Here is a 115,033-nt window from a genome sequence, read left to right on the forward strand (position 1 = left end):
CGGGCTGGGTGGGGCTGACCCACGACGCGATGCCGGCGGTCGATAGCCCAGATGAGCGCATCATCAGCTGGAGTGGATGCAATGGCCGCGGCCTGGCGTTATCGACCTTGATGGGCCGTACGCTGACGGACCGACTGCTGGGTAAAGACAGCCTGAGGCTGCCCTTTCCCACTTCTCGTCACTGGCACAAGGGCGGTGTCCTCGGGTGGTTGGCGCAAACGTTTATCGCCGTGGACCGCTGCAAACAACGTCGTCGTGCATTCGCTCTTGCCAACCGTCCAAATTTGCCGGGAGAACCCTCTTGAGCCACTGTCCTTTCCATTACCGTGAGCATCGTTGTACGGATCAGCGCCTGATCAATCGTTTTATCGATACGTTTCCATTGGCGCTGATTACGTCCCAGGCGGGTGGCAACTTTCACAGCAGCCATATCCCTTTATTACGCAATCCGGATGGCACCCTGTTTGGCCATGTGGATCGACGCAATCCCCAGTTCAGGGAGACTGCATCGCTCAAGTGCCACATCGCCTTTATCGGGCCGTCGAGTTACATCCCCCCAGAAGCCTACCGTGATGCGCAATTACCTACCTGGAACTACCTGGCGGTTCATATGCAGGCCGACATCGAGGCGATCGACAACGAAACCGAAAACCTCGACATTTTGACGCAAAGCGCACAACGGTTTGCCCCCGAGGGCTGCGAGTATCGCGTCAACCCCCAAGACCCGAGAGTCATACGGAACCTGCCGCACATCCTCGGCCTTGCCATACGGCCGGAAAGCATCGAAGGCCGCTTCAAGCTGTCTCAAGACAAACCACCGCAAGACCAGGCATCTGCCCTGGACTGGCTGATGGAACAGCACCGCGCCGCCCACAAACAACTCCTCGAGTTCTTCTCATCTCTTCACCCTTTGTGAGATCCCTATGCCAATCGTACGAATTGAAGACCCGATCAACCGATCCACAGCTACCCGACGCGAGGTCATCGAGACGACCTATCGCTGCCTGAAACGGGTCTTTGGGGTCAGCGATGAAGAACTACAAGCCCGTTACGAACACTATCGCAAGGAAGACTTTCGCGCTCCCGGTGATAAGCCGGAGTATCTACAGGTGAACATCACTGTGTTCAAAGGCCGTACGCTGGAGACCAAACGCAAACTCTATAAGGAACTGAGCAACGCGCTCGCGGAAATGCTGGCTATTGCACCTTCTTCGGTACTCATCCTGCTGGATGAGCACGATGCGGAAAATTGGGGAATGCAGGGCGGCATCCCCGCTAGCGAGATCGACTTTGGTTATGCGGTTAACGTGTGATGCACTTCACGCAATCGGCAGGATCATGGTAACCAACCCAGAAAGACGAACCATCTGTAATTGATGGGAACCAATACAACATACGTAATGAATGCAAGCGCAAGACTCAACCGTAACGCTGCCATGAAAGGGATTCTTCCCATTTCAATAGCGAGAACAATCGGAGAGGCTTGGTAAGGCAGGAGCGGTGTTGAAAACCCGATGACCTGAATCATCAGAACACTAAGTAACGGCAGTCCGGATGCGGTGGCTAACGATTGTGCCAAGGGAGTAAATAACGCTGGTACTCCGTTCGCTGTAACCACAAAATTTAGCAGCGTGGAAAGACCTACGATTGAGGTGTAGCTGCCGAACGGTGAGGCCGGATCCAACGGTGCGAGGGTAAGTACTTCATTACCAATTAATGTTCCAAGTCCGCTTTGTCCTACAAGTGCGGCGAGTCCGAGGATTGCTGCGACATAGACTGCCGTCCGATGGTTTACCTCTTGACCAAACTCTTCACTGGATACAAAGCCGACTCGTGGAAGGAGGCATACACAAGCTGCCACGAGACCGACCCATGCAGGGGAAATGCCGTGTAAGGAGTCGGTAAGCCAGAGTCCCAGAGTCATCAAAAGAAGGATACCCAACCTCTTTTCCTTAGGACTCAAAGGGCGAGCAGGTTCCACCTCTATGCTTTTTCCCGCTTTATCTGGAAACAACCAGACGATACATGCACATAGTGCAAGCCCCTTCAGAATGCCAAGTACGGGTGCATGCAATATCAGATAAGGCAGATAGGATAACTGCAACCCGTACGTCGTATCGATAGCCCCCGCCATGACAAGATTTGGAACATTCGCCGGCAGAATGGATGCCGAAAGCTGGAAGGTTCCAAAGCCGACAGCAAGTGAAAGACCAATACGCCCTGGACTTTTCTCCCTGAAACCCACTCGATCAGCAAGCGCCAGGACAATCGGCATCAGTAGCGCAATACGCCCCATATTGGAAGGCATAACAAAAGCGAGCACGTAAGTGAGGCCGACAATTCCAAAGACCATTTTTGGGTATGATCTGGAAAGATGAACCGCGAGCACCTTCGCACATCGAGAAGCCAATCCTGTCTTGCGGATAGCGATTCCAATGACATAGCCGCTGATAACGAGCCAGAATGCGGCGGAGGTAAACCCAGAAAAGATCAAGGAAGCGGGAGCGACATGGAGAATCATCGCGAACGCGAAGAACATAAGTGCAGTCAAGTATTCAGGAAGTCTACGTGTTGCCCATAGTGCGATTGTCACAGTTACCAAACCGGCCACTGTTATGAGTTGAACATCCATATCACTTTCCTATGTTCCGCGGACTCGGTTTACATCTTGAGTTTTCTCCGCTCCTGAGGTCCGACTTCATAGCTGGGTTTATAACAAGTCCAAGGCAAGATACCGGCTGGTCCGAACGATTTTTTCGCGCTCCTCGAAACTCGTCAATTGAGCTGCCATGGCGCTGCTATCCCCTGAGCGTTTGATTTCAGACAGAACGACTTGCATCGCGTGTATTGCAGCGCGCTGCATATCTGAAGGAATAATGACGAGCTGGTAGCCAAGAGAGGACAGCTCTTCAATGGGCATTAAGGGAGTCTTGCCACCGTAGAACATATTCATCAGTTTTGGCCCTGGGATGCGTCGGGCAATCGCGCGAATTTGATCCAGTGTCTCCGGGGCTTCTACGAAAATCATGTCTGCACCTGCCTTCACATACTGCTCGGCTCGGCTTAACGCAGACTCAAAACCTTCTGTCGCAATTGCATCGGTACGGGCAATAATCATGCAGTCCTGATCGATCAGCGTATGGCGTGCAATCCGAATTTTTAGGCACATCTCGCTTACATCTATTAATTTTTTGTCGTCCAGATGGCCGCAGCGCTTGGGAAACGATTGATCCTCAAGGTGGAAAGCGGCGACACCGGCACGCTCAAGAGCTCGAACCGTGCGCTGAACATTGGCTGATCCCCCAAATCCCGTGTCGGCGTCTGCGATCACTGGCAGGTCACTTGCTTCGACAATTTTCTCGATCCGCTCCAGTACTTCGCAGAAACTCAATAGACCGATGTCCGGATATCCAGAAGCACGCGCAATCGCACCGCCGCTGGCGTAGACCGCGTCGAAACCCGCCATAGCAACTAGTCGAGCGGATATACCGTCATAAGCGCCTGGTGCTATCACAGGAGAACCTGAGGATAGTTTTTCACGCAATTGTCGAGTTGGTTTCATATGAAGTTCTCCTAATTCTCGGACCGTAAACGTTCTGACCGAACCACTGGCGGTATTTTTGGTGCAGAAGAAGCATGGCGGCAGACAAATAAAATGTCTAATATTTAGAAAATACAAGATTGATATCTTTGGAGTCCTAATTGGAACTCAGGCATCTACGTTATTTCGTCGTTACGGCCCAAGCGGAGAACTTCACACGAGCAGCCGAACAACTTGGGATCGCCCAACCCCCGCTTGGACAGCAAATACGTGATTTGGAGGATGAAATTGGTACGCCGCTTTTCCATCGGGTAGGACGCGGCGTCATACTCAGTGATGCTGGCAGGGTATTCCTGGTCTCGGCACAAGATATTCTTGCGCGTGCCGAGGACGCCCAAAAAAATGCGCGGCGCGCCGCACGAGGAGAGGTCGGCTCGTTGAACCTGGGATTCACCGAATCCGCTTCGTTCAACGATACCGTCACCGGTTTGATCAGCCGTTATCAGCGACAGCACCCCAAGGTGGAGGTAAACCTTGAGGAGAACGATAGCGAATCGCTTATTTCCAGGCTCAGCCGTGGAGAAATTGACGCTGCGTTCGTCAGGCCTCCGTTTGCTATGGGCGGCGATATTGACTTCATCACCTTATCCGAAGAACCACTTATTGTTGTCCTGCCTGACGGCCACCCATTAATGTCACGCAAGCGTCTGTCGCTTGCTGATTTACGGCAGGAGAACTTCATCCTGTATTCACGCAAATCCGGTTATGGGCTGAGTGCGGATATCGTGACCGCTTGCCGGCAATCCGGGTTCAATCCGACCATCCGTCAGCAGGCACCCCAACTATCTTCCGCTGTAAACCTGGTATCTGCCGGGATGGGTATTGCGGTGGTACCCGCATCGATGCAGCGAATTCAACGCGCTGACCTGCACTACAGAGCACTTCGGCTTGATTGGCCGAAGGCGATACTTGGATTGGCCACGCGAAAGGCGAATCAGTCAGCAGTAGTCAAAGACCTGATTAGTTCGACGAGAATCGAAACTCCGTAGTTGATCCTCCAGATACAGACCATATTGTGGCGAGGGGGCTTGCCCCCGTTCGGCGGCGCAGCCGTCGTAATACGGAAAAAACGCATCCGCTCATACTGGGAGCGCTTCGCACTCCAGCGGGAGCAAGCTCCCTCGCCACAGGTTCCGTGATTAATCCTGCGGATCGAGGTTATCCAGCACCCGGTTCACCGCCAACTCGGCCAGCATGATGATCTGTGCAATCGCCAGAGCCGTGTTGCGCTGGCTACCTTCCAGGAATGCAGCAAAGTCATTGGTCATGACACTCGCCGAGGCCAACGATTCGCAGGCGTGCGCCAACAGAGTTTCGTTATTGATGCCGGGTGAGATGGAGAACATTGGGCTGGGATTGCGTGGGGGGTTCGGCGTGGGTTTGAACATGGTGATGCTCCTAGAGTGATGGAGCTGCCACGTCTCGCTGCGATACGAAGGGTGGCAGCTGTACGCGGGTCGCAGACCGGGACTCTAGAACCCGGTAGACCCTGAGGTCTCCCACGCACAGCCGCCATAACGTGATTGATCACGAACGGTGGACGCTATGCGTCTAGAGTTACCCGGGCTGCGAAACCCGATCGCTGAATTTGCAGCGACACGGAACGATAGAGTCCGGATACCAGGCGCACAAGCCGGCGGATTCTGGCGCAGTTGTAGGCAATGGAGCAAGAAACCGTAGCCTGCGGAAACCTGATGAAACCCCTTTCCTACAGACCACTCCTACAATTACACCTACGCCTTTCGCGATGGAGTAGCTCAAATGGAACACACATTGAAGATTCTCGGCAAAGCCTCGTCCATCAACGTCAGAAAAGTCCTGTGGACCTGTGAGGAGCTGGGCATAACCTACGAACGGGAGGACTGGGGCAGTGGCTTCGCGTCCACCCACAGCCCCGAGTTCCTGCGCTTCAATCCCAACGCGCAGGTGCCGGTGATCATCGATGAAGCCGGGGTGTTATGGGAGTCCAATACCATTTGCCGCTACCTGGTCGGTAAACACCACCACCATCACACCGACCTGCTACCCACCGATCCGGCCGCCCGCGCCCGGGTGGAGCAGTGGATGGATTGGCAAGCCACCGAGCTCAATCCGTCCTGGAGATATCCGTTCATGGCACTGGTGCGCAAGGACCCGGAATTCCAGGACCCGCATAGCCTTGAAGTCGGCATCCGCGCCTGGAACCAGAAAATGAGCATCCTCGAACATCAACTCGCGACCACCAAGGCGTATGTCGCCGGACCACACTTTACCCTGGCCGACGTTGTCATCGGCTTGTCGGTCAACCGCTGGCTGATGACCCCGATCGACCGGCCTGACTATCCCGCCGTCGATGAGTATTTCAAACGCCTGGCGCAACACCCCGGTTTCCTGAAGCATTGCTGCAATGGCTTGCCTTGAGTGGCCGCAGGTTGCCGCCGGCCACACAATGAAAAAGGGTCCCTCTACCGGGTAATGCTGTTCACTTAAGCGAATGTGGTCCTCTGTAGGAGCGAGCTTGCTCGCGATGGTCGTTAACGATAACGCGTATTTACTGGCTAAACGCGGCGTTCTTGAGTCCATCGCGAGCAAGCTCGCTCCTACAACTTCCTTAACTGAACAGCATTACCCTCTACCGGGACCCTTTTTCATTTGCCGTGGTTTCTTGTAGGAGCGAGCCTGCTCGCGATGGACTCAAGAACGCCGCGTTTAGCCAGTAAATACGCGTTATCGTTAACGACCATCGCGAGCAGGCTCGCTCCTACAGTTGCCCTGCTTAGTTCAGTTGCAACGTCGAATTGAACTGACTGATCGCATCCACCACATGCCGCGAACCCTGCTGGATTTCCAGAATCACCTCCCCCGCCTCGTTCGCCAGTTCCACGCCGAGGCCGGTTCGGCTCAAGCTCGATTGCATGCTCGACACCGCACTGAGCGACAAATCGTGGTTCTTGCGCACCACCTCGACAATCTCCAGCGTCGCCTGACTGGTGCGTGCCGCGAGGCTGCGCACTTCATCGGCCACCACCGCAAAGCCGCGCCCGTGCTCACCGGCACGGGCCGCTTCGATCGCCGCGTTGAGCGCCAGCAGGTTGGTCTGATCGGCAATGCCGCGAATGGTCTGCACAATGGTGCCGATGATGTCGGACTGTTTGCTCACGGCATCGATGCTCAACGCCGCTTCGTTCAGGTCCCGGGAAATGTCCTGGATGATCTGCACCGTCTGCTGCACCACCTCGGAACCCTTGCGCGCGCAGACGTCGTTTTGCACCGATGTGCTGTGGGCCGACTCTGCGGCGGTTTGCAGGGTGGTCATTTGGTGAGTGATATCGCTGGCGAACTTGACCACTTTGTACAACCGCCCCTTGGCGTCGAACAACGGGTTGTAGGACGCTTCCAGGAATACTGTCTGACCCTGCTTGTTCCTGCGCTCGAAACGATGGGAGTGATATTCGCCACGGTTGAGCGAAGCCCAGAAATTCCGGTAACCCTGGGACTCGGCTTCGGCACGGTGGCAAAACAGGCTGTGATGCTGCCCCACCACTTCGTTGAGCGAGTACTGCATGGTTTTCAGGAAGTTCTCGTTGGCGCTGATGACCTTGCCTTCGGGCGTGAATTCGATCACGGCCATTGAACGGCCGATCGCGGCGAGCCTGCTTTCGTTTTCGTGTTCCTTGTTGATCCGTGCGGTGATGTCCGTGGCCACCTTGATCACGCTTTTCACCTGCCGGTCGGGGCCCAGCACCGGCATATAACTGGCTTCGAGCCAGATCTCCCGGCCACTCTTGTGCAAGCATTGAAAGGTCCCGCTCAGCGGCTCGCCCCGCGCCAGGTCACGCCATAACTTGGTGTACTCGTCGCTGCGGTAATACTGCTCTTCACAAAAGACCCGGTGATGCTTGCCGCGCACTTCGTCGGAGCTGTAGCCCATGGCATTGCAAAAACTTTCATTGGCATCGATGACGATACCGTCCGGGGTGAACTCAATCATCGCCATCGAACGGCTGATCGCCGCCAACTTGGCATTAGCCTCAGTCAGCGCACAGCTGAAGCGTTCGATTTCCAGCAGGTCAGCCTTGTGATGTAGGTTGAACATGGTTGTATCACCTTCAGCGCGGTTTTTTGATTGATGAAAGTTGCAGGTCTTTCACATCCACCACTGCGTTCCACGGAACAGGCACACGCATCCCTCCAAAAAGAAGGACTAGTCAGGTGATAAATGATGATCAATCGGAGGGTCCTTACAGCGACACGCTCATCAAGACATCCTTCTCTTGATAGCCCGCATGCGGGCCAGCCCTAACAGGTTCACAACAAATTCCATTTAGCGGACAACTCCCTGTCATCAAGTGTTGGTGCCTTCGATTGCGCACTCTTTCGCCAAGACATCGACCGCCCCATCACGACCGATATAGTTAGTTACACCTGATCATAGACAGGAACCTCGGGCTTGCAAGGCCACTAGTAGGCCATCATTGAGGACAAAATCGGTTCAGCGGTTTACCGGGGAGAGGGGTTTGCGTCCATCGAGCATGTCCAGCAGCGCCTGCACCGCCGCCGACGGTGGTTTGTTCGCCGTGACCACCAAGGCAAACTCGCGGTCGATCCGCGGCAGCACAGGCACCACGCGCAAACCCTGCCGATTACCTGGCAGCGTCATTTCCGGCACCAGGCTCACGCCGATGTTTTCCCGCACCAGGGTGAACGCACTGCTCCACTCGCGGACCTCGACGCGCACATCCTGCAGTTGCAGCCCCGCATCGGCTGCCAGGCTTCGCGCATTGGTCGAACATCCGCCCGTGGCCAGTACAAAGGGTTGCGCCACCAACTCTTCGAGGGTGACGCCTTCGTCATGGGTGCGCCGCGCCAGCGGATGGCCCCCGGGCAACACCGCCATCCAGGCATCGCGTCCCAAAGGGCTGGCCTTGCGCTCGGTAGACGGATTGAGCACCACGCCGACATCCACCAGGCCCGCGCCGAGCAGGGTTTCCACTTCGTCATCGCTGACTTCCAGGGCGACCACCTCGATGCCGGGGTAAAGCCGGTTGAATTGGCGCAGCAACGGCGGCAGAAAAGTCGCCAGCACCATGGGGAAACTGGCCAGGCGAATCGTCCCGCGTTCAACGCCTTTGGCGGCCTCGACGGTGCTGCGAATGGCTTGCAGCGCGGCGAGCATGATCCGCGCCTGCTCGATGACCGGCAGGCCGATGGCGGTCGGCAACGTCTGGCGATTCTCCCGGCTGAATAACTGTACGCCCAGGGTTTCCTCGATCAAGGCCAAGGCCTGACTGGCGCCCGACTGGGTCATTCCGACCCGCTCGGCGGCGCGGGTGATGTTGCCGGTGTCCGCCACGGCCACCACCATTCGCCAGTGCATCAGGTTCATCATGGCAGTAGCTTTCCTTATGGCAGATTTCTGAAAGATTAATTTTACCGAGGCCGCAGCGCACTATGACACTGGCGTAAATCCACAACCAGAGCCCGCCCCATGAAGCTGTATTACGCCCCTCAAGCCTGCTCGCTGGCGCCGCATATCGTATTGCGCGAACTGGAACTGACCTTCGAATTGATCCGCGTCGATAACATCAGCAAAACCACCGCCGACGGCGACGACTTTCTCGCCATCAACCCCAAGGGTTACGTCGCTGCCCTGCAACTGGATAACGGCGAAGTGCTGACCGAAGGCCCGGCGATCCTGCAATACCTGGCGGATCTACATCCAGACGCAAAACTGGCCGCAGCCCAGGGGACATTTGAGCGGGTGCGATTGCAGGAATGCCTGAACTTCATCTCGACGGAGATTCATGGCGGGCTCGGTTGGCTGTTCAACAGTCGATTTCCGGATGAAGTGAAAGCGCTGATCAAGGAGAAACTGTTCAAGCGTTTTGCCGTGTTGAACCAGACGCTGGAGCGGCAGGATTATTTGATGGCGGGCGGGTTCAGCGTTGCTGATGCGTACTTGTTTACGGTGCTGCGCTGGGCTCGGTTATTTGAGATTGATTTGAATGGGTGGCCGGCGTTGGCAAGGTTTCAAGCCAGGGTGGATCAACGGCCGGCGGTGAAAGCGGCGTTGGCCGCAGAGTTGGCGTAAGACTTGAGATCAATCGCGAGCAGGCTCGCTCCTACAGGGGATCCTGGTTGACCACGGGTTTTGTGGGCAATACAGACCTAATGTGGGAGCGAGCTTGCTCCGGGCAGCGTTCCGACGATGGCTGTAGTCCAGACAACACAAAACTACAAACTGGCACTCACCCTGGTAGCCACCTCACCCGGAACCCAGCCCTTCCACACCTGCGGCTGTTCACGCAAAAACGCTTCGGCGACGTCCCGGGGTTTCTGTCGTTTTTCACTCATCTGGCCCAGGGTCTGGTTCAACAGATCAATCGGCAGGTCGACCTTTTCAAAGAACGTCACCAGGTCCGGGTATTGCGCTTTGAACGGTGCCGACACGCCGATGGCCAGGCTGGCCGGCATCGAGCGCGTGCCTTTGGGGTTGGGGTTGTTGGCGTCGGCCAGGGTTTTCCAGGCTTCGGCGTCGAACGACGGTTCGTCGAGTTTCACCAGTTTGAAACGCCCCAGCAGCGGTGTCGGCGACCAGTAGTAGAACAGCACCGGTTTGCCACGGCGGATCGACGATGCCACCTCGGCATCCAGTGCGGCACCGGACCCCGTGCGGAAATTGACATAGCTGGCGGTCAGGTCATAAGCCTTGAGTTTCTGGCTGTTAACGATTTCCGAGGTCCAGCCGGTGGGGCTGTTGAGGAAGCGTCCGCGGCTCGGGTCTTCAGGGTCGCGGAACACGTCCTTGTATTTCGCCAGGTCGGCAACGGATTTCAGCTCTGGGGCCAAGGGCTTGATGCCGCGCTCGGGATCGCCCTTGATCACGTACTCCGGCACCCACCAACCTTCAGTGGCGCCCTTGACCGTATCGCCAAGGCCGAACACCTTGCCCTCCGCCGCAGCCTTGACCCAGGCAGGGCTGCGTCCGGCCCACTCTTCACCGATGACCTGGATATCATTTTTCGCCAGCGCCGCTTCAAGACTGACGGTACTGCCCGGCAGTGTGTCGGTCGGGTAGCCGTAACCTTTTTCAACGATCAGGCGCAGGATTTCGGTGATGAGGCTGCCGCTTTCCCAGGTGATGTCGCCAAAGTGGATAGGCGCCGCTTTTTCCGTGGCCGATGCCGGGTGGGACAACAGGCTCAGGGCCAGCAACGAACTGCCGAGCAGGGTTTTGATCGATCTCATGCGGACCTCTTGTTCTGGAGGGGACGGTTCAGGGATTGGTTGGCGCTGTGCCGGTCGCACAGGGCTTGGGAACGGGACATGTAATCGCTGACTGAACGCAGGGAGATGCCCAGCGTGGCGGCAATTTGTGGATAGGTCAGGCCGTCGACCCGCGACAGCAGGAAGGTAGAGCGGACTTTGCCGGGCAGCCGCTGAAGACTGCGATCCACACGGGTCAGGGTCTGGGACAACTGAGCCAGTGCCTCCGGCGATTCGGCGTGGATCGGCTCGGCCTGTTGCAGTTGCTGAAGGTACTGGCGCTCCAGGTCACCTCGACGCCAACGCTGATAGAGCAGGCGCCGGGCGATGGTGGTGAGCAAGGCACGGGGCTCACGGATTGCCGTCAGGCCAGGGGCCTGGAGCAGTTGCACGAAGGTTTCGCCGGCAATGTCTTCGACAGCGGCGGCATCGTTCAGGGACTGACGCAGGCGTGTGCAGAGCCAGTGGTAGTGGGCGCGGAACAATCCGTCCACGTATTGACGATGAAGAATATCGGCGCCGGACATAGGGGCTCCTGGGTTAGGGGTCGCTGAATGTCCGGTGGTCCGGTGAGGCGAATCCTAGCAAGGAGCCTTATTCATTAATAATACTTAAAACTTATTTTTATATTCTTTTATTGAATTAAAAAATTATTTGCGCCTGACAGTCCGTCATCGCGAGCAAGCTCGCTCCTACAGGTTTTGGTGTACCTGGACCCAACATTCAAACCTTATCGCAAGTCCCCATACCCCAAGATCTCGGCTTCACGCTGATAGTCGAGCACAACCTGATAGTCGCTTTCGTCGGCGGGCAGTACCTCTGGCAATCCGAGGGTTTCGGCAACTTCCGGCAGCTCGCGCAGCGCCAGGTTCATCACCCGCAGGAGTTCTTCAGCCAGCTCATCGCTGATCGTCGTGGCGGTAATGAACGGTAAGGCAGGACTGAGCGCACTGCGGGCAATCACTCGCAAACCGGCCACTTCCTCTGGGGCATGACGCGCCAGATAGGCAAAGGTCACGCTGTCGATGGCCGCCAGATCGGCAAGGTCTTCGCGCAACCAGCGCAGGCTTTCGCGATGGCTGCCGCTGATTCCGACCCGGGCAAAAAACCGGCCGTCACGTTGCAGCGGCGCCAACCGGTGGCGCAGCAGGTTCATGCCGCTGTTGGAGTCCAGGCCATTGATCACGCCTCGGCTGCCGCGAAAATCCGCCAGGGTTCGCCGTGCATCATCAATCTGTCCCAGGATCAGACTGCAATGATTGCCGCCGCTGCTGTCCGGCAGCTCATAACGAGGCCGTCCCAGCACCCGGACCTTGCCGCGCAATGCCGTCATCAGCGGATAGCCGCAGGTTTGTGTCAGCAGCAAGTGCGGCGACAACCACATCTGCATCAGGGACAGGCCATCGGTATCGAGGCGGGTGTCGCCAAGATGCTCAAGGATTCGCGCCAGCCAGCGTTCGTTGGCCTGGTAGATGGGGTCGGGGGCGGTGTACATCAGCAGTTCGGCGATGTGTTGGGTCATCATCGTATCTCCATACAACGAAGTTCCCTGTGGGATTGGAGGTGATCCATGTTTCAGTAAAACGGATGCCTCGGGCTGTCGATGGCCTTCACTCCATTTTCACGCCACAACCGCCCATAACCTTGCACCAGAAACCCACCACTACGCGCCACCCATTGCTCGCGGCGGGCCCTGTAGGCGTGGGGCAAGTCATACCAGGGCAACCCCGGCAACTCGTGATGCACCAGATGAAAATTGAGGTTCAGGAACAGCCAGCGCCACGGCCACGCCGCTTCATTGAGCACAGTGCGCTGCTCCGGCGCGGCATGAGGCCGATGCTCATAGTAGGAGCGAATCATGGCGATCGACAGCGCCGGCACACTGATCAAAAACAGGTAATGCCAAACCGGCAACACACTGAAGTTCGCGATGAACAGCAGCATCAACCCGGTCATCAAACCGTGACTCAACCACATCAACCAGGCCTGTCGCTCGCCTGCTCTGAGGCGTTGCAGTTCTTCACGGGCCAGCGCCAGCAAGGCCAGCGGTGCACCCAGGGCAAAGCGGCCGAGCACGGTTTTGTTCAGCCAGTGCAGGCTGCGCCCCAGAGGTGAACTGCCCTGCCACTGCCCGGCACTCAGGTAACGGCTTTCCGGATCGCGACCGGGGATCGTCAGGTCCTCGTCGCGGTGATGCAGCAAATGGCTATCGCGGTACAAGGTGTACGGATACCAGACGGCAAACGGCGCGTAGCCAAGGATTTTGTTCAGGGTTGGCCAGCGCGTGGGATGGCCGTGCAACAGTTCGTGTTGCACGGACAACCACAGCACCAGCAATGGAATCAGCAACAGCGTGTTCCACCACAGACCCAATCGATGGCTGTTCAACATGACGCCAAACCAGGCGCCATACACACCGATTAACAGCAGCCAGGTCGGCCACTCGGTGCGCGCGGTGAAGCGTCGGCGCAGAGTTTCGATTTCTGCCTGGTGGGCGCTATCAAAGTAATGGGGCATGGCGTTGCTCAGATCTGGGACCAGTCCCCTTCTGTGCAATGGCCTTGGGAAATCCTGCAGATTATTTTCAGGAGGATCGCTCCCACGTTGCATGGGAGCGATCAATCAATGCGGCATCAGTGACCGAACACGCCGACTTTCTTGGCTTTCTTGTCCGCGCGCTTTTCAATGGCGGTTTTCGCTGGTTTCTTTTTCGCCGCTTTCTTTGAATCCATACCTTTGGACATGATGCGTACTCCACTCATGGGGATGTGAGATCAGGTATACACCTATCCCGGCGCGCGCGTTCTTTTATAATCGCCCGCTTTGCATACCGACAGCCAAAGACCATGCCCGACACCCAATACGCCCTGCTCGACGAACCATTATGGCCATTGATGAACAAGTTCTATCGCGCTCACCAATCGTCGATGAAAGCCGTGCGCGACGCGCAGCTGTGGGTGGCCCGGCGTGAGCAGATTGTTGCCGTGCTGTGTTTGCGTCCGGTGTCCGGTGGGCATTGGCTGACCGGCTTGCTGGTCGATCCGGCCTGTCGCGAGCAGGGGCTTGCCGCCGGATTGATTGCGGCCGCGGTGAAGGATTGCGAACAGCCGGTGTGGTTGTTCTGTCATCCGGATTTGCGGGGGTTTTATGAGCGACGCGGGTTTACTTTTGATCCGCCAATGCCTTACGCGATGGTTGAGCGATTGAGCCGTTATGCGCGCAGCAAGCCAATGATTGCGATGGGGTTGGCGCCCTAAATCTGGAGCGAGCCTGCTCGCGATGGCGGTGTTTCAGTCACCATCAATGCTGACTGTTAGACCGCTTTCGCGAGCAGGCTCGCTCCTACAGGTTTTGCGGCGGCTTTAGTCGTCCGCGTTGGGGTCCAGGTCCGGGAACATCACCTCGGTGAAGCCAAACTTGCTGAAGTCGGTAATGCGCGACGGGTACAGGCGGCCGATCAGGTGATCACACTCATGCTGCACCACCCGTGCATGAAACCCCGAAGCAAAACGCACGATAGGCTCGCCCTTGGGGTCGACGCCTTCGTAGCGAATCTGCTGGTAACGCTGCACCGCGCCACGCAGGCCAGGCACGGACAAACAGCCTTCGAAGCCCTCTTCCAGGATCGGGCTCAGCGGTGTGATCAACGGGTTGATCAGGATCGTCTGCGGCACGGCCTCGGCATCCGGATATCGCTCGCTGTGCTCGAAACCGAAGATCACCAGTTGCAGGTCGACGCCGATTTGCGGAGCGGCCAGGCCAACGCCCCCCACGCTTTCCATGGTCTGGAACATGTCATCGATCAGTTGCCACAGCTCGGGGCTGTCGAACATTTCGACCGACACTGGCGAGGCAATGCGCAGCAGGCGCTCATCGCCCATTTTCAGAATTTCACGAATCATGATCAGGTTTCATCAATGGTCGGTTTGTGTGAATGATCGCGGCCCAGGCCTGAAACGTGGTGTTTTTCCTCATGGACGGGACCATGCTCGCCAGCCACTTTTTCGCCAGGGTCTTTGCCCTCTCGTGACATGTGCTCGATCACGGCATTCATTTCCGCGCCCAGCAGCAGTACCGCGGCGGAAATGTAGAAGTACAGCAACAGCACGATGATCGCACCGATACTGCCATACATGGCGTTGTAGTTGGCGAACTCCTTGACGTACAAGCCGAAGCCCAGGGACGCGATGATCCATACCACCACCGCCAGCACCGAGCCTGGGGTGATGAAGCGGAATTCCTGTTTGACGTCGGGCATGACGTAGTAGATCAACGCCACCGCGACCATCATCAAAATCACGATCACCGGCCAGCGCGCGATGGTCCAGAGGGTGACGATGAAGTACTCAAGGCCGACCTGTGCAGCGATCCAGCTCATCACCTGCGGCCCGAGCACCATCAGTGCCGCGGCGATCAGCAGCATGCCGGCAATGCCGACGGTGTAGATGATCGACAACGGAAAGCGTTTCCACAGCGGGCGCCCTTCTACCACGTCATAGGCAGCGTTCATCGCGCTCATCATCAGCCGCACGCCGGCGGAGGCAGTGTACAGCGCAATCACGATACCCACTGACAGCAATCCCCCCTTGGACTGCTGAAGCTGGTCGATCACCGGGTTGACCTGCTCCAGCGCCTGGGGCGGCAATACGAGTTCCGATTGCAGGCGCAGCCAGGAGAAGAAGTCGGGCAGATGCAGGAAGCCGATCAGGGCGATCAGGAACAGAATGAACGGAAACAACGAAAAGAGCATTTGATAGGCCAGCGCCGAGGCATAGGTCGACATCTCGTCGGCCATGAATTCGGTGACCGTGCGCATCATCACACGGTGCAGGGGCAAGCCTCTCATGTCCGGGAAAATCATTCGCGTCTCCATTCGCCGCATACGGATTGGGTTGAAGTCGTGGCGACTCAGGGGCTGTTTTCTTTCATCAAGGTAGCCCAGTTGGCGACTTTGAAACAAATACAGCGTGCAAGTTCAGGCTGACACAAAAACGGCCATCTGAAGATGGCCGCGTCCTCTTTTCATTAAGACATTTCAATGCAGGAAAGTCGTTACACAAGGTTGACCGGGGGCTTTTGCAGGGAGTTTCATTTATTTCACCACGACATTTCATCGCCCAGTGCAGGTTGCGCTTTATGTTTGCGGGCCAACCCCTGAGAATGCGCATCACATTCAGGCCTTGGCGCTGAAGATCCAATCCCGTAGGAACGTTATGAAACTCGATAAAAAGCAGGCCATTGCCCGCAGAAACCAGGAACTCGGCGGTGCTGTGCTTGGCGTCAACAACTGCCACTTCGCCGAATTGAACCGTAACCGCAACATCTGGTGGTTCGATCTCCCGGTGACGCGCCTTGCCATCGGTCAGTACGAGTGGATTCACCTGCTGATGCACACGCCGGCCACCGACGAACTGCTGCACCTGAAAGTGCCGACCGTGTTCCTGCGCGAGAAGCTCGAAGGCCTGGTGGTGCGCAATGAAGGCAAGCGCAAGGCGGCATTGAGCCTGGAACTGAGCGCCGACAAGGACTCCTTCCTCCAGGACATGCGTCCGGCGGGCACCAACGTCAACTTCGCGCCGTTTCGCCAATAACCATCATTCCTGTAGGAGCGAGCCTGCTCGCGATGGACGTAAACGATAACGCGGGGGGCCTGGATGCCCGCGTTGTCTGTACTTTTTTCGCGAGCATGCTCGCTCCTACAGAGGATCGGTGTTGTCAGGCATCCAACAAAAAGCCCCGCATCGGCGGGGCTTTTTGCTGATTACGCGGTAGCTTTCTTCGCGTTGATCTTCTTCAGCTCTTCATCGCGCAATTCACGACGCAGGATCTTGCCGACGTTGGTGGTCGGCAGTGCATCGCGGAACTCCACGGAGCGCGGGACCTTGTAGCCGGTGACGTTGGCGCGCATGTGCTCCATCACCTGCTCCTTGGTCAGGTTCACGCCCGGCCTGGCAACGATGAAAATCTTGATCGCCTCGCCCGACTTCTCGTCCGGCACACCGATAGCCGCGCATTGCAGCACGCCCGGCAGGGTGGCCAGCACGTCTTCGAGTTCGTTCGGGTACACGTTGAAACCGGACACCAGGATCATGTCTTTCTTGCGATCGACAATACGCATGTAGCCATCGGGCTGGATCAACGCGATGTCACCGGTCTTCAACCAGCCTTCGCTGTCGAGGATTTCATCCGTGGCTTCCTGGCGCTGCCAGTAACCCTTCATGACTTGCGGACCTTTAACACACAGCTCGCCGATTTCGCCCATCGGTTGTTCGACACCGGCATCGTTGATGACTTTGCACAGGGTCGACGGAACCGGAATGCCGATGGTGCCGATCTGGATGTTCTGGATCGGGTTCACCGTCGCCACCGGGCTGGTTTCGGTCATGCCGTAGCCTTCGCAGATGGCGCAACCGGTCACCGCTTTCCAGCGTTCGGCCGCAGCCAGTTGCAGGGCCATACCGCCCGACAAGGTGACTTTCAGCGCGGAGAAATCCAGCTTGCGGAAGCCTTCGTTGTTGCACAAGGCCACGAACAGCGTGTTCAGGCCGACGAAACCGCTGAACTTCCACTTCGACAGTTCCTTGACCATCGCCGGCAAGTCGCGCGGGTTGCTGATCAGGATGTTGTGGTTGCCGATCAGCATCATCGCCATGCAATGAAAGGTGAAGGCATAGATGTGGTACAGCGGCAGCGGGGTGATCAGGATCTCGCAACCTTCATTGAGGTTGGAACCCATCAGCGCCTTGCACTGCAGCATGTTCGCCACCAGGTTGCGGTGGGTCAGCATCGCGCCCTTGGCCACGCCGGTGGTGCCACCGGTGTATTGCAGTACCGCGACATCGCCACTGGCCGGACTGGCTTCCGCCACTGGCTGGCCCAGGCCTTTGCTCAGCACGTCATTGAACTTGACGGCCTTGGGCAAGTGATAGGCCGGAACCATTTTCTTCACGTACTTGATGACGCTGTTGATCAGCAGACGCTTGAGCGGCGGCAGCAGGTCGGCGACTTCGGTGACGATCACGTGCTTGACGCCGGTTTTCGGCACCACGGTTTGGGCCAGGTGCGCCATGTTGGCCAGGCAGACCAGGGCCTTGGCACCGGAGTCGTTGAATTGGTGTTCCATTTCCCGCGCGGTGTAGAGCGGGTTGGTGTTGACCACGATCAGCCCGGCGCGGATGGCACCGAAGACGGCTACCGGGTACTGCAACACGTTGGGCAGTTGCACGGCGATTCGATCGCCAGGCTGCAAATCGGTATGCTGTTGCAGGTAAGCGGCAAACGCACCGGACAATTCGTACAGTTCACCGTAGGTGAGTGTCTTGCCCAGGTTGCTGAATGCCGGCTTGTTGGCGAAGCGTTGGCAGGATTGCTTCAACACTGCCTGAATATTCGGATACTCGTCTGGATTGATGTCGGCAGCAATCCCAGCTGGGTACTTATCCTTCCAAAAGTCTTCGATCATGGAAGCCCACTCCTCAGCAACGCGAATTCAGCACCGCATTTGATGCGATTATTATTGGTGTTTGGTCATTGGTGAATCTGGCTGATAGAAGGCCGAGAAGTCACAAAGCGCGCCGAGAGTAGCAGCTTTGCCAAGGGTCGACCAGAGCCAAAAGCGGCCTCTACGGTCACAATTGTGACTCAAGACTTGCAAGCGGTCATTTTAGAGCAAAAAACCTATAAAGCCCTGTAACCCGCGAAAACCGGGCCTTTAGCTTAAACGTGTAGGAGCGAGCTTGCTCGCGAAAAACGTCCTGGCAACGCGATCATTCAGACAGCGCGCGTTATCGTTGACGTCCATCGCGAGCGAGCTCGCTCCTACAGGGATCAGCCATTCACCCATCAGGCAATATCACGCAACTCCCGCCGCAAAATCTTGCCCACCGGCGTCATCGGCAGCGACTCCCGTAGCACGATGTGCTTCGGTACTTTGTACGCCGTGAAGTTCTCCTTGCAGTAAGCCTTCAGCTCTTCAAGGCTGACCCCTGCTTCACGGGCCACCACGAACAACTTCACCGCCTCCCCCGACCGCTCGTCAGGCACACCGATGACCGCACAGTTGGCGACGTTCGGGTGAGCCATCACCACATCTTCGATCTCGTTGGGGTACACGTTGAAACCCGAGACAATGATCATGTCCTTCTTGCGGTCAACGATGCGCACGAAACCGTCCGGGTCGATCACCGCGATGTCACCGGACTTGAACCAACCCTCGGCATCCAGCACTTCGGCCGTGGCCTCGGGTTTCTGCCAATAACCCTTCATGATCTGCGGGCCCTTGATACACAGTTCGCCACGCTCACCCAGCGGTTGCTCGACACCGTCATCGCTGATGACTTTCAGCGTGGTGCCCGGCACCGGCAGGCCGACCGTGCCGATCCGCGACTGGTCGCCATAGGGGTTGGTGCAGGCCACCGGCGATGTTTCGGTCAGGCCATAACCTTCGGTGATGCGGCAACCGGTCAGTTGTTCCCAACGCTCGGCGGTGGCCTTGACCAGCGCAGTGCCGCCGGAGTTGGTGAGCTTGAGGCTGGAGAAGTCCAGGGTCTTGAAGTCCGGGTGATCCATCAGCGCGACGAACAGCGTGTTGAGCCCCAGCAGCGCCGAGAACCGCCAGTTCTTCAGTTCCTTGATGAAGCCGGCGATGTCCCGTGGATTGGTGATCAGCACGTTGTGGTTGCCCGTCACCATCATGCACATGCAGTTCGCCGTGAAGGCATAGATGTGGTACAGCGGCAGCGGCGCGATCATCACCTCCTGCCCTTCGCGCAACAACGGTTGCCCATCGCTGCCGAACTGTCCCAGGCAGGCCCGTGCCTGTTGCATGTTCGCCACCAGGTTGCCGTGGGTCAGCATCGCGCCCTTGGCCAGGCCCGTGGTGCCACCGGTGTATTGCAGCACAGCGATGTCGTCGAGGCCGACCTTCAGCGGCTTGATACCCAGGCCACGGCCCATGCGCAGTGCGCTCTTGAAGGAAACGGCCTGCGGCAAGGAATAGTCCGGGACCATCTTCTTGACCTTGCTCACCACCGTGTTGACCAGCCACCCCTTGGCCGTGGGCATCAGGTCGCCCATCTTCGCTTCGATCAGGTACTGAATATCGGTGTCGGGCAGCACTTCCTGGACTTTCTGGCCGAACATGTTCAGATACACCAGCGCCCGGGCACCGGAGTCCTTGAACTGGTGACGCATTTCCCGCGCGGTGTACAGCGGGTTGGTGTTGACCACGATCAACCCGGCGCGCAAGGCACCGAACACGGCAATCGGGTAATGCAGGACGTTGGGCATCTGCACCGCGATGCGGTCACCCGGCACCAGGTCGGTGTGGGCTTGCAGGTAGCCGGCGAAGGCAGCGCTCTGGCGTTCCAGTTCGGCGTAGGTCAGGGTCACGCCCATGTTACTGAACGCAGGGCGGTCAGCAAACTTCTTGCAGGAACGCTCGAACACCTCGATTACCGACTTGTAGGCTCCCAGATCGATATCCAGGGGGACGCCAGCCGGGCGTTTGTCATTCCAGAAATCAGGTTGCATTGTTCTTGTCCTCTTTACCTGAATCTATCCGGGGCCACTTTTCTGTCACTTTTCAAAAAAAATGCAAAAAGCGGAGCTTCACGGACACTAGCAGTTATGACGTAGCAGGCAAATATGCCCACGGCCGTCATTGACCGTATGAATCTACTCGCCGTGGCGTAGGCTGATCAGACGCCCAGCCAAGGATGCGCTATAAACTGCAACGAGCTGTTTCAGACAAAGCAGCCTCATGCAAAGGAACCGCCATGATCCATGACACTTTCTGGCTGACCACGAGCGACCACAGCCGCCTCTTCGTCAACCAGTGGCTTCCCGACGGCAGCCTCAAGGCAATGATTCTGCTGGCCCACGGCATGGCCGAACACAGCGGCCGCTATGGCCCCCTGGCGGAAAAACTCTGTGTTCAGGGCTATGGCGTATGCGCACCAGACCTGCGTGGACATGGCAAAACTGCCGAAAACGGGACACTCGGGCATTTCGCCGATGACGATGGCTGGTGCAAGGTCGTGAGCGACCTGGCCAGCCTCAACCAGCACATCGGCCAGCAGTATCCGGGCGTGCCGATCGTGCTGCTCGGTCACAGCATGGGCAGTTACATCGCCCAGGGCTATCTGCTGCACCACAGTGCCAGCCTGCACGGGGCCATCCTCAGCGGCTCGAACTTCCAGCCCGTGGCGCTTTATCGCGCGGCACGGCAAATCGCCCGTCTCGAACGCCTGCGCCAGGGCCGCAAGGGACGCAGCGCCTTGATCGAATGGCTGTCGTTCGGCTCGTTCAACAACAAATTCAAACCGGCACGCACACCGTTCGACTGGCTCAGCCGTGATCCGGCGCAGGTCGATCTGTACGTCAACGACCCGCTCTGCGGTTTCCGTTGCACCAATCAACTGTGGATCGATTTGCTCGGCGGCTTGCAGCAAATCAGCAAAGCGTCCAATCTCGCCCAGATCGACCCGGGCCTGCCGCTGCTGGTGATTGGCGGCGAATGTGATCCGGTGAGCGAAGGCAAACGTCTCAAGGATCTGGCCGACGCGCTGCGAGCGGCCGGAAACCAGCACCTGCAACTGACCGTTTACCCGCAGGCGCGGCACGAACTGTTCAATGAGAGCAACCGCGATGAAATCATCGCCGATGTGCTGAACTGGATCGCACAGGCCTTGAGCGCTCCTCGGCCGCACCGGTCCGAATAGTTTTTTGTGAATTTTTTAATTCGTCACAGGAATTGATACAGATGACCCAGGTTACCAACACCCCTTACGAAGCCCTCGAAGTCGGCCAGACCGCCAGTTTCAGCAAGACAGTCGAAGAGCGCGACATCCAGTTGTTCGCTGCGATGTCCGGCGATCACAACCCGGTACACCTGGATGCCGAATACGCCGCCAGCACCATGTTCAAGGAGCGCATCGCCCACGGCATGTTCAGCGGCGCATTGATCAGCGCGGCGGTCGCCTGCGAATTGCCTGGCCCGGGGACCATCTACATCGGCCAGCAAATGAGCTTTCAGAAACCGGTGAAAATCGGCGATACCCTGACCGTGCGTCTGGAAATTCTGGAAAAACTGCCGAAGTTTCGCGTGCGCATCGCCACTCGCGTGTTCAACCAGCGCGATGAACTGGTAGTGGATGGCGAGGCGGAAATCCTCGCGCCACGCAAGCAACAGAGCGTGACCTTGACGGAACTGCCGGCCATCAGCATCGGCTGATTGACGGGTCAAAAACAAACAATGTGGGAGCGAGCTTGCTCGCGAAGGCGTCAGATCAGTCAACATCACTGTTGAATGTCAGGCCCTCATCGCGAGCAAGCTCGCTCCCACAGTTGTTTCAAGCAGGCGTTACGAACGTGCACGCGCCTGGTTACGCAAGGCTTTTACCTGATCGTGATTGCGTTGCACGCCGTGGTACTGACGCTCCACCAGATCGCGAATGCCCACCAGGTTGTGCTTGTTGATTTTCTCCATGGCGTCGCGGTAAGCCTTCAACGCATGGTCCTCACCGCGCTCGGCTTCATTGAGTACAGCTTCCTCGCCCTTGCCGGTGAACATCGACTTCACGTCGACCCAACGACGGTGCATGTCACCGCCGATACTGGTGGAGGTTTCCGGATCGCCCCCCATCGAACGCACGGCAGACTGCAGTTCCGCTGCGGCCGTCCCACAATCGGTCGATCGCTTGATGAACAGGGTTTTGAGTTCAGGGTGCCTGATGTCTTCAGCGCAAGTCTTGAATCCGGCCTGACCGTCCTTGCTGGTTTCAATCAGGTCGTTGAGTACAGAAATGGCTTCTTTATTCACGTCGGTCATTTCTCAATTCCTCGCGGTTGATGAAAGATGCAATGAGTAGTGCACCCTGCATGCCAGCCGGGAACTTCTTACTTATTCCTTATTTTTCAAGTAGTTACTCATTACAAGAAAATCTGTATCCGTTTTATTTGCATGATCTGTCATTTGGCCTGCATGCAGAATGCCTGTATTTTCCAGACTGACTGAATCAAGACGACCGATTGATGAACCCTGAAAAGCTCGAACTGCTGATCACCCGCGAAATGCCCTTCGGCAAGTACAAGGGGCGAATCATTGCCGACTTGCCCGGCCCTTACCTGAACTGGTTCGCCCGGGAGGGTTTCCCCCATGGCGAGTTAGGCGGCCTGCTGGCCCTGATGCAGGAAATCGATCACAACGGTTTATCGGACTTGCTCGAACCGCTGCGCGCCAAACACGGCAAACCGGCCCCGCGCCACTGAATCACCTACCGAGTACCCCATGCCCGACAACACCCGCCGCGCCCGTGATGAAGCCTTCTGGCAAACCTTTGCCGACCGCTACGATGTCGAACCCGGCCCGCTCAATCTGGAGAACGGTTATTTCGGACGCATGTCGCGCACGGTGATCGAGGAATACCAGCGCAACATCGAGCTGATCAACCGCAGCAATTCGGTGTACGTGCGTCAGCGTTTCGAACAGGGCGACAGCCTGAAGATCCGCGCGCAACTGGCCAGATTGATTGGCGTGCCCGCCGACAGCATCGCCCTGACCCGTAACGCCTCGGAGGGTTTGCAGTCGCTGATCCGCAACTATAACCGGCTGCAGCCCGGCGATCAGGTACTGGTTTGCGATCTGGAGTACGACACGGTCAAAGGCGCCATGCGCTGGCTGGCGCGTAATCGTGGTGTCGAAGTGATAGAGATCGAACACGCACACCCGGCAACCTTCGACAGCCTGCTCAATACCTATCGGGAAGCCTTCGCGCGGTATCCGCGGCTCAAGCTGATGGCCCTGACCCACGTCACCCATCGCACGGGGCTGGTGATGCCGGCGCAGGCGATTGCAGCGGCTGCGAAGGAGCATGGCATCGACGTCATCCTCGACGGCGCCCATGCCCTCGGCCAGCTTGAGTTCGACCTGACTGATCCTGGTATCGCATTCGCTGGCTATAACCTGCACAAGTGGATCGGCGCACCGCTGACGCTCGGCTTTATCTACATCGCCCCCGAACGCCTGACCGACATCGATCCGGACATGGGCGAAATGCATTTCCCGCCCACTGACATTCGCGCCCGTACCTCGTACAGCACCCCCAACATCCCGGCGCTGCTGACCCTGCCGCTGGTGCTTGAAGAACATTGGGCGATGGGCGGGGCCTCAGCCAAGGGCGCGCGGCTCAATTATCTGCGCAACCGCTGGGTCGGTGCGGCGCGGCAGTTGCCGGGGGTCGAAGTCCTGACCCCGGATGACCCGCGCCTGTATTGCGGCATCACCTCGATGCGCTTTACCCGGCATGCCGACCAGCAACTCATGGTCCAGCGCCTGCTCAATGAATACAACCTGTTCACCGTAACCCGCAATGGCGCGGCATGCGGTCCGTGCATCCGCATTACACCGGGGCTGACCACCACGGCGGCTGACATGGATGTGCTGGCCAGGGCACTGACCGAGCTGGGCTGAGTTCAGACGGTGTACTTGTCAAAGTCCTCGGGCCTGATCTGTGTCGACACGGCGAACGTGTCGATGCCGATGGTCATCTGCCCGAAGTAGCCGTCTTCAGCCGAATCCCGCCCCAGGGTGTGCACGCTCAAGGTCGATTCTTCACCGCCCATGGTTGTATAGAAAAAGTCCTGGTCGTTGGTCAGGACCGGCACGGTTCGGCCGCTATAGGCTCGGCTACCGAGCACCGAACGTGAGGCCACCTCCGGCAGGTAAAGCTGCCCGACCCAGGCGACATGCCGTTCTTGCAGATAGTTGTTGCCGGACGTGATACGCACGGCGACGTGAATATGCAAGGCGCGGCCGGCGTAAAAACCCGGATAGATCGTGGTGAAGCGCACGATGCCCGACTTGTCGGTGAATTGCCCGCCGCGCAGGTAGGTATCGTCATCGGTGCGCGGGACGGCACCAATGTCACCGGTATCGACCTCGACGTCCGGGTTGATCTTGCTCCAGCCCGAATAGGCACCGCGGGCATTGCAGTGCCAGATGTCCACCAGCGCATCGGGGACCGGCTCGCCGGTCATGGCGTCGACAATGGTCAGTCGCAGCACCAACGGAACGCCTTCGGCGCCTTCGCTGATGTTTCTGCGGATCAGTTTGGGGTTGCGGAAATACGGGCCGGCAATCTGTTCGGGGGACAGCAGGCAAACCGGTGCCGCGGGTGCATCTGGGGTGGTAGCGTCCATGACGTTCTCTCTTCCATAAGATGAACGCAGGCTAGCACCAGTCGATTTTCGTTATGCGGTAACTATGTATCGCATGATGTCCCTGCCCTTGCCCCTGTGGGAGCGAGCTTGCTCGCTCCCACAGGGGATAAGCGCCGAGCCGGCAATCCGGGCACGACTCTTTCTTTCAGGCAAAAAAAAACGGTGCACCGACCAAGCGCACCGTAAAGCCGTAGAACACACAACGAGGTGTAGGGTGAAGCGATCAGTCCAGCAGCGCCAAAGCCTCGGCGGTGCATTCCTGAATGCGGGCCCAGTCGCCGTTCTTGATCCACTCCGGATCAAGCATCCAGCTACCGCCCACGCACATGACGTTTTTCAATGCCATGTAGCTCTTGATATTGGCTGGTCCCACGCCGCCGGTCGGGCAAAATTTCACTTCGCCGAACGGACCGCCCAAAGCCTTGATGGCCGCAACGCCGCCGCTGACCTCGGCCGGGAACAGCTTGAAGCGGCGATAGCCCAGGCCGTAGCCTTCCATGATGCCCGAGGCATTGCTGATGCCCGGCAACAGGGGGATCGGGCTGGCGACGCTGGCTTCCAGCAGGTCGCGGGTGATACCCGGGGTGACGATGAATTGCGAGCCGGCCGCTTCGGCCGCCGCCAGCATGTGGCGATCGAGCACGGTGCCGGCACCGGTCACCAGTTCCGGACGCTGCTCACGCAGAATCTGGATGGCCTTGAGGCCGAACTGCGAACGCAGGGTCACTTCCAGGGCCGTCAGGCCACCGGCCGCGAGGGCGTCGGCCAGGGGCAGAACGTCTTGCTCGCGGGCGATGGTGATCACCGGCAGAATCCGCGCTTTCGCGCAAATGCCGTCGATCAGGGCAACTTTGTCCGCCATGGAAACGGTCGGGGATGGGTTTGTCATAGCGGCTGTTCCTTGGCTCATGGGCACCAGTAAATCTCTAACGTAGGTTGCAGAAACGCGCGAATCGGCATTGCGGCGACATCGTCGCTGGCCAGTGCGGTACTCAGGGTAGTCAGCTTGGACTGACCGGAAATCGATAGAACCTTGTGTTTGGCCGAGGCCAGCAGCGCGCGGCTCATGGTCAGGCGCTGATGCGGCACGGTCGGCGCCAGCATCGGCCAGCAGCGACGGACGCCATCGACTTGCAATGCCTCGGCAAGGTTCGGGCTGTTGGGGAACAGCGACGCGGTGTGGCCGTCATCGCCCATGCCGAGGATCAGCACGTCGATCAGCGGCAACTCGGACAGCAAACGGTCGGCCTGCTCGGCCGCCTGTTCCAGGTTGGCGCTGGCGCTGTACAGGCTCAGGAACTGCGCCTTGGCCGCCGGGCCTTGCAGCAGGTAACGCTTGATCAGACCGGCGTTGCTGTCGGCGTGTTCGACCGGTACCCAGCGCTCGTCGGCCAGGCTGATCACCACGCGCGACCAGTCCAGCACTTGCTTGGCCAGGTGCTGGAAAAACGCCACCGGGCTGCGGCCACCGGAAACCACCAGGGTCGCGGTGCCCTGGGCGTCGATCGCGTCGCTCAGTTGTTTCGCCACGTTCAGTGCCAGGCTTTCAGCCAGCAGCACCGGGCTCTTGAACGCATGGGCGCTGACGCCCCGCGGCAGTTTCAAATCAGATATCGCCATACCACGACCTCCCGTCCCGCGTGATCAGAGCAATGGAGCTCATCGGCCCCCAGGACCCGGCCGCGTACGGCTTGGGCGCATCACCGGATTTTTTCCACCCGGCGATCAACTGGTCACACCAATTCCACGCGGCTTCGATTTCATCTTTACGGACAAACAGGTTCTGATTGCCGCGCATCACTTCCAGCAACAACCGCTCGTAGGCATCGGGAATCCGTGCGCTGCTCCAGGTGTCGGAAAAATTCAGCTGCAATGGACCGCTGCGCAGCTGCATGCCTTTGTCCAGGCCTTGATCTTTGGTCATCACGCGCAAGGAAATGCCTTCGTCCGGCTGCAGGCGGATAATCAGCTTGTTGCTGATTTGCAGGCGCTGCTCGGGAGCGAAGATGTAGTGCGACGGCTCCTTGAAGTGGATGACGATCTGCGACAGCTTCTGCGGCATGCGTTTGCCGGTACGCAGGTAAAACGGCACGCCGGCCCAGCGCCAGTTGCGGATGTCGGCGCGCAGGGCAACAAAGGTTTCGGTATTGCTCTGGGTGTTGGAGTTAGGTTCTTCCAGGTACCCCGGCACTGCTTTGCCTTCGCTGTAGCCGGCGATGTACTGGCCGCGCACCACCTGGGTGGTCAGGCCTTCCGGGCTGATCGGCGCCAGGGCCTTGAGCACTTTGACCTTCTCATCGCGGATGCTGTCGGCGGACAGGTCGGCCGGCGGGTCCATGGCGATCAGGCAGAGCAGTTGCAGCAGGTGGTTCTGGATCATGTCCCGCAGCTGGCCGGCCTTGTCAAAGTAACCCCAGCGGCCCTCGATGCCGACCTGCTCGGCCACGGTGATTTCCACATGGGAAATGTAATTCTGGTTCCACTGGGTTTCGAACAGGCTGTTGGCGAAACGCAGGGCGATCAGGTTCTGGACGGTTTCCTTGCCCAGATAGTGGTCGATGCGGTAGGTGCGGTTCTCCGGGAAGAACTGCGCCACGGCGTCGTTGACCTTGCGCGAGGATTCCAGGTCCGAACCGATGGGCTTTTCCAGCACCACGCGGGTGTTTTCTGCCAGACCGACCTTGGCCAGGTTCTCGCAAATCGCGCCATACACCGCGGCCGGGGTCGCAAAGTAGGCGATGACCCGCTGCGAACTACCGGCGGATTCGGCCAGGGCCACATAATCATCGGGGTTGAGGAAGTCGACGTGCAGGTAGCTCAGGCGCGCCAGAAAACGCTCGACCACGGCTTCGTCCAGCTCTTTGGCACCGACATAGCGGCGCAGCTCGGAGGTGATGAACGCCAGGTGTTCCTGCTCGCTGCCCGGCTCACGGGCCAGCGCGATGATCCGCGTATCCTCGTGCAACAGGCCGGCGCCGTCGAGTTGATAAAGGGCAGGAAACAGCTTGCGTAAGGCCAGGTCGCCAAGGGCGCCGAACAAGGCAAAGGTGCACGGTTCAACCGTAATCGAGAGCATGATGTTTGTTCTTTTATCAAGTTAAGCTACAAATACCTTTTTTTAAGGCATCACTCAAGGGAAAATGTAGTAATAACCACAACATTTTCGCAAAATACAGATTGCGAGTGGTGGTCGGTCGGAGCCATCAGTAGGATAGGCCACCGTTACGGGCCTCACCAAAGGCCCTTTTTGCATTAGCCGCGCGCTTATCGGTGCCGGTGAATCAAGGATACTTATATGGACCGCGTGCGAAATTTACTGGAGCAAATCCAGAATCGCCTTGAAGAGCTGAACAAGGCCGAACGCAAAGTCGCCGAGGTGATCCTGCTCAACCCGCAGCAGGCCACCCGCTTCAGCATCGCCGCCCTCGCCCAGGCCGCCTCGGTCAGCGAACCGACGGTCAACCGCTTCTGCCGTTCGTTCGGCGTCAGCGGCTACCCTGAGCTCAAACTGCAACTGGCCCAGAGCCTGGCCAGTGGCGCCGCTTATGTCAGCCGTGCGGTGGAGGCCGATGACAATCCAGAGGCCTACACGCAGAAGATCTTCGGCAGCGCCATCGCCTCGCTGGACAGCGCCTGCCAGGCACTGGACCCGAACCTGATCAGCCGCGCCGTCGACCTGCTGATCCAGGCGCGGCAGATCCACTTCTTCGGCCTCGGCGCCTCGGCCCCGGTGGCACTGGATGCGCAGCACAAGTTCTTCCGCTTCAACCTCGCCGTCACGGCCCACGCGGATGTGCTGATGCAGCGCATGATTGCCTCCGTGGCCCATACCGGAGAGCTGTTCGTGATCATTTCCTATACCGGTCGCACCCGCGAACTGGTAGAAGTGGCGCGCATCGCCCGGGAAAACGGCGCCTCGGTGCTTGGCCTGACCGCCGAGAACTCGCCACTGGCCAAGGCCAGCACCCTGAGCCTGAACATTCCGCTGCCGGAAGACACCGACATCTACATGCCGATGACGTCGCGGATCATCCAGCTGACCGTGCTGGACGTGCTCGCTACCGGCATGACCTTGCGCCGGGGCGTGGACTTCCAGCCGCATTTGCGCAAGATCAAGGAGAGCCTGAATGCCAGCCGGTATCCGGTGGGTGACGAGTTCAACTGATCCGAAATCTCGGCTGACCGGTCCGGCCTCTTCGCGAGCAGGCTCGCTCCCACAGGGGATTTGGCTTGAACATAAACCTTGTGTTCACCGAAGACCCAATGTGGGAGCGAGCCTGCTCGCGAAGGGGCCAGCCCAGACACCACAAGATCCAGAACTAAGCCCCCACCCGCGCCTGCAAACTCAAATGGGCCCGCTCCCCAGGCTTCAGGCACAGGCTGTCAGTACCGCCGCTCGCCGCTTCCACACAGACAAATTCGGATATCTCGTTCCAGGTCACGCCGAGCAACGGACGTGAACCGGGGTGCCACACCACCGTGTCTGCCGTATCCCCGGTATCAATGCACAACGCCCGGTCCCAGGCGTGGTCGTTCAACTGCAATTCGCCGTCATGCTGGAACACCCGCTGGCACCCGCCGTCCACGCGTAACTCGCCTTCCTGCTGACAAACCTGCCGGCTCAACTGGTCGTAACCCTGCGCCCCTTCGAGCCCAGACAGCGCTATCTCACTGACATCGCCAATACGCCAGTAAGCATGCAACGCCTGGCTCAACTGGCACGGCATGTCGTCCTGATGCTCGGTGCTCAGGCGCAGCTCCATGCGTTCACCCAGATGCGCGTGCAGGTCCACCTGCCAGTCGCACAGCTTCAGTTGCCAGTGCAATCGCACGCCATCGTCGTCACTGTTGCTGTCAAGCAGCTTCCAGTCGAGCAACCGCGCCCAGCCATGGGACGGCCAGGCGTTTTCGCTCGGATGCCGGCCATACCAAGGCCAACACACCGGTACGCCACCGCGAATGGCGCCGACCTGCGGCCACTTTGCCGCGCACCACAGCCAGGGTTTCTGGCCCTTGGGCTGGAAGTGCAACAGCTGCGCGCCCTGACGGCTGAACACCGCCTGACACAGCGGATGATCGATCACCAGCACATCGCGCGTCTGATAGCGCTCCCACGCAAACAACGGACGTTCGCGCAAGGATTTGAAGAAGCGTTGTAGCGGATGCTCAAGCATGTGCCACGGTCCTGAAAATCATCTGTCACCGGGGTGCGCGGCCCGTAAAAAAAAGCGGACAGCCATGGCTGTCCGCAAATATGCGCACTTGGAGAGAAGCTTATCGCAGACGCGTTAGAACACCGACTGAATTTTCAGGCCGGCCACCAGCGCGTTGTCGACTTCATCCACACCACCCGGGTGCGTGACGTATTGCAGGTTGGGACGTACGGTCAGCCAGTTGGTCACGTGGAAGCCGTAGTTGATCTCGTAGTTGTATTCGGTTTCACGAATGGGCGAGAACAGCGGATTGTCGTATTCCGAAACACCGTTGGCGACGTTGGTCAGTTCGGCGTTTTTCTTCACGTCATCGTTGACATGGATACGGGCGAAACCGATACCCACGTCATCCTTGGGACGTGCGTCGAACGGGCCCTTGTACACGAACATCAGCGACTGGTAGTTGTCGATGAAGTTGGTGTCCTTGTCATGGAAAGTGGCGTTGGCCGCGATGTTCAGACCACGGGAAGCATCGCCATTGTGGCTGGTGAGTTGCTGCTGCGCGACGAACCAGTAGCCGTGCTTGCTATCGTGGACGCGATAAGGGTTGCCGGTGGTCGCGGCGTTCTGGCCGTTGTCGTCCTCGAGAACATCGTCGGCATCAGAGGTACTTTTGTAGTAACCGACACGGTATTCACCCGGCAGGTTGTTGACCTTCGGCGACCAGACCAGCTCGACTGGCAGGACGGTGCCATTGGTGCCACTGCCGCTGAGCTTGAAGCCGTTACCGTGCTCCAGTTGCGACGTGTTCTGGTTGTACGCGCCGATCTGGGCGTAGAGCTCGTCATTGATGTTGTACTTCACGCGGATCGCCGCCTGGCTGACCGGCCAGTTGTACCAGATGTTGGTCGCCCAGTTACCTACCTGGGAACCGCAGAACGCCAGGTTCTGGAATTCGCACGGGAAGGTGTTGAAGTCTTCACCTTCACCGAAGTAACCGGCCTTGACGTCCAGCTTGTTGTCGAAGAACTGGTGCTGAATCCACAGTTGGGTCAGACGGACCATGTGGCCGCGACCATAGACTTCCTGGGAGGAACTCAAGGTGCCGGCACGCGGATCGCCGATACGGTCGTTGGAGATATTCTCACCGTTACGGTTGGTGAGCTGGATCTTGGCCTGGGTGTTATCCCAGCCGAACAGTTTCTCCAGGTCCAGCGCCGCGCCCAGGCCAAACTGGTCGGCGTAGCGCGCGGTCTTGTCATCGTTGAAACCGCCGTGCAGGTTGCCGCCGACTTCACCGACGTAGTCCATCTTGATGTCGATACCTTGCTCGATCAGCTTGGTACGCTCGCCACCCCAGTCGCCCGTCATCCATTTGGAGTCAGAGCTGAACGCTTCATCGGCCATCGCATTGCCGGCCAGAACCAGTGCTGCCGCTGCTGAAACCTGGCAGATCAACCGGGCCTTGTTCTTCATCTTCATCCCTACTTCCTCGTTTTATTGTTATTAACTTTTCTTCTTTAACGCGGTTACATCAGTTGCGATGCACGACAGGCCGCGCACCACGGATCCCCCCTCTGTAGGAGCGAGCTTGCTCGCGATGGACGCAATGACGACGCGTACTCTCTGATTAAATGCGGCGCCGTTGAGATCATCGCGAGCAAGCTCGCTCCTACAGTTTTGTTCTTCAGCGGCCTTTGAATTGGGCCACGTTGGCGCTGTGCGCCTCGGTTTTCGGCAGGCCGGCAACCCCCAACCGTTCCCCGGTCTTCGCATCGAACAGCAGCACTTTCGCCGGATCGAATTGCAGGGTCAGGGTCTCGCCCACCGCCGGCGCAACGTCCGGTGCCAGGCGGCAGCAGACCTTGGTGTCGTTGAGGTTGACGAAGACCAGGGTGTCGGGCCCGGTCGGTTCGGTGACCTGGACTTCGGCGCGAATGGTCGGCAAACCGTTCGCTTCGCCGTTGGCGAGGATGATCTGCTCAGGGCGCATGCCGAGGATCACTTCGCGGTCTTCAAGACCCGCGTCCTGCATGCTCAGCGGCAGTTCGCAACGGGCCTGGCCGCTGTCGAGCAGCGCCAGCAGACGACCGTCCTTGCGCTGCAGGCGCAACGGGATGAAGTTCATCGGCGGCGAACCGATGAAGCTCGCCACGAACAGGTTGGCCGGGTTGTTGTAGATGTCCTTCGGCGTGCCGAACTGCTGGATGATCCCGTCCTTCATCACCGCCACTTTGTCGCCCAGGGTCATGGCTTCGATCTGGTCGTGGGTCACGTAGACCGTGGTGGTTTTCAGGCGCTGGTGCATCAGTTTCATTTCGGTGCGCATCTCGACCCGCAGCTTGGCGTCGAGGTTGGACAACGGTTCGTCGAACAGATAGATCTTCGGCCGCCGCGCGAGGGCACGGCCCATCGCCACGCGCTGTTGCTGGCCGCCGGAGAGCTGGCCGGGTTTGCGGCTGAGCAGGTGTTCGATCTGCAACAGCTTGGAAACCCGAGCGACTTCTTCGTCGATTTCCGCAGTCGGCATTTTGCGGATCTTCAGGCCGAAGGCGATGTTGTCGCGCACGCTCATGGTCGGGTACAGCGCATAGGACTGGAACACCATGGCGATGTCGCGATCCTTGGGGCTCATGCCGCTGATGTCGGCGTCGTCCACCAGGATCGCACCGCCGCTGATGGTTTCCAGGCCGGCGATGCAGTTCATCAGCGTGGATTTACCGCAGCCCGACGGGCCGACCAGGATCAGGAATTCCCCGTCATCGATTTTCAGTTCGATGTTTTTCAGGGTGTCCGGCAAGCCGGGGCCGTAGGTCTTGTTGACGTTGCGTAATTCGAGAGTTGCCATGTTTCTACCCCTTGACCGCGCCGGACGTCAGCCCACGCAGGAAATACTTGCCAGCGAATATGTAGACCAGCAGTGTCGGCAGCCCGGCGATCATCGCGGCGGCCATATCAACGTTGTATTCCTTGGCCCCGGTGCTGGTATTGACCAGGTTGTTCAGGGCCACGGTAATTGGCTGGGCATCGCCGCTGGCGAACACCACGCCGAACAGGAAGTCGTTCCAGATCTGGGTGAACTGCCAGATCAGGCAGACCATCACGATCGGGATCGACATCGGCAGCAGGATCTTCAGGAAGATCGTGAAGAAGCCCGCGCCGTCGAGCCTTGCGGCCTTGACCAGCGCATCCGGAATGCTCACGTAGTAGTTGCGGAAGAACAGCGTGGTGAACGCCAGGCCGTAGACCACGTGCACCAGCACCAGGCCGGTGGTGGTGTTGGCCAGGCCGAACTTGCCGAGGGTGAACGAGGCCGGCAGCAGCACCGTCTGGAACGGCAGGAAGCAGCCGAACAGCAACAGGCCGAAGAACAGTTGCGAACCACGGAAGCGCCACATCGACAGCACGTAGCCGTTCATGGCCCCGATGAAGGTCGAGATCAGCACTGCTGGCACGGTGATTTTCACCGAGTTCCAGAAGTAGCCGCCGACCACGTCCCAGGCCTTGATCCAGCCGATGCCATCGATCACGGTCGGCCAGCTCAACAGGTTGCCGGTACGGATGTCTTCCGGGGATTTGAAACTGGTCAGCAGCATCACCACCAGCGGGATCAGGTATACCGCCGCTGCCAACAGCAGGGTGGCGTAGATCGCGATGCGACTGAAACTGATACCAGGCTTTCCGAGTTGATTAGTCATGGCGTTTGCCTCGCAGCTCGGAGTACAGGTACGGCACGAGGATGGTCAGCACGGCACCGAGCATCAGCATGGCGCTGGCCGAACCGATGCCCATCTGGCCACGGCTGAAGGTGAAGGAATACATGAACATCGCCGGCAGGTCGGAGGAGTAACCCGGACCGCCCGCGGTCATCGCCGCAACCAGGTCGAAGCTCTTGATCGCGATGTGCGCCAGGATCATGAAGGCACTGAAGAACACCGGGCGCAGACTCGGCAGGACGATCTTCAGGTAGATGGTCGGCAGGCTCGCCCCGTCGACTTGCGCGGCACGGATGATCGATTGATCGACGCCGCGCAGACCGGCGAGGAACATCGCCATGACAAACCCGGAGGCCTGCCACACGGCGGCGATCACCAGGCAGTACACCACGCGATCCTGATCCACCAGCCAGTCGAGACGAAAGCCTTCCCAGCCCCAGTCACGCAGCATCTTGTCCAGGCCCAGGCCAGGGTTGAGCAGCCATTTCCACGCGGTACCGGTGACGATCATCGACAGCGCCATCGGGTACAGGTAGACGGTGCGGATGAAGCCTTCCTTGCGAATGCGCTGGTCCAGCAACACGGCGAGGAACACGCCCAGCACCAGGCTGATGCCGATGAACATGCCGCCGAACACCGCGAGGTTCTTGCTCGCGACCCACCAGCGGTCGTTGTCCATCAGGCGCATGTATTGCTGCAGGCCGACCCACTTGTAGCTCGGCATGAAGCTGGAGTTGGTGAAGGACAGAATGAACGTCCAGATGATGTAACCGTAGAAGCCAACCAACACGATCAGCATGCTCGGCGCGAGTACCAACTTGGGTAGCCAGCGTTGCAGCGCATCGAACGGTGAGGCTTTGCTGAAAACCGCCACAGAGCTCATCGGGATAATCCAGGTGAAGGGGAATGAACCGACACAGTGATCCCTTGTGGGAGCGAGCCTGCTCGCGAAGGCGGAGTTTCAGTCGACATCATTGCTGAATGTCAGACCGCTTTCGCGAGCAGGCTCGCTCCCACAGGGGGAGCTTGGTGTCAGGAGTTACTGGGCAGCTTTGACAGCCGAGGCCAGTTGGGCGCTGGCCTTGGCCGGGTCAGCATCCTTGTCGTTCATGAAGTTGGTGACCACGTCGAAGATCGCGCCCTGCACAGCCAGGGAGGTGGCCATGTTGTGCGCCATGCTCGGTTGCAGGCCGCCGGTCTTGTCGTCCGCGATGAAGTCCTTCGCCGCCTTCTGGGCGCACTCGTCGAAGCCGAGCTTGTCCATTTCGTTCAGCATGTCGTTACGCACCGGGATCGAACCCTTGTTCATGCTGAAGACTTTCTGGAAGTCGGTGCCCAATGCGACCTTGGCCAGGTCCTGCTGGGCAGCGATGTCACCCTTGCGATCGGCCTTGAGCTTGAACACCGCCAGGGAGTCGATGTTGTAGGTGAAGGCTTTTTCAGTGCCCGGGAACGCTACGCACTGGTAGTCCTTGCCCGCGACTTTCTTCGCCGCCGTCCACTCGCTTTTCGCCCAGTCGCCCATCATCTGCATGCCGGCCTTGCCATTGATGACTTCAGCGGCGGCGATGTTCCAGTCACGACCGGCGCGGTTCGGGTCCATGTAGCCGGTGATCTTTTTCAGCTCGGCGAACGACTGGGTCATCTGCGGGCCGGACAGGGTTTTCTGGTCCAGATCGACCAGGGCTTTCTTGTAACCGTCAGCGCCCATGACCGAGAGCACCACGTCTTCGAACACGGTGCTGTCCTGCCAGGGCTGGCCGCCGTGGGCGAGCGCGATGAAGCCGGCGGCTTTCAACTTGTCGCCGGCGGCATAGAATTCTTCGAGGGTGGTCGGGGCTTTTTCGATCCCGGCTTTCTTGAACACTTCGGGGTTGATCCACAGCCAGTTGACGCGGTGGATGTTCACCGGCACGGCCACGTAATCGCCTTCGTACTTAACGGTGTCGGAGACTTTCTTCGACAACAGGCCATCCCAGTTTTCGGACTTGGATACTTCTTTCAATGCGTCGGTGCTGAGCAGGCCAGTGCTGCCCCACTCCTGGATGTCCGGACCCTTGATCTGTGCAACGCCCGGCGGGTTGCCGGCTACGGCGCGACTCTTGAGTACGGTCATGGCCGTGGAACCGCCACCACCGGCGACTGCGCCGTCCTTCCAGGTGAAGCCGTCTTTTTCGACTTGAGCCTTCAGGACATCGACCGCTGCTTTTTCACCACCGGAAGTCCACCAGTGAACGACTTCAACGGAACCTTTGGATTCGGCGGCCAGGACACTGAGAGGGAGTGCAGACAGGGAAGCGAGAGAAATGACAGTAGCGAGGCGAGAAAACGAATTCATCCAGGAGCACCTTTCTTGTTGTTATGCATGCAAGTCTGTTGCTTGCGCTGCATAGGATTCTAAACAGGGGATATCCCCTCGCAGGTAACGAAGGGATGCGCAAATGTCACCGCATGGTTACATAGAACCGCTCTGGGACAAGCGCGCCAGCGCCGTGGCCATGCTCGGCGCCAGCGTCAGGCGCGGAATCAGCACGGCTTGCCAGGCGTGGTAAAGGTCAGGTTTGCCAGGCCAGATATCGGCACTTGGGCGGTTCAGCGGGTCGAGTTCGTGATGCCAACTGCCATCGCAACGGTCGATGAAATGACTGTCACAGAACTCCCAGAACAGTCGGTACCAGTGTTCGTATTGTTCATCGCCAGTGCGCTTGAGCAAGGCACTGGCGGCGGCGCTGGCTTCGCAATGGGTCCAGTGCAGGCGATGGCGGACCACCGCTTTGTTGTCCCAGTCCAGGGTGTAGACAATGCCCGGCGCACCATCGACGTCCCAGCCGTGGAGGCAATTGTGCTCGAACAGTTTTTGCGCGTCGGTGACCAGCCAGCCCGGCGTGAGCATCCCGGCCTTCACCCGCGAAGCTTCGAGGTGCAGCAACAGCCGCGCCCACTCGAAACCATGACCCGGGGTGGTGCCGTAGGGGCGAAAGCCGTCGGCCGGATTTTCGCGGTTGTACTCGCGCAGCGGCTGCCAGGCGCGGTCGAAATGCTCGATCACCAGGTAGTCGTTGGCGGCTGCGTGACCATGGATCACGCGCTCGACAATCCGTTGGGCACGGCTCAGCCAACGGCTGTCATCAGTGACATCGGCCAAGGCGAGGAAGGCTTCAGTGGCGTGCATGTTGCTGTTGGCGCCTCGGTAGGCTTCTTCTTCACTCCAGTCGCGATTGAAGGATTCGCGCATGGCGCCTTCTTCTTCGCTCCAGAAACAGGTGTCGATGATGTCGATGGCATCATCAAGCAAGGCTTGCGCACCGGGGCGTTGCGCGACCACCGCAGAACTGGCTGCCAGTGCTACGAAGGCATGCAGGTAGGCGTTCTTGCCGGTGTTGCCGTCGCGATGCTCGGCAACCGCGAACCAGCCACCGTGCACCGCATCACGCAACGGCCCGCGCAGCGCCGCGACACCGTGATCCACCAGCTCGGCAAAACCCGGCAAGCCCTGAATATGGGCCATGGCGAAGCTGTGGGTCATGCGCGCGGTGTTCATGGTCTGGGCTTGCGCATCAGCCGGGAGGCGACCTTTTTCATCGAGGTTGCCGAAGCCTTCAGGCAGTTTCGAAGCTTTGGCAAACGCCAGCAGGCGCAAGCCTTCGGTGGCAAGCCATTGCTGATGGGCAGGTGCATTCAGCCAACTGCTGAAGGCTGGTTGGAAGGTGTCCATGGCGTACCTTTTTTGTTGTTATGACTGTGGGGCAGCATAAACAACAGACGAAGGTCGGCTTGTAACGAAGGGGATGGGTTATGTCACCGAGCCGTGACATTTACCTTGAGGGATGTGTTGAATGATCTGACGCCTTCGCGAGCAGGCTCGCTCCCACAGGGGGGGGGCTGCGTCGTACACGAATCCAATGTGGGAGCGAGCCTGCTCGCGAAGAACGATAACGCGGTCTGACTAGTCAACACTGCGGGGCAACTGCAGGGTCACCCGCAACCCACCCTCACGCAGATTCTGCAAACTCACTTCACCGCCATGGCTATGGGCAATGTTGCGGGCAATCCCCAGCCCCAAGCCATAACCCTGCTGCTGCCCGGCCAGGCGGAAGTGCGGTTCGAACACCTGCTCCAGGCGCTGCTCCGGCACGCCCGGCCCTTCATCATCGACATGCAGGATAAACGCGCTTTCGTCGTCATCGATGTGCAGGTGCGCGTTCTGCCCGTACTTCAGCGCATTGTCGATCAGGTTGCCGATGCAGCGCTTGAGCGCCAGCGGTTTGCCCGGGTACGCCGCCAGCGCCCGCCCCTGCTGGGTCACGCGGCCGTTGCCGTTCGGCGCGAGATAGGGCTCCACCAGACAGTCGAGCACATGGTTGAGGTCAACCGGCTCGATGTTCTCGTGGATGTCGGTGTCTTTCACGCATTGCAGCGCGCCCTTGACCAGCAATTCGAGCTCGTCCAGATCGCGCCCGAACTTGGTTTGCAGCGTTTCGTCTTCGAGCAATTCGACCCGCAGGCGCAGGCGGGTGATCGGCGTTCGCAGGTCGTGGGAAATGGCGCTGAACAACTGGCTGCGCTCGGTCAGGTAACGGCTGATGCGCTCGCGCATGGTGTTGAAGGCGCGCCCGACCTCGACCACTTCGCTGCCACCGCCCTCGGCCACCGGTTCCACGTCGGCCCCCAACGACAGGTCCCGCGCCGCCCGCGCCAGGCGCTTGAGCGGACGACTCTGCCAGTGCACCAGCAGACCGATGAACAACAGCAAAAAGCTGCTGGTCAGGACAATGAACCACACCTGCTGCGCCGGCAGGCCCTGCTCCTCAAGACTGGTATAAGGCTCGGGCAACAACGAGGCGATGTACAGCCATTCGCCCGGCGCCATCTGGATCTGCGTGACCAGCACCGGCGGGTTCACCGGCTCCAGGGTCAGCGCGTAGTGCGCCCAGGAGCGTGGCAACTCATCGAGCTTCAGGCCGCCATTGAAGATGCGCAGGTCTTCCGGGCTGACGAAGGTGACCGAGATATCCGTGTCCTGGCCGAGTGACTGGCGCAGCACTTCGTCCACCGCTTTGAGCACCGCCTCTTTGCGCGGGGTGATGGGCAGCACCTCCATGCCCAGGGGTTTGTCGTTGAGCGTCACCACGAACCGGGTGCCGCCCATGCTGCGCAACTGATCAAGCACCAGGGGCCGAAACGCCACCGGCAACGAACGGAAATAACTGACGCTGGCGGTCATTGAGTGGGCCAGGCTGCGAGCACTGGTGACCAGGCCCTCGAGCTGAGTCGCGCGCAGTTGCGACACCCAGATCACACTCGACAATGCCTGGGCGAACAACACCGCCAGCAGGGTCAGCAACAACATCCGCCCGAGCAGCGAACGCGGCATCGGCACCTTGGCGGCGAGCTTGCGCAAAGTTTCAGTGACCATTGCCGGCAACCACGTTGGCCGCCAGTTGGTAGCCGCTGCCGCGCACGGTGCGGATCAGCCGTGGTGGTTTTTCCGTGTCGCGCAGGCGCTGACGCAACCGGCTGACTGCCATGTCGACGATGCGATCCAGGGGCATCAGTTCACGGCCGCGAGTGGCGTTGCCGATAGTGTCGCGGTCGAGGATTTCCTGCGGGTGATCGAGGAACAGTTTCAGCAGCGCAAAGTCGGCGCCCGAGAGAATCACCTCTTCGCCGTCGATGTGAAACAGCCGATGGCTGACCATGTCCAGGCGCCAGTCATCGAAGGCCAGCACCTCACCGCCACTGCGCTCCTGACCGAACTGCGCGCGGCGCAGCAACGCCTTGATCCGAGCCTGCAATTCCCGTGGACTGAAAGGCTTGCCGAGGTAATCGTCGGCGCCCAGTTCCAGGCCGATGACACGGTCGGCTTCGTCGGAACTGGCGGTGAGCATGATGATCGGTACCTGCGCCTGGCGCGGGTGCTGGCGAATCCAGCGGCACAGGCTGAAGCCGTCTTCGTCGGGCAGCATCACATCAAGGATCACCAGATCGGCCGACGCATCGTTCAGCGCCTGGCGAAAACCGGCGCCATCGGCGGTGGCACGCACCTGAAAACCGGCGCGGGTCAGGTAGGTATCCAGCAACTCGCGTATCTCTTGATCGTCATCGACCAACAAAATCGACTTGTTGACTGAGCTCACAGGAAGGCGTCCTTGTTGTTTGAATTGGGCGGATTATGCCTTAAGCACTGAAACTGCAAACACCACAAAACAATTGTAGGAGCGAGCCTGCTCGCGATGGACTTGCAGGCACCGCGTACATTCAGAAAGCACGCGTTATCGTTGACGTCCATCGCGAGCAGGCTCGCTCCTACAGGTAATCGGGTTTCAATTCGGGATTGATTGCTCCAGCGCTACTCCCGCCCCAACAAGGCCCGAATACGGCGCCGTCACCAGCCACACCGGAATCCCCTTGAAGTAATCGCTCATGCAGCCCTTGTCGGCGAAGCAGCGGGCGAAGCCGCTTTCGAGGAAGAAATCGGCAAACCGTGGGATCACCCCGCCCACGATGTACACGCCACCGCGCCCACCGGTGGTCAGCACATTGTTGCCGGCCACGCGACCGAGCCAGCAGCAGAACTGCTCAAGCACTTCCACGGCAATCGGGTCGCCTGCCAGCCCGGCAGCGGTGATGGCTTCCGGCGTGTCGAGCACCGGTGTGTGCCCGTCCACCGCGCAGATCGCCCGGTAGACACGCGGCAAGCCGCCGCCGCTCAACGCGGTTTCAGCGCTGACGTGGCCGATCTCATTGAAAATGTGCTGCCAGAGTTGGGTTTCACGCGGGCTGCTCAGTGGCAGGTCGACGTGACCGCCCTCCCCCGGCAACGCGGCGAATCGGCCCTCGCCCAGATCGAGCAAAGTGCCGACCCCCAGGCCCGTGCCCGGGCCAATCACCACCGCCGGGCGCAATGGCTCCGGCGTGCCTTCGCAAACCACGCGGAATTCGCCGGGCTGCAAACGGGTCATGCCCAGGGCCATGGCCGAGAAGTCGTTGACCAGCAACAGCTGATCCACCTGCAAGGTCTGGCAAAAGCCCTTGCGGCTCAGGCGCCAGTGATTGTTGGTGAACTTGAATTCATCACCACTCACCGGGCCCGCCACCGACAGGCACACCGAGCCGATCGAACCCGGCGCCAGCCCCAGGCCATTGAGGTAGAGACTGATCGCCTCTACCGGGCTGGGGAAATCTGCCGTTGCCAGCACCTGGACCGATTCCAGTTGCTGGTTTTTCCACAACGCGAAACGTGCGTTGGTCCCACCGATGTCACCGACCAAAGCCAGTTTCAATTAAGCGTCTCCAGGGCAGAAGTAAAGGCGCTGGCGCCCTGCTCCGCCGAGCTGAAGGCCATGCGCATGAAACCAAACAGTTCGCGACCGGTGCCGATGTTGTTGCCCAACAGGCCCTTGGCCGGCGTGCGCGCTGCAAATTCCTCGGCGTCCACCTTAAGCTCCAGGGTGCCTTTGACGCCATCGACGCGGATGATATCGCCCTCTTGCACCCGCGCCAAAGCGCCACCGACATAAGCTTCGGGGCTGACATGAATGGCCGCCGGGATTTTCCCCGACGCGCCGGACATGCGCCCGTCGGTCACCAGCGCGACTTTGAAGCCGCGATCCTGCAGCACGCCGAGGAACGGCGTCATCTTGTGCAGCTCTGGCATGCCGTTGGAGCGCGGGCCCTGGAAGCGCATCACCGCGACAAAATCCTTTTCCAGCAAACCGGCCTTGAAGGCATCGGCCAGGTCCTGCTGATCCTGGAACACCATGGCTGGCGCTTCGACGATCTGGTTTTCCACGGCCACGGCGGAGACTTTCATCACGCCACGACCGAGGTTGCCTTCCATCACCCGCAGGCCACCCTCTGCCGAGAATGCACGGGCGACTGGGCGCAGGATGCTTTCATCGAGGCTGTCGGTCACGCCTTCACGCCAGACCAGTTGGCCATTGTCGAGGAACGGCTCCTGGGTGTAGCGGCTCAGGCCATGGCCCATCACGGTGTTGACGTTTTCGTGGAGCAACCCGGCGTCCAGCAGTTCACGGATCAGAAACGACATGCCGCCCGCGGCCTGGAAGTGGTTGATGTCGGCCTTGCCGTTCGGGTAGACGTGGCTCAGGGTCGGCACGACTTCGGAGAGGTCGGCCATGTCCTGCCAGGTCAATTGAATGCCCGCCGCCATGGCGATGGCCGGCATGTGCAGGGTGTGGTTGGTCGAGCCGCCCGTGGCGTGCAGCGCGACAATCGAGTTGACCAGCGAACGCTCGTCGACGATTTCGCCGATTGGCATGAAGTCGCCGTTCTGCTTGGTCAGCCGCGTGACCTGGTGCGCGGCTTCGCGGGTCAAGGCATCGCGCAGCGGCGTGTTCGGGTTGACGAAGGACGCGCCCGGCAGGTGCAGGCCCATGACTTCCATCAGCAACTGGTTGGTGTTGGCGGTGCCGTAGAAGGTGCAGGTACCAGGGCTGTGGTAGGACTTCATTTCCGATTCCAGCAGCTCTTCGCGGGTCGCCTTGCCTTCGGCGTACTTCTGGCGCACATCGGCTTTCTGCTTGTTGGAAATGCCCGACACCATCGGCCCGCCCGGTACGAAGATCATCGGCAGATGGCCGAAGCGCAGCGCGCCCATCATCAACCCCGGCACGATCTTGTCGCAGATGCCGAGCAGCAGCGCGCCGTCGAACATGTTGTGGGACAGCGCCACGGCGGTGGACAACGCGATCACTTCGCGGCTCGGCAGGCTCAGTTCCATGCCCGGCTCGCCCTGGGTCACGCCATCGCACATGGCCGGGGTGCCACCGGCGAACTGGCCGACGGAGCCGATTTCGCGCAGGGCTTTCTTGATCAGTTCGGGGAAGACTTCATACGGCTGGTGCGCCGAGAGCATGTCGTTATAAGACGACACTATCGCGATGTTGGCGGAGTTCATCATCCGCAGGCTGTGCTTGTCGTCGCTGCCGCAACCGGCCACGCCATGGGCGAAGTTGGCGCATTGCAGCTTGCCGCGCATCGGACCGTCGCTGGCCGCACCGCGGATCAATGCAAGGTAGGCCTCGCGCGTGGCGCGGCTGCGGGCGATAAGCCGTTCAGTGACCTCAAGGACGCGGGGATGCATGTGTAGAACTCCAGGCTAACGGATGTGGCGACCTGATTGTCTATGCTGATCAAAGGCCGGTGTCGATGGGATGACAGACGGTTTATTTGACCATTCGGACCAGTTGATTCAGGTCACTCGTTGTAGATCGAACAAAATATTGCCATCAAAAAGGCTTGTTTTCTATTTTTTTACGAATAATCTTGTAATTCCAACAACAAAACGACGGTAGCGCCGCACTATGACTCTTCGAATCGCAATCAATGGTTTTGGCCGCATCGGCCGTAATGTCCTGCGCGCACTCTATACCCAGGGCTACCGTCAGGATCTGCAGATCGTTGCCATCAACGACCTTGGCGACAGCGCGATCAATGCTCATCTGCTCAAGTACGACACCGTTCACGGCACGTTCGATGCCGATGTCCAGCACGACCAGGAGAGCCTGACGGTCAACGGCGACCGCATTTCGGTCAGTGCCATCCGCAACCCGGCCGACCTGCCCTGGGCCGCGGAAAAAATTGATGTCGTGTTCGAATGCACTGGTCTGTTCACCGACCGGGCCAAGGCCGCCGCGCATATTACGGCCGGCGCACGCAAAGTGATCATCTCGGCTCCGGCCAAAGGCGCCGACGCTACCGTGGTCTACGGTGTTAACCACGACATTCTGCGCCAATCGCACCAGATTATTTCCAACGCGTCGTGCACCACCAACTGCCTGGCCCCGGTGGCCCAGGTGCTGCATCGCGAACTGGGCATCGAAAGCGGTCTGATGACCACCATCCACGCCTACACCAACGATCAGCACCTGACCGACGTCTATCACGTCGATCCATACCGCGCCCGTTCGGCCACCCAGAACATGATCCCGAGCAAGACCGGTGCTGCTGAAGCGGTGGGCCTGGTGCTGCCGGAACTGGCGGGCAAATTGACCGGCATGTCGGTGCGCGTCCCGGTGATCAATGTGTCGCTGGTGGACCTGACGGTGCAGCTCAAGCGCGAAGCGTCGGCCGATGAAGTCAATGCGCTGCTGAAAGAAGCCAGCCAGCACTCGAAGATCCTTGGCTATAACACCCTGCCGCTGGTCTCCAGCGACTTCAACCACAACCCGCTGTCGTCGATCTTCGACGCCAACCACACCAAGTCCAGCGGCAAGCTGCTTAAGGTACTGGCGTGGTATGACAACGAATGGGGCTTCTCCAACCGCATGCTCGATAACTGCCTGGCGCTGTGCAACGCTGAATAAGCAGCACGCCCCCCCGGTCTTGTAGGAGCGAGCTTGCTCGCAATGGTCGTTAACGATGACAAGGGGCGCCTGAATGAGCGTGGGGTCCTTACATCCATCGCGAGCAAGCTCGCTCCTACAGGGTACGTGTCATTTCTGGAGCGGCAACCGATGATCGGCATCAGCTTTACACAAAAGACCCTGTTGGCGCGCAAGCGCATCGCCCTGGTCGCCCATGACCACTGCAAGGTGTTCTTGCTGGACTGGGCCGAACGGCAGAAAGACAGACTGGCCCGGCATGATCTGGTCGCCACCGGCACCACGGGATTGTTGTTGCAGCAACGTCTCGACCTGCCGGTGCAAAGCATGATCAGCGGGCCACTGGGCGGCGACCAGCAGCTCGGTGCGCAAATCGCCGAGCAGCGGGTCGACATGCTGGTGTTTTTCTGGGACCCGTTCGAACCCCAGCCCCACGACCCGGACATCAAGGCGTTGCTGCGGGTCGCGGCGGTGTGGAACATCCCGGTGGCGTGCAACGAATGCAGCGCCGACTACCTGCTCAGCAGCCCGTTGATGGATCAGGCGCATACCCATCGGATTCCCGATTACGCCACCTATTTGCAGGGCCGCGCATAAAGCTTCACAAATCAGCACTTGACCACTCGAGTAGATGATAAGCATTATCATCTACTCGAAATGGATCAGGTTCTCCCGTGAGTCAGTCGCGCTTCAACCACGTTTTCCTCGCCCAGCGCACCTCCCTGCTGCGCACGCTGGAACGGATGGTCAACAATCACAGCACCGCTGAAGACCTCTTGCAGGAGACCTACCTGCGGGTGACCCGTGCATTGAGCGAACGGACCATCGATCATCTTGAACCCTTTGTCTTCCAGACGGCGCGCAACCTGGCGCTGGACCATTTGCGCGCGCGGCGCATCCATTCGCGCACCATGGTCGACGACGTTCCGCAGGAGGTGATGCACAGCATCGCCGCCCCCACCAGCAGCGCCGAAGACGCCGCCCACGCCGAACAATTGCTGGAGCGCCTGAACGTGAGCCTCGGTCAACTCAGCGCCCGCCAACAGCGGATTTTCATCCTCAGCCGCCTGCACGGGCACAGCTATCAGGAAATCGCCGAGGAGCTGAACGTGTCCCTCAGTACCGTGCAGAAAGAACTCAAACTGATCATGTCGATTTGCATCGGTGTCGCCGATCGCTTGAACGCCAACTGAGCGCCAGGACCCCGCACCTACCTGGACCGACTGCGCTGATCATCAGGCTTTGCTACCCTTGGCCCACTTTTACGCTTCACTAAAAAAAACAGCCGTGCACAGACACTGCCGAGGAAACACCGTGACGGACAACCACCGCTCTCCAGAGCCTTCATCGGCGCAGGATCCCGCAAGCGCAATGGACCAAGCCCTGGAGTGGCTGATCGTGCTCGGCAGTCCCGACGAGGAGCAGAGCCGCCAATTCCATGCATGGCTTGATGCCGATCCGTTGAATGCCCAGGCGTTCGCCAAGGCCCAGGCGATCTGGGACGGCCCGCAAGTGGTGCAATGCGCACAAAACCTGGCCGTCCGTCCGTCGAAAGTCACTGTCCTCGCCCGTTTGCGTCCGCACTGGAAACCATTGGCCACCGCCGCCGTGCTGATCCTCGGACTGTTCAGTTTCAGCAGTTTGCCGATGCGCCTGCAGGCCGATCACCTGACCGTGGTCGGCGAGCGCCAGCGCCTGCAACTGGAGGACGGTTCCAGGGTTCTGCTCAATACCAATTCGGCGTTCTCAAGCACCATCAACGACCAGCAACGTGTTGCCCGCCTGTATCAGGGCGAGGCGTTTTTCGAAGTGCAGGCCAATCGCGGCCAGGCACTGGAAATCGACGCCGGCCCGGTCACCGCCAGCGTTCGCGATACCGCGTTTGCCGTGCGCTACCTCGACGGCGTGGCGCAGGTGCGGGTACAGCGCGGGGATGTCGATTTGCGCGCCACCCGGGATGACACGCGGGTGCGCTTGTCCGCCGGGGAAAGCATTCGCATCGGCCCCAACGGCTTCGACCGCCCGGCCAAGCTGGATACCGCCACCGACCTGGCGTGGGTCCAGGGACGGCTGGTGTTCGAAAACTGCCCGTTGAACCAGGTGCTGGCAGAACTTCGCCGCTACTACCCGGGCTGGATCATCAACAACAACGAACAGTTGGCCGATGTCACCGTGACGGGCAACTACCGCCTCGATCAGCCACTGGACGTGGTCCGCTCCCTGGCCCACATCACCTCGGCAAGGCTCCAGGAATTCCCGGCGTTGGTCATCCTGAACTGAATGAGAATTATTTTTACTCGATAGCCAAACCCCGTACGTCTCGTTATAGCCAATGCAATTGATTCGCATCTCACCATGCCGATCAGCACCTATAAAGATTCGTGCGACACGGAGCGCTATCGATGTCCCCTCGCCTTACCCGCCAAGCCCCTACACCTTCCCGCGTGCTGTCGCTGCTGACCGCCGCCATCCTGATGGCCGGTACCGCACCGCTCATGGCCGCCACGGCCACCGAGCAGTCGACCCGCAAAATGGGCGACTACGCGTTCGCCATTCCCCAGCAATCATTGGTGTCGGCACTCAATGCCTTTACCGCCGTGACGGGCTGGCAGGTCGGCGTGTCGTCGGAGCTGGCGCAAGGTGTGGCCTCACCGGGAGTACGCGGCTCGCTGTCGCCGGAGAACGCCCTGGATCGCCTGTTGGTGGGGACCAACCTGGGCTATCGCAAACTGGGCAACAACAGCATCGTCCTGGAAAAACGCAGTGGTAGCAGTGCCCTCAATCTGGATCAGGTCACCATCAGCGCCACCCGTAACGAACAGGATGTGAACAGCGTGCCGAGCACGGTCTCTGTCTACACTCGCGAAGATCTGGACCGCAACAACGTCAATACCATCAAGGAACTGGTGCGCTACGAACCCGGTGTTTCGGTGGGTGGTGCAGGCCAACGCGCCGGCATCACGGGCTACAACATTCGCGGCATCGATGGCGACCGCGTGCTGACCCAGGTCGATGGCGTGCAGGTGCCCGACGGTTTCTTCAACGGCCCGTATGCCCAGACCAACCGCAACTATGTCGACCCGGAAATCGTCAAGCGTGTGGAAATCCTCCGGGGCCCGGCATCGGTGCTGTATGGCAGCAGCGCCATTGGCGGCGCGGTCAGCTACTACACGCTGGACCCGGACGACATCATCAAGCCGGGCAAGGACGTCGGCGCGCGCCTGAAAACCGGCTACAGCTCCGCCGACGACAGCTGGCTGACTTCCGGCACCGTCGCCGGCCGCACCGGCGAGTTCGATGGCCTGTTGCATCTCAGTCAACGCAACGGTCATGAAACAGAGTCCTTTGGCGAAACCGGCGGCACTGGCCTGAACCGTACCGAAGCCAACCCCCAGGACGCTCGCACCACCAGCGTGCTGGCCAAACTGGGCTGGAATTACGCCGACGACGCGCGTTTTGGCCTGACCTACGAGCATTACAAGGACGACCGCGACACCAATCAATTGAGCGCGGTGGGCGGACCGTTCAATGCCGGACGCGGTATGGGCTTCTATAAGTCCCGTACCGGTAACGACACGATCACCCGAGAACGCTTTGGCCTGGAACACAGCTTCGGCCTGGACAGCGCACTGGCTGACAACATCAAGTGGACGCTGAACTATCAGATCGCCAAGACCGACCAGAGCACCGAAGAAATCTACGCGCCGCCGTCGCGGACCGTGTTGCGTAACCGCGATACGACTTACAAGGATCGCCAATGGGTGTTCGACGCCCAGGCTGACAAGTCGTTTGCCATCGCCGACACCGAACACCTCTTCACCTATGGCACCACCATCAAGCAGGACAAAGTTACCGGCCTGCGTACCGGTACCGGCACCTGCCTGACCGTGGCCGGAGCGTGCCGGGTCATCGGTGCCCCTAGCGCCACCGACACACTGACACCCGCCAGTGACTTCCCGGACCCGACCATCAACAGCTACGCCCTGTTCGCCCAGGATCAGATCAGCTGGGGCAACTGGACCTTCCTGCCCGGTGCTCGCTACGACTACACCCAGCTCAAGCCGCACATCACCGACGAGTTCCTGGCCACCGCCGACCAGAGCGGCAACGGCGTGGTGAGCGACGAGACCAAGACCTGGCATCGCCTGTCGCCGAAGTTTGGCACCACCTACAGCTTCAACGATCACTACACCTGGTACGGCCAGTACGCCGAAGGCTTCCGCACCCCGACCGCCAAGGCGTTGTATGGTCGTTTCGAAAATATCGCCGGCGGCTATAAAGTCGCGCCTAATCCGGACCTCGAACCGGAAAAGAGCAAAAGCTACGAGACCGGTTTGCGCGGCAACTTCGAGCAGGGCTCGTTTGACTTGGCCGTGTTCTACAACAAATACCGCGACTTCATCAACGAGAACGCCATTACTCCGGGCTACACCGAGATCACGTTCCAGAGCAACAACATCAAGCACGCCACCATCAAGGGTGCCGAGATCAAGGGCCGTCTGAACCTCGACGCCTTCGGTGCGCCGCAAGGCCTCTATACCCGGGGTTCGGTGGCCTATGCCTACGGTCGCAACGACGACAACGGCGAGCCGCTCAACAGCGTCAACCCGCTGACCGGCGTATTCGGCCTCGGCTACGACCAGGACACCTACGGCGGCTTGCTCAGCTGGACGCTGGTGAAGAAGAAGGACCGCGTCGACAGCACCAGTTTCAAAACCCCGGACGGTACCAGCACCCAGTTCAAGACCCCCGGTTTCGGCATTCTGGACCTGAGCGCGTTCTACAAAGTGACCGACGACGTGACCATCAGCGGCGGCGTCTACAACCTCACCGACAAGAAATACTGGCTGTGGGATGACGTGCGCGGCTACGACAGCGTCGGCGAAGCCTCGGTGACCCAACCGGCCAACCTCGACCGCCTGACCCAGCCGGGTCGCAACTTTGCGGTCAACCTGATCTGGGATATCTGATCCGCTCATCTCGCCGGGCGGTTTCATCACGCCGCCCGGCGAGGAATTTTTACTGTCAGGCGCCTTGCTGTTCGTCTCGTTACCAAGCGCCTCATCTTTCTCCAAGGAATTGCCATGACTACCCAGGCCACTGCACAACGCACCAACCTGCGTTCGCAACGTTTGAACCAGATCACCAACGAGCCACACAGCAAGCTCGATGCCCTGGTCAAGGCCCATGCTCCGTTTGAAACCCCGGCCAGTTTCGCGCGCTTCGTGGTGGCGCAGTACCTGTTCCAGTCGGAATTGGTGTCGCTGTACAACGATGCCGAACTGACCGCCATCGTCCCGGACCTGCCGGCCCGCTGCCGTGCCGATGCCGCCAGGGCCGACCTCGCGGACCTGGACACCGACGTGCCGGCACCTGTGGCCGGTGCACTGAAGCACCCGACCAAGGCCGAGGCCCTGGGCTGGATCTTCGTCTCCGAAGGTTCGAAGCTCGGCGCGGCGTTCCTGATCAAGCGTGCCGTGGGCCTTGGCCTGAGCGAAACCTTCGGCGCCCGCCACCTCGGCGAACCGGCCGGCGGCCGCGCTGAAGGCTGGAAGCGCTTCGTCAAGACCCTGGACGGTCTGGCATTCAGCGCCCAGGAAGAAGCCGAAGTGGAAAAAGGCGCCATCGACGCGTTCAACCGTTTTACGGTGTTGCTGGAGCAGGCTTACGCTACCGAAGCTGCCTGACACACCACTGCCCCTGTGGGAGCGAGCCTGCTCGCGATGACGGAATGACATTCAATAGAGATGTCGACTGTAAGACCGCTATCGCGAGCAGGCTCGCTCCTACAAAGGGCCGGGTCAATCTGCAGGATCTCCATTCAGCGTCACACGCCTCCCGAGCCCATGCCCGCATCAACAAAACTCTCCCGCCTCCTCTTCGGCCTGCTGGCCTACGTCAGCCTGGGCGTCGGCCTGATCGCCATCGTCATACCCGGCCTGCCAACCACCGAGTTCATCCTGCTGGCCGCCTGGGCCGCAACCCGAAGTTCGCCGCGCCTGAGTGCCTGGCTGGAAAACCACCGGCTGTTCGGCCCCATCCTCCATAACTGGCGCAACGGCAGGATCATCGCGCGCCGGGCAAAAATCAGCGCCACTGTCAGCATGCTGTTATGCGCCGGTCTGATGCTGGTGATGCTCGATCACGGCTGGCCGATTTACCTGGCAATTGCCGGTATGGGGCTGGGCAACCTGTGGATCTGGTCGCGACCGGAATCACTGTCGCAATCAACCTGAAACCTCTTCAAACCGCCCTGTATCAGCCGGCAACGGCACACTTGAAAGTACCTACTTCCTGTTCGGATTTCTCCTACGTGTTTATCAGGTCATCCATTTCTGTGTCTGGCCGTTAAGCACCATGACGCCCACAACGAGAAGCTGACATGAATGTAAGTGCCGCTGCATCTTTTCAAGTTCCGTATCCGCAAACAGTGAAGGCGAACACGGAAAAAGCCCAATCCAAGAAAGTCGAAGGCTTTGTAGTAGATGAGAAAAGGGTGAATTTGACCATCGAGAAACTCCGGTCCCCTATAAAAACAGGTATCACTAGCGAAGATCTGGATGAGTTGGAAAAATTTTTGGAGGTATCCGGTACAGGCAGCAAGTATTCCGGCCTGCGTTATGAAATAAAGTGCCATAGAGACCTAATCCTTTGGGCTAAAGAGCTTCGCGCAGGAGATATGCTCCATGATATGGAAGGGATATACGCCAACTTCAAAAAAGACCTGCAAAGTAAATGGCCAGGCATGGCCAAAAACGTCATTGGTTTCACGATAGCCGAAGACGGTCGGTTGAAAGTCACTTCGCCCCCCAACACATTGACCCCCAAGGAAGAGGAAATACTGAATAGCCTGTTGAACAAGACCAAAGGCTTGCAAGCCTTGACTCTCAAGCACGCAATCGCCGTGATCGAACTGGTCCAGCTGGACAAGCCACAGTTCGAGGGCAAGGTGAAACTGGACTTGAGCAACTTCCATACGCTGATTGACTATGGATTATTGTTGAGCAAAGGCGCATTGGACCTGAGAAGCCCGGACTCTTGGCTGGACCAATTGCATAAAAAGTCCGACCAGGATCCGAGCGTGAAAAAGCAGGGACTGCACATCGAGGCCTGATCGTATGATTCGCTCGGCAAAGCGCTCATGCACACTCGCTTTGCCGGGAACATGACAGCCCTAATTACGCAACATCCTTTGATAGCATATCTGTGCGAATGAAACGTTCGGCACTCTGCGACCTCCCACCCCCGACGCGTCTTTGCCTTTAACCTGGATCAACCAATACCCCCGGTTGTATTCGACTTCCCACTTATTGCGATATTTGCCACTGCTGGTCCAGAAAGGGTCAGACTTCAATTGGCCGTGACACCCGTCCAACTGAATGGCGCCCGCAGCGTGACCAGTACCGTCTGTTACAAGATCGAACGAATCCTCATCCGCCCCCTTGTTCAATTTTAAAGTAGCGGTACCACCCTCGAGTGGGTTACCTGTCGAATCCTTCAACCGGACCGACCAATTCAAAACTCTGTAGGCCTGTGTGGTCGCCCAGTAGGACGGTAACTCGCCTGCATCGCCCTGGACGTGACTGTCGGCGTAATAAGGTGCTGAACCCAACTTAAGGTCGTAGGTATCACCCACCACGAACGGGCCAGACAGCGTCTTCGAGATGCGAACCTGAACGGCTTGACTCGGCTCCAGGCCAGACACCGCAAAGGGTTCCCCCCAAGGGATATTCACCCAGTTTTCATTGCGACTATATTCCAGAGTCAATGGCCCGCCTTTTGTCACACCCGCATGGATCAACACGTTCTGTCCCCGTACGGCGATGAAGCTGTAATGCTTCACATCGGTTTCGTCAGCCAGGCTGTCCTCGAGCGTGTTCAGTTTGTCCGGCAGTACCGTTACCGCCGTTGTTACTTGAGAGGCGGTACATATATATGTTGGAGCACACACCCCCAGCCCGTCGCCTCAAAACTCGAGACGTGAACTCCTCCTGAATCCGCCCCGCGTTTTTCCTATTTTTAACCCCATTTTCGGCACATTTTCCTGCGCAAACGTTCAACCAATACCGTTCGTCGGGTTGCCCCTCATGTAACCTCAACGCCACGCCGATGTGCATTGATCGGCGCTAAATGGATTTAGCGAGTGAGCCGCAACGGCCCACAGCCAACACTTCATCCATTCGCGAGCTCGCCCTATGTTCGACTCACTGTCCATCCGCCTGAAAATCGTCCTGCTGTCCGGTCTGTGCCTGCTGGGCGTAGTCGCCTTGATAGTGGGCATGAACATCTACCAGACCAATCAGAACGATGACCTGGTCAGCGATTCCAGCAGCACAATGCTCACCACCAGTGTGCAGGACCTGCTCCAGGCCAAAGCCGCCGAGCAAGCGGTGCGGGTGCAGAAGACCTTCGGTGAAACCCTGACGGTGGTGACCGCCCTGGCCGACCAGATCAAGGACATGCGCACCCTGGCCGCCAAGCGCTCGCTGGAGCCCGGCGCTTTGCGTGAGGAATTGAACCAGAGCCTGAAAACCGCCTTCGAGCGCAACAGCAAAGTGCTGGGGATCTGGCTGGCCTTCGAACCCAACGGGCTGGACGGCAAGGACAGCGAATTCGCCAACGACGCCGCCCGCCAGTCCAACGAGATCGGTCGTTTCGCCACCTACTGGAGCCGCGCCGGCGGTGAGTCGTTGAACACAATCATGGTCGAAGAGGACATGACCAAAACCACCCTGAACCTCAGCGGCACGCCGTACAACGTCTGGTACACCTGCCCGCGGGACAGCAAGCGCATCTGCCTGCTCGACCCCTACGCCGATACGGTCGGCGGCAAGGAAGTGTTGATGACCACCATTTCCGTACCGCTGCTGGTCGAAGGCAAGTCCATCGGCGTGGTCGGTATCGACATCGCCCTCGACGCCCTCCAAGCGGCGGCGGTCGACTCCCAGCGCGACCTGTTCAACAGTGCCGGGCACATGCTGATCGTTTCCGGCACCGGCGTGCTGGCCGCCTACAGTGTCGATGCCGGCAAAGTCGGCAAGAACATCGGCGACACCCTGGGCGGCGATGGCAAGGACATCCTGCAATTGCTCGCCAATGGTGCGCCGAAGATTCTCCAGCAAGGCGACCTGATCCGCGCGGTGTACCCGGTCAGCCCGATTAGCGATGCCAAGGCCTGGGCCGTGGTGATCGACCTGCCCAAACAAGTGCTGCTGGCCGATTCGGTGAAGCTGCAAGCGGTGCTCGACGATGCCCAGCAAAGCGGCACACTCAAGGCGCTGTCGGTGGCGGTGATTGCCGGCCTGCTCGGGCTGTTGCTGATGTGGCTCACCGCGTCCGGCGTGACCCGCCCGATCAACAGCGTGGCCGACATGCTCAAGGCGATTGCCAGTGGCGACGGCGACCTGACCCAGCGCCTGCACTACAGCAAGAAGGACGAGCTGGGTGAACTGGTGGGCTGGTTCAACCGCTTCCTCGACAAGCTGCAACCGACCATCGCGCAGATCAAGCAAAGCATCACCGATGCCCGTGGCACCGCCGACCAGTCTTCGGAAATCGCCCGCCAGACCAGTGAAGGCATGCAGGTACAATTCCGCGAAATCGACCAGGTCGCCACCGCGTCCAACGAAATGAGCGCCACCGCCCATGATGTCGCCAACAGCGCCTCGAACGCGGCCAACGCGGCGAAAGGTGCCGACCAGTCGGCCCGCGACGGCATGTCGATCATCGAGCGCAGTACCCGCGACATCAATCAACTGGCCGAAGAAGTCAGCAAGGCCGTGACCGAAGTCGAAGCCCTCGCGGTCAACAGCGAGCAGATCGGCTCGGTGCTGGAGGTGATTCGCAGCATCGCCGAACAAACCAACCTGCTGGCGCTCAACGCCGCCATCGAAGCTGCCCGTGCCGGTGAAAGCGGTCGTGGCTTTGCGGTGGTTGCCGATGAAGTGCGCAACCTGGCCAAGCGTACCCAGGATTCGGTGGAAGAGATTCGTCTGGTGATCGAACGCATCCAGAGCGGCACCCGCGGCGTGGTCGCCACCATGCATTCGAGCCAGACCCAGGCCCACAGCAACGCCGGGCAGATCCAGCAGGCGGTCCAGGCCTTGGGCAAGATCAGCGACGCGGTCACCGTGATCAGCGACATGAACCTGCAAATCGCCAGCGCCGCCGAACAGCAAAGCGCCGTCGCCGAAGAGGTCAACCGCAACGTCTCGGCGATCCGCACCGTCACCGAAACCCTGACCGGCCAGGCCACGGAATCGGCGCAGATCAGCAGCCAGCTCAATTCCCTGACCACCCACCAGATGAAGTTGATGGATCAGTTCCGCGTTTAAATAATCACCACATCCCCCCTGTGGGAGCGAGCCTGCTCGCGAAAGCGGTCTTTCAATCAACATTGATGTTGAATGTAATTCCGTCATCGCGAGCAGGCTCGCTCCCACAAGGTTTCACATGATCCAGCCATGTTTGAACTAAGATCTGGCTCTCACTCCAGAGGGCCCTTCGATGACTGATCTGCTCACGTCCATTCAAGCCGCACTCGGTTTGCCTCATACCCCGATTCCATTCACGTCCAGCGGCGCCCTGCCCTCGGCGTTTGCCGTCACGGATCTGGCCTGCGCCAGCATTGCCGTCGCAGGCCAGGCCGCCAGCGAACTGCTGCACCAGCAAACCGGGCGCCTGCCCGACCTTGAAGTTGACCGGCGCCTCTCATCATTCTGGTTCGCAACCTCGATTCGCACGCTTGGCTGGAGCGTTCCGCCGCTGTGGGACCCGATAGCCGGTGACTACGCCACCCGCGATGGCTGGATTCGCCTGCACACCAACGCGCCCCACCACCGCGCCGCCGCCGAAAGCGTGCTCGGCGCCTGTACGGACCGCTCAGCGATGGCCGGCAAAGTGGCCCGATGGGCGAACAACGAACTGGAGCAGGCGGTGGTCGATGCCGGTGGTTGCGCCGCCGAAATGCGCACCTGGGAACAATGGCAGGTCCATCCTCAAGGCCAGGTAGTGAATGCCGAACCCTTGATTCTGTTCGCCAACCACCCAAGCCAGAGCCGCAAACCGTGGACAGGTTCAGTTGCTCGACCGTTGGCCGATATCAAGGTGCTGGATTTGACCCGAGTACTGGCAGGCCCCATTGCCAGTCGCTTTCTGGCAGGCCTCGGTGCCGATGTCTTGCGCATCGATCCGCCGACCTGGAACGAGCCCGGGGTGGTGCCGGAAGTCACCTTGGGAAAACGCTGCGCGCGTCTTGATCTGAACGACAGGTCCGACCGCGCCGTATTCGAATGCCTGCTCAAGGACGCCGACATTCTGCTCCACGGCTATCGCGCCGATGCACTGGAGCGACTTGGCCTGGGCATGAATGAGCGTCGGCAACTGAACCCCGGCCTGATCGACGTTTGCCTCAACGCCTATGGCTGGAGCGGCCCCTGGCAAAACCGGCGGGGCTTCGACAGCCTGGTGCAGATGAGCAGTGGCATCGCCGAAGCGGGCAGGCGCTGGAAACAGGCGGACAAGCCGACGCCATTGCCGGTACAGGCCCTCGATCACGCCACCGGGTATTTGATGGCGGCCAGTGCGATCAGGTTGTTGGCGCAGCGGTTGAACGACGGTACGGGGGGCTCGGCCCGGTTGTCGTTGGCGCGTACGGCAAGGTTGTTGATCGAACAGGGTGCCGGCCCGAATGAATCGTTGCGTGGCGAAGATCAACACGATCAGGGGCTACAGATTGAGCAAACGCCCTGGGGGCCGGCGCATCGATTGCAGCCGCCCCTGAAGATCATCGGAACGCCGCTGCAGTGGGCATTGCCCGCGACTGAGCTGGGTTCACATCCCGCGCAGTGGGGGTGACTTTCAGATGGCTATCGCGAGCAGGCTCCCCACAGGTAACCGGGTTCTCCCGGACGACCGCGATCAAATGTAGGAGCGAGCCTGCTCGCGATAGCGCCAGCAGAGACAACACTAAACTCGCTCCCGATCAATCAGGGCGACTCAACGAAGTCCACAACACCTGCGCCGCATACCCCCGATAAGGCCGCCAGGTTTCGGCTCGCGTTAAAAGCTGCCGCGCCGTCACCGGCCCACCTTCCAGCGCCGTCAACGCATTGATCAGCCCGACATCACCATTGGGAAACCCATCCAACTCCCGCAACTGACGCAAGGCAATGTATTGCGCCGTCCAGTCACCAATCCCGTGCAAGGCCAGCAACCGCGCTACGCCCCCCTCCCGGCCGGGCTCAAACAATCGTGGATCATCGAGCAGTGCCTGAGCCACCCCCGACAAGGTCCGGCCTCGGCTTTTCGGCATGCCCAGCGCTGCCAGATCTGCGCCTGCCAAAACGCTGGCCCGGGGAAACACATGGGTCAAACCCGGTAGCTCTGAACTCAACGGCACACCGTACTGCGCCACCAGTTTCCCCGCCAATCTGATCGCCGCCGCCACCGTGATCTGCTGCCCCAGTATCGCGCGGATCGCCAATTCCAGCCCATCCCAGGCCCCCGGCACACGCAGCCCGGGGCGCTCGGCAATCAACCGGGCCATTAGCGGATCAACCGCTAAATGCCGATGGATCGTGGCGAGGTCGGCATCCAGATCAAACATCTGCCGCACGCTTGCGACGATTTCGGGCACGGCGTTCGAGTCGGGAAAATCCAGCGTCAGCTCCAGGGCATCAGACGTAGCAGGTCGAATAGAAAAGCTGCCGTGCTTACCCTTCAGTTCGATGCCGCGCGAGTAAACGCCGCCGGCAACCGTCTCCAATCCTGCAATCGCCCGCGCCGACAAAAAACCCAGCATCGCCGGCCAGTCATAGGGTGGCTGGTACGCCAGCAACACCTTCACAGGCTCGACAACCCGCTGTACAAGCCATAGGCCGCCAGACCCGCATGGCCCAGAGCGATGCGAGCAATCATCGGGCCCACCACCAACGCGCTCAATGCGCTCAATGCGCTCAAGCGAAGCTTGTTCAGTGATTGCGACATCGTTGCATCTCCATTTTTCGGGCGGCAACTGCCGCGAGACCGTCACATAGCGGATGTTAATTAAATTGATGAAGAGTAATGACGTTTATTGAATAACGCCAACAACCGTCTTTTAACTTGCACAAAACGGCTAAATGGTCGTCGATATAACCATTTGCTTTATACGTTTTATTAATACATCAATTTTGTACAAAACCCGTTAAGAGCATTTTCAGATCCTGAACAACCAACTAACGTCATAATTCGAAACAAATGCAAAAAAGTTCTTAAATAACCTGCAAAAGCCTCTAGAACAAGCATTACAGACAGCCACCCTGCAAACAATGGCACTCTGCCAACAAACTGTAGCACTCTCATTTAGTGATCCAAGTCAGCTGATTGGATAGCCAACGGAATTAGTCTGTTGCCTCTCTTCTCCTGCATTGGAGTCATGCAATGTCTGAAGCACCCGGAAAATTGAAACTCGGCGCGCTGATTGCGTTAGTCGTAGGTTCAATGATTGGTGGCGGGATCTTTTCCTTGCCACAAAACATGGCCGCCAGCGCGGATGTCGGCGCCATTCTGATCGGTTGGGCGATTACCGCGGTCGGCATGCTCACCCTGGCATTCGTGTTCCAGACCCTGGCCAACCGCAAACCCGATCTTGATGGCGGTGTCTACGCCTACGCCAAGGCCGGTTTCGGCGACTACATGGGCTTCTCGTCCGCCTGGGGGTACTGGATCAGTGCCTGGCTGGGAAACGTCGGGTACTTCGTACTGTTGTTCAGCACCCTCGGCTACTTCTTTCCGCTATTTGGGGAGGGCAATACCCCTGCTGCCGTGATCGGCGCCTCGGTGCTGCTCTGGGCCGTACATTTCCTCGTACTGCGAGGAATCAAGGAAGCCGCGTTCATCAACCTGGTGACCACCGTCGCCAAGATCGTGCCGCTGCTGCTGTTCATGTTGATCGCGTTGTTCGCTTTCAAACTGGACATCTTCACCGCCGACATCTGGGGCTTGAAGAACCCGGACCTTGGCAGCGTGATGGATCAAGTGCGCAAAATGATGCTGGTCACCGTGTGGGTGTTCATCGGCATCGAAGGCGCGAGCATCTTTTCGGCCCGGGCGGAAAAACGCAGCGACGTGGGTAAGGCCACCGTGATCGGCTTTGTCACCGTGCTGCTGTTTTTGGTCCTGGTCAACGTGTTGTCGCTGGGGATCATGACCCAGCCGGAACTGGCCAAACTGCAGAATCCGTCCATGGCCGCCGTGCTGGAACACGTGGTCGGTCACTGGGGCGCGGTGCTGATCAGCGTTGGTCTGATCATCTCATTGCTGGGGGCGCTGCTGTCGTGGGTGCTGCTGTGCGCGGAGATCATGTTCGCTGCCGCCAAGGACCACACCATGCCGGCGTTTTTGCGCAAGGAAAACGCCAACCATGTACCGGTCAACGCCCTGTGGCTGACCAACGCCATGGTGCAGATCTTCCTGATCATCACGCTGTTCTCGGCCAGTACTTACCTGTCGCTGATCTACCTCGCCACCTCGATGATCCTGGTGCCCTACCTGTGGTCGGCGGCCTACGCACTGCTGTTGGCGGTCCGCGGCGAAACCTACGAAGGCGCGCTGGCCGCACGCAAGAAAGACCTGTTTATTGGCGCCGTGGCCCTGATCTATGCGATCTGGCTGATTTACGCCGGTGGCATGAAATACCTGCTGCTCTCGGCCCTGCTCTACGCCCCCGGCGTGATTCTGTTCGCCAAAGCCAAGCTGGAAATCAACAAACCGGTTTTCACCAACGTCGAGAAGCTGATTTTCGCTGCGGTGGTCGTCGGCGCCGTGGTGGCGGCCTACGGTCTCTACGACGGTTTCCTGACCCTTTAGCCCCCTGTTTCCAGGATCACTACCCTTTTTTGTCATCTGGAGGATCACTGCAATGACCACGGAAAAAGTTAAGTACGGCGTCCATTCCGAAGCCGGCAAACTGCGCAAAGTCATGGTTTGCTCCCCAGGCCTGGCCCATCAGCGGCTGACCCCGAACAACTGCGATGAACTGCTGTTCGATGACGTGCTGTGGGTGGCCCAGGCCAAGCGCGACCACTTCGACTTCGTCACCAAGATGCGCGAACGCAACATCGATGTGCTGGAAATGCACAACCTGCTGACCGACATCGTCGCCATTCCCGAAGCCCTGGACTGGATTCTGGAACGCAAGATCACCGCCAACTCGGTGGGCCTGGGCCTGATCAACGAAACGGCCTCTTGGCTGCGCAGCCTGGAGCCACGCAAGATCGCCGAGTTCCTGATCGGTGGCGTGTCGGGCGATGATTTGCCGACCAGTTTCGGCGGCAAAGCCATCGAGATGTTCCGCGACTTCCTTGGCAACTCCAGCTTCATCCTGCCGCCGCTGCCCAACACCCAATTCACCCGCGATACCACCTGCTGGATCTACGGTGGCGTCACCCTCAACCCGATGTACTGGCCGGCACGCCGTCAGGAAACCCTGCTGACCACCGCCATCTACAAGTTCCACCCCGAATTCACCAACGCCGACTTCCAGATCTGGTACGGCGACCCGGACAAAGAACATGGCAACTCCACCCTTGAGGGCGGAGATGTGATGCCGATCGGCAACGGCGTGGTGTTGATCGGCATGGGCGAACGCTCGTCGCGCCAGGCCATTGCCCAACTGGCGGTGAACCTGTTCAAAAACAAGGCCGTCGAGAAAGTGATCGTCGCCGGCCTGCCGAAATCCCGCGCGGCGATGCACCTGGACACCGTGTTCAGCTTCTGTGATCGCGACCTCGTCACGATCTTCCCGGAAGTGGTGAACAAGATTGTCGCCTTCACCCTGCGTCCCGATGAAAGCAAGGCGGGCGGCATCGACATCCGCCGCGAAGAAACCAGCTTCCTCGATACCGTCGCCCAGGCCCTCAACCTCAAGGCCCTGCGCGTGGTGGAAACCGGCGGCAACAGCTTCGCCGCCGAACGCGAGCAATGGGATGACGGCAACAACGTAGTGGCCCTGGAGCCCGGCGTGGTCATCGGCTACGACCGCAATACCTACACCAACACCCTGCTGCGCAAGGCCGGTGTGGAAGTGATCACCATCAGCGCCGGCGAACTCGGCCGGGGACGGGGCGGCGGCCATTGCATGACCTGCCCGATCATCCGCGACCCGATTGACTACTAACCTGTTCACCTTAGGAGATCCAAAATGGCGTTCAATATCCATAACCGCAATCTGCTGAGCCTGGAACACCACACCCCTCGCGAATTGCGCTACCTGCTCGACCTGTCCCGCGACCTCAAGCGTGCCAAGTACACCGGCACCGAACAGCAGCATCTCAAGGGCAACAACATCGCGCTGATCTTCGAAAAGACCTCGACCCGCACCCGCTGCGCGTTCGAAGTCGCAGCCTATGACCAGGGCGCCAACGTTACCTACATCGACCCGAACTCTTCGCAGATCGGCCACAAGGAAAGCATGAAGGACACCGCCCGAGTGCTCGGGCGCATGTACGACGCCATCGAGTACCGTGGCTTCAAGCAGGAAATCGTCGAGGAACTGGCCAAGTTCGCCGGCGTGCCGGTGTTCAACGGCCTGACCGACGAATATCACCCGACGCAAATGATCGCCGACGTGCTGACCATGCGAGAACACGCCGACAAGCCCATCCACGAGATCAGCTACGCCTACCTGGGCGACGCGCGCAACAACATGGGTAACTCCCTGCTGTTGATCGGCGCCAAGCTCGGCATGGACGTGCGCATCTGCGCGCCCAAAGCCCTGTGGCCGGCGGACGACCTGGTGGGCCGCTGCAAGCAATACGCAGAAGAAAGCGGCGCGCGCATCACCCTCACTGAAGACCCGAAAGCGGCGGTCAAGGGCGTGGACTTCATCCACACCGATGTCTGGGTATCGATGGGCGAGCCGGTCGAAGCCTGGGCCGAGCGCATCCAGCAACTGCTGCCGTATCAGGTCAACGCCGAACTGATGAAAGCCACCGGCAACCCGCGCACCAAATTCATGCACTGCCTGCCGGCGTTCCACAACTGCGACACCAAGATCGGCAAGCAGATTGCCGAGCAGTACCCGCACCTGAGCAACGGCATCGAAGTGACCGATGACGTGTTCGAGTCGCCGGCCTGCATCGCCTTCGAGCAAGCGGAAAACCGCATGCATACGATCAAGGCGATTCTGGTGTCGACGCTGGCTGACCTTTAAGACCGGCACCGGTCAATGTAGGAGCGAGCCTGCTCGCGATAGCGGTCTGACATTCAATATTAATGTCGACTGATGCTGCGCAATCGCGAGCAGGCTCACTCCTACAATTGACCGAGTCGTTTGCCTTTCCTCTGTTTAGAAGGACTGCACCATGCGTATCGTCGTAGCTCTTGGCGGTAATGCCCTGCTCCGCCGGGGCGAACCCATGACCGCTGACAACCAGCGCGCCAACATCCGAATCGCCACCGAACAGATCGCCAGGATCCATCCCGGCAACCAACTGGTCATCGCCCACGGCAATGGCCCTCAGGTCGGCCTGCTGTCATTGCAGGCGGCGGCCTACACCTCGGTTTCGCCCTATCCGCTGGACGTGCTCGGCGCCGAGACCGAAGGCATGATTGGCTACATCATCGAACAGGAACTGGGCAACCTGCTGGACTTCGAAGTGCCCTTCGCGACCTTGCTGACCCAGGTCGAAGTCGATGCCAATGACCCGGCCTTCAAGAACCCCACCAAACCCATCGGCCCGGTCTACAGCAAGGCCGATGCGGAAAAACTCGCCGCCGAAAAAGGCTGGGCCATTGCCCCGGACGGCGACAAATACCGCCGCGTGGTCGCCAGCCCGAAACCCAAGCGCATCTTCGAAATCCGTCCGATCAAATGGCTGCTGGAAAAAAGCAGCATCGTGATCTGCGCCGGCGGCGGCGGCATTCCGACCATGTATACCTCGCCCGGCAAACTCGAGGGCGTCGAAGCGGTCATCGACAAGGACCTGTGCTCGGCGCTGCTGGCCGAACAGCTTGAAGCCGATCTGCTGGTGATCGCCACCGACGTCAACGCCGCGTTCATCGACTTTGGCAAACCCACGCAGAAAGCCATCGCCCAGGCCCACCCCGACGAAATTGAGAAACTCGGCTTCGCCGCCGGCTCCATGGGACCGAAGGTGCAGGCAGCCTGCGAATTCGCACGCCATACTGGAAAAGTCGCAGTGATCGGCTCGCTCGCGGACATCGAAGCGATCGTCCAGGGCAAGGCCGGTACGCGCATCAGCACGGCGACACCGGGCATCAGCTATCAGTAAACGAAACATCGGGGCAGGCCTGAGGCCTGTCCTGATTCGAGATCTTTTGAAGGAGAGTCAACAATGGCAACGTTCGAGCCGGGTCACCTGCACATCGAGCGACACGCGCTGAACAAGGATGATGTCAGCTACAACATCCACATCGACTATGAAGTCAGCCAGGACCCCAAGGAAGGCAAAGGGATGCTGTTCAAGATGCACGGCAGTATTCAGAACAAGGACATGAGCGAGTCGTTCTTCCTGCCCAAGGACATGGCCTACAACTTCGCCAGCAACGTCACCAAGATTGCCGAAAAGCATGGCATCCCGAAAACCCATAGCAACATCGGTTCGATCCACAAGCACTACGACGCGATGTTCGAGGACGTGCGGGTGCAGTTGAACATGAAATCGGGCGACCCGGTCAAACCCGAGCACCTGGAATAACCTGCCGAGCCTGTAGGAGCGAGCCTGCTCGCGAAGACGTAGTGTCAGACAATATTTTTAGTGACTGACACACTGCCATCGCGGGCAGGCTCGCTCCCACAGGGGGCATCACCCCATTGAAGGTCGCGCAAAATTTCACCATTAGCCCGCCCCAAGGCATACTTGCCACCCTCCGCACTGCAGACCCCAAGACCGCCCCATGCGTATCCACGTCAGCTTCATCGACCGCGTCGGTATCACCCAGGAAGTCCTGGCCCTGCTCGGCGGGCGCAATCTGAACCTGGATGCGGTGGAAATGGTCCCGCCCAATGTCTATATCGACGCCCCGACCCTGAGCCCGCAAGTGCTCGAGGAACTGCGCGATGCCCTGTTCAGCGTGCGTGGCGTGCAAGCGGTGACGGTGGTCGACATCCTGCCCGGCCAGCGCCGGCACTTGCAGCTCGACGCCTTGCTGGCCGCCATGACCGACCCGGTGCTGGCACTGGACAGCGACGGCAAGGTGCTGCTGGCCAACCCGGCCCTGATCGCCCTGTACGGCCGCGAACCGGACGGTGAAAGCGTGGGCGACCTGTTTGCCGACCCGGCCTTGCTCGACGCCCTGCTCGAACACGGCTTTCGCCTGCCGCTTCGGGAAATCACCGTCAACGGCCAGACCCTGTTGCTCGACGCCACGCCGATTACCGACGCCGGCGCCCTGCTGACCCTGTACCAACCGAACCGCATCGGCGAACGCCTCTCCGCGCTGCACCATGACCACGCCGAAGGTTTCGATGCCCTGCTCGGCGAGTCCCCGGTGATCCGCACCCTCAAGGCGCGCGCCCAGCGGGTCGCGGCCCTCGATGCACCGCTGTTGATCCAGGGTGAAACCGGTACCGGCAAGGAACTGGTGGCCCGCGCCTGCCACGCCATCAGTGCCCGGCACAGTTCTCCCTTTTTGGCGTTGAATTGCGCGGCATTGCCGGAGAATCTCGCCGAAAGCGAACTGTTCGGCTATGCCCCTGGCGCTTTCACCGGCGCACAACGGGGCGGTAAGCCGGGGCTGATGGAACTGGCCAACCAGGGCACGGTGTTTCTCGATGAAATCGGCGAGATGTCGCCGTACTTGCAGGCCAAATTGCTGCGTTTCCTCAACGACGGCAGTTTTCGCCGGGTCGGCGGTGACCGTGAGGTCAAGGTCAACGTACGGATCCTCAGCGCCACCCACCGCGACCTGGAAAAAATGGTCAGCGAAGGCCTGTTCCGCGAGGACCTGTTCTATCGCCTCAACGTCCTTAACGTTGAAGTGCCGCCGCTACGCGAGCGCGGCCAGGACATCTTGCTGCTGGCCCGCTACTTCATGCAGCAGGCCTGCGCGCAGATCCAGCGACCGATCTGTCGCCTGGCGCCGGGCACTTACCCGGCGCTGCTGGGCAACCGCTGGCCGGGCAACGTGCGGCAATTGCAGAACGTGATCTTCCGCGCCGCGGCAATTTGCGAAAGCAGCCTGGTGGACATCGGCGACCTCGACATCGCCGGCACCTCGGTGGCTCGCCAGGGCGACCATGACGTCGACAGCCTGGAACAGGCCATGGACGAGTTCGAGAAAACCCTGCTGGAAAAACTCTACGCCAGCTACCCCTCGACTCGGCAACTGGCGACGCGTCTGCAAACCTCCCACACGGCGATTGCCCATCGGTTGCGCAAGTACGGGATTCCGAGCAAGGCCTGACACAACACAACCTGTGGGAGCCAGCCTGCTGGCGATGGGGTCATATCAGTTAACATCTTTATTGCCTGCCACACCGCAATCGCCAGCAGGCTGGCTCCCACAGGTTTTGTGTTCGCCCCGCAAATCCCACTCTAAATACGACCTCCATCTGTACTGAAAGCGCTACAGCGGAACGATATCGCTACACCCCTCTCCGATCACGGCTGTACAAGGCTTTGATCCACCTCGGCTTTTATCATTGACATGTGCCGTATCGATTTCGCTACAACGATTGATCTTCAGACTTTGTCGAAACCACCTAAATCATTGATCAATAACAATAAAAACAACGTTGGCCGCGTTCTTGCTATGTACTCCCCCATAACCCGGGCATCGCCCAAGCATTCAATCGCGTCCACCAGACGAGTCTGGCCCCCTTAGGAGTTTCCATGAGCGAGTTGCGTTTTACTGAAGATCACGAATGGCTGCGCACCGAAGCTGACGGCAGCGTCACGGTCGGCATCACCGCTTTCGCACAGAACGCCCTGGGCGACGTGGTTTTCGTTCAACTGCCTGAGCTGCAGTCCTACGACAAAGGCGCCGAAGCCGCCACCGTGGAATCGGTAAAGGCTGCCAGTGGCGTGTACATGCCGCTGGACGGCGAAGTGCTGGAAGTGAACCCGGCGCTGGACAGCAGCCCTGAACTGGTCAACGAAGATCCGCTGGGCGAAGGCTGGTTCTTCCGCTTCCAGCCAAGCGACGCCTCGGCAGTCGCCCAACTGCTGGATCAGGACGCCTACGACCGCCTGATCAAAGCCCAAGCCGAAGCCTGAGGAGCGCTGACATGACCCAAGTGAATCTGACCACCGCCAACGAATTCATCGCCCGTCACATCGGCCCGCGCGCCGGTGACGAGCAAGCCATGCTCAACAGCCTCGGTTTCGACTCCCTGGAAGCCCTGAGCGCCAGCGTGATTCCCGACAGCATCAAGGGCACCAGCGTCCTCGGCCTGGAAGATGGTTTGAGCGAAGCCGATGCCCTGGCCCTGATCAAGTCCATCGCGACTAAGAACCAGCTGTTCAAGACTTTCATCGGCCAGGGTTACTACGGCACCCACACGCCGTCGCCGATCCTGCGCAACCTGCTGGAAAACCCGGCCTGGTACACCGCCTACACCCCGTACCAGCCAGAAATCTCCCAGGGCCGTCTCGAAGCGCTGCTGAACTTCCAGACCCTGATCAGCGACCTCACCGGCCTGCCGATCGCCAACGCCTCGCTGCTCGACGAAGCCACCGCCGCTGCCGAAGCCATGACCTTCTGCAAACGCCTGAGCAAGAACAAAGGCAGCCACGCCTTCTTCGCCTCCGTGCATTGCCACCCGCAGACCCTCGACGTACTGCGCACCCGTGCCGAGCCTCTGGGCATCGACGTGGTGGTTGGCGACGAGCGCGAACTGAGCGACGTGACGCCATTCTTCGGCGCCCTGCTGCAATACCCGGCGAGCAACGGTGACGTGTTCGATTACCGCGAACTGACCGAACGCTTCCACGCCGCCAACGCCCTCGTTGCCGTGGCTGCCGACCTGCTGGCCCTGACCGTGCTGACCGCACCGGGTGAATTCGGTGCCGACGTGGCCATCGGCAGTGCACAACGTTTCGGCGTGCCGCTGGGCTTCGGTGGCCCGCACGCGGCGTACTTCTCCACCAAGGACGCGTTCAAGCGTGACATGCCTGGCCGCCTGGTCGGTGTTTCCGTAGACCGTTTCGGCAACCCGGCCCTGCGCCTGGCCATGCAGACCCGCGAGCAACACATCCGTCGCGAGAAAGCCACCAGCAACATCTGCACCGCGCAAGTACTGCTGGCCAACATCGCCAGCATGTACGCCGTGTACCACGGTCCGAAAGGCCTGACGCAGATCGCCAATCGTGTGCATCACCTGACCGCAATCCTGGCCAAAGGCCTGAGTGCACTGGGCCTGAGCGTCGAGCAAGCGAGCTTCTTCGACACCCTGACCGTGAAGACCGGCGCGCAAACCGCTGCCCTGCACGACAAGGCACACGCCCAGCGCATCAACCTGCGCGTGGTCGATGGCGAGCGCCTGGGCCTGTCCCTGGACGAAACCACCACTCAGGCTGACGTTGAAGCCCTGTGGACACTGCTGTCCGACGGCAAGGCCCTGCCGGATTTCACCGCCCTCGCCGCTTCGGTGCAGAGCGCCATCCCGGCCACACTGGTACGTCAGTCGCCGATCCTCAGCCACCCGGTGTTCAACCGCTACCACTCGGAAACCGAGCTGATGCGCTACCTGCGCAAACTGGCGGACAAGGACCTGGCGCTGGACCGCACCATGATCCCGCTGGGTTCGTGCACCATGAAACTCAACGCCGCCAGCGAAATGATCCCGGTGACCTGGGCCGAGTTCGGCGCCCTGCACCCGTTCGCCCCGGCCGAGCAAAGCGCCGGTTATCAGCAATTGACCGACGAACTGGAAGCAATGCTTTGCGCTGCGACCGGCTACGACTCGGTTTCGCTGCAACCGAACGCCGGTTCCCAGGGTGAATACGCAGGTCTGCTGGCGATCCGTGCCTATCACCAGAGCCGTGGCGAAGACCGTCGCGACATCTGCCTGATCCCGTCGTCGGCCCACGGCACCAACCCGGCCACCGCCAACATGGCCGGCATGCGCGTGGTCGTCACCGCCTGCGATGCCCGTGGCAACGTCGACATCGAAGACCTGCGCGCCAAAGCCATCGAGCACCGCGAACACCTCGCCGCGCTGATGATTACCTACCCGTCGACCCACGGCGTGTTCGAAGAAGGCATCCGCGAAATCTGTGGCATCGTTCATGACAACGGCGGTCAGGTGTACATCGACGGCGCCAACATGAACGCCATGGTCGGCCTTTGCGCCCCGGGCAAGTTCGGCGGCGACGTTTCGCACCTGAACCTGCACAAGACCTTCTGCATTCCTCACGGCGGTGGCGGCCCGGGCGTCGGCCCGATCGGTGTGAAATCGCACCTGGCGCCATTCCTGCCGGGCCACGCCCAGATGGAGCGCAAGGAAGGCGCCGTTTGCGCGGCACCGTTCGGCAGCGCGAGCATTCTGCCGATCACCTGGATGTACATTCGTATGATGGGTGGCGCGGGCCTCAAGCGTGCTTCGCAGCTGGCGATCCTCAATGCCAACTACATCTCCCGTCGCCTCGAAGAACACTATCCAGTGCTGTACACCGGCAGCAACGGCCTGGTGGCGCACGAGTGCATCCTTGATCTGCGCCCACTGAAAGACAGCAGCGGCATCAGCGTCGATGACGTCGCCAAGCGCCTGATCGACTTCGGCTTCCATGCGCCGACCATGTCGTTCCCGGTGGCCGGCACGCTGATGATCGAGCCGACCGAAAGCGAGTCCAAGGAAGAACTGGACCGCTTCTGCGACGCCATGATCCGCATCCGTGAAGAAATCCGCGCAGTGGAAAACGGCACCCTGGACAAGGACGACAACCCGCTGAAAAACGCCCCGCACACCGCCAAGGAGCTGGTGGGCGAGTGGTCGCACCCGTACAGCCGTGAGCAAGCGGTGTACCCGGTTGCGTCGCTGATCGAAGGCAAGTACTGGCCGCCGGTCGGTCGCGTCGACAACGTGTTCGGCGACCGCAACCTGGTCTGCGCCTGCCCGTCGATCGAAAGCTACGCTTAAACGAATGAGGGGGCGGAATCATCCGCCCCCAATTTCCAGAACACCACAGCCCCCTGTGGGAGTGAGCCTGCTCGCGATGACGGACTGACAGCCACCATCGTTGTCGACTGAACGACCGCTATCGCGAGCAGGCTCACTCCCACAGGGAACTGAGCCAAGCCTCAGATCCCGCCATACCCATAACAAGAAACCGGAGAACCACCATGTCGTTAAGCGTGTTCGACCTGTTCAAGATTGGCATCGGCCCCTCCAGCTCCCACACCGTCGGCCCGATGCGCGCCGCTGCGCGTTTCGTCGAAGGTTTGCGCCGTGAAGGGCTGCTGACGGCCACCACCTGCGTCAAGGTCGAGTTGTACGGCTCGCTCGGGGCCACCGGTAAAGGCCACGGCAGCGACAAGGCTGTATTGCTGGGCCTGGAAGGCGAACACCCGGACACCGTGGATACCGAAACCGTCGCTGAGCGTCTGCAAGACATTCGCGGCAACGGCCGCTTGAACCTGCTCGGCGAACACAGCATTGCGTTCAACGAGAAAGAACACCTGGCGATGATTCGCAAACCGCTGCCCTATCACCCCAACGGCATGATTTTCCGCGCCTTCGACGCAGCGGGCCTGCAGATCCGCAGCCGCGAGTACTACTCGGTCGGCGGCGGTTTCGTGGTCGATGAGGACGCCGCCGGCGCCGACCGCATCGTCGAAGACGCCACGCCCCTGACCTTTCCGTTCAAAAGCGCCAAGGATCTTCTCGGTCATTGCGTCAAATACGGGCTGTCGATCAGCCAGGTGATGCTGACCAATGAAAGCGCCTGGCGCCCGGAAGCGGAAACCCGCGCCGGCCTGCTGAAAATCTGGCAAGTGATGCAGGACTGCGTCGCCGCCGGATGCCGTAACGAAGGCATCCTGCCCGGCGGGCTGAAGGTCAAGCGCCGGGCCGCCGCGCTGCATCGGCAATTGTGCAAGAACCCGGAATCGTCCTTGCGCGACCCACTGTCTGTGCTGGACTGGGTCAACCTCTACGCGCTGGCGGTCAACGAGGAGAACGCCAACGGCGGGCGCGTCGTAACGGCGCCCACCAATGGTGCGGCGGGGATCATTCCAGCGGTGCTGCACTACTACATGCGGTTTATCCCGGGCGCCAATGACGACGGCGTGGTGCGATTCCTGCTGACCGCCGCGGCCATCGGCATTCTGTACAAGGAAAACGCCTCCATCTCCGGCGCCGAAGTCGGCTGCCAGGGCGAAGTCGGTGTCGCCTGCTCGATGGCCGCCGGCGCCTTGTGCGAAGTACTGGGCGGCACTGTGCAACAAGTGGAGAACGCCGCGGAAATCGGCATGGAACACAACCTCGGACTGACCTGCGACCCGATTGGCGGGCTGGTGCAAGTGCCTTGCATCGAGCGCAACGCCATGGGTTCGGTCAAGGCCATCAATGCCGTGCGCATGGCCATGCGCGGCGACGGACAACACTTCGTCTCCCTCGACAAGGTCATCCGCACCATGCGCCAGACTGGCGCCGACATGAAAAGCAAATACAAGGAAACCGCCCGTGGCGGTTTGGCGGTCAACATTATCGAGTGCTGATGCGCGCTCATCTGCACCCTTCTTCAGGAGCTGAATATGTCCACCGAACAACTGTTGAAAACCCCGTTGCACGCACTGCACATCGAACTCGGCGCACGCATGGTGCCCTTCGCCGGCTACGACATGCCCGTGCAATACCCGCTGGGCGTGATGAAAGAACACCAGCACACCCGCGATCAGGCCGGGTTGTTCGACGTCTCGCACATGGGCCAGATCCGCCTGACCGGCGCCAATGCCGCCAAGGCCCTGGAAACCCTGGTGCCGGTGGACATCATCGACCTGCCGGTGGGCATGCAGCGTTACGCCATGTTCACTAACGAGACCGGCGGCATCCTCGACGACCTGATGGTCGCCAACCTGGGTAACGACGAACTGTTCCTGGTGGTCAACGCCGCCTGCAAGGATCAGGACCTGGCCCACCTTCGCAAGCACATCGGCGACCAGTGCAGCATCGAGCCGCTGTTCGAAGAGCGTGCCTTGCTCGCCCTGCAAGGCCCGGCGGCAGTCACTGTACTGGCGCGTCTGGCGCCTACAGTTGCAAAGATGACCTTCATGCAGTTCGCCCGCGTGAAGCTGCTGGGCGTGGACTGCTTTGCCAGCCGTTCGGGTTACACCGGCGAAGACGGTTTCGAAATTTCCGTACCGGCCGCCAATGCCGAAGCCCTGGCTCGCGCCCTGCTGGCCGAACCGGAAGTGGCCGCCATCGGTCTTGGCGCCCGCGACTCCCTGCGCCTGGAAGCCGGCCTGTGCCTGTACGGCCACGACATGAACACCGACACCACCCCGATCGAAGCAAGCCTGCTGTGGGCGATCTCCAAGCCACGTCGCGCCGATGGTGCACGGGCTGGTGGCTTCCCTGGCGCCGAAACCGTATTCGCCCAGCAACAGGCAGGCGTGAACCGCAAACGTGTAGGTCTGCTGCCGCAGGAACGTACACCCGTGCGTGAAGGCGCCGAGATCGTCAACGAAGCCGGCGACATCATCGGTAGCGTCTGCAGCGGCGGTTTCGGACCGACCCTGGGCGGTCCGCTGGCCATGGGTTATGTCGACAGCGCCTACATCGCACTGGACACCCCCGTTTGGGCGATCGTTCGTGGGAAAAAGGTGCCTTTGCTTGTAAGCAAAATGCCATTTGTTCCACAACGCTACTATCGTGGCTGATTGACTGTTCCTATAAGTAACGCGGTTGCGTTAACGGTGCACTAATGTGTAACGCAACCGCCATATAACAGTGCATCGTTTGGCTATAAGCTTCGATTATGAACTTTGCTTATAACGATCGAAAACAATTGAACAACACTAGGGAATAAGCCCCCGCTAATGGACTGACTTTGCCATCAACCTGAGGAAATACGGGGCCTTCACGGGGCTTGTTTTTTCTCCCGTAGTTGGCGTAGAGTTTGTTCACTGTGTTTGCATGGGTCGCTTGGAATCGTGACCTGGGCAGTAGCCTACAAGTTAGCTACATCCCGTTCGACGTCTTCTTACTCTCCTGCAACCAGCCCCAGTACTCTTTCATGAGAAGGAGACTGTCATTAATTTTTTGCGTCAAAGGAAATAAGAAATGTCCCAACGTCAGAGCGGTACCGTCAAGTGGTTTAACGACGAGAAAGGTTTTGGTTTTATCACTCCTGAAAGCGGTCCGGATCTGTTCGTGCATTTCCGCGCCATCCAGGGCAACGGCTTCAAGAGCCTGAAAGAAGGCCAGAAAGTGACTTTCATCGCCGTGCAGGGCCAGAAAGGCATGCAGGCTGACGAAGTACAAGCAGAAGCCTGATCTTCTGTAACGAAAAAGCCCCTGATGCTGACATCAGGGGCTTTTTTGTGCGCGTAAATCCGTAAAATGGCTTCTTTTTTCGCCGAGAGCCTGCCATGTCGAAACACCTGCTTACCCCCCAGGGCAACTTTCCTGCCGCTGGCCTGGGTCGTCGTCTGGCAGCCATGTTCTATGATTTCCTGCTGTGCACCGCTCTGCTGATCGTCACCAGCGGCGTCTACAAGATGATCCAGATGGCGATCATCGGCGAAGAAAGGATGCGCACCCTGACCGAAGCGGGCGCGCTGGACGGCGACCCCCTGCTTTCCACCGTCTTGCTGTTCGTATTGTTCGGCTTCTTCGCCAAATTCTGGACCTGGTCCGGTCAGACGCTGGGCATGCAGGTCTGGTGCATCCGTGTGCAGAATGCCGATGGCTCGTCCATCAGCCTGTGGCAGGCGCTGCTGCGCTTTGTGGTGTCGATTGCTTCGCTGCTCTGCGTTGGCCTGGGATTCTTCTGGTCGCTGTTCGACAAACAGAAACGCAGCTGGCATGACATCTACTCCAATACCGAGCTGGTGCGGATTCCGAAGAAGACCAAATAATTCTCCGACGCAAAAACCATTGCAGGAGCGAGCCTGCTCGCGATGGCGGTCTGTCAGTCAACATTGATATGACTGACAGACCGCCATCGCGAGCAGGGCTCACTCCTACAGTATTATGCGGCGATCCTGACAGACCTCAGGCGTTCCCGGCCAACTTCATCCGCGCAGCCTGGGTGAAATCAAGCATGCGCTTGAGCGGGCGAATCGCCTGCGGGATCAGTGCCGGGTCGACAAAGATCTCGTTCGACCCTTCCTTCAACGCCTTGAGCGTGCGCTCAAGGGTGTTCATGGCCATCCACGGGCAATGCGCACAACTGCGGCATGCCGCGCCGTTACCCGCCGTCGGGGCTTCGATAAAGACCTTGTCCGGGCACAGCTGCTGCATCTTGTAGAAGATGCCACGGTCGGTCGCGACGATCAGCGTCTTGTTCGGCAGGCTCTGGGCCGCCGCGATCAACTGACTGGTCGAACCCACGGCGTCCGCCAATTCAATCACCGAGGTCGGCGACTCCGGGTGCACCAGAATCGCCGCATCCGGGTACAGCGCCTTCATGTCTTCAAGCTGCTTGGACTTGAACTCTTCGTGAACGATGCAGGCACCGTCCCACAGCAGCATGTCGGCACCGGTCTGGCGCTGGATGTAGGTCCCCAGGTGCTTGTCCGGGCCCCAGATAATGGTCTCGCCATTGTCCATCAGGCTTTCGACGATCTCCAGCGCACAGCTTGAAGTCACCACCCAATCCGCTCGGGCCTTTACCGCAGCCGACGTGTTGGCGTACACCACCACCGTGCGCTCCGGGTGTTGATCGCAGAACGCGGAAAACTCGTCCACCGGGCAACCCAGGTCGAGCGAACAGGTCGCTTCGAGCGTCGGCATCAGCACGCGTTTTTCCGGATTGAGGATCTTGGCGGTCTCACCCATGAACTTCACGCCAGCGACGACCACGGTCTTGGCCGGATGGGCGTTGCCGAAACGAGCCATTTCCAGCGAGTCGGAAACACAGCCCCCCGTCTCTTCGGCCAGCGCCTGAATGACAGGGTCACAATAGAAGTGGGCCACCAGCACCGCGTCCTGAGCCTTGAGCTCGGCAGCGATGGCAGCACGGTAATAAGCCTCTTCATCGGCGGTCAGCGGCTTGGGCTGTTTGGCGTCGAGGTGGGCTTGAACCAGAAGGCGTTCGGAAATTTGCGTCATGTTCGCAAGACCTGCAAGCGCATTCGCGCGAAAGTCGAGTATACACCCGGCTCCGGACCCATCGGGGTACCGCCGGGAAAGTGAGTATTGATCAGGCACGGACAGCGTTGAAGCTGCGCAAGGCTACAGAATATCCGACGGATGCAAAAGGTGATTCTGACCTGCGTCATGCGCAGCAGCGCGCTGCGAAGCGGGCTTGAATCGCGGGCAAAAAAAAACCCGGAAATCCTCACTTGCGTGGGCCTTCCGGATTTTCTAAACCGCCAAAAATGGTGGGTCGTGTGGGATTCGAACCTACGACCAATTGGTTAAAAGCCAACTGCTCTACCAACTGAGCTAACGACCCGCTGTGTGGTGGCGCGTATAATACTGATTTTTAAGGACTATTCAACACCTATTTTGAAATAAATCAAAAATAAGGGGTTGGATCGCTGATTCCGGCCGCCGCAAAGCCTTCTGCACGCAGTCGGCAGCTGTCGCACTTGCCGCACGCACGGCCTTCATCGTCGGCCTGATAGCAGGAAACGGTCAGTCCATAGTTCACGCCAAGCTTCACGCCTTCCTGGACGATCTGCGCCTTGCTGAGGTTTTGCAGCGGCGCCTGGATGCGGAAGCCATTGCCTTCCACGCCGGCTTTGGTTGCCAGGTTGGCCATGCGCTCGAACGACTCGATGAACTCGGGACGGCAGTCCGGGTAACCGGAGTAGTCCACCGCGTTGACGCCGATAAAGATGTCCCGTGCGCCGAGCACTTCTGCCCAGCCCAGGGCCAGGGACAGGAACACCGTGTTACGCGCAGGCACGTACGTCACCGGAATGCCTTCACCGAGCTCCTCTGGAATATCGATACTGCTGTCGGTCAGGGCCGAGCCGCCCATGCCGTTCAGGTTCAGGCCGATCACCTTGTGCTCGACCACACCCTGGTCCCGTGCCACACGCTCGGCGGCGTACAGCTCGGCGTGAGAGCGCTGACCGTAGTCAAAGCTCATGGTGTAGCAGCTGTAGCCTTCGGCGCGCGCCATGGCCACGACGGTCGCCGAGTCCAGGCCACCGGAAAGCAGGATGACCGCTCGTTTTTCAGCCGTATTGAGTTGTTCAGTCATTTCAGCGCCCCGGCTCGTCATTCCATAGATATTTATGCAGCTGCAATTGCAAACGCACTGGCAGGTTGTCCGCCACCACCCAGTCCGCCAGATCCCGGGCATTGAGATCATGGTGACTTGGCGAGAACAGGACTTCACCGGCACGCAGGTCAAGACCGTACTGGATCAGCTTGGATACGGACCAGTCATAGTCCTCCCGCGAGCAGATGACAAACTTCACCTGATCGTTGGGCGTGAGCAGCTCGATGTTTTCGTAGCGATTGCGGTGCGCTTCCTTCGAACCCGGGGTTTTCAGGTCGACAACGCGACTGACCCGGGAATCTACTGCCGAGATATCGATGGAGCCACTGGTTTCCAGCGACACTTCGTAACCGGCGTCACATAAGCGCTTGAGCAAGGGAATGGCGTTGGGCTGTGCCAGGGGCTCGCCGCCCGTGACGCAGACGTATCGCGGGCGAAAACCGGCAACTTGCTCGAGGATGTCGTCGAGCGTGCGAATGGTTCCTCCGGTGAACGCGTAGGCGCTGTCGCAGTATTGGCAACGCAGAGGGCAACCGGTCAGGCGCACAAAGACAGTGGGCAGGCCGGCAGTCCGCGTTTCACCCTGCAACGAGTAGAAAACTTCGGTGATTCTCAATGTGTCTTGCATAGTCGCCACGGGCGTAACAGCTAAACAGGCTGTCCGCCTCCGTCAGGCACTTGAAGGAACCCCGGCAAAGCGCAGGCCCCTAAAAGCGTGTTTCATAAAAAGGGCGTGAATTCTAACGAAAAAACCCGCGACAAGCGCGGGTTTCTTTGAAACGGGTCAAGCAGGCTTACATTTTTTGCAGATCACGCTGGGCCAACTGAGCGGCGGAAGTACCCGGATATTGGGACACCACCTGCTGCAGAATGCCTTTGACCCGGTCGGTATGACCCAGGCGACGCTCTACATCAGCGAGCTTGTACAGCGAGTCCGGCACTTTGGCGTGCTTGGGATACAGCTGCGAAACCTTGGCAAACGCCTGACCTGCGCCTTGCAGATCGCCTTTGGCCAGATTCACTTCGCCCAACCAGTATTGGGCGTTGCCCGCGTACTGGCTGTTCGGGTATTTGCGCAGGAAAGCGGCAAAAGCCTGGCTGGCCTTGTCGAAATCCTTGGCCTTGATCAGGTCGAAGGCAGCATCGTAATAGAGCTTTTCCTTCGCCGGATCCGCCGGTTCGCCACCCGCGGCAGGTGCTTGAGCGGCGGCTGCGCCAGCTGCCGCACCTGCGGCTGCACCAGCGGCATTCGAATCACCGCCGGTGGAAGAATTTTCAGGAGTCGCGGCTGGTGCAACGCCGGTTCCTATGCGCCGATCAAGATCCTGGTATCGCTCCAGGTTTTCCTGTTTCATGCGCGCTACATCATTTTGCAGAACTTCAATCGCACCTTGCTGGCGCTCGATCTGTTGCTGCATTGATTGCAGTTGGTTGAACAGCTCGCCCTGTGCCGAGACAGGGGCCGAAACCCCTCCCCCGGCATAGGCGCCGTTCGTACCGTAACCTGCAGGCGGATAACTGCTCCCGCTATTGTTATAGCCGGAGTCGTTATCGACCACAGGAACCGCAGCCCACACCGCAAGCGGCGCGAGGCTGAGAGCCAGAACAGTTACAGCACGACGGCACGTTCGCATGACGAATTACTTACGCAGTTCGACGCGACGGTTTTGAGCCCAGGACTGCTCGTCGTTGCCGGTAGCAACTGGACGCTCTTCGCCGTAGGAAACCAGTTCCAGCTGAGCTGGGGAAACACCTTGCAGTACCAGGTAGCGCTGAACGGCTTTCGCACGACGCTCGCCCAGTGCCATGTTGTACTCACGAGTACCACGTTCGTCGGTGTTGCCTTCCAGAACAACGCGAGCGCCGTTTGCTTTCAGGTCTTTGGCGTGAACGTCCAGAGCGCGCATGGCTTCTGGCTTCAGGTCCGAGCTGTCGTATTCGAAGTAGAAAGTAGTGATAGCGCGCAGAGCAGCTTCTTCGCTCAGGGAGCCGTCAACTGCACCAGTGTTTGCGCCGTAACCAGCGTTTGGATCTACCGCGCCTTCACCGGCATTGTCGCCGCCTTTGGACGAGCAACCTACAGCTACAGCCATGGCCAGTGCCAGCGCAGCAAATTTACCAAACTTCAGCATTTCCATCGTGAAACTCCTAATGAACCCCAGTGTGTTAAGTACAACGTATAGCGCCGCGTCAGTTCAGGTAAGGGGACCAGGAAGGTTCTCTGACTTCGCCTTGTGCGGTAGGAAGCGGGAGCCTTACGCGTCCATTGATGGACACGAGCATCAAGACTCCCCGGCCCTGCTGGCGGGTGGCGTAGATTACCATGGTGCCGTTGGGCGCGACAGTAGGCGACTCGTCCAGAGTGCTATCAGTGAGGATTTTTACACTACCGCGCTGCAAATCCTGGGCCGCCACCTTGAAATTGGTGAAGCCATCCTGACGGTGAATCATGACAAGCGTCTTTTCATCAGCCGACAGTTTAGGGTTGGCGTTGTAGTTACCGACGAAAGTCACGCGTTCGGCACCGCCACCACCGGCACTGGTCTTGTAGATCTGCGGCTTGCCGCCACGGTCGGACGTGAAGTAGATGGTCGAGCCATCCTTGCCCCAGAACGGTTCGGTGTTGATGCCAGGGCCGTTGGTGACGCGGCTGATCTGACGCGAACCCAGGTTCATCACATAGATGTCCGGGTTGCCGTCTTTCGACAGCACGAACGCCAGGCGATTGCCATCCGGCGACCAGGCTGGCGCACCGTTCAGGCCTTCGAAGTTGGTGATCTGCTCACGGCGACCGGTGTCGATGTTCTGCATGAAGATGCGTGGACGCTTCTGCTCGAAAGAGACATAAGCGATGCGCTTGCCATCCGGTGCGAAACGCGGCGACAGGATCGGCTCGCGCGACTGCAGCAGGGTCACGGCGCGAGCACCGTCGTAGTCCGAACGTTGCAGGGTGTAGCGAGTGTTGTTCTCGGAGAAACGCTCGGCCGTTACGTACAGCAGGCGAGTCGAGAAAGCACCCTTGATACCTGTGAGCTTTTCGAACGACTGGTCGGAGATATAGTGCGCCATGTCGCGCAACTGATCGACGCCGCCGGACACGCTGCCGGTCAGCACTTGCTGTTCGGTGGCCACGTTGAACAGTGCGTATTGCACCTGCAGGCGACCGCCCGCCGGAACGATGCTGCCGACCATGACGTACTGGGCACCCAGCGCCTTGAAGTCACGGAAGATGATTTCGCTGGCCTGGCTCGGCTGGCTGATCATGTTCTGCTTTGGAAGCGGCGAGTAGTAACCCGAGTTACGCAGGTCGTTACCGATGATTTCCGCCATGTCGTCCGGCAGCACGCTACCGCCCTGGAAGCCGAACGGTACGACGGCGATCGGGGTCGCCCGATCGCTGCCGCTTGTAACCAGAATGTTTTTCTCATCTGCCATCGCCATCCCTGCCATGCAGCAGATAACGACCAGCATTCCTCGAAGAAGGTTTCTCACAAAGCTAGATCCTCAGGTGTGAATGTCATCTTGAATGAACGATACGGAGCGAAATCACTCGGCTTCATTCCCTGCATTTCTGTCAAACGTCCAATATTCTTCACCGCTGCAACAGCCGACGCGTCAAACGGACCGTCGCCACTGGACTTGGACACGCTGACCGAAGTCACCGTACCGTCCGGCAACATGCCGATTTGCAACACGACCGTCATGCCTTTGCGGGCCGAAGGCGGACGAGCCCAGCCTTCCGCTGCACGCGCACGAATCAGATCATCGAAACTGCCGGCGACTTCATCGCCCTGCTCATCGGCCAAGGCCTGCTGACGCTGCGGCGTGTCGGAAAGCAAATCGGCCAAGGCCTGGGCCTTTTTGTCTTCGGCGGATTTACGCGCCGCTTCCTGCGATTTTTTCTTCGCAGCATCGGCAGCCGCTTTCTTCTTCGCGTCTTCAGCGACTTTCTTCTTCGCCTCTTCAGCTTCAGATTTCTTCTTGGCGTCTTCCGCGGCTTTCTTCTTGGCGTCTTCGACGATCTTTTTCTTCGCTTCTTCGGCGGCCGCTTTCTTGGCCTCTTCCTCAGCCGCTTTCTTGGCTTCTTCTTCGGCCTTCTTCTTGGCTATATCAGCCAATTGTTTCTCTTCGACCTTTTTGGCTTCGGCGGTCTTCTTCGCTTCATCGGCTTTCTTGGCTTCATCAGCCTTTTTTGCCTCTTCCGCTTTCTTCGTCTCGTCGGCCTTCTTGGATTCTTCGGCTTTTTGAGCCGCATCTTCCTTCTTTTGTTCCGCGGCCTTGATCGCTTCCTGCTCGATCTTTTTCTGTTCCATCTGTTCGACTTCGGTCTGGCGCGCAGCGGATTTCTGCGCTTCACCGGCAATCTTCTGATTGGTCTGGGTGGTGGCCCGACTTTTCGACTTCAGTTGGTACAGGGTCGCCTGGACAATCGGCTTGGCCGGCGGCAGTTCCGGGGTAAAGGCAAAGCTGACGAACAGCATGCCGAACACCAGCACGTGCAAGCCAATCGCCCAGACACTAGGCCAGAAGTAGCTTTCCGAGGCGGACGGCTCTCGCTGTTGCTGCATCAGGGCGCCTCGGTAATCAAGCCAACATTACCGACCCCGGCTTTCTGCAACCCGCCCATGGCCCCCATGACGGAGCCGTAATCGACGGTTTTGTCGCCGCGAATGAAGACCTGGGTACGCTTGCCGCCTTCGTTGCCGACGCGAATGATCTTGGTCACCGCGTCAGTCATCTGCGGCAGGGTCATGGCCCGATCCTGCTGCTTTTCGGTGTCGACTTCGCTACCAAGATTCCAGTAGTAGGTCTTGTCGGATTTGATGGAAATGGTCAGGACCTGGGTGTTGTTGTCCTGCGGCAAGGCTTCGCTGGAAACCTTGGGCAGATCAACTTTCACGCCCTGATTGAGCATCGGCGCGGTCACCATGAAGATGACCAGCAGCACCAACATCACGTCGATGTAAGGCACCACGTTCATCTCGGCGACCGGCTTGCGCTTTTTGCGAGCTCGAGCGATTAAAGCCATTGGAAATTACCTGCTTATTCTTCGCTGGTGTGCACTTTACGGTGCAGGATCGCCTGGAACTCGTCGGCGAAGGTGTAGTAGCGGCCCAGCAGGGTTTCGCTGCGAGCAGCAAAACGGTTGTAAGCGATAACGGCTGGAATGGCAGCGAACAGACCGATCGCGGTGGCAATCAGTGCTTCGGCGATACCTGGCGCCACAGTGGCCAGCGTCGCTTGCTGGGCGGTGGCCAGGCCACGGAAGGAGTTCATGATCCCCCAGACGGTACCGAACAGACCGATGTACGGGCTCACGGAACCAACGGTGGCCAGGAAAGGCAGACTCTGCTCGAGCTTTTCTTCTTCGCGGGAAATGGCGACGCGCATGGCACGGGCCACGCCTTCCATGACCGCTTCCGGATCAACGCCCGACTGCTGGCGCAGACGGGAGAATTCCTTGAAACCGGCACGGAAGATTTGCTCGACGCCCGAATCAGGGTCCGGATTGCTGCCGGCCTGACGGTACAGTTTGGACAGGTCGATACCCGACCAGAAGCGCTCTTCAAAGCTCTCCAGGGCGCGTCGACCGGCACGCAGCAGGTTGCTGCGCTGAAAAATCATGATCCACGAGGTCACCGATGCGGCTACCAGGATCAGCATTACCAGTTGCACCACGATACTGGCATTGCTGACCAGGCTCCACATGGAGGAATGGTCGACGACGTTAGCTTCCACGCTTTATCTCCTGCTTTGAGTGTGTACCCGCGCCGCTCACGTCGGCAAAGGCCGCCCGTAGAGCTTCGGGAATGGCCCGGGGTTTCAAACTTTCAGTGCGCACACAGGCCACCAGAAACTGCCCTTCGCAGAGCAGCACATTATCCGTTGCCCGCCTGACCTGCTGCTTGAAGCGCAGGCTGGCACGGTTCAATTCGATTACCTCGGCGCTTACCAGCAGTTCGTCGTCCAGTCGCGCCGGCGCGTGGTAGCGCGCTTCGCTGGAATGCACGACGAACAACAGGTCCTCACCGGCAAGCGTGGATTGGGCAAAGCCCAGATCTCGTAGCCGCTCGGTTCGAGCCCGTTCCATAAACTTGAGGTAATTAACGTAATACACGATGCCCCCCGCATCGGTGTCCTCGTAATAAACGCGACAGCGATGTGCGAAAGGCTCAAGCCCGTTTTGCGCGCGCATACTCTAGTGCTTACTCCTCAGGTTGCCAATCCGGCATGGCAACTGTTTTTCATTGTTCTGCGGCTTTCACGTGAAAGTACGGTCCTGGGACCCTACATTGCCCGAAAAAATCAGCACGCAATGTTAATTAATCGTCAGCGGCATCGAGAAACTCGTCTACCACGGGCATTTCGCCCAATCGTGACGGAATGTTTAAACCAAAATGCAGGTAGGCATGCCGCGTCACCACCCGCCCCCGAGGCGTGCGCATGATGTAACCCTGCTGGATCAGGTATGGCTCGAGCACGTCTTCGATGGTATGACGCTCTTCGCTGATGGCGGCGGCCAGGCTGTCGACCCCGACCGGCCCGCCATCGAATTTCTCGATCATGGTCAGCAACAGACGTCGGTCCTGGTGATCGAAGCCACGCTCGTCGACGTCCAGCAGGTTCAGCGCCAGGTCGGCAATCGGCTTGGTGATATGGCCCTTGGCGCGAACTTCAGCGAAGTCGCGCACCCGGCGCAGCAAACGGTTGGCGATCCGTGGGGTGCCACGGGCACGTCGGGCGATTTCGAAAGCACCTTCCGGGTCCAGCGGCAAACCAAGGATGCTTGCCGAGCGACTGACAATTGTCGACAGATCGGCGTTGTTGTAGAACTCCAGGCGCTGGACGATGCCGAAACGGTCACGCAACGGGTTGGTAAGCATCCCCGCACGCGTCGTTGCGCCGACCAGGGTGAACGGCGGCAGATCCAGCTTGATCGAACGCGCGGCCGGGCCTTCACCGATCATGATGTCGAGCTGAAAATCCTCCATGGCCGGGTACAGCACTTCTTCAACGATGGGCGACAGGCGATGGATTTCGTCGATAAACAGCACATCGTGGGGCTCAAGGTTGGTCAACAGCGCCGCCAGGTCACCGGGACGCTCCAGCACCGGCCCCGAGGTGCTCTTGATCGACACGCCCATTTCCTGGGCGATGATGTTGGCGAGCGTGGTCTTGCCCAGGCCGGGCGGCCCGAAGATCAGCGTGTGATCCAGGGACTCGTTACGACCGCGCGCAGCCTGAATGAACAACTCCATCTGCTCGCGAACGGTCGGCTGGCCAATGTATTCGGCCAGGCTGACAGGGCGAATGGCGCGGTCCTGGACTTCTTCGCGCTCACGCGGACTGTGCGTGGCAGCGATCAGACGATCAGCTTCAATCACTTAGATCATTCCCTTCAAGGCGCGGCGGATCATGTCTTCACTGCTCAAATCTTTCTCCTTGATCGCAGACACCGCCTTGCTCGCTTCCTGGGGCTTGTAGCCCAGGGAAATCAAGGCGCTGACGGCATCAGTCTCGGCAGTGTTCACCGGAGCCGGTCCATCCGGCTGGTTCGGCACCAGGGCGAACATGGCCGGTACGGTTTCCCAGGCCTTGAAGCGATCCTTGAGTTCCACCAGCAAGCGTTCGGCGGTCTTCTTGCCGACGCCCGGGACCTTGGTCAGCGCCGAAGTGTCCTGGGACTGTACGCAGCGAACCAGCTCGTCGACTTCCAGGCTCGACATCAAGGCCAGGGCCAGTTTCGGCCCGACGCCATTGAGGCGGATCAATTCGCGAAAAAAATCGCGCTCACGCCTGCCGATAAAACCATAGAGTAACTGTGCGTCTTCGCGCACGACCAAATGGGTATGCAAGGTTAGCGGCTCACCGACCGACGGCAAGCGGTAAAGGGTCGTCATGGGCACTTCAAGTTCATAGCCCAGGCCATTTACATCCAGAATCAGATGGGGAGGCTGCTTCTCAGCCAGGGTGCCGCGCAAACGTCCAATCACGTTACAAATCCTTGAGCGTTGGCCAGCTCTTGGCCAGCGACTGATAGAGCGAGCAATACCGCCGACGACACAGGCGGAACGCACTCACTCCATGAAAATGATTGCTGATGCTATCAGAGACGCAGGCGCCCGCCACGACTGCGTGCAGCTCCCAGCCCATGGGGCAGCAGGCTGGAGCGAGTGTGAGCATGGCAAATGGCAATGGCCAGGGCGTCCGAGGCATCGATCTGCGGTTTACTGGTGAGCTTGAGCATGTGCATGACCATCATTTGCACCTGCTCCTTGTTGGCCGCACCGGTGCCGACGACCGCCTGCTTGACCTGGGTTGCGGTGTATTCGGCTATTTCCAGGCTTTCCTCGGCACCCGCGACGATCGCTGCGCCACGGGCCTGCCCCAGTTTCAGGGCGGAATCGGCGTTACGGGCCATGAAAACCTTTTCGATCCCCATGGTCACCGGATGGTAAGTCTGAATGATCTCCCGTACCCCGCGATAGACAATCTGCAGTCGCTCATGCAGCTCGCCGGCACCGGTGCGGATACAACCGGAGGCGACGTACTCACAGCCACGGCCGGTATCACGAACCACACCGTAACCGGTGATACGCGAACCGGGGTCGATACCAAGAATTAAAGTCATAACGCCTGCGACTCATTAAAAGCACGAAATTCAATACAACGAAAAACAAATGTGGGAGCGAGCCTGCTCGCGATAGCGATTTCACATCCAGCAACGATGCTGCCTGAAAATCCGCAATCGCGAGCAGGCTCGCTCCCACAATGTATCCTGGTCGCCCTTAACCGAACTGTGCAGCCACCGACTCCGGAATCTCGGCATTGGAATAGACGTTCTGCACGTCATCCAGGTCTTCGAGCATGTCGATCAGCTTGAGGACTTTCTCGGCGCCTTCCAGATCGAGCTCGGCGCTGGTGGTCGGCAACATGACGATTTCCGCGTCGTCACCCTTGAAACCCGCCGCTTCCAGTGCGTTACGCACCGAATAGAACCCGGCAAACGAGGTGAACACGTCGATCGAACCGTCTTCGTTGGTCACCACGTCATCGGCGTCGGCTTCCATGGCGGCTTCCATCAGCGCATCTTCGTCAACGCCGGCAGCGAAGGAGATCTGCCCCTTGCGTTCGAACAGATAGGCCACCGAACCGTCAGTCCCCAGGTTGCCGCCGCATTTGCTGAACGCGTGACGAACAGCGGCTGCGGTGCGATTACGGTTGTCGGTCATGCATTCGACCATCACCGCCACGCCGCCCGGGCCGTACCCTTCGTAGGTCAGCTCGACCATGTCATCGGTGTCGGCTGCGCCGGCACCACGGGCAACCGCGCGATCGATGATGTCGCGGCTCATGTTTGCACCAAGGGCCTTGTCCAGCGCCAGGCGCAGACGCGGGTTGGAGCCCGGATCACCACCGCCCTGACGGGCAGCGACGGTCAACTCGCGGATCCACTTGGTGAAAATCTTGCCCTTCTTGGCATCCTGACGTTCTTTGCGGTGCTTGATGTTCGCCCACTTGGAATGACCTGCCATAACTCGCTCCGAATTCTCTTTGAAACATTGCCCGCTGCGCTGTATTGCGCCGGCCGGCAAACAAAAATCTTGAACTGCTCTATCTATAAAGAAAGGGCGCATCCACAGATGCGCCCTTCAGGTCAGCCTTACTCGGCCTTAGGCGTTTCGCGCAGACGAATGTGCAGCTCGCGCAATGCCTTGGCATCCACCTGGCCCGGTGCCTGAGTCATGACATCTGCCGCGCTCTGGGTTTTCGGGAAGGCGATCACTTCACGGATCGACTGGGCGCCGGTCATCAGCATCACCAGGCGGTCCAGACCGAAGGCCAGGCCACCGTGCGGCGGCGCGCCGTATTTCAGGGCGTCGAGCAGGAAGCCGAATTTCTCTTCCTGTTCCGCTTCGTTGATGCCCAACAGACGGAACACCGACTGCTGCATCTCTTTACGGTGGATACGGATCGAACCGCCACCCAGTTCGGTGCCGTTCAACACCATGTCGTAGGCACGGGACAGAGCGCCAGCCGGGTTGGTTTCCAGCTCTTGCGGGGTGCACTTCGGTGCGGTGAACGGGTGGTGCAAGGCGGTGAAGCTGCCGTCGTCGTTTTCTTCGAACATCGGGAAGTCGACGACCCACATTGGTGCCCACTTGCAGGTCAGCAGATCCAGGTCGTGGCCGAGCTTGATCCGCAGCGCGCCCAGGGCTTCGCTGACGATCTTCGCCTTGTCGGCACCGAAGAACACGATATCGCCGTCGACCGCCCCCACGCGATCGAGGATCACGTTGAGGTTGTCTTCAGGGATGTTCTTCACGATTGGCGACTGCAGGCCTTCAACACCCTTGGCGCGCTCGTTGACCTTGATGTACGCCAGGCCCTTGGCACCGTAGATGCCGACGAACTTGGTGTAGTCGTCGATCTGCTTGCGCGGCATGCTCGCCCCGCCAGGTACACGCAAGGCGGCGATACGGCATTTCGGGTCGTTGGCCGGACCGCTGAACACCTTGAAGTCGACTTCCTTGAGCTGATCGGCCACGTCCACCAGCTCCAGCGGGTTACGCAGGTCTGGCTTGTCGGAACCGTAGCGGCGCATGGCTTCTTCGAAGGTCATGTGCGGGAACTCACCGAATTCCAGGCCCAGCACTTCCTTGAACAGGTTGCGGATCATTTGCTCGGTCAGGCCCATGATCTCTTTTTCATCGAGGAAGCTGGTCTCGATGTCGATCTGGGTGAATTCCGGCTGACGGTCGGCCCGCAGGTCTTCGTCACGGAAGCACTTGGCGATCTGGTAGTAACGGTCGAAGCCAGCCACCATCAGCAGTTGCTTGAACAGCTGCGGCGATTGCGGCAAGGCGAAGAACGATCCGGCATGAGTACGGCTCGGCACCAGGTAGTCGCGTGCGCCTTCCGGGGTGGCACGGGTCAGGATCGGCGTCTCGACATCGAGGAAGCCGTTCTCGTCCAGGAAGCGACGGATGCTGGTGGTCATGCGCGAACGCAGACGCAGCTTCTCGGCCATTTCCGGGCGACGCAGGTCGAGGAAGCGATAGCGCAGGCGGGTTTCTTCGCCGACGTCGGAGAACTCGTTCAACGGGAACGGCGGAGTTTCCGATTCGTTCAGCACTTCCAGCTCGTAGCCCAGGACTTCGATCATGCCCGACGCCATGTTGGCGTTGGTCGCACCGGCCGGACGCAGGCGAACCTTGCCGGTGATCTTCACGACGTACTCGCTGCGCACGCGGTCGGCAGCGGCGAAGGTTTCAGCGCGGTCCGGATCGAACACAACCTGGGCCAGACCATCACGATCACGGATATCGAGGAAAATCACCCCACCGTGGTCACGGCGACGGTGGACCCATCCGCAAAGGGTAATTTCCTGGCCGTCCAGGCTTTCGTTCAGTTGGCCGCAATAATGGCTGCGCATCATGGTCGTGGTTTCACTTCTCGTAATTCGAAATTCGGTTGGAGATCCTACAGCAGCCCCGCCTTTAAAAAGTCGCCGGGTGATGCAAGAGCTCGCGTGTCGTTCAACTCAGGTTCCAGACCTTAGTCAGCTTTGTCGCCGCCGGCCAGGTTCTTCTTGGAACCGGTCTTGAAATCGGTTTCGTACCAACCCGTGCCGCTGAGGCGGAAGCCCGGCATGGACAGCAACTTCTTAAGCTCTGGCGCCTGACAGGCAGGGCAGTCGACCAGCGGTGCATCGCTGATCTTTTGAATGGCTTCCAACTGATGACCACAGGAAGCACATTGATAATCGTACATCGGCATGGAGGTTGTCTCGGCGATCAGATTGCTACCGCTTACGCAGGGTTTTGCGGCAAAGAGCGGGATTATATCCATTAAATGCGGCCTGTGCAGCCGTAAGACTGCACAGGCCGACACTCTGCTGTTTTCACCGCCCCGACCAGGCCGTGGCAATGCAACCCCCGTCCTTGAGACTGTGCACGACGCAGACAACCCGAACCAATCCACTGAAGTTCCTTACCCCGCCATGGCGCAAGTGAACTTCGCGATCCACATGAGACAACAGGTTATTGATCGAGCAACCATTGACCCGGGCCATCTCCGCCAAAATGTCCCAATAAACCTGCTCAAGCCGCAAACAGGTGGCGAAGCCATTCAATCGCACGGAGCGGGACAAGGGCTGGGCCAGCCCCATATCGAACTCGCGAACAAACGGATCAACCCTTACATCCTTGCGCGAACCGTATCGCCGCTCTTCCTGCCTTTCATAAACCATAACGCTGACACTCCTTTGCCATCCTGGTTTCTTTAAGCGCAACTGTCTGTCGCCTTATAAAAACGCAGATACAAAGGTATTTTCCAGCCGACTTTATGACCCTCGACGTAGGATAAGCCAACAACTTTTGGCAGACCCTGGAGAACGTCCTACTCCGGACATTTTCCCACGCAGCGAAGCGATATCCCCTTCAGAACCTGCGGCAATTCGCCCCGAAAAGAGCCGCCGGACGCCCTGATTTGAGTAGCCTGCGGCTTTGCTGTTAAATAGACAGCGTGTCGCCAATGCCTATTTTTCCGGGCATGGCGCATAGGCTGATACCGGGTACGTGTCCAACGCCTCTTTATTATCTTGAAGCGAACCGTGCGCCATCAGCTCTTCCTTGTGAGCTGTCTTAACGTGAGTTAATCAAAATGTTGAAAATCGTCCATCTGTTGATAGGCGCAGCGGCCTTGCTGCTGTCCTTCATCCCTAGCCTGCAATCCGAAGCCTTGCCTTACCTGCAACAACCCGACGCACTGTACCTGGCCTTTTTCGGCCTGCTCAACCTTACGCTTGCACCAGTCATCCCTTACTGGAACAAAGGCCCGCGTCACCAACTGCAAAACCTGGTCAGCGCCCTGCTGGTTCTGAGCGTGGTCCTGCAAACCCTGACGCTGATCGCACCGATGCCCGTCATCGCCGGTCAACCCGCCGTACTGTTCAGCCTGGTCGCAGCCCTGGTTGCCGTTGCCCTGCACCTGGGCATCAGCTTCTACAAGTCGTCACCAGCCGCCGCCTCGCCAAGCTACGACATGAGCAACCGCGATACCGGCACCGTCAAGTGGTTCAACACATCCAAAGGCTTCGGCTTCATCTCCCGCGACTCCGGCGACGACATCTTCGTCCACTTCCGGGCCATTCGCGGTGAAGGCCATCGTGTCCTGGTCGAAGGCCAGCGCGTGGAGTTCTCCGTCATGAATCGTGACAAGGGCCTGCAAGCCGAAGATGTGATCGCCGCACTGCCGCGCCGCTGATTCAAGGCAAAAAAAAACCGCGCACAGCCCAGCTGTCCGCGGTTTTTTCATGCCTGTGATTTGCCTAATAGTGCGGCGGCGGCGCTTCTTCTTCGAATGACTCGAACTGCCCGACCATTTCCTCCTGCCGCTTGAGCAGCGCGGCCATTTGCAGCTGCAGGCGCTCGACCACCCGTTGCTGCGCCACCAGCACATCGTTCAATGCCTGAATGGTGTCATCCTGAAACGCCAGACGGCTTTCCAGCTCGGTAACGCGCTCTTCCAGGCTCATGGTTCAGCCCTCCAGAAACGTAAAATCATCGGTCAAAATCAAGCGCAAACGTTCGCGAATCGCGGCGATCTGCTCCGAACCGTAGGGTTTTGCCGGATGTTTACCCCAAACCGGCGCTGGCCAGGCGGCATCTTCGCGCTTGCGCACAATCACATGCATGTGCAACTGACTGACGACATTGCCCAGCGCCGCCACATTCAACTTGTCCGCATCGAACGCATCCTTGAGCACTTGCGACAGCGCAGTGGTTTCCTGCCAAAGCTGTTGCTGCTCTGCGACATCCAACTGAAATATCTCGCTGATAGCCTCGCGACGAGGTACCAGGATGAACCAGGGATAGTTCGAATCGTTGGACAGCAGCAACCGGCAGAGCGGAAAGTCCCCGATCAGTAACGTGTCTTGTTGAAGTCGTGGATCTAAAGCGAACACTGCGCGCACTCCCGCCGGGTCATCATTTTTCAGCTTAGCGCTCTATCCAGAAGGACAGCGCACCAAGCGACCGGACGGCAGCATACCTGCGAACGGCGCAGGCTTCACGGCGAACCTTGCATCGAGGCCACGAGCGTCAGCAAAAAACTGACAGACGCCCCCGGATGGGACAATTTTCACTACCGCGCACCATTGCAGAACCGGATAGCAGCGAAAAAACGCCGAAATGACTGATCAACAAGGAAAAGTTCGCTTCAGGCAAGCGGCCGACAGAGATGAATTCAGTACAGGGCAAAAATTTTTTGCACCAAAACCGCACAGTAGGTCTACGCTGAACGCTTCGACATCCGCCATTTACTCAGTTGTGGGGTGAACCGGTAACATTTCTGGTTGCCAGACTGTCGATCAGAAGGGCGCAACATGATATCAGGCAAGGCGTCAAGCCCAAACCAAAAGCGCTTGAGCCCCCCGGTTTTATGAGGTATTTACAGCATCTGGCAGTCAATTGGAAAAAAAGCGTAACAAAACACGAGTTTGTGCACGCTTGTTGCATTGATACCCAGTATCGCCCGAGTGGCACCCGCTGGAAGCGGAGGCCCTCAGGTAAAAAAAATAGTGGCAAGGTAGCCCGATGGAGATTCAAACGTTTCACCAGGACTCTTTTTACCGACGACAAGGCGCAGAAAACAGCATTAAAGTTGTCCGCCCTGTTGCGTCGGAGCTGGAAATTTGCGACATCTACCATGCTGTTTGCGACAGGGTCGTAAAGAAGGCGAAAGGTTAGATGCGCAAGTATCGCCAACATTGTCGGCGTGATATAAGTTTGCGCCGACACAAAAAGAAAGAGCCGCCCAGATAATAAAACAGGTGGGACGGCAGTACTCTTCTAAAACCAAAGGAGCAAATCACGATGCGCGTGATGAAGTGGAGCATGATCGCACTGGCAGTTGCAGCAGCAGCCAGTACCCAATTGGCTACGGCCGCCCCTTTCGTAAGTGACCAGGCTGAAGCCAAAGGTATTGTTGAAGACAGCACGCTGAACTTGCTGGTTCGCAACTACTACTTCAACCGTGATAACAAAGATGGCGCCAACGACCAGAAAGACTGGACCCAAGGCATCTGGGGCAATTTCAGCTCCGGTTACACCCAAGGCCTGATCGGTGTTGGTGTTGATGCATTCGGCTACCTGGCAATCAAACTGGACGGCGGTGATGGCACCGGCGGCACCGGCAACATGAGCCGCGACGCTGATGGCGAAGTCAACGACAGCCAGGGCAAAGCAGGCGGCGCAGTTAAATTCCGCGTATCCAAAACCGAGCTGAAAGTCGGCGACATGCAGCCAAGCACTGCCCCAGTGTTTGCAGTTGGCGGCTCCCGTATCCTTCCTCAAACTGCCAGCGGCATCCAGCTGCAGAGCAGCGAAGTCAAAGACCTTGACCTCGAAGCCGGTCACTTCTACTCGGCGACCAGCCAGGACCGCAACGCCCGTGACGGCGGCCTGTTTGCAACCTACGCTGGCGTAGAAGCCAACAGCATCGACTACTTCGGTGGTAAATACGGCATCACCGACAACCTGTCGGCATCGCTGTATGGCGCCAAGCTGGAAGACATCTGGAACCAGTACTACGCCAACCTGAACTACACCATCCCATTCACCGACTCTGAGTCGCTGAACCTGGACGGTAACATCTACAACACCAAAGACACCGGTGATGCCAAAGCCGGTGATATCAGCAACACCACGTTCTCCCTGGCTGCTGCTTTCTCGTTCATGAAAGCACACACCATTACCCTGGGCTTCCAGAAGGTCAACGGTGACACTCCGTTCGACTACATCGGTGTGGGCAAGAACAACCGCGGCGGCGACTCGATCTTCCTCGCCAACTCCATCCAGTACTCTGACTTCAACGCCCCGAACGAGAAGTCTGCCCAGGTTCGTTACGACCTGAAAATGGCCGAGTACGGCGTTCCAGGTCTGAGCTTCATGACCCGTTATGTGAAAGGTTGGGACATCGACGGTACCAACACTCCAGCTAACAGCGCCTACGCTGGTCTGTACGGTGCAGATGGCAAGCACAACGAAACCAACTTCGAAGCCAAGTACGTTGTTCAGTCTGGCCCGGCAAAAGACCTGTCCTTCCGTATTCGTCAGGCATGGCACTTCGCTAACGCCGACCAAGGTGAAGGCGACGTGAAAGAGTTCCGTTTCATCGTCGACTACCCGCTGTCGGTTTTGTAATCGCATTCAGTTAGTTTGCGGTAACAAAACAAAAGGCCCATCTTCGGATGGGCCTTTTTTGTTGTCTATGCAAACTGTTCAATTATTGAACAATCGCTATCCATGCCTGACCGAAAAGTCAGCCGTGTATGGCAAGACCTGTCACTGCACCGCAGATTCCTGAACCACTCGAATAACCCGCTGTGGAAATGGAATATCGATGCCGGCCTCTCGCAGACGGTCACGGGACAGTTCGTTGAACATGAACATCACGTCCCAGTAATCGGCAGTCTTTACCCAGACACGAAGCGAAAGCGTGATCGCACTGTCACCCAGGGTGGAAACAACGGCCAGCGGCTCCGGATCGGCCAATACACGCGGATCCTTGGCCAATTCCAGCAAAACTTCACGGGCTTTCTGCAGGTCCGCTTCGTAATCAACACCGACATCAAACACGACTTTGCGGGTCGGCTGACGATTGGTGTTGGTGATGATGCCATTCGACAGATTGCCGTTAGGCACGATGATGGTCTTGTTGTCACCGGTACGCAGCACGGTATGGAAAATCTGGATGCTATCGACAGTACCGGCGATACCCTGAGCCTCGATCCAGTCACCAATGCGAAACGGACGGAACAGCAAAATCAGCACGCCACCGGCGAAGTTCGCCAGGCTGCCCTGCAAGGCCAGGCCAATGGCCAGGCCAGCCGCGCCGATCGCCGCCACAAACGAAGTGGTTTCCACACCGATCATCGAGGCCACGCTGACGATCAGCAGGATCTTGAGGATGATGTTCGCCAGGCTGCTGATGAAGCCTTGCAGCGCCAGGTCGGCATTACGCAATGCAATCAGGCCGCCGAGCTTTTTCGTGACCTTGTTGATCAGCCACCAGCCGATGGCCAGGGTGATGACCGCCAGCAGTACACGGCTGCCGTATTCCATGATCATCGGGATCCAGCTTTGGGATACCTTGACCAGATTGTCTACCTCGGCATTTAAGTCCATCTACACTCTCCTGTTTTCCGGCTACCCGGCATGCACAAAAAAAGCGGCAGAAAGACCGAACCGCGACGGGCTCAATCGTTTCTGCCGCTGCTTGGCCTCCGACGTCGCAAACGCCTAGAGGTTCCCGCTTCGAGACTCAGTCGCGGAAGTTGTTGAACTGCAGCGGCATACCGAATTCCTTGGCCCGCAGCGCTGCAATGGCTTCTTGCAGGTCATCACGCTTTTTGCCGGTGATACGAACCTGCTCGCCCTGAATGGCCGCCTGAACCTTGAGCTTGGCGTCTTTGACATGGGCGACGATTTTCTTCGCCAGCTCCTTGTCGATGCCTTCCTTGAGGACGGCTTCCTGTTTCATCAGCTTGCCCGATGCGAACGCGTCCTTGACTTCAAGGCACTGCACGTCGATTTTGCGCTTGACCAGCGCCAGCTTGAGGATCTCAATCATCGCTTCGAGCTGGAAATCCGCTTCGGCGGTCAGGTTGACGGTCAGGTCTTTTTCCTTGAACTCGAAGCTGCCTTTGCCTTTCAGGTCATAACGACGATCGAGTTCCTTGACGGCGTTCTCGACCGCGTTGGTGACTTCGTGTTTGTCCAGTTCGGATACCACGTCGAACGACGGCATGTAATCTCTCCAAATTTAAAGGCGCACTGATGGAGCACGCCTGGCTTGCGGTTAAAATCCGCGCTGATTATAACGGGTCTTTCCCATCATTCACTGCGAGCTGCCGATGCACGCCTTAAACAGAGCAAAAAGTTGATGTCCACCACCTGGCATGTACTGGGCGCCGGCAGCCTCGGCACCTTATGGGCGACACGTCTGGCACGGGCTGGCGTGCCGGTCAGGCTGATACTGCGGGACACCGCGAGACTGCAGGCCTATGAGGCGGCCGGTGGATTGACCCTGGTGGAGCACGGCGAGGCGCAACACTATGCCGTACCCGCCGAGACAGCCGACAATCCCCAACCGATCCACCGCCTGCTGGTGGCCTGCAAAGCCTACGATACCGAAAGCGCGGTGGCCCAATTGACGCCACGCCTGGCCCCAGGCGCCGAATTGATCCTGCTGCAAAATGGCCTGGGCAGTCAGGACGCGGTGGCCGCACAGGTTCCTCAGGCTCGCTGCATCTATGCCTCGAGTACCGAAGGTGCCTTCCGCGATGGCGATTGGCGCGTGGTGTTTGCCGGGCATGGCTTCACCTGGCTGGGGGATGCCAGCCATCCGGTGGCGCCGATCTGGCTCGACGACCTGAGCGCTGCCGGTATCCCTCACGAGTGGAGCACCGAAATCCTGACCCGGCTGTGGCGCAAACTCGCCCTCAACTGTGCGATCAATCCGCTGACGGTGCTGCACGATTGCCGCAACGGCGGTTTGCAGCAACATCACTGTGAAGTCGCCACCCTGTGCGGTGAACTGGTGGAGTTGCTCGAGCGTTGTGGTCAGCCGGCAGCGGCCGAAAACCTGTTGCCGGAAGTCGAACGGGTGATTCACGCCACCGCAGCCAACTACTCCTCGATGCATCAGGACGTCACAAGCCAGCGCCGCACTGAAATCAGCTACCTGCTCGGTTACGCCTGCAAAGTGGCCGGGCGTCATCAACTGAACCTGCCTCACCTCAATCAGCTTGAGGCAAGGTTGATCGCTCGCCTGCAAAGCCTTGGATTGCCCAGCGACTGAGCAGCGGCTACGCTGGCCACTTGTTCCTTGTCTGCGATGAATCCGATGCCATTGCGTCAGCGCCTTGAAAACCTGCCCGTCGGCCAGAAACTGCTGGCCGCCCTGCTGGTACTGATGGTCACCGTCCTGCTGGTTGCCAACCTGACCTTTATCAGCGCCGCCTACTACATCTCCCAGGAAAGCATGGCGCCCCAGGCACTGCAAACCATCGGCCGGCTGGTATCCAACCCGAGCCTGGCCTCCGAGGCCCTGGCGTCACCGCAAAGCGCCGAGCGCCTGCTGAATGAACTCAACAGCTATTCGCCATTGCGCGCGGCGGCCCTGTATGACGGAAAGGGTGAGCGACTGGCGCAATTGCAGCATGGCGATAACCTGGAGCTGCCGAAGCGCTTCCGGCATATCGAAGACTGGCAGGCCACCGAGTTTCGTACCAACCAAGTCATCCCCCTGCCCCGCACCGGTGCGGCACCAGGGCACCTGCTGTTGGTGGCCTCAAGCGAACTGCCAGTGGCGTTCTACACCGGGACCCTGACGGCGAGCCTGGGGATTCTGATCTTCAGCGTATTGCTGTGGCTGATCATTGCCCGCCAGATCAAGCGCCTGATTACCCGGCCGATCCACCAGCTCGAAGAGTTGTCCCGGCAGGTCACCCGTGAAGAAAACTACGCACTGCGTGCTTCACGCGGAAACCACGATGAAATCGGCAGCCTCGCCGAGGCGTTCAATACCATGCTCTCGCGGATCGAGGCCAGGGAGCAGCAACTCAAGCGGGCCAGGGACGACTCCCAGGCGGCCTACGACCAGGCCCAGGGGCTGGCGGAAGAAACCCGCCATACCAACCGCAAACTGGAGCTCGAAGTCCAGGTGCGCAGCAAGATCGAGAAAAAGCTCACCGGTTTCCAGAACTACCTCAACAGCATCATCGACTCCATGCCATCGGCGCTGATCGCCCTCGACGAACAGCTCTACGTGACGCAATGGAACCAGGAGGCCAGCGCCCTCTCCGGCACGCGCCTGGATGAAGCTCTCAACCAGCCCATCTTCCTGGCCTTCGAACCGCTCAAGCCGTTCTTGCCGCAACTCAAGCAAACGGTCGAGCAGCATACGGTGGCCAAGATCGAACGTGTTACCTGGCTCAAGGACGACGAACCCCGCCACTATGCCCTGACCTTCTATCCGTTGATGGGCGGTGCCGGGCGCGGCGTGGTGATCCGGATCGACGACATCACCCAGCGCCTGTCCCTTGAAGAGATGATGGTGCAGTCGGAGAAAATGCTGTCGGTGGGTGGCCTGGCCGCCGGCATGGCCCATGAGATCAACAACCCGCTGGGCGCGATCCTGCACAACGTGCAAAACATTCGCCGACGTCTGTCGCCCGATTTACCGAAAAACCTCGAAGTGGCCGAACAGGCTGGCATCGAACTGGCGACGGTCAACCAGTACCTGCAAATCCGCGAAGTGCCGCAGTTGCTCGATGGCATCCAGCAGGCCGGTGCCCGGGCGGCGAAAATCGTTACCCACATGCTCAGCTTCAGCCGTCGCAGCACCCGCCAGATGGCCCCGTGCGACCTGCCCGCCCTGATCGACCAGGCGGTAGAGATCGCCGGTAACGATTTCGACCTGGCGATCGGTTTCGACTTCAAGGGCCAGGCCATCATTCGTCAGTTCGATCCTTCGCTGGGACCGGTTCCCGGCACCGCCAACGAACTGGAGCAAGTGCTGCTCAACCTGTTGAAAAACGCCGCGCAAGCCATCCACCAGCGCGAAGACGACAGCGAGCCGGGGCGGATCATTCTGCGCACCAGGCTCAATCCGCCCTGGGCGGAAATCCAGGTCGAGGACAACGGTATCGGCATGAGCGAAAATGTGCGCAAACGCACCTTCGAGCCGTTTTTCACGACCAAGGAAATCGGCCAGGGCACCGGGCTTGGGCTGTCGGTGTCGTACTTCATCATCACCAATAACCACAAGGGGCAGATGGAAGTGCAATCGACCCTGGGCCAGGGCACCTGCTTCACCTTGCGCCTGCCCTTGGCGAGTACACCGCCTGTCTCGCAACAACTCAACCTGCTATCGAGGTAACCATGGGCTTTCGTTTGTCGAAGATTTACACCCGCACTGGCGACAAAGGCGAGACCGGGCTGGGCGATGGTCGTCGCGTACCCAAGGATCACCCGCGGATCGAGGCCATTGGCGAAGTCGATACGCTGAACAGCCAGGTTGGGGTGCTTCTGGCCGGGTTGGCGGCGCAAACTGCTCAGTTTCCAGGCTTGAACGAAGTGATCGAGGTATTGGCCCCCTGCCAGCATCGGTTATTTGATCTGGGTGGCGAACTGGCGATGCCGGTGTATCAGGCGTTGGATGCAGCGGAAATCGAACGTCTGGAAGCGGCGATCGATGTGTGGAATGAAGAGTTGGGGCCGCTGGAAAACTTCATCTTGCCCGGCGGTTCGACGCTGATTGCCCAGGCCCATGTCTGCCGCAGCCTGGCGCGCAGCGCAGAACGGCGCTGTCAGCAGCTCAATGCGATTGAGCCGTTGGCCGGGGTTGGCCTGGCTTACATCAATCGATTGTCGGATTTGTTGTTTGTGATGGCGCGGCTGATTGCCAAGCGTCAGGGAATTGCCGAGATTCTTTGGCAGCCGGCTGCGAAACCTGAGGTTTAGTCGGCGGCTGTCAGGCCCTCATCGCGAGCAGGCTCGCTCCCACATTTGATCGCATTTCTTCAGCAACAATGCGGTCACCTGTGGGAGCGAGCCTGCTCGCGATGGCGTCATAAGCTACAGCACAGAATCAGGCCTCAGGCCAAAACGCCCGAATCCCCGCCACACCCTGTGCACCCGCCGCCCAGGCTTTCTCGACCTCAGCCGGGCCGACGCCACCAAGCAGGAACACTGGCTTGCTGAAGCCCTCGATCAAGCTCGATGCCTGTTCCCAACCCAACGGTTCGGCGCCAGGGTGAGTCAGGGTTGGCTGCACCGGCGACAGGGTCACGAAATCCACCCCCATCTGTTCGGCCAGCGCCAGCTCTTCAGCGTTATGGCACGAAGCCGCCAGCCAGCGCGATGCCGGTAACGGTCGGCCAGCCGCTGCGTACTTGCGCAGCTGCGCCGAGGTAATGTGCCAACCGGCGGACGGGAAGTCGCCCAGCCATTCGAATGGCCCCTTGATCATCAATTGCGCCTTGCCGGCACACAGCCCTGCCGCATCCACGGCCAGGTCGCGGTATTTCGGGTCGTAACCGTTTGGTGCACGCAACTGGATCAGTTTGATCCCACCCGCGATGGCTTTCTGGATTCCCCGCAGCAACGCCGGGGTTTCCAGGTCTTCCGGGGTGATCAGGTACTGAGCGGGTAGTTTCGCGGCCGCGACGATCGGCTGATTGGCTGCCGGAAACTCGTAATCCGATAGATCTCGGGGCGACACCCAGGCCAGTGGTTGGCCTTCGGCGCCGTGGGGCTCGCCGGTAAACGCCGAGACTTCCCAGACATCCAGCAATACCTGTTTGTCCGGGTAATCGTGCCGGACCTTGATCAGCGGGCGCGCAGCGCCGACCACGATACCCAGCTCCTCATGGAGTTCACGGGCCAGTGCGGTTTCGACCGATTCATCGGCCTCGACCTTGCCCCCGGGAAACTCCCACAAGCCGCCCTGATGCTGAGAGTCAGCACGACGGGCGATCAGGATTTGGCCACTGCCATCGCGGATGACGGCGGCGGCGACATGGACTCGTTTCACCTTTGCAACTCCTCCAGTCCAGCCTTCTGCCAGGCCTTGAATGCTGGCCATTGGTAGAGGGTTTCAACATAGGCTTCGTCGGCCGCGGACAGCTTCACCCGATAGGTGCGCAGGCGCACGGCGATGGGTGCAAAGAACGCGTCGGCCAACGTGATGCGGCCAAACAGGTACGGACCGCCCTCGGTCGCAGCGGCACGACACTCGGCCCACAACGCCGACATGCGCTCGATGTCCGCCAGGACATCGGCCGGGACCGGCGACAGTGCTGCGTCATGGCTCAGGTCGAACGGCATGTTGCCGCGCATGGCGAAAAAGCCACTGTGCATCTGCGCGCAGGCCGAACGCGCCTGGGCACGGGCGGCAGTGTCTTTGGGCCACAGGTTCGCGTCGGGAAACTGTTCCGCCAGATATTCGGCAATCGCCAGGGAGTCGGCGATGGTGCCGTGTTCGGTTTTCAGCAGCGGGACCTTGCCGCTCGGTGAATGCTTGAGCAGACGCTCACGGGTGTCCGGCTGGTTCAGCTTGATCAGTTCTTCGGTGTAGGAAGCGCCGGTCAGGTCGAGGGCCAAGGCGCCTCGCAGGGACCAGGAAGAAAGCAGTTTGTCGCCGATGATCAGGTGCAGGCTCATGTTCGGGACCTTTGGGATGAGGGAGACAGGCCAGTCTAGCTAGTGACTGACAGATCGCCATCGCGAGCAGGCTCGCTCCAACAGTGGTTCGAGGTGTACACAAATCCAATGTGGGAGCGAGCCTGCTCGCGATAGGCCGGGGTCGCGCTCGACCGACTCGGTCTTACGTACGGTACTCGGCGTTGATCTTCACGTATTCGTGGGACAGGTCGGTGGTCCAGATGGTTTCGCTGCAATCGCCACGACCCAACTCGATACGGATGGTAATTTCTTCCTGCTGCATCACCGCCGCGCCCTGGGCTTCGGTATAGGTCGCCGCGCGCGCGCCACGACTGGCAATGCACACTTCACCGAGGAATACGTCGATCTTGCTCACGTCCAGGTTCGGCACACCGGCACGGCCTACGGCCGCCAGGATACGGCCCCAGTTCGGGTCCGAGGCGAACAGCGCGGTCTTGATCAGCGGCGAGTGGGCCACGGTGTAACCGACATCCAGACATTCCTGGTGATTGCCGCCGCCGTTGACTTCAACGGTGACGAATTTGGTCGCGCCTTCACCGTCGCGAACGATGGCCTGGGCCACGTCCATGCACACTTCGAACACCGCTTGCTTGAGCTTGGCGAACAGCTCGCCTTCGGCACGGGTGATTTCCGGCAACGCCGCCTGACCGGTAGCGATCAGCATGCAGCAGTCGTTGGTCGAGGTGTCGCCATCGATGGTGATACGGTTGAACGATTTGTTGGCGCCGTCCAGCATCAGGTTTTGCAGCACGTCGCGGGAGACTTTGGCGTCGGTGGCGATGTAGCCGAGCATGGTCGCCATGTTCGGGCGAATCATGCCGGCGCCTTTGCTGATCCCGGTAACGGTGACGGTCACACCGTCGTGCTGGAACTGACGGCTGGCACCTTTTGGCAGGGTGTCGGTGGTCATGATGCCGGTGGCGGCAGCTTCCCAGTTATGGATCGACAGGTCGTCGAGGGCCGCTTGCAGCGCGCCTTCGATTTTCTCGACGGGCAGCGGCTCGCCGATCACACCGGTGGAATACGGCAGCACCTGGCTGGCATCGACACCGGTCAACTCGGCCAGTTTCGCGCAAGTGCGCTCGGCGGCGGCCAGGCCAGGCTCGCCGGTGCCGGCGTTGGCGTTGCCGGTGTTGGTCAGCAGGTAACGCACAGCACCTTGCACGCGTTGTTTGGCCAGGATCACCGGTGCGGCGCAAAAGGCGTTCAGGGTGAACACGCCGGCAACCGTGGAGCCTTCTACACAGCGCATGACCACAACATCCTTGCGCCCCGGGCGCTTGATGCCAGCCGAGGCGATACCGAGTTCAAAACCGGCAACCGGGTGCAACGTTGGCAAAGGACCAAGACCAACAGCCATGAATGCGCTCCTTTATAAATGATGTCAGCACCGTTTCAGCAGAACGGCGGTTCGAATGGTAAAACGCCGCGACGGCAGAAGCCGGTCGCGGCGCGGGTATTTCAGCGATTGAAACGGGTTTTACTGAATCTGCCCGTGGCAATGCTTGAACTTCTTGCCCGAACCGCAGTAGCACAGCTCATTGCGACCCAGCTTCTGCTCGTTGCGAACCGGCGCGGCAGCAAGGGCAACATCGACCTCTTCGCCCAACACTTCCGGCTGCTCAAGGCCTGGGGCTTCTTCATGCAGGAACTGCATGCGAGCGGCCAGTGCCTCGGCTTCCTGACGCAGGCGCTGCTCTTCTTCGATCGGGTCTTCGCGGCGAACCTGAACGTGGGACAGCACACGGATCGAGTCGCGCTTGATCGAGTCCAGCAATTCGGAGAACAGGGTGAAGGACTCGCGCTTGTATTCCTGCTTCGGGTTCTTCTGGGCATAACCACGCAAGTGGATACCGTGGCGCAGGTGATCCATGGTCGACAGGTGGTCTTTCCACAGGTCGTCCAGTACGCGTAGAACGATTTGCTTCTCGAAGGTGCGCAGCGCTTCGGCGCCCGCCTGGTCTTCTTTCTCGTTGTACGCCGCGATCAGTTCCTGCATCAGTTTCTCGCGCAGGGTTTCTTCGTACAGGTGATCGTCTTCGTCGAGCCATTGCTGGATCGGCAACGTCACACCGAAATCACTCTGCAATGCAGCTTCCAGACCGGCCACGTCCCACTGCTCAGGCAGCGATTGCGGAGGAATGTGTGCGCTGACGGTGGCGTCGAGCACATCCTGACGGAAGTCAGCGATGGTCTCGCCAATGTTGTCGGCGGCCAGCAACGTGTTACGCATGTGATAGATCACTTTACGCTGTTCGTTGTTGACGTCGTCAAACTCAAGCAGTTGTTTACGAATGTCGAAGTTGCGGCCTTCAACCTTGCGCTGGGCCTTTTCGATGGCGTTGGTCACCATGCGGTGCTCGATCGCTTCGCCAGGCTGCATGCCCAGGGCCTTCATGAAGTTCTTCACCCGGTCAGAGGCGAAAATGCGCATCAGGCTGTCTTCCAGCGACAGATAGAAACGACTGGAACCGGCGTCGCCCTGACGACCGGCACGACCACGCAGCTGGTTGTCGATACGGCGCGATTCGTGACGCTCGGAGGCAATCACCTGCAAACCGCCCGACTCGAGCACTTGCTGGTGACGCTTCTGCCAGTCGGCCTTGATCTGGGCGATCTGCTCAGGGGTCGGGTTTTCCAGGGAAGCCACTTCCACTTCCCAGTTACCGCCCAAGAGGATATCGGTACCACGACCGGCCATGTTAGTGGCGATGGTCAGCGCGCCCGGGCGACCGGCCTGGGCAATGATCTCGGCTTCCTTTTCGTGGAACTTGGCGTTCAGAACCTTGTGTTCGATGCCTTCCTTCACGAGCAGACTGGACATGTGCTCGGAGGTTTCGATGGTGGCGGTACCGACCAGAACCGGACGGCCCGCGGCCATGCTTTCCTTGATATCAGCCACGATTGCCGCGTATTTCTCGTCGGCGGTCAGGAACACCAGGTCGTTGTAGTCTTTACGGGCCAGCGGCTTGTTCGGTGGAATCACCATGACCTGCAGGCCATAGATCTGGTGGAACTCGAACGCTTCGGTGTCGGCCGTACCGGTCATGCCGGACAGTTTGTTGTACAGACGGAAGTAGTTCTGGAAGGTGGTCGATGCCAGGGTCTGGCTTTCGGCCTGGATGTTCAGGTTTTCCTTGGCTTCGATGGCCTGGTGCAGGCCTTCGGACAAGCGGCGGCCCGGCATGGTGCGACCGGTGTGTTCGTCGACCAGTACGACCTGACCGTCCTGCACGATGTATTCGACGTTGCGATGGAACAGCTTGTGCGCGCGCAGACCGGCGTAGACGTGAGTCAGCAGGCTCAGGTTGTGCGCCGAGTACAGGCTCTCGCCTTCAGCCAGCAGGCCGATGCGGGTCAGCATTTCTTCGACGTACTGGTGACCGGCTTCGTTGAGTTCGACCTGACGGGACTTCTCGTCAACGGTGTAGTGGCCGGCCTTGGTGACTTCGCCTTCCACTTCTTCGACGTGCAACTCAAGCGTCGGGATCAGTTTGTTGACTTCGATGTACAGCTTGGAGCTGTCCTCGGCCTGACCGGAAATGATCAGCGGGGTACGGGCTTCGTCGATGAGGATGGAGTCGACTTCGTCGATCACGGCAAAGTTGAGTTCGCGCTGGAATTTTTCTTCCATGCTGAACGCCATGTTGTCGCGCAGGTAATCGAAACCGAATTCGTTGTTGGTGCCGTAGGTGATATCGGCGGCGTAGGCCGCGCGCTTCTCTTCCGGCGGCTGGAACGGCGTGACAACGCCGACCGTCAGGCCGAGGAATTCATACAGCGGGCGCATCCAGTTGGCGTCACGGCGGGCCAGGTAGTCGTTCACCGTGACAACGTGCACGCCGTTGCCGGACAGCGCGTTGAGGTAAACGCCCAGTGTTGCCACCAGGGTCTTGCCTTCACCGGTACGCATTTCCGCGATCATGCCTTCATGCAAGGTCATGCCGCCGATCAGCTGGACATCGAAGTGGCGCATGCCCATGACACGCTTGCCGGCTTCGCGGGCGACCGCAAAGGCTTCTGGCAGCAGCTTGTCGAGGGATTCCCCTTTGGCGATGCGGGCCTTGAACTCGCTGGTCTTGGCACGCAATTGATCGTCCGAAAGGGCCACCATTTGCTCTTCGAAGGCATTGACGAGTTGCACCGTCTTGAGCATGCGTTTGACTTCACGCTCGTTCTTGCTTCCAAAAAGTTTCTTTAACAAAGGCGCAAACATATCGGCAGGATCTTCCACACTAAAGGGATGGAGGGCGGCCCCGTGAGTCGCCCGAGCAGCCCTCATGGCCGCATGCGAACGAGCATTCTACCCGGAAACGATGGAGAGGAAAGTGGCGATATTCCACGATGCTGGCACAGCGCTTTGACGGGGCTCACTTAAAATAAGGGCGTTTTGCTCAACTTCAAGCCGTTCCAGGCAGAAGTTAGTTGTTGATTTAATGGGCAAAGCACCCACAAAAGCAATGGGCGGGTGCATCCGGCGCTTTCTGCTACCATGGCGCCTCTGTTACTTCAGGTGTCTGATCATGGCATTTCGCCCACTTACGGCCAAAGTACCTGCCGTTCTACTACGCGAAGCCAAGCCGCTGAAAGCCATTCTCGGCCACGCCCAACGTCTGGGTCATCTGCAGCGTTTGCTCGAAAGCCAATTGCAACCCGCCGCTCGCGAGCATTGCCACGTGGCTTCCTGGCGCGAGGGCAGTTTGTTGCTGATTGTCACCGACGGCCATTGGGCAACCCGCCTGCGCTACCAGCAAAAACGCCTGCAACGACAACTGCAAATGTTCGACGAGTTTGCCAATCTGACCCGGATCCTGTTCAAAGTTCAACCGCCGACCATTCAGCAAGGTGCGGCCGGGCACACCATGGATTTGTCCAACGACGCGGCAGCGACCATTCAGGCCACGGCCGATGGCATCAGCGACCCGAATCTGCGGGCAGCGCTGGAGCGACTGGCGGCGCACGCCAAAACCAAATCCTCATAGGCACCCCTTGCTCGCGAAGGCGGCATGACACTCAACAATGATGTTGCCTGACACACCGATTCGCGAGCAGGCTCGCTCCCACAGTTAAATTGTGTCCGCTCGCTACCGGCGTTTTTTGCTGCCCAACAACGAGCCCATCAAGCCGCGCACCAACTGTCGGCCAATCTGGTTCGCCGCCTGTTGCATCGCCGATTTCAGCGCCTTCCCGGCCGCTGTGCCGAGGAACTCTCCGGCCTGTTCGGTGAAACTCGGTTCCTGTTTGTCCTGCTCCGCTTCGGGCTCGGGTGCCAGTCCCTTGCGTCCCATCAGCACTTCATAGGCTGATTCGCGATCGATCGGTTGGTCATAACGCCCTTTGAACGGCGAGCCTGCGATCAATATCGTGCGCTCGGTTTCGGTCAAAGGCCCGATCCGCGATTGCGGCGGTGCGACCAGCACCCGTTGGACCATTTCCGGCGTGCCCTTTTCCTGCAAGGTGCCGACCAGCGCCTCACCGATCCCGAGTTCGGTCAACACCGACAACGCATCGAACGCAGGATTTGGCCGAAAACCTTCGGCCACCGCGCGCAGGGACTTCTGCTCCTTGGCGGTGAACGCTCGCAGACCGTGCTGGATGCGCAAACCCAACTGCGCCAGCACATCATCCGGCAGGTCACCCGGCGACTGGGTGACGAAATACACGCCCACGCCTTTCGAGCGAATCAGCCTCACGACCTGTTCCAGACGATCACGCAATGCCTGGGGCGTGCCGTTGAACAACAGGTGAGCCTCGTCGAAGAACAGCGCCAGCAGCGGTTTGTCGGCATCGCCACGCTCCGGCAGTTGCTCGAACAGCTCGGCCAGCAGCCACAGCAGGAATGTCGCATAGACTTTCGGCGCTTCATGCACCAGGCGGCTGGCATCGAGCAAATGAATGCGTCCGCGGCCATCCGCCGTCGGCTGGAGGATATCTTCGAGTTGCAGCGCTGGCTCGCCGAACAAGGCTTCGGCGCCCTGTTGCTCCAGGGTCGCCAGACGTCGCAGCAATGCCTGGCTGGAACCGGTGGTCATCAATGCCGCATCGTCGCCCAGCAACTGGGGGTTGTCCCGCAGATGATTGAGCAACGCCTTCAGATCCTTGAGATCGAGCAACAACAGGCCTTCGCGGTCCGCCACCTTGAACGCGGCGTACAGCGCCGACTGCTGACTGTCGGTCAGCTCCAGCAGGCTGCCCAGCAGCAGCGGGCCCATTTCACTCAAGGTTGTACGTAAAGGATGACCGGACTGACCGTGTATGTCCCACAACGTCACCGGATAAGCCTGAGGTTTGTGGTTGAGCCAGGGCATCCCGGCAATCCGCTCGGCGATCTTGCCCTGGGGGTTGCCGGCGGCGCCGAGGCCGCACAGGTCACCCTTGATGTCAGCGGCGAACACCGCCACGCCGGCATCGCTGAAGGCTTCGGCCATTCGTTGCAAAGTGACGGTCTTGCCGGTGCCGGTCGCGCCCGCGATCAATCCGTGGCGGTTCGCCAGGCGCATGGCCTGGGCAATCGGCTGCCCTTTGAGATCGGCGCCGATAACGAGTTGCAATGAGTCAGGCATTTGGTCACCCATGATTAATCTTTGGTCCTGCACGGCCGATAGAGATTACGACAAAGCAGTCAGACACGATCTGGTCGGAAATTTCCCTAAGGAGAGTCGGAAAATTCACTTGCTTTCAACCTTGCCCGTCGTGCGTCCCTTTATAAAAGCACGCGCTGGACATTAAGACCTTAGCGGAACCCCAAGCCATGAACAAAAATCTGCGTTTCAGCCATAAAATCCTGCTTGCCGCCGCCCTCATTGTGATTGCCGCCTTCGCCTCATTCACGCTGTACAACGACTATTTGCAGCGCAATGCCATCCGCGAAAACCTGGAAAATTATCTGCAGGAAATGGGCGGAGTAACCGCCAACAATATCCAGACCTGGTTGAACGGGCGCAGCCTGCTGATTGAAAACCTGTCACAAACTGTCGCGCTCAACCCCGATGCCGACAACGTTTCCAGCCTGCTTGTACAAAAAGCCGTCACCTCGACCTTCATGGGCGCCTACCTCGGCAGCAAGGATGGCTCTTTCATCATTCGCCCGGACAGCAAGATGCCCGACGGCTATGACCCGCGTGCACGCCCTTGGTACAAGAGCGCGCAAGGCAGCAGCGGTTCGGCATTGACCGAGCCGTATATTGATCTTGCCTCCGGTCAACTGGTGATTTCCATTGTCGACAGCGTTATCAAGGACGGCCAGAACATCGGCGTGGTCGGTGGCGACCTGAGCTTGCAGGTGATCGCCGACAGCCTTGGCTCGCTGGATTTCGACGGCATGGGTTATGCCTTCCTGGTCAGTTCCGACGGCAAGATCCTGGTACATCCCGACAAAGCGCTGGCGATGAAGACGCTCAAGGATGTCTACCCGCAAGACACACCAGCCATCAGCAGCGCAATGAGCGAAGTCCAGGTCGACGGCAAAACCCGCATCGTGACCTTCACCCCGATCAAAGGCCTGTCGTCGGTCAACTGGTACATCGGTGTGTCGGTCGATAAGGAAAAAGCCTACTCGATGCTCAGCGAGTTCCGCGCCTCGGCTGTGGTTGCGACCATCATTGCCGTGGCCATCATCATCGCCCTGCTCGGCATGCTGATTCGCATCCTGATCCAGCCGTTGCACGTCATGACCCGCGCCATGGCCGACATCGCTGACGGCGAAGGCGACCTGACCAAGCGTCTGACCATCCAGAACAATGACGAATTCGGCACCCTCGGCACCGCGTTCAACCGTTTCGTCGAGCGCATTCACGGCTCGATCCGCGAAGTGTCCTCGGCCACCGGGCAAGTCAACGAAGTGGCATTGCGCGTAGTGGCCGCTTCCAACTCGTCGATGTTCAACTCCGACCAGCAAGCCTCGCGCACCAGCAGCGTCGCGGCCGCCATCAACCAGCTCGGCGCCGCCGCCCAGGAAATTGCCCGTAACGCCGCTCAGGCTTCGAGCCAGGCCAGCGATGCCCGCAACCTGGCCGAGGACGGCCAGCAAGTGGTGGACCGCAGTATCGTGGCGATGAATCAACTGTCGAGCATGCTCAGCGCATCGAGCTCCAACATCGAATCGCTGAACAGCAAAACCGTGAACATCGGGCAGATTCTCGAAGTGATCACCAGCATTTCCCAACAAACCAACTTGCTGGCACTCAACGCCGCCATCGAAGCCGCCCGCGCCGGTGAAGCCGGTCGTGGGTTTGCCGTGGTTGCGGACGAAGTGCGCAATCTGGCACACCGCACGCAGGAATCGGCGCAACAGGTGCAAACCATGATCGAAGAGCTGCAGGTCGGCGCCCGGGAATCGGTCAGCACCATGAGTGACAGTCAGCGCCACAGTCAGGACAGCGTGGAAATCGCCAACCTCGCGGGCGAACGACTGAACAGTGTGACACTGCGTATCGGTGAAATCGACGGCATGAACCAGTCGGTGGCTACCGCGACCGAAGAACAGACCGCCGTGGTGGAGTCGATCAACGTCGACATCATCGAGATCAACACGCTGAATCAGGAAGGCGTGGAAAACCTGCAATCGACATTGCGCGCGTGCTCGGACCTTGAGCAGCAGGCGGCGCGGTTGAAGCAGTTGGTAGGCAGTTTCCGAATCTAGCGTCTGAACTGGCGCCATCGCGAGCAAGCTCGCTCCCACAGGGTTAAACGGTGACTGTGTAGGAGCGAGCCGGCTCCGGGCGGCGTTCCGACGATAGCGGCCTGCCAAACACTACAAAACCCCGCTGACGCCCCCACCCGCACAACCCAAACCGAACATCTATCCTTCATATAGGTCAACCAAAGGAGTACAGGGACCGGAGGATCGTTCATCGTGCATATCGCTGACATCACCATGTTCTACGCCCCTGCCAGCGGTGGCGTGCGCACTTATCTGGATGCGAAGCACCGTCGCCTGGGCATCAAGCCGGGCATTCGCCACAGTTTGCTGATCCCCGGATCGTCCCTGGGCGAGCAGGATGGCATATTCACGGTTCCCGCCCCTGCCTTGCCCTTCGGCAAGGGCTATCGCTTTCCTCTGCGCCTGGCGCCCTGGCGCAATGTCCTGCAAGTCTTGCAACCCGATCTGATCGAAGTCGGCGACCCCTATCTCACCGCCTGGGCGGCGCTGGATGCGCGGCGGCAACTCGATGTGCCGGTCATCGGCTTCTATCACTCGGACCTGCCCCTGCTGGTCAGAAACCGTATGGGCAACTGGATAACCAACAACGTCGAGGCCTACGTCAGCAAGCTCTACGGCAACTTCGACCGGGTCCTGGCGCCCAGCCGGGTCATGGCCGACAAGCTCACCGGGCTTGGGGTCAGGAATGTCTTCGTGCAGCCGTTGGGCGTTGACCTGCAAACCTTCAATCCTGACGCCAGAGACACCGGTCTGCGGGCCGAACTGGGCCTGGACGACAACACCCGCCTCTTGATCTTCGCCGGGCGCGGTTCCAAGGAAAAAAACCTGCCGGTACTGCTCGACTGCATGAAACACCTGGGCCGACGCTATCACCTGCTGCTGGTTGGCTCGTCGATGCCCACGGCCGTGCCGTCCAATGTGACGGTGATCGACGAGTTCTGCCCGGCAGCACAGGTGGCCCGCCTGATGGCCAGCGCCGACGCATTGCTCCACGCCGGCGATCAGGAAACCTTTGGTCTGGTGTTACTCGAAGCCATGGCCAGCGGAATACCGGTGGTGGCCGTGGCGGCAGGGGCCTTCGAGGAAATCGTTACCGAGAACTGCGGCCTTCTCTGCGCGCCGAACAATCCCGCCGCAATGGCCACCGCCGTTCGAGAACTGTTCGGTTCGGGCAGCGTAGCCTTGGGACAACAAGCGCGATTACATGTCGAACGACATTACGCCTGGGATACGGTGGTCAACAGTTTGCTGCGGCACTATCACGCCGTGCTCGGCAGCCAATGGCCGCTGACAGCCAATGGCTGAGCCCATGAACAGTCCCGCTTTGCTGTTGGTACTGCACGACGTGGCACCGCCCACCTGGGTCGATTACCAACCGTTTGTCAAAGCCGTCGCCGCCTTGGGTGATGTGCCGATCACCTGGCTGGTGGTCCCGGACTTCCACAAACACAACAATCTGGACGCCCATCCGCAGTTTTGCCGCCAGCTCAGTGCCAGGCTCGCCCGGGGCGACGAGCTGGCACTGCATGGCTATTTCCATTGTGACGACGGGCCGATGAACCGCCATCCCCGCGAATGGTTCATGCGTCGGGTCTACACCCACGAAGGCGAATTTTACTGTGTGTCGCAGGAAGCCGCGCTCGCCCGCCTGCGTTCGGGCATCGAAATGTTCCACCGCCATGACTGGCCACTGGAGGGGTTCGTCGCCCCGGCCTGGCTGATGAGCCAAGGCACTCGCCAGGCATTGCGCCAATTGCCGTTGAGTTACACCAGTGACTCGCAACACCTATACCGGCTACCGGATTTCATCGCGGTCGAGGCGCCGGGGCTGGTCTGGAGCGCGCGCAGCGCCTTGCGCCGGGGTGTATCGAAGCTTGTCAGCGACGGGCGTGAACAGCGCTGGCAGCACGCCCCGGTGATTCGCCTGGGCCTGCACCCGGTGGACATGCGCCATGAGTTCTCGCGCGGATACTGGCTACAAACCCTGGAGCGCCTGCTCGACAACGGACGGGTGCCAATGACCAAGGCCCACTGGCTGGCGCTGCAAAACGACCGTATGAGCCATGCTGCTGAAGTTGATAAAACTCAGGCAGGCTTGGGCTTGTCCTCGGATTCTTGCTGCAACTGTTCCCACAACCGCGCGGCGTCAGGAAACTCCGTACCGGTTTCAGGCCCCATATCATCCGGGTCGTAACGGCTCAGGCAACCTTCGCCCAGCGTGGCCGGGGCCTTGGAGGTGGCTTTGTCCAGCGGATCGGCCATGGTCATGTCCTCGGTGCGGAAACGGCGAAGGGCCTGAAGCGATTGAACGCCCAGGCCCTTCGAATTTCAACTGTGACGTACGTCCGTCAGAAGACGACGGTCTTGTTGCCATGCACCAGCACGCGGTCTTCCAGGTGATAACGCAAGCCACGAGCCAGCACCATTTTCTCGACATCGCGGCCGAAGCGCACCATGTCTTCGATGCTGTCGCTGTGGCTGACGCGCACCACGTCCTGTTCGATGATCGGGCCGGCATCCAGCTCTTCGGTCACATAGTGGCAAGTCGCGCCGATCAGCTTCACGCCACGCAGGGAGGCCTGGTGGTACGGCTTGGCGCCGACGAACGACGGCAGGAAGCTGTGGTGAATGTTGATGACCTTGTGCGCGTATTCGCTGCACAGCTCGGGCGGCAGGATCTGCATGTAGCGGGCAAGCACCACCACTTCGGCGTCGTGCTGTTTGACCAGGCGCGAAACCTCGGCAAAAGCCGGCTGCTTGTCCTGCGGATTGACCGGGACGTGGTAGTACGGAATACCGTGCCACTCCACCATGCTGCGCAAGTCATCATGGTTGGAAATCACACAGGAAATTTCGCAGTCCAGTTCATCGCTGTGCCAGCGGTGCAGCAAGTCGGCCAGGCAGTGCGACTCGCGGCTGGCCATCAGGACGACGCGCTTCTTTTGCTCGGTATCGGTGATGCGCCAGTCCATCGAGAACTCTTCGGCGATCGGGGCAAAGGCTTCACGAAACGCTTCGATACCAAATGGCAGGGAGTCGGCACGGATTTCGTGACGCATGAAGAACCAGCCACTGAGATTGTCCGAGTGATGGCTCGCTTCAGTGATCCAGCCGTTGTGTGATGCCAGAAAGTTACTGACTTTGGCAACGATGCCAACACGGTCCGGGCAAGAAATCACCAGACGAAAAGTGCGCATGAGGGGGAAACTCCAGAACTTCGCAAAGGCCGCCATTCTAGCGATTGCGCAGCAAAACTGCAGTATTGTTGACGTTTCTCCCTGCCGGAAGGTCGATGCGGCAGGGTGGGCAGTACCGGTACCGGTTCGCCCGGATGCTCTAGCGGTACCGGCCAATTGTTAGTTTATGTATATCTGACAGACCTGGACCACACTAATAACTGCATTTACCAATGCGCGCGCCCTTCCCCGGCAATTAAATTAAATAAACTTGCCTTAAATGTTTACTTGATGAAACACCGTGACTATTATTGCCGCACTGTCACCTGCCATCCTGCGCACAACATAAGGTAGTCACCATGTCCTTGATCAACGAATATCGCGCCACCGAAGAAGCTATCAAAGAGCTGCAAGCCCGTTTGAAGAACCTGTCCCAAGACGACAAACTGCAAACCGAGCTGGAATTCGAAGGCAAACTGCGCACCCTGATGGGTGAATACTCCAAGTCCCTGCGTGACATCATCGCGCTGCTGGATCCGGAATCCAAAACCAAGGCACCACGCGGCGGCGCAGTGAAAACTACCGGCACCAAGCGTGCTCGCAAAGTTAAACAATACAAAAACCCGCACAACGGTGAAGTCATCGAAACCAAAGGTGGCAACCACAAGACTCTGAAAGAGTGGAAAGCCAAGTGGGGCGGTGACGTGGTGGAAGGCTGGGCTACCCTGCTGGGCTAAGCCCCAGAGCTTGTCGCAGATGGATCCGTGACAAAAAATAACGCCAGCAAATGCTGGCGTTTTTTTATGCGCGGCTTTTAAGCCCAGGCATGTTCGATTTCAAAGACTCAAACGCTGGCGCAGTCCCTGGACATAATCCTGCCATTCAACGAGCACCCCCTGCTGAAACCCAGTAGCACTAACGCTCAATTGGGCCGCGGCGTCCACAAAACTATCAAGGGTATTTGGCGCACCCCATTCAGGGTCTGACAAACGCTTCTGACAGAATATTCGCCAGCGTTTTTGCTCTTCGGAATTCAACGTATCGGGAAAGTTGCGTGCGCGATATCGAAACAGCAATTCAGGCAGACGCTCGTCATCGAAAGGCCACTGCTCTTGTGCCAATTGCATCGGGTCAACGGTTCTGACTTGTTCACACAATCGCCGATCCCGGTCACCGATAAATCCATCGTATAACTGTTGCTCCGGATCCTGACTCTGGGAAAAATCTTCGCGGGCATAAATAGTCAGGACTTTATCCAGCCAAACTTTCCGGGCGTCATTGAGCTGCGACACCCTCTGCTGATACAGCGCCATATCCAGACCCAGACGCTGCTGATCTTCCTGGCGAAGTACCGACAACGGTGCCACTACCGGGCACTTGTTGATGTGAATCAGCTTCAACGGCACCGGCAACTCGCCTTCGGCCAGTTCGTCGCGGCGGGTATACAAGCGCTGGCGCAAACTTTCGGCATCCAGATCGAGCAGGCCCTGGGGATCGAGGTGCAAGTCACAGACAATCAGGGCGTTTTTGTTGCGTGGGTGCCAGGCCAGCGGCAACACCACCCCCACATAGTTGCGCGCGGCTGAAAAACGTCCGGAAACATGTACCAAAGGTTGCAGCAGGCGTATCTGGTCCATGACTTTCTGTTTGCTGCGCAGTTGAAACAGCCAGTCGTACAACTTCGGTTGTTTTTCCCGTATCAGGCGCGCCAGGGCGATCGTCGCGCGTACGTCCGACAGTGCTTCGTGGGCATTGCCATGATCGATGCCATTGGCAGCGGTCAGGCGTTCGAGCTTGAGCGTGACCCGCCCCTCGTCATCGGTCGGCCAGACCAGGCCATCGGGGCGCAAGGCATAGGCCGCGCGCACCACATCGATCAGGTCCCAGCGGCTGTTGCCGCCCTGCCACTCCCGCGCATAGGGGTCGAAAAAGTTTCGGTACAGGCTGTAGCGGGTCATCTCGTCATCGAAACGCAAGGTGTTATACCCCGCGCCACAAGTACCGGGCGCAGCGAGCTGGGCATGCACCCGGGTCATGAAATCGGCTTCGCTCAAGCCTTGCGCCTGCAGTTGCCCGGGAGTGATCCCCGTGATCGCGCAGGCAGCCGGATGCGGCAGGATGTCATCACTGGGCTGGCAGTAAAGATTGACCGGTTCGTCGATTTCATTGAGATCGAAGTCAGTGCGCAGGCCGGCCATTTGCAACGGACGGTCGCAACGGGGGTTGATGCCAGTCGTTTCGTAGTCGTACCAGAAGATGGAGGTCACGGGCGATTCCTGAACTGAAGATCGGCAAAGTCTAGGCGTTCACCTCCCGCCCCGGCCAGTAGTCTTGTCATTCAAGCACCTTGCACGACTCACCATGCAATACATAGTTATGTCGTTTCCCCCCGTATAGGCTGCTAGCATCGAATGGGTACACAATCCCGATCCAGGCCACATCATCAGGTTGCCCATGCTCCAGACCACAGCACTGCCAGGGACTGCGCCGCTGTCACCGCCGCTGGATACGCGGTATCAGGTCGAAACGCCGGAGGGCGTCGACCTGCCACTGCGGCCGGCCGGGCTGATGGTTCGTGCGCTGGCATTCTCCATCGATCTTGGTTTGCGCGGCCTGGTCCTGGGCGTGCTGCTCCTTGCACTGGCAATGCTCGGCAAACTGGGCGCCGGGCTCGGCTCGATCCTGCTGTTCATGGTCAGCTGGTGGTACATGGTGCTGTTCGAGGTGCTGAACCACGGCCGCTCGCCGGGCAAGCAATGGATGGGCTTGCGGGTGGTGCACGACGATGGCACCCCGGTCGGCTGGTCCGCGTCGCTGCTGCGCAACCTGCTGCGCGTTGTCGACCTGCTGCCGTTTGGTTACTTCCTCGGGGCCATCAGTTGCCTGCAACACCCGCACTTCAAGCGCCTCGGCGATATCGCCGCCGGGACCCTGGTGATCTACCGCGAACGACCGCACACCCGCCCCCAGCTCCCCGAAGTCCAGCCTCGCAGCCCGGCCTTTGTCCTGACACTCACCGAGCAACGGGCCATCCTCGGGTTTGCCGAGCGCCAGGGTGAACTCTCCGAAGCGCGGGTCATTGAACTGGCTTCGATTCTCGCCCACCCCTTGAACGTCCAGCCACCGCAAGCGGTGACCGAGCTCAACGGCATCGCGCGCGGCTTGTTGGGGCCGACATGAAGCAAAGCCTTTTTGAACGCCGGTACAAGGCCGAATGGGAGGATTTCAACCACCTGCTCGAACAGTTGGAACGGGACGGCAAAGCCACCGACGCCGGCACATTCCCGAAGGACTACCGACGCCTCTGCCAACACCTGGCACTGGCACGGGAGCGTGGCTACAGCAGTTTCCTGATCGACTCCTTGCAGCAACAGGTGCTGCGCGGACACCAACAGCTTTACCGTCATCGCAGCGGTTTGGGGGCCAATGTGCTGGCGTTCATCCTGGCCGACTTTCCGCGACTGGTTCGCGAACAGTGGCGCTTCGTCCTCGCCGCCTGCCTGATGTTCTTTGGCAGTCTGGCCGGCTTCGCGCTGTTGGTGTACCTGTACCCGGAGCTGGTCTACAACCTGATCCCTGCCGCGCAGGTCAGCGAGATGCAAAGCATGTACGACCCCGTTGCCGGTCACCTCGGGCGCACGGCGGAGCGAGCCGCCAGTGAGGACTGGGCGATGTTCGGCTACTACATCATGCACAACATCGGCATTGCCTTTCAGACCTTCGCCAGCGGTTTGCTGTTCGGGTTGGGCAGTGTGTTTTTCCTGATTTTCAACGGCCTGATGATCGGGGCGGTGGCCGGGCACCTGACCTACGTCGGCTACGGGCAAACCTTCTGGTCATTCGTGATCGGCCACGGTGCTTTCGAACTCAGCGCCATCGCCCTGGCCGGAGCCGCCGGTCTGAAACTGGGCTGGGCCTTGGTCGCCCCGGGGCGCCTGCCACGGGCCGAGGCCTTGCGATTGGCGGCGCGCAAGAGCGTGCTGCTGATCTGCGGGGTCATGCTGTTTCTGTTGATCGCGGCCTTTATCGAAGCCTATTGGTCGTCGATGACCGGTCCTTCGCGCCAGACCAAGTACCTGGTCGGCGCGGCGCTCTGGCTGCTGGTGGTGGTTTATCTCGTGTTCGCCGGACGTTACCGCCATGCGCCTGAGTGACGCCACGGTGGTGATTCGCCCACGCTCGACCTGGGAAGCCATGGACCTCGGGGTGCTCCTGAGCCAGCGCCATCGACGTCTGTTGATGACCAGTTGGGCCTTGGTCACCTTGCCGGTTTTCGCGCTGCTCAGTTGGGGGTTCTGGGACTCGCCCTCTCTCGCCGTGTTCATTTTCTGGTGGCTGAAGCCGGCGTTCGAACGCCTGCCTTTGTACATCCTGTCCCAGGCGATGTTCGGTGAAACGCCCACGCTCAAGCAGGCCCTGCACCAATGGCCACGCCTGCTCAAACCGCAATTGCTGGCCAGCCTGACCTGGCGACGCCTGAGTTTGACCCGCAGTTTCGTGATGCCGGTGGTGCAACTCGAAGGACTCAACGGACAGCAACGGCAACAGCGCCTGCAGGTGTTGTTGCAGCGAGACGCCGGCACCGCACGCTGGCTGACGATCATCGGCGCGCACCTGGAAGGCGCATTGTGGATCGGCTTGATGGTGTTGTTCTATCTGCTGCTGCCACAACAGGTCGCGCTCGACTGGAGCTGGCAGTCGCTGATCTCGGCGGCCGCCCAGGACTGGCGCTGGCTGGAACACTTGACCAACGCCTTTTATGCACTGGTGCTGGTGGTCTGGGAACCGACCTATGTCGCCTGCGGTTTCAGCCTGTACCTGAACCGGCGCACCGTGCTGGAGGCCTGGGACATCGAACTGGTGTTCCGCCGAATGCGCCAGCGTCTGGTCAGTGCAAGCGCTGTCCTGTTGATGGCCGTGATTGTGCTGTTGCCGACCACTCACAGCCTGTGGGCCGCCGAATTGCCCATTTCACCCGACAGCCCGCGCCTGCTGGACCAGCCCCTGACCAGCCAGGCCTCCAGGGACAGCATCAAGTCGATCCTCGAACAGCCGCCCTTCAAGAACCGGGAGTCGGTCACGCGCTACCGCTTTGGCGAAGAGCGACCGAGTGCTGAAACTCCGGACGATGGCAAGACACCGCAATGGTTGAAGGACCTGCTGAAGCTGTTCGAGGGGCAACGCTTCGGGGCATTGGCGACCCTGATTGAAATCTTACTGTGGGGCCTCGTCATGGGTGCCGTCGGCCTGTTGATCTGGCGCTATCGCGACTGGTTGCAGGCCTTCGTCAGCCGCCGACCAATCCCCGACAGCAA

General features: G+C 59.4%; 105 protein-coding genes, 1 tRNA gene and 5 pseudogenes (1 of these 111 cut by a window edge). 49 read left to right on the top strand and 62 right to left on the bottom strand.

Annotated elements, in window-relative coordinates; all coding sequences use genetic code 11:
- The 3 genes and pseudogenes from BSF44_RS30510 to BSF44_RS06005 form a co-directional block, all read left to right on the top strand.
- Positions 1–305 (top strand): annotated as a pseudogene (locus BSF44_RS30510) (hypothetical protein); the annotation flags it as partial.
- Positions 302–916: an FMN-binding negative transcriptional regulator gene (locus BSF44_RS06000; protein WP_172435309.1), complete on the top strand. Its 615-nt coding sequence runs from the start codon at positions 302–304 to the stop codon at positions 914–916. The pseudogene BSF44_RS30510 and the gene BSF44_RS06000, both read left to right, overlap by 4 nt.
- 7 nt (positions 917–923) lie before the next feature.
- Positions 924–1,313, top strand: coding sequence for a tautomerase family protein (locus tag BSF44_RS06005; RefSeq protein WP_095942716.1), 390 nt, complete (start codon positions 924–926; stop codon positions 1,311–1,313).
- Positions 1,314–1,336: 23 nt separating this feature from the next.
- On the opposite strand, the gene BSF44_RS06010 is transcribed toward BSF44_RS06005, so the two are convergent.
- Both BSF44_RS06010 and BSF44_RS06015 read right to left on the bottom strand, forming a co-directional pair.
- Positions 1,337–2,632: an SLC13 family permease gene (locus BSF44_RS06010; RefSeq protein WP_095942717.1), complete on the bottom strand. Its 1,296-nt coding sequence runs from the start codon at positions 2,630–2,632 to the stop codon at positions 1,337–1,339.
- 78 nt (positions 2,633–2,710) lie between these two features.
- On the bottom strand, positions 2,711–3,562 hold the full coding sequence (locus BSF44_RS06015) for an oxaloacetate decarboxylase (protein ID WP_095942718.1): 852 nt from the start codon (positions 3,560–3,562) through the stop codon (positions 2,711–2,713).
- A gap of 140 nt (positions 3,563–3,702) precedes the next feature.
- Between BSF44_RS06015 and BSF44_RS06020 the strand changes: the two genes are divergently transcribed.
- The gene (locus BSF44_RS06020) at positions 3,703–4,590 is read left to right on the top strand and encodes a LysR family transcriptional regulator (protein ID WP_095942719.1); all 888 of its coding nucleotides are present in this window, start codon (positions 3,703–3,705) and stop codon (positions 4,588–4,590) included.
- Positions 4,591–4,740: 150 nt separating this feature from the next.
- Here BSF44_RS06020 and BSF44_RS06025 read toward each other — a convergent pair whose 3' ends face one another.
- Positions 4,741–4,989, bottom strand: a complete 249-nt coding sequence (locus BSF44_RS06025; RefSeq protein ID WP_095942720.1) for a DUF6124 family protein — start codon at positions 4,987–4,989, stop codon at positions 4,741–4,743.
- Positions 4,990–5,362: 373 nt separating this feature from the next.
- On the opposite strand from BSF44_RS06025, the gene BSF44_RS06030 reads away from it, so the two are divergent.
- Positions 5,363–6,001 carry a glutathione S-transferase family protein gene (locus BSF44_RS06030; protein WP_095942721.1) on the top strand — a complete coding sequence of 213 codons (639 nt, stop codon included), beginning with the start codon at positions 5,363–5,365 and terminating at the stop codon, positions 5,999–6,001.
- Between the two features lie 355 nt (positions 6,002–6,356).
- Here BSF44_RS06030 and BSF44_RS31040 read toward each other — a convergent pair whose 3' ends face one another.
- The 3 genes and pseudogenes from BSF44_RS31040 to BSF44_RS06045 form a co-directional block, all read right to left on the bottom strand.
- Complete coding sequence (locus tag BSF44_RS31040) at positions 6,357–6,896, bottom strand: methyl-accepting chemotaxis protein (protein WP_227698141.1); 540 nt, start codon at positions 6,894–6,896, stop codon at positions 6,357–6,359.
- Between the two features lie 6 nt (positions 6,897–6,902).
- Positions 6,903–7,676 (bottom strand): annotated as a pseudogene (locus BSF44_RS31045) (PAS domain-containing protein); the annotation flags it as partial.
- A 396-nt stretch (positions 7,677–8,072) separates the two neighbouring features.
- The gene (locus tag BSF44_RS06045; protein WP_095942723.1) at positions 8,073–8,969 is read right to left on the bottom strand and encodes a LysR family transcriptional regulator; all 897 of its coding nucleotides are present in this window, start codon (positions 8,967–8,969) and stop codon (positions 8,073–8,075) included.
- Positions 8,970–9,068: 99 nt separating this feature from the next.
- On the opposite strand from BSF44_RS06045, the gene gstA reads away from it, so the two are divergent.
- Positions 9,069–9,671 carry a glutathione transferase GstA gene (gene gstA, locus BSF44_RS06050; protein WP_095942724.1) on the top strand — a complete coding sequence of 201 codons (603 nt, stop codon included), beginning with the start codon at positions 9,069–9,071 and terminating at the stop codon, positions 9,669–9,671.
- A 143-nt stretch (positions 9,672–9,814) separates the two neighbouring features.
- On the opposite strand, the gene BSF44_RS06055 is transcribed toward gstA, so the two are convergent.
- The 4 genes from BSF44_RS06055 to BSF44_RS06070 all read right to left on the bottom strand — a co-directional run bounded on the left by BSF44_RS06055 (position 9,815) and on the right by BSF44_RS06070 (position 13,363).
- Complete coding sequence (locus BSF44_RS06055) at positions 9,815–10,828, bottom strand: ABC transporter substrate-binding protein (RefSeq protein ID WP_095942725.1); 1,014 nt, start codon at positions 10,826–10,828, stop codon at positions 9,815–9,817.
- Complete coding sequence (locus BSF44_RS06060; RefSeq protein ID WP_095942726.1) at positions 10,825–11,373, bottom strand: sigma-70 family RNA polymerase sigma factor; 549 nt, start codon at positions 11,371–11,373, stop codon at positions 10,825–10,827. The genes BSF44_RS06055 and BSF44_RS06060 overlap by 4 nt, the downstream gene beginning before the upstream one ends.
- Before the next feature lie 203 nt (positions 11,374–11,576).
- On the bottom strand, positions 11,577–12,368 hold the full coding sequence (locus BSF44_RS06065; protein WP_095942825.1) for a phosphate/phosphite/phosphonate ABC transporter substrate-binding protein: 792 nt from the start codon (positions 12,366–12,368) through the stop codon (positions 11,577–11,579).
- Positions 12,369–12,421: 53 nt separating this feature from the next.
- Entirely contained in the window at positions 12,422–13,363 is a 942-nt protein-coding gene (locus BSF44_RS06070; protein ID WP_095942727.1) for a fatty acid desaturase, read from the bottom strand.
- Positions 13,364–13,692: 329 nt separating this feature from the next.
- On the opposite strand from BSF44_RS06070, the gene BSF44_RS06075 reads away from it, so the two are divergent.
- On the top strand, positions 13,693–14,103 hold the full coding sequence (locus tag BSF44_RS06075) for a GNAT family N-acetyltransferase (RefSeq protein ID WP_095942728.1): 411 nt from the start codon (positions 13,693–13,695) through the stop codon (positions 14,101–14,103).
- Between the two features lie 105 nt (positions 14,104–14,208).
- Here BSF44_RS06075 and def read toward each other — a convergent pair whose 3' ends face one another.
- Together def and BSF44_RS06085 are read right to left on the bottom strand one after the other, a co-directional pair.
- Positions 14,209–14,748: a peptide deformylase gene (gene def / locus BSF44_RS06080; protein ID WP_095942729.1), complete on the bottom strand. Its 540-nt coding sequence runs from the start codon at positions 14,746–14,748 to the stop codon at positions 14,209–14,211.
- 2 nt (positions 14,749–14,750) lie between these two features.
- Positions 14,751–15,707 carry a YihY/virulence factor BrkB family protein gene (locus tag BSF44_RS06085; RefSeq protein WP_095942730.1) on the bottom strand — a complete coding sequence of 319 codons (957 nt, stop codon included), beginning with the start codon at positions 15,705–15,707 and terminating at the stop codon, positions 14,751–14,753.
- Between the two features lie 352 nt (positions 15,708–16,059).
- Between BSF44_RS06085 and BSF44_RS06090 the strand changes: the two genes are divergently transcribed.
- A complete protein-coding gene (locus BSF44_RS06090; protein WP_008054262.1) occupies positions 16,060–16,437 on the top strand; it encodes a hypothetical protein in 378 nt (125 codons plus the stop codon).
- A 170-nt stretch (positions 16,438–16,607) separates the two neighbouring features.
- Here the strand turns inward: BSF44_RS06090 and fadD1 are convergent, their stop codons facing one another.
- Both fadD1 and fadD2 read right to left on the bottom strand, forming a co-directional pair.
- Entirely contained in the window at positions 16,608–18,308 is a 1,701-nt protein-coding gene (gene fadD1 / locus BSF44_RS06095) for a long-chain-fatty-acid--CoA ligase FadD1 (RefSeq protein ID WP_095942731.1), read from the bottom strand.
- Between the two features lie 380 nt (positions 18,309–18,688).
- Complete coding sequence (gene fadD2, locus BSF44_RS06100; RefSeq protein ID WP_095942732.1) at positions 18,689–20,377, bottom strand: long-chain-fatty-acid--CoA ligase FadD2; 1,689 nt, start codon at positions 20,375–20,377, stop codon at positions 18,689–18,691.
- Between the two features lie 245 nt (positions 20,378–20,622).
- Here fadD2 and BSF44_RS06105 point away from each other — a divergent pair, with 245 nt between their 5' ends.
- Positions 20,623–21,567, top strand: coding sequence for an alpha/beta hydrolase (locus BSF44_RS06105; protein WP_095942733.1), 945 nt, complete (start codon positions 20,623–20,625; stop codon positions 21,565–21,567).
- 41 nt (positions 21,568–21,608) lie between these two features.
- A complete protein-coding gene (locus BSF44_RS06110; RefSeq protein ID WP_007974451.1) occupies positions 21,609–22,079 on the top strand; it encodes a MaoC family dehydratase in 471 nt (156 codons plus the stop codon).
- Positions 22,080–22,208: 129 nt separating this feature from the next.
- Here BSF44_RS06110 and BSF44_RS06115 read toward each other — a convergent pair whose 3' ends face one another.
- Complete coding sequence (locus BSF44_RS06115; RefSeq protein ID WP_095942734.1) at positions 22,209–22,676, bottom strand: PA2169 family four-helix-bundle protein; 468 nt, start codon at positions 22,674–22,676, stop codon at positions 22,209–22,211.
- 203 nt (positions 22,677–22,879) lie between these two features.
- On the opposite strand from BSF44_RS06115, the gene BSF44_RS06120 reads away from it, so the two are divergent.
- Together BSF44_RS06120 and BSF44_RS06125 are read left to right on the top strand one after the other, a co-directional pair.
- Positions 22,880–23,116 (top strand): DUF3820 family protein, encoded by a 237-nt coding sequence (locus tag BSF44_RS06120; RefSeq protein WP_003227425.1) that lies wholly within the window; start codon positions 22,880–22,882, stop codon positions 23,114–23,116.
- A 19-nt stretch (positions 23,117–23,135) separates the two neighbouring features.
- Complete coding sequence (locus tag BSF44_RS06125; protein ID WP_095942735.1) at positions 23,136–24,317, top strand: aminotransferase class V-fold PLP-dependent enzyme; 1,182 nt, start codon at positions 23,136–23,138, stop codon at positions 24,315–24,317.
- Between the two features lie 2 nt (positions 24,318–24,319).
- On the opposite strand, the gene BSF44_RS06130 is transcribed toward BSF44_RS06125, so the two are convergent.
- The 4 genes from BSF44_RS06130 to zwf form a co-directional block, all read right to left on the bottom strand.
- Entirely contained in the window at positions 24,320–25,045 is a 726-nt protein-coding gene (locus BSF44_RS06130; RefSeq protein WP_095942736.1) for an intradiol ring-cleavage dioxygenase, read from the bottom strand.
- 244 nt (positions 25,046–25,289) lie between these two features.
- On the bottom strand, positions 25,290–25,955 hold the full coding sequence (locus BSF44_RS06135; protein ID WP_095942737.1) for a bifunctional 4-hydroxy-2-oxoglutarate aldolase/2-dehydro-3-deoxy-phosphogluconate aldolase: 666 nt from the start codon (positions 25,953–25,955) through the stop codon (positions 25,290–25,292).
- Positions 25,956–25,972: 17 nt separating this feature from the next.
- Positions 25,973–26,686: a 6-phosphogluconolactonase gene (gene pgl / locus BSF44_RS06140; protein WP_095942738.1), complete on the bottom strand. Its 714-nt coding sequence runs from the start codon at positions 26,684–26,686 to the stop codon at positions 25,973–25,975.
- Entirely contained in the window at positions 26,673–28,142 is a 1,470-nt protein-coding gene (gene zwf / locus BSF44_RS06145; RefSeq protein WP_095942739.1) for a glucose-6-phosphate dehydrogenase, read from the bottom strand. Before zwf ends, pgl begins: the two co-directional genes overlap by 14 nt.
- Positions 28,143–28,370: 228 nt before the next feature.
- On the opposite strand from zwf, the gene BSF44_RS06150 reads away from it, so the two are divergent.
- Positions 28,371–29,231, top strand: coding sequence for a MurR/RpiR family transcriptional regulator (locus BSF44_RS06150; protein ID WP_170948639.1), 861 nt, complete (start codon positions 28,371–28,373; stop codon positions 29,229–29,231).
- A gap of 154 nt (positions 29,232–29,385) precedes the next feature.
- Here BSF44_RS06150 and BSF44_RS06155 read toward each other — a convergent pair whose 3' ends face one another.
- From BSF44_RS06155 to edd, 11 genes are all read right to left on the bottom strand, one after another.
- The gene (locus tag BSF44_RS06155; protein WP_095942740.1) at positions 29,386–30,240 is read right to left on the bottom strand and encodes a D-hexose-6-phosphate mutarotase; all 855 of its coding nucleotides are present in this window, start codon (positions 30,238–30,240) and stop codon (positions 29,386–29,388) included.
- 114 nt (positions 30,241–30,354) lie between these two features.
- The gene (locus BSF44_RS06160) at positions 30,355–31,701 is read right to left on the bottom strand and encodes a carbohydrate porin (protein WP_095942741.1); all 1,347 of its coding nucleotides are present in this window, start codon (positions 31,699–31,701) and stop codon (positions 30,355–30,357) included.
- 205 nt (positions 31,702–31,906) lie between these two features.
- On the bottom strand, positions 31,907–33,067 hold the full coding sequence (locus BSF44_RS06165) for an ABC transporter ATP-binding protein (RefSeq protein ID WP_095942742.1): 1,161 nt from the start codon (positions 33,065–33,067) through the stop codon (positions 31,907–31,909).
- Between the two features lie 4 nt (positions 33,068–33,071).
- Positions 33,072–33,917, bottom strand: a complete 846-nt coding sequence (locus tag BSF44_RS06170; RefSeq protein WP_095942743.1) for a carbohydrate ABC transporter permease — start codon at positions 33,915–33,917, stop codon at positions 33,072–33,074.
- Positions 33,910–34,818 carry a carbohydrate ABC transporter permease gene (locus BSF44_RS06175; protein WP_007974433.1) on the bottom strand — a complete coding sequence of 303 codons (909 nt, stop codon included), beginning with the start codon at positions 34,816–34,818 and terminating at the stop codon, positions 33,910–33,912. Before BSF44_RS06175 ends, BSF44_RS06170 begins: the two co-directional genes overlap by 8 nt.
- Before the next feature lie 156 nt (positions 34,819–34,974).
- Positions 34,975–36,273 carry an ABC transporter substrate-binding protein gene (locus tag BSF44_RS06180; protein WP_095942744.1) on the bottom strand — a complete coding sequence of 433 codons (1,299 nt, stop codon included), beginning with the start codon at positions 36,271–36,273 and terminating at the stop codon, positions 34,975–34,977.
- A gap of 117 nt (positions 36,274–36,390) precedes the next feature.
- Positions 36,391–37,650, bottom strand: coding sequence for an AGE family epimerase/isomerase (locus tag BSF44_RS06185; RefSeq protein ID WP_095942745.1), 1,260 nt, complete (start codon positions 37,648–37,650; stop codon positions 36,391–36,393).
- Positions 37,651–37,881: 231 nt separating this feature from the next.
- The gene (locus BSF44_RS06190) at positions 37,882–39,309 is read right to left on the bottom strand and encodes an ATP-binding protein (protein WP_218194546.1); all 1,428 of its coding nucleotides are present in this window, start codon (positions 39,307–39,309) and stop codon (positions 37,882–37,884) included.
- 31 nt (positions 39,310–39,340) lie between these two features.
- Positions 39,341–40,072: a response regulator gene (locus BSF44_RS06195; RefSeq protein WP_095942747.1), complete on the bottom strand. Its 732-nt coding sequence runs from the start codon at positions 40,070–40,072 to the stop codon at positions 39,341–39,343.
- Positions 40,073–40,258: 186 nt separating this feature from the next.
- A complete protein-coding gene (locus BSF44_RS06200) occupies positions 40,259–41,218 on the bottom strand; it encodes a glucokinase (RefSeq protein WP_095942748.1) in 960 nt (319 codons plus the stop codon).
- The gene (gene edd, locus BSF44_RS06205) at positions 41,215–43,041 is read right to left on the bottom strand and encodes a phosphogluconate dehydratase (protein WP_095942749.1); all 1,827 of its coding nucleotides are present in this window, start codon (positions 43,039–43,041) and stop codon (positions 41,215–41,217) included. Before edd ends, BSF44_RS06200 begins: the two co-directional genes overlap by 4 nt.
- A 220-nt stretch (positions 43,042–43,261) precedes the next feature.
- Here edd and gap point away from each other — a divergent pair, with 220 nt between their 5' ends.
- The 8 genes from gap (at position 43,262) to BSF44_RS06250 (ending at position 51,395) form a co-directional block, all read left to right on the top strand.
- Positions 43,262–44,263, top strand: a complete 1,002-nt coding sequence (gap, locus tag BSF44_RS06210) for a type I glyceraldehyde-3-phosphate dehydrogenase (protein ID WP_095942750.1) — start codon at positions 43,262–43,264, stop codon at positions 44,261–44,263.
- A gap of 150 nt (positions 44,264–44,413) precedes the next feature.
- Positions 44,414–44,878, top strand: coding sequence for a methylglyoxal synthase (locus BSF44_RS06215; protein WP_095942751.1), 465 nt, complete (start codon positions 44,414–44,416; stop codon positions 44,876–44,878).
- Positions 44,879–44,955: 77 nt separating this feature from the next.
- Positions 44,956–45,474: an RNA polymerase sigma factor gene (locus BSF44_RS06220; RefSeq protein ID WP_095942752.1), complete on the top strand. Its 519-nt coding sequence runs from the start codon at positions 44,956–44,958 to the stop codon at positions 45,472–45,474.
- A gap of 121 nt (positions 45,475–45,595) precedes the next feature.
- The gene (locus BSF44_RS06225; RefSeq protein ID WP_095942753.1) at positions 45,596–46,561 is read left to right on the top strand and encodes a FecR domain-containing protein; all 966 of its coding nucleotides are present in this window, start codon (positions 45,596–45,598) and stop codon (positions 46,559–46,561) included.
- A 122-nt stretch (positions 46,562–46,683) separates the two neighbouring features.
- The gene (locus BSF44_RS06230) at positions 46,684–49,251 is read left to right on the top strand and encodes a TonB-dependent receptor (protein ID WP_095942754.1); all 2,568 of its coding nucleotides are present in this window, start codon (positions 46,684–46,686) and stop codon (positions 49,249–49,251) included.
- A gap of 114 nt (positions 49,252–49,365) precedes the next feature.
- The gene (locus tag BSF44_RS06235; protein ID WP_095942755.1) at positions 49,366–49,968 is read left to right on the top strand and encodes a biliverdin-producing heme oxygenase; all 603 of its coding nucleotides are present in this window, start codon (positions 49,366–49,368) and stop codon (positions 49,966–49,968) included.
- Positions 49,969–50,127: 159 nt separating this feature from the next.
- Positions 50,128–50,517, top strand: coding sequence for a YbaN family protein (locus BSF44_RS06245; protein ID WP_095942756.1), 390 nt, complete (start codon positions 50,128–50,130; stop codon positions 50,515–50,517).
- A 146-nt stretch (positions 50,518–50,663) separates the two neighbouring features.
- Complete coding sequence (locus BSF44_RS06250; protein WP_095942757.1) at positions 50,664–51,395, top strand: hypothetical protein; 732 nt, start codon at positions 50,664–50,666, stop codon at positions 51,393–51,395.
- A 60-nt stretch (positions 51,396–51,455) separates the two neighbouring features.
- Here the strand turns inward: BSF44_RS06250 and BSF44_RS06255 are convergent, their stop codons facing one another.
- On the bottom strand, positions 51,456–52,124 hold the full coding sequence (locus BSF44_RS06255; RefSeq protein WP_141250002.1) for a hypothetical protein: 669 nt from the start codon (positions 52,122–52,124) through the stop codon (positions 51,456–51,458).
- Between the two features lie 616 nt (positions 52,125–52,740).
- Here BSF44_RS06255 and BSF44_RS31050 point away from each other — a divergent pair.
- The 3 genes and pseudogenes from BSF44_RS31050 to BSF44_RS06265 all read left to right on the top strand — a co-directional run.
- Positions 52,741–53,709 (top strand): annotated as a pseudogene (locus BSF44_RS31050) (chemotaxis protein); the annotation flags it as partial.
- A gap of 375 nt (positions 53,710–54,084) precedes the next feature.
- A pseudogene (locus BSF44_RS31055) lies at positions 54,085–54,615 on the top strand (methyl-accepting chemotaxis protein); the annotation flags it as partial.
- Positions 54,616–54,787: 172 nt separating this feature from the next.
- Positions 54,788–56,137: a CoA transferase gene (locus tag BSF44_RS06265; RefSeq protein WP_095942760.1), complete on the top strand. Its 1,350-nt coding sequence runs from the start codon at positions 54,788–54,790 to the stop codon at positions 56,135–56,137.
- Between the two features lie 127 nt (positions 56,138–56,264).
- On the opposite strand, the gene BSF44_RS06270 is transcribed toward BSF44_RS06265, so the two are convergent.
- Together BSF44_RS06270 and BSF44_RS30265 are read right to left on the bottom strand one after the other, a co-directional pair.
- The gene (locus tag BSF44_RS06270; protein WP_095942761.1) at positions 56,265–57,128 is read right to left on the bottom strand and encodes a DNA-3-methyladenine glycosylase; all 864 of its coding nucleotides are present in this window, start codon (positions 57,126–57,128) and stop codon (positions 56,265–56,267) included.
- Complete coding sequence (locus tag BSF44_RS30265) at positions 57,125–57,268, bottom strand: hypothetical protein (RefSeq protein WP_172435310.1); 144 nt, start codon at positions 57,266–57,268, stop codon at positions 57,125–57,127. The genes BSF44_RS06270 and BSF44_RS30265 overlap by 4 nt, the downstream gene beginning before the upstream one ends.
- A gap of 435 nt (positions 57,269–57,703) precedes the next feature.
- Between BSF44_RS30265 and arcD the strand changes: the two genes are divergently transcribed.
- The 12 genes from arcD to BSF44_RS06330 all read left to right on the top strand — a co-directional run bounded on the left by arcD (position 57,704) and on the right by BSF44_RS06330 (position 72,307).
- On the top strand, positions 57,704–59,131 hold the full coding sequence (gene arcD / locus BSF44_RS06275; protein WP_095942762.1) for an arginine-ornithine antiporter: 1,428 nt from the start codon (positions 57,704–57,706) through the stop codon (positions 59,129–59,131).
- Positions 59,132–59,183: 52 nt separating this feature from the next.
- A complete protein-coding gene (arcA, locus tag BSF44_RS06280; protein WP_095942763.1) occupies positions 59,184–60,440 on the top strand; it encodes an arginine deiminase in 1,257 nt (418 codons plus the stop codon).
- Positions 60,441–60,464: 24 nt separating this feature from the next.
- Positions 60,465–61,475 (top strand): ornithine carbamoyltransferase, encoded by a 1,011-nt coding sequence (locus tag BSF44_RS06285; RefSeq protein ID WP_095942764.1) that lies wholly within the window; start codon positions 60,465–60,467, stop codon positions 61,473–61,475.
- Between the two features lie 151 nt (positions 61,476–61,626).
- A complete protein-coding gene (gene arcC, locus BSF44_RS06290; RefSeq protein ID WP_095942765.1) occupies positions 61,627–62,556 on the top strand; it encodes a carbamate kinase in 930 nt (309 codons plus the stop codon).
- Between the two features lie 63 nt (positions 62,557–62,619).
- Positions 62,620–62,982, top strand: coding sequence for a DUF5064 family protein (locus BSF44_RS06295; RefSeq protein ID WP_095942766.1), 363 nt, complete (start codon positions 62,620–62,622; stop codon positions 62,980–62,982).
- A gap of 199 nt (positions 62,983–63,181) precedes the next feature.
- Positions 63,182–64,690 (top strand): sigma-54-dependent transcriptional regulator, encoded by a 1,509-nt coding sequence (locus tag BSF44_RS06300; RefSeq protein WP_095942767.1) that lies wholly within the window; start codon positions 63,182–63,184, stop codon positions 64,688–64,690.
- A gap of 428 nt (positions 64,691–65,118) precedes the next feature.
- Entirely contained in the window at positions 65,119–65,502 is a 384-nt protein-coding gene (gcvH, locus tag BSF44_RS06305; protein WP_008047373.1) for a glycine cleavage system protein GcvH, read from the top strand.
- Positions 65,503–65,513: 11 nt separating this feature from the next.
- Complete coding sequence (gcvP, locus tag BSF44_RS06310; RefSeq protein ID WP_095942768.1) at positions 65,514–68,366, top strand: aminomethyl-transferring glycine dehydrogenase; 2,853 nt, start codon at positions 65,514–65,516, stop codon at positions 68,364–68,366.
- Between the two features lie 203 nt (positions 68,367–68,569).
- Positions 68,570–69,946, top strand: coding sequence for an L-serine ammonia-lyase (locus BSF44_RS06315; protein ID WP_095942769.1), 1,377 nt, complete (start codon positions 68,570–68,572; stop codon positions 69,944–69,946).
- Positions 69,947–69,982: 36 nt separating this feature from the next.
- Positions 69,983–71,107: a glycine cleavage system aminomethyltransferase GcvT gene (gene gcvT, locus BSF44_RS06320; RefSeq protein ID WP_095942770.1), complete on the top strand. Its 1,125-nt coding sequence runs from the start codon at positions 69,983–69,985 to the stop codon at positions 71,105–71,107.
- A gap of 403 nt (positions 71,108–71,510) precedes the next feature.
- Positions 71,511–71,723 (top strand): cold-shock protein, encoded by a 213-nt coding sequence (locus tag BSF44_RS06325; RefSeq protein WP_007977299.1) that lies wholly within the window; start codon positions 71,511–71,513, stop codon positions 71,721–71,723.
- A gap of 95 nt (positions 71,724–71,818) precedes the next feature.
- A complete protein-coding gene (locus tag BSF44_RS06330) occupies positions 71,819–72,307 on the top strand; it encodes an RDD family protein (RefSeq protein WP_095942771.1) in 489 nt (162 codons plus the stop codon).
- A 136-nt stretch (positions 72,308–72,443) separates the two neighbouring features.
- Here BSF44_RS06330 and nadA read toward each other — a convergent pair whose 3' ends face one another.
- From nadA to BSF44_RS06420, 18 genes are all read right to left on the bottom strand, one after another.
- Positions 72,444–73,502, bottom strand: coding sequence for a quinolinate synthase NadA (gene nadA, locus BSF44_RS06335; RefSeq protein ID WP_095942772.1), 1,059 nt, complete (start codon positions 73,500–73,502; stop codon positions 72,444–72,446).
- Positions 73,503–73,772: 270 nt separating this feature from the next.
- Positions 73,773–73,848: transfer RNA gene (locus BSF44_RS06340), tRNA-Lys, on the bottom strand.
- A gap of 63 nt (positions 73,849–73,911) precedes the next feature.
- Positions 73,912–74,604, bottom strand: coding sequence for a 7-cyano-7-deazaguanine synthase QueC (gene queC, locus BSF44_RS06345; RefSeq protein ID WP_095942773.1), 693 nt, complete (start codon positions 74,602–74,604; stop codon positions 73,912–73,914).
- Between the two features lies 1 nt (position 74,605).
- Positions 74,606–75,253 (bottom strand): 7-carboxy-7-deazaguanine synthase QueE, encoded by a 648-nt coding sequence (gene queE, locus BSF44_RS06350; RefSeq protein WP_008047363.1) that lies wholly within the window; start codon positions 75,251–75,253, stop codon positions 74,606–74,608.
- 166 nt (positions 75,254–75,419) lie between these two features.
- Positions 75,420–76,259, bottom strand: coding sequence for a tol-pal system protein YbgF (gene ybgF, locus BSF44_RS06355; RefSeq protein ID WP_095942774.1), 840 nt, complete (start codon positions 76,257–76,259; stop codon positions 75,420–75,422).
- Between the two features lie 6 nt (positions 76,260–76,265).
- A complete protein-coding gene (pal, locus tag BSF44_RS06360; protein ID WP_003178634.1) occupies positions 76,266–76,763 on the bottom strand; it encodes a peptidoglycan-associated lipoprotein Pal in 498 nt (165 codons plus the stop codon).
- 52 nt (positions 76,764–76,815) lie between these two features.
- Complete coding sequence (gene tolB / locus BSF44_RS06365; protein WP_167362903.1) at positions 76,816–78,096, bottom strand: Tol-Pal system beta propeller repeat protein TolB; 1,281 nt, start codon at positions 78,094–78,096, stop codon at positions 76,816–76,818.
- A gap of 17 nt (positions 78,097–78,113) precedes the next feature.
- Positions 78,114–79,193, bottom strand: a complete 1,080-nt coding sequence (tolA, locus tag BSF44_RS06370) for a cell envelope integrity protein TolA (protein ID WP_095942775.1) — start codon at positions 79,191–79,193, stop codon at positions 78,114–78,116.
- On the bottom strand, positions 79,193–79,645 hold the full coding sequence (gene tolR / locus BSF44_RS06375; RefSeq protein ID WP_160389304.1) for a protein TolR: 453 nt from the start codon (positions 79,643–79,645) through the stop codon (positions 79,193–79,195). Before tolR ends, tolA begins: the two co-directional genes overlap by 1 nt.
- A 23-nt stretch (positions 79,646–79,668) precedes the next feature.
- The gene (gene tolQ, locus BSF44_RS06380; protein WP_007897030.1) at positions 79,669–80,364 is read right to left on the bottom strand and encodes a protein TolQ; all 696 of its coding nucleotides are present in this window, start codon (positions 80,362–80,364) and stop codon (positions 79,669–79,671) included.
- Positions 80,354–80,821, bottom strand: coding sequence for a tol-pal system-associated acyl-CoA thioesterase (gene ybgC, locus BSF44_RS06385; RefSeq protein ID WP_008052449.1), 468 nt, complete (start codon positions 80,819–80,821; stop codon positions 80,354–80,356). The genes tolQ and ybgC overlap by 11 nt, the downstream gene beginning before the upstream one ends.
- 127 nt (positions 80,822–80,948) lie before the next feature.
- A complete protein-coding gene (gene ruvB / locus BSF44_RS06390) occupies positions 80,949–82,010 on the bottom strand; it encodes a Holliday junction branch migration DNA helicase RuvB (RefSeq protein ID WP_008015800.1) in 1,062 nt (353 codons plus the stop codon).
- Positions 82,011–82,619, bottom strand: a complete 609-nt coding sequence (gene ruvA / locus BSF44_RS06395) for a Holliday junction branch migration protein RuvA (protein ID WP_095942777.1) — start codon at positions 82,617–82,619, stop codon at positions 82,011–82,013.
- 113 nt (positions 82,620–82,732) lie between these two features.
- A complete protein-coding gene (gene ruvC / locus BSF44_RS06400; protein ID WP_008015799.1) occupies positions 82,733–83,257 on the bottom strand; it encodes a crossover junction endodeoxyribonuclease RuvC in 525 nt (174 codons plus the stop codon).
- 157 nt (positions 83,258–83,414) lie between these two features.
- Complete coding sequence (locus BSF44_RS06405) at positions 83,415–84,161, bottom strand: YebC/PmpR family DNA-binding transcriptional regulator (protein ID WP_095942778.1); 747 nt, start codon at positions 84,159–84,161, stop codon at positions 83,415–83,417.
- 128 nt (positions 84,162–84,289) lie between these two features.
- Positions 84,290–86,065 carry an aspartate--tRNA ligase gene (aspS, locus tag BSF44_RS06410; protein WP_095942779.1) on the bottom strand — a complete coding sequence of 592 codons (1,776 nt, stop codon included), beginning with the start codon at positions 86,063–86,065 and terminating at the stop codon, positions 84,290–84,292.
- Between the two features lie 119 nt (positions 86,066–86,184).
- On the bottom strand, positions 86,185–86,406 hold the full coding sequence (locus BSF44_RS06415; RefSeq protein WP_032829812.1) for an FmdB family zinc ribbon protein: 222 nt from the start codon (positions 86,404–86,406) through the stop codon (positions 86,185–86,187).
- A gap of 124 nt (positions 86,407–86,530) precedes the next feature.
- Positions 86,531–86,878, bottom strand: coding sequence for a ribbon-helix-helix domain-containing protein (locus tag BSF44_RS06420; protein WP_095942780.1), 348 nt, complete (start codon positions 86,876–86,878; stop codon positions 86,531–86,533).
- A gap of 413 nt (positions 86,879–87,291) precedes the next feature.
- On the opposite strand from BSF44_RS06420, the gene BSF44_RS30930 reads away from it, so the two are divergent.
- Entirely contained in the window at positions 87,292–87,894 is a 603-nt protein-coding gene (locus tag BSF44_RS30930; protein ID WP_095942781.1) for a cold-shock protein, read from the top strand.
- Between the two features lie 64 nt (positions 87,895–87,958).
- Here BSF44_RS30930 and BSF44_RS06430 read toward each other — a convergent pair whose 3' ends face one another.
- Both BSF44_RS06430 and BSF44_RS06435 read right to left on the bottom strand, forming a co-directional pair.
- Positions 87,959–88,165, bottom strand: a complete 207-nt coding sequence (locus BSF44_RS06430) for a SlyX family protein (protein ID WP_008052459.1) — start codon at positions 88,163–88,165, stop codon at positions 87,959–87,961.
- Between the two features lie 3 nt (positions 88,166–88,168).
- Entirely contained in the window at positions 88,169–88,594 is a 426-nt protein-coding gene (locus BSF44_RS06435; protein ID WP_095942782.1) for an HIT domain-containing protein, read from the bottom strand.
- Between the two features lie 910 nt (positions 88,595–89,504).
- Between BSF44_RS06435 and BSF44_RS06440 the strand changes: the two genes are divergently transcribed.
- Entirely contained in the window at positions 89,505–90,833 is a 1,329-nt protein-coding gene (locus BSF44_RS06440; RefSeq protein ID WP_095942783.1) for an OprD family porin, read from the top strand.
- A gap of 141 nt (positions 90,834–90,974) precedes the next feature.
- On the opposite strand, the gene BSF44_RS06445 is transcribed toward BSF44_RS06440, so the two are convergent.
- Together BSF44_RS06445 and BSF44_RS06450 are read right to left on the bottom strand one after the other, a co-directional pair.
- Positions 90,975–91,817, bottom strand: a complete 843-nt coding sequence (locus BSF44_RS06445; RefSeq protein WP_095942784.1) for a mechanosensitive ion channel family protein — start codon at positions 91,815–91,817, stop codon at positions 90,975–90,977.
- Positions 91,818–91,953: 136 nt separating this feature from the next.
- Positions 91,954–92,439 carry a YajQ family cyclic di-GMP-binding protein gene (locus BSF44_RS06450; RefSeq protein WP_053155306.1) on the bottom strand — a complete coding sequence of 162 codons (486 nt, stop codon included), beginning with the start codon at positions 92,437–92,439 and terminating at the stop codon, positions 91,954–91,956.
- Positions 92,440–92,574: 135 nt separating this feature from the next.
- Here BSF44_RS06450 and BSF44_RS06455 point away from each other — a divergent pair, with 135 nt between their 5' ends.
- From BSF44_RS06455 to BSF44_RS06465, 3 genes are read left to right on the top strand one after another with little or no spacing between them, the layout of a single operon-like run.
- Positions 92,575–93,492 (top strand): putative 2-dehydropantoate 2-reductase, encoded by a 918-nt coding sequence (locus BSF44_RS06455; protein ID WP_095942785.1) that lies wholly within the window; start codon positions 92,575–92,577, stop codon positions 93,490–93,492.
- A 45-nt stretch (positions 93,493–93,537) separates the two neighbouring features.
- Positions 93,538–95,574, top strand: a complete 2,037-nt coding sequence (locus tag BSF44_RS06460) for a HAMP domain-containing sensor histidine kinase (protein WP_095942786.1) — start codon at positions 93,538–93,540, stop codon at positions 95,572–95,574.
- A gap of 2 nt (positions 95,575–95,576) precedes the next feature.
- Complete coding sequence (locus BSF44_RS06465; protein WP_095942787.1) at positions 95,577–96,158, top strand: cob(I)yrinic acid a,c-diamide adenosyltransferase; 582 nt, start codon at positions 95,577–95,579, stop codon at positions 96,156–96,158.
- A 127-nt stretch (positions 96,159–96,285) separates the two neighbouring features.
- Here the strand turns inward: BSF44_RS06465 and BSF44_RS06470 are convergent, their stop codons facing one another.
- The 4 genes from BSF44_RS06470 to secA all read right to left on the bottom strand — a co-directional run bounded on the left by BSF44_RS06470 (position 96,286) and on the right by secA (position 102,096).
- Positions 96,286–97,230 carry a Nudix family hydrolase gene (locus BSF44_RS06470; protein ID WP_095942788.1) on the bottom strand — a complete coding sequence of 315 codons (945 nt, stop codon included), beginning with the start codon at positions 97,228–97,230 and terminating at the stop codon, positions 96,286–96,288.
- Positions 97,227–97,859, bottom strand: a complete 633-nt coding sequence (locus BSF44_RS06475; RefSeq protein WP_095942789.1) for a glutathione S-transferase family protein — start codon at positions 97,857–97,859, stop codon at positions 97,227–97,229. The genes BSF44_RS06470 and BSF44_RS06475 overlap by 4 nt, the downstream gene beginning before the upstream one ends.
- Before the next feature lie 163 nt (positions 97,860–98,022).
- Positions 98,023–99,240: a bifunctional glutamate N-acetyltransferase/amino-acid acetyltransferase ArgJ gene (gene argJ, locus BSF44_RS06480; protein WP_095942790.1), complete on the bottom strand. Its 1,218-nt coding sequence runs from the start codon at positions 99,238–99,240 to the stop codon at positions 98,023–98,025.
- A gap of 120 nt (positions 99,241–99,360) precedes the next feature.
- Entirely contained in the window at positions 99,361–102,096 is a 2,736-nt protein-coding gene (secA, locus tag BSF44_RS06485) for a preprotein translocase subunit SecA (protein WP_095942791.1), read from the bottom strand.
- A 307-nt stretch (positions 102,097–102,403) separates the two neighbouring features.
- Between secA and BSF44_RS06490 the strand changes: the two genes are divergently transcribed.
- Complete coding sequence (locus tag BSF44_RS06490; RefSeq protein WP_095942792.1) at positions 102,404–102,862, top strand: DUF721 domain-containing protein; 459 nt, start codon at positions 102,404–102,406, stop codon at positions 102,860–102,862.
- Positions 102,863–102,964: 102 nt separating this feature from the next.
- Here the strand turns inward: BSF44_RS06490 and BSF44_RS06495 are convergent, their stop codons facing one another.
- Positions 102,965–104,443 carry a helicase HerA-like domain-containing protein gene (locus BSF44_RS06495; protein ID WP_095942826.1) on the bottom strand — a complete coding sequence of 493 codons (1,479 nt, stop codon included), beginning with the start codon at positions 104,441–104,443 and terminating at the stop codon, positions 102,965–102,967.
- 188 nt (positions 104,444–104,631) lie between these two features.
- Between BSF44_RS06495 and BSF44_RS06500 the strand changes: the two genes are divergently transcribed.
- The 3 genes and pseudogenes from BSF44_RS06500 to BSF44_RS06510 form a co-directional block, all read left to right on the top strand.
- On the top strand, positions 104,632–106,521 hold the full coding sequence (locus BSF44_RS06500) for a methyl-accepting chemotaxis protein (protein ID WP_095942793.1): 1,890 nt from the start codon (positions 104,632–104,634) through the stop codon (positions 106,519–106,521).
- Between the two features lie 213 nt (positions 106,522–106,734).
- Positions 106,735–107,847: a glycosyltransferase family 1 protein gene (locus BSF44_RS06505; RefSeq protein ID WP_095942794.1), complete on the top strand. Its 1,113-nt coding sequence runs from the start codon at positions 106,735–106,737 to the stop codon at positions 107,845–107,847.
- Positions 107,840–108,613: pseudogene (locus BSF44_RS06510) on the top strand (DUF2334 domain-containing protein); the annotation flags it as partial. The gene BSF44_RS06505 and the pseudogene BSF44_RS06510, both read left to right, overlap by 8 nt.
- A 277-nt stretch (positions 108,614–108,890) precedes the next feature.
- Here BSF44_RS06510 and purU read toward each other — a convergent pair.
- A complete protein-coding gene (gene purU, locus BSF44_RS06515; protein WP_007993692.1) occupies positions 108,891–109,739 on the bottom strand; it encodes a formyltetrahydrofolate deformylase in 849 nt (282 codons plus the stop codon).
- Between the two features lie 338 nt (positions 109,740–110,077).
- Here purU and mvaT point away from each other — a divergent pair, with 338 nt between their 5' ends.
- Entirely contained in the window at positions 110,078–110,455 is a 378-nt protein-coding gene (gene mvaT, locus BSF44_RS06520) for a histone-like nucleoid-structuring protein MvaT (protein WP_007933316.1), read from the top strand.
- A 99-nt stretch (positions 110,456–110,554) separates the two neighbouring features.
- On the opposite strand, the gene sbcB is transcribed toward mvaT, so the two are convergent.
- Complete coding sequence (gene sbcB / locus BSF44_RS06525; RefSeq protein WP_095942796.1) at positions 110,555–111,985, bottom strand: exodeoxyribonuclease I; 1,431 nt, start codon at positions 111,983–111,985, stop codon at positions 110,555–110,557.
- 187 nt (positions 111,986–112,172) lie between these two features.
- Here sbcB and BSF44_RS06530 point away from each other — a divergent pair, with 187 nt between their 5' ends.
- The 3 genes in view from BSF44_RS06530 to BSF44_RS06540 are tightly spaced (each overlapping or abutting the next) and all read left to right on the top strand, a layout consistent with a single transcriptional unit that may run on beyond the window.
- Positions 112,173–112,898, top strand: a complete 726-nt coding sequence (locus BSF44_RS06530; RefSeq protein ID WP_095942797.1) for an RDD family protein — start codon at positions 112,173–112,175, stop codon at positions 112,896–112,898.
- Positions 112,895–113,872 (top strand): stage II sporulation protein M, encoded by a 978-nt coding sequence (locus BSF44_RS06535; RefSeq protein ID WP_095942827.1) that lies wholly within the window; start codon positions 112,895–112,897, stop codon positions 113,870–113,872. The genes BSF44_RS06530 and BSF44_RS06535 overlap by 4 nt, the downstream gene beginning before the upstream one ends.
- Positions 113,859–115,033: the 5' portion of a DUF4129 domain-containing protein gene (locus BSF44_RS06540; RefSeq protein ID WP_095942798.1), read on the top strand. The gene runs 370 nt beyond the window's last position; the window shows 1,175 of its 1,545 coding nt (coding positions 1–1,175); it begins with the start codon at positions 113,859–113,861; the stop codon falls past the right edge of the window. Before BSF44_RS06535 ends, BSF44_RS06540 begins: the two co-directional genes overlap by 14 nt.

Source organism: Pseudomonas sp. ACN8, from assembly GCF_002303925.1.
Lineage (GTDB): Bacteria > Pseudomonadota > Gammaproteobacteria > Pseudomonadales > Pseudomonadaceae > Aquipseudomonas.

What these genes read in the sequence shown, in the direction of transcription:
- BSF44_RS06005 (WP_095942716.1), top strand. Translation starts at nt 924, where the DNA reads ATGCCAATCGTACGAATTGAAGACCCGATCAACCGATCCACAGCTACC.
- BSF44_RS06010 (WP_095942717.1), bottom strand. Translation starts at nt 2,632, where the DNA reads ATGGATGTTCAACTCATAACAGTGGCCGGTTTGGTAACTGTGACAATC.
- BSF44_RS06015 (WP_095942718.1), bottom strand. Translation starts at nt 3,562, where the DNA reads ATGAAACCAACTCGACAATTGCGTGAAAAACTATCCTCAGGTTCTCCT.
- BSF44_RS06025 (WP_095942720.1), bottom strand. Translation starts at nt 4,989, where the DNA reads ATGTTCAAACCCACGCCGAACCCCCCACGCAATCCCAGCCCAATGTTC.
- BSF44_RS06030 (WP_095942721.1), top strand. Translation starts at nt 5,363, where the DNA reads ATGGAACACACATTGAAGATTCTCGGCAAAGCCTCGTCCATCAACGTC.
- BSF44_RS31040 (WP_227698141.1), bottom strand. Translation starts at nt 6,896, where the DNA reads ATGACCACCCTGCAAACCGCCGCAGAGTCGGCCCACAGCACATCGGTG.
- BSF44_RS06045 (WP_095942723.1), bottom strand. Translation starts at nt 8,969, where the DNA reads ATGATGAACCTGATGCACTGGCGAATGGTGGTGGCCGTGGCGGACACC.
- gstA (WP_095942724.1), top strand. Translation starts at nt 9,069, where the DNA reads ATGAAGCTGTATTACGCCCCTCAAGCCTGCTCGCTGGCGCCGCATATC.
- BSF44_RS06055 (WP_095942725.1), bottom strand. Translation starts at nt 10,828, where the DNA reads ATGAGATCGATCAAAACCCTGCTCGGCAGTTCGTTGCTGGCCCTGAGC.
- BSF44_RS06060 (WP_095942726.1), bottom strand. Translation starts at nt 11,373, where the DNA reads ATGTCCGGCGCCGATATTCTTCATCGTCAATACGTGGACGGATTGTTC.
- BSF44_RS06065 (WP_095942825.1), bottom strand. Translation starts at nt 12,368, where the DNA reads ATGACCCAACACATCGCCGAACTGCTGATGTACACCGCCCCCGACCCC.
- BSF44_RS06070 (WP_095942727.1), bottom strand. Translation starts at nt 13,363, where the DNA reads ATGCCCCATTACTTTGATAGCGCCCACCAGGCAGAAATCGAAACTCTG.
- BSF44_RS06075 (WP_095942728.1), top strand. Translation starts at nt 13,693, where the DNA reads ATGCCCGACACCCAATACGCCCTGCTCGACGAACCATTATGGCCATTG.
- def (WP_095942729.1), bottom strand. Translation starts at nt 14,748, where the DNA reads ATGATTCGTGAAATTCTGAAAATGGGCGATGAGCGCCTGCTGCGCATT.
- BSF44_RS06085 (WP_095942730.1), bottom strand. Translation starts at nt 15,707, where the DNA reads ATGATTTTCCCGGACATGAGAGGCTTGCCCCTGCACCGTGTGATGATG.
- BSF44_RS06090 (WP_008054262.1), top strand. Translation starts at nt 16,060, where the DNA reads ATGAAACTCGATAAAAAGCAGGCCATTGCCCGCAGAAACCAGGAACTC.
- fadD1 (WP_095942731.1), bottom strand. Translation starts at nt 18,308, where the DNA reads ATGATCGAAGACTTTTGGAAGGATAAGTACCCAGCTGGGATTGCTGCC.
- fadD2 (WP_095942732.1), bottom strand. Translation starts at nt 20,377, where the DNA reads ATGCAACCTGATTTCTGGAATGACAAACGCCCGGCTGGCGTCCCCCTG.
- BSF44_RS06105 (WP_095942733.1), top strand. Translation starts at nt 20,623, where the DNA reads ATGATCCATGACACTTTCTGGCTGACCACGAGCGACCACAGCCGCCTC.
- BSF44_RS06110 (WP_007974451.1), top strand. Translation starts at nt 21,609, where the DNA reads ATGACCCAGGTTACCAACACCCCTTACGAAGCCCTCGAAGTCGGCCAG.
- BSF44_RS06115 (WP_095942734.1), bottom strand. Translation starts at nt 22,676, where the DNA reads ATGACCGACGTGAATAAAGAAGCCATTTCTGTACTCAACGACCTGATT.
- BSF44_RS06120 (WP_003227425.1), top strand. Translation starts at nt 22,880, where the DNA reads ATGAACCCTGAAAAGCTCGAACTGCTGATCACCCGCGAAATGCCCTTC.
- BSF44_RS06125 (WP_095942735.1), top strand. Translation starts at nt 23,136, where the DNA reads ATGCCCGACAACACCCGCCGCGCCCGTGATGAAGCCTTCTGGCAAACC.
- BSF44_RS06130 (WP_095942736.1), bottom strand. Translation starts at nt 25,045, where the DNA reads ATGGACGCTACCACCCCAGATGCACCCGCGGCACCGGTTTGCCTGCTG.
- BSF44_RS06135 (WP_095942737.1), bottom strand. Translation starts at nt 25,955, where the DNA reads ATGACAAACCCATCCCCGACCGTTTCCATGGCGGACAAAGTTGCCCTG.
- pgl (WP_095942738.1), bottom strand. Translation starts at nt 26,686, where the DNA reads ATGGCGATATCTGATTTGAAACTGCCGCGGGGCGTCAGCGCCCATGCG.
- zwf (WP_095942739.1), bottom strand. Translation starts at nt 28,142, where the DNA reads ATGCTCTCGATTACGGTTGAACCGTGCACCTTTGCCTTGTTCGGCGCC.
- BSF44_RS06155 (WP_095942740.1), bottom strand. Translation starts at nt 30,240, where the DNA reads ATGCTTGAGCATCCGCTACAACGCTTCTTCAAATCCTTGCGCGAACGT.
- BSF44_RS06160 (WP_095942741.1), bottom strand. Translation starts at nt 31,701, where the DNA reads ATGAAGATGAAGAACAAGGCCCGGTTGATCTGCCAGGTTTCAGCAGCG.
- BSF44_RS06165 (WP_095942742.1), bottom strand. Translation starts at nt 33,067, where the DNA reads ATGGCAACTCTCGAATTACGCAACGTCAACAAGACCTACGGCCCCGGC.
- BSF44_RS06170 (WP_095942743.1), bottom strand. Translation starts at nt 33,917, where the DNA reads ATGACTAATCAACTCGGAAAGCCTGGTATCAGTTTCAGTCGCATCGCG.
- BSF44_RS06175 (WP_007974433.1), bottom strand. Translation starts at nt 34,818, where the DNA reads ATGAGCTCTGTGGCGGTTTTCAGCAAAGCCTCACCGTTCGATGCGCTG.
- BSF44_RS06180 (WP_095942744.1), bottom strand. Translation starts at nt 36,273, where the DNA reads ATGAATTCGTTTTCTCGCCTCGCTACTGTCATTTCTCTCGCTTCCCTG.
- BSF44_RS06185 (WP_095942745.1), bottom strand. Translation starts at nt 37,650, where the DNA reads ATGGACACCTTCCAACCAGCCTTCAGCAGTTGGCTGAATGCACCTGCC.
- BSF44_RS06190 (WP_218194546.1), bottom strand. Translation starts at nt 39,309, where the DNA reads ATGCCGCGTTCGCTGCTCGGGCGGATGTTGTTGCTGACCCTGCTGGCG.
- edd (WP_095942749.1), bottom strand. Translation starts at nt 43,041, where the DNA reads ATGCATCCCCGCGTCCTTGAGGTCACTGAACGGCTTATCGCCCGCAGC.
- gap (WP_095942750.1), top strand. Translation starts at nt 43,262, where the DNA reads ATGACTCTTCGAATCGCAATCAATGGTTTTGGCCGCATCGGCCGTAAT.
- BSF44_RS06215 (WP_095942751.1), top strand. Translation starts at nt 44,414, where the DNA reads ATGATCGGCATCAGCTTTACACAAAAGACCCTGTTGGCGCGCAAGCGC.
- BSF44_RS06230 (WP_095942754.1), top strand. Translation starts at nt 46,684, where the DNA reads ATGTCCCCTCGCCTTACCCGCCAAGCCCCTACACCTTCCCGCGTGCTG.
- BSF44_RS06235 (WP_095942755.1), top strand. Translation starts at nt 49,366, where the DNA reads ATGACTACCCAGGCCACTGCACAACGCACCAACCTGCGTTCGCAACGT.
- BSF44_RS06245 (WP_095942756.1), top strand. Translation starts at nt 50,128, where the DNA reads ATGCCCGCATCAACAAAACTCTCCCGCCTCCTCTTCGGCCTGCTGGCC.
- BSF44_RS06250 (WP_095942757.1), top strand. Translation starts at nt 50,664, where the DNA reads ATGAATGTAAGTGCCGCTGCATCTTTTCAAGTTCCGTATCCGCAAACA.
- BSF44_RS06265 (WP_095942760.1), top strand. Translation starts at nt 54,788, where the DNA reads ATGACTGATCTGCTCACGTCCATTCAAGCCGCACTCGGTTTGCCTCAT.
- BSF44_RS30265 (WP_172435310.1), bottom strand. Translation starts at nt 57,268, where the DNA reads ATGTCGCAATCACTGAACAAGCTTCGCTTGAGCGCATTGAGCGCATTG.
- arcD (WP_095942762.1), top strand. Translation starts at nt 57,704, where the DNA reads ATGTCTGAAGCACCCGGAAAATTGAAACTCGGCGCGCTGATTGCGTTA.
- arcA (WP_095942763.1), top strand. Translation starts at nt 59,184, where the DNA reads ATGACCACGGAAAAAGTTAAGTACGGCGTCCATTCCGAAGCCGGCAAA.
- BSF44_RS06285 (WP_095942764.1), top strand. Translation starts at nt 60,465, where the DNA reads ATGGCGTTCAATATCCATAACCGCAATCTGCTGAGCCTGGAACACCAC.
- arcC (WP_095942765.1), top strand. Translation starts at nt 61,627, where the DNA reads ATGCGTATCGTCGTAGCTCTTGGCGGTAATGCCCTGCTCCGCCGGGGC.
- BSF44_RS06295 (WP_095942766.1), top strand. Translation starts at nt 62,620, where the DNA reads ATGGCAACGTTCGAGCCGGGTCACCTGCACATCGAGCGACACGCGCTG.
- BSF44_RS06300 (WP_095942767.1), top strand. Translation starts at nt 63,182, where the DNA reads ATGCGTATCCACGTCAGCTTCATCGACCGCGTCGGTATCACCCAGGAA.
- gcvH (WP_008047373.1), top strand. Translation starts at nt 65,119, where the DNA reads ATGAGCGAGTTGCGTTTTACTGAAGATCACGAATGGCTGCGCACCGAA.
- gcvP (WP_095942768.1), top strand. Translation starts at nt 65,514, where the DNA reads ATGACCCAAGTGAATCTGACCACCGCCAACGAATTCATCGCCCGTCAC.
- BSF44_RS06315 (WP_095942769.1), top strand. Translation starts at nt 68,570, where the DNA reads ATGTCGTTAAGCGTGTTCGACCTGTTCAAGATTGGCATCGGCCCCTCC.
- gcvT (WP_095942770.1), top strand. Translation starts at nt 69,983, where the DNA reads ATGTCCACCGAACAACTGTTGAAAACCCCGTTGCACGCACTGCACATC.
- BSF44_RS06325 (WP_007977299.1), top strand. Translation starts at nt 71,511, where the DNA reads ATGTCCCAACGTCAGAGCGGTACCGTCAAGTGGTTTAACGACGAGAAA.
- BSF44_RS06330 (WP_095942771.1), top strand. Translation starts at nt 71,819, where the DNA reads ATGTCGAAACACCTGCTTACCCCCCAGGGCAACTTTCCTGCCGCTGGC.
- nadA (WP_095942772.1), bottom strand. Translation starts at nt 73,502, where the DNA reads ATGACGCAAATTTCCGAACGCCTTCTGGTTCAAGCCCACCTCGACGCC.
- queC (WP_095942773.1), bottom strand. Translation starts at nt 74,604, where the DNA reads ATGACTGAACAACTCAATACGGCTGAAAAACGAGCGGTCATCCTGCTT.
- queE (WP_008047363.1), bottom strand. Translation starts at nt 75,253, where the DNA reads ATGCAAGACACATTGAGAATCACCGAAGTTTTCTACTCGTTGCAGGGT.
- ybgF (WP_095942774.1), bottom strand. Translation starts at nt 76,259, where the DNA reads ATGCGAACGTGCCGTCGTGCTGTAACTGTTCTGGCTCTCAGCCTCGCG.
- pal (WP_003178634.1), bottom strand. Translation starts at nt 76,763, where the DNA reads ATGGAAATGCTGAAGTTTGGTAAATTTGCTGCGCTGGCACTGGCCATG.
- tolB (WP_167362903.1), bottom strand. Translation starts at nt 78,096, where the DNA reads ATGCTGGTCGTTATCTGCTGCATGGCAGGGATGGCGATGGCAGATGAG.
- tolA (WP_095942775.1), bottom strand. Translation starts at nt 79,193, where the DNA reads ATGCAGCAACAGCGAGAGCCGTCCGCCTCGGAAAGCTACTTCTGGCCT.
- ybgC (WP_008052449.1), bottom strand. Translation starts at nt 80,821, where the DNA reads ATGCGCGCGCAAAACGGGCTTGAGCCTTTCGCACATCGCTGTCGCGTT.
- ruvC (WP_008015799.1), bottom strand. Translation starts at nt 83,257, where the DNA reads ATGACTTTAATTCTTGGTATCGACCCCGGTTCGCGTATCACCGGTTAC.
- BSF44_RS06405 (WP_095942778.1), bottom strand. Translation starts at nt 84,161, where the DNA reads ATGGCAGGTCATTCCAAGTGGGCGAACATCAAGCACCGCAAAGAACGT.
- aspS (WP_095942779.1), bottom strand. Translation starts at nt 86,065, where the DNA reads ATGATGCGCAGCCATTATTGCGGCCAACTGAACGAAAGCCTGGACGGC.
- BSF44_RS06415 (WP_032829812.1), bottom strand. Translation starts at nt 86,406, where the DNA reads ATGCCGATGTACGATTATCAATGTGCTTCCTGTGGTCATCAGTTGGAA.
- BSF44_RS06420 (WP_095942780.1), bottom strand. Translation starts at nt 86,878, where the DNA reads ATGGTTTATGAAAGGCAGGAAGAGCGGCGATACGGTTCGCGCAAGGAT.
- BSF44_RS30930 (WP_095942781.1), top strand. Translation starts at nt 87,292, where the DNA reads ATGTTGAAAATCGTCCATCTGTTGATAGGCGCAGCGGCCTTGCTGCTG.
- BSF44_RS06430 (WP_008052459.1), bottom strand. Translation starts at nt 88,165, where the DNA reads ATGAGCCTGGAAGAGCGCGTTACCGAGCTGGAAAGCCGTCTGGCGTTT.
- BSF44_RS06440 (WP_095942783.1), top strand. Translation starts at nt 89,505, where the DNA reads ATGCGCGTGATGAAGTGGAGCATGATCGCACTGGCAGTTGCAGCAGCA.
- BSF44_RS06445 (WP_095942784.1), bottom strand. Translation starts at nt 91,817, where the DNA reads ATGGACTTAAATGCCGAGGTAGACAATCTGGTCAAGGTATCCCAAAGC.
- BSF44_RS06450 (WP_053155306.1), bottom strand. Translation starts at nt 92,439, where the DNA reads ATGCCGTCGTTCGACGTGGTATCCGAACTGGACAAACACGAAGTCACC.
- BSF44_RS06455 (WP_095942785.1), top strand. Translation starts at nt 92,575, where the DNA reads ATGTCCACCACCTGGCATGTACTGGGCGCCGGCAGCCTCGGCACCTTA.
- BSF44_RS06460 (WP_095942786.1), top strand. Translation starts at nt 93,538, where the DNA reads ATGCCATTGCGTCAGCGCCTTGAAAACCTGCCCGTCGGCCAGAAACTG.
- BSF44_RS06465 (WP_095942787.1), top strand. Translation starts at nt 95,577, where the DNA reads ATGGGCTTTCGTTTGTCGAAGATTTACACCCGCACTGGCGACAAAGGC.
- BSF44_RS06475 (WP_095942789.1), bottom strand. Translation starts at nt 97,859, where the DNA reads ATGAGCCTGCACCTGATCATCGGCGACAAACTGCTTTCTTCCTGGTCC.
- argJ (WP_095942790.1), bottom strand. Translation starts at nt 99,240, where the DNA reads ATGGCTGTTGGTCTTGGTCCTTTGCCAACGTTGCACCCGGTTGCCGGT.
- secA (WP_095942791.1), bottom strand. Translation starts at nt 102,096, where the DNA reads ATGTTTGCGCCTTTGTTAAAGAAACTTTTTGGAAGCAAGAACGAGCGT.
- BSF44_RS06490 (WP_095942792.1), top strand. Translation starts at nt 102,404, where the DNA reads ATGGCATTTCGCCCACTTACGGCCAAAGTACCTGCCGTTCTACTACGC.
- BSF44_RS06495 (WP_095942826.1), bottom strand. Translation starts at nt 104,443, where the DNA reads ATGCCTGACTCATTGCAACTCGTTATCGGCGCCGATCTCAAAGGGCAG.
- BSF44_RS06500 (WP_095942793.1), top strand. Translation starts at nt 104,632, where the DNA reads ATGAACAAAAATCTGCGTTTCAGCCATAAAATCCTGCTTGCCGCCGCC.
- purU (WP_007993692.1), bottom strand. Translation starts at nt 109,739, where the DNA reads ATGCGCACTTTTCGTCTGGTGATTTCTTGCCCGGACCGTGTTGGCATC.
- mvaT (WP_007933316.1), top strand. Translation starts at nt 110,078, where the DNA reads ATGTCCTTGATCAACGAATATCGCGCCACCGAAGAAGCTATCAAAGAG.
- BSF44_RS06530 (WP_095942797.1), top strand. Translation starts at nt 112,173, where the DNA reads ATGCTCCAGACCACAGCACTGCCAGGGACTGCGCCGCTGTCACCGCCG.
- BSF44_RS06535 (WP_095942827.1), top strand. Translation starts at nt 112,895, where the DNA reads ATGAAGCAAAGCCTTTTTGAACGCCGGTACAAGGCCGAATGGGAGGAT.